The following is a 113,260-nucleotide window of genomic DNA, read 5'->3' on the forward strand; positions in this document are numbered from 1 at the left end:
TCGTAGGAGCTTCGTAGGGTTGAATGTAAAGTTTTATGTCTCAATTCAACACTTCTGGTTCCCCACAGACCTGTTGGACTGCATGGGCAAACTTCTTGCTGCTATACCCCTGGTCTACCCACACCACCTCAAGCCGGGAGAGTTTATCGCTGGCTTCATCGAGCGTGACCACGGCTCCAAGCCGTTCTGAGGCATTCGCTTCGGTGACTAATACCCCAATTAAAAGCCCTTGGGAGTCTACAACGAGGTGGCGCTTACGCCCCTTAACCTTTTTGCCACCGTCGAAACCGTAGATGCCCCCCTTTTTTCGGTGGTCTTGACCGATTGGGAATCAGCAATTGCCACACTGGAGTCTATGGTTCTGCCCATTTTCTGCCGCAGGTCTGCTCGGAGTTGGTCGTGCATCTGCTGCCAAATCCCCTTGCGATGCCATTTGCAAAAGTAGAAGTACACCGTTGTATACGGGGGAAGGTCATGCGGTAGCATTTCCCACTGGCATCCAGTACGCTGCACGTAGAAGATTGCGTTGAGGATTTCTCGAAAGTCCACTTCACGGGGACGACCAAAGCCTTTACCGGCAGGTATCAGCGGTTGCAAAACGCTCCATTCTGCATCACTCATATCACTGGGATAGGCTTTGCGCTTGGGATTGGCGATTTCCGGTAGGCGACTCATAGGCGGGCTTCAGAAGCATCTCTTTCAAACTAAGAGCTAATTTGTAAAGGAGCCTGAAAGCCTTGTTAATCAAGGATTTCCGAGAAACCGCTTTTCCTGGGCAAACATGACCTCAAAGCCACACATGCCAAGAGTTTCAGGCTTCTTAAGATTTGCTTCATAAATTAGCTCTAAAGTTCACCCTCAGGTTCGCTTGCCTCTATTTAGATTTTCTTTATAAATTAGCTCTCAAAGGTCGGTTTCAGTCTTTTTTCCAACCTCCACTCCATAAACTTCCCCCATCTGCTTCTGAATTCACGCCAGGTTGGAAAATTGCTTTTGGGTCAATCGAGTCCTTGCCCAAAAAACCAGACTGGCAAGATGGCAACATTGCATTCTTTGCGCCTCCACTTTCTGCTTCATCCTTGCCGGCCGTAGTTCCGGCCTTCAGTCCTTCAAGGCGTTGGGTTCTGATGGGCAACCCCTGGCTGTGTCAACCCGCATTGCTAGGGGAGTACCTTGGACTGACCAAGCAGTGGGAGAGTGACCTACACCTGATTGCCCATCTGTGGGAGCACCTTGGCATGGAAGACACCCTTGCTCCGTGGCAGCAGCTTGTGGGAACCTTTGCTATTGCGGTCTACGATCGCGATCGCCAAACGTTGACCCTCGGCCGTGACCCTGCTGGTGGGCAGACTCTTTATTACACAACCGATGGAGCCACCCGCTGGATTGCCCCCCGAATGCGATCGCTCCTGCCCCACCACCACCGAGAGATGGATGAGATTGCCCTGCGGGACTATCTCTGCTGCGCCTTTGTGCCTGGCGAGCGCACCCTCTGGAAAGGGGTACGAAAGCTGCTCCCTGGCACAACCCTGCAACTGCCTAGCGACCAAATTCAACCCTATTGGACGTTGCAGGAGCAGATTGTGGGAGCAACAGAGCCGATTGAATGGCACAGTCAGCGATTGCGACATCTATTAGAAGAGACGGTGAAAGATGCCCTGCCTAACCATGAACCCGTTGGCTGCTTTCTATCAGGGGGGATTGACTCAAGCTGTGTGACAGCACTCGCCCGTCAACTTCACAATGCACCTGTGCATACCTTTTCTATTCACTTTGGTAAGCCATATCCGAATGAGTTAGAGTTCTCTTCACTGGTCGCCCAACATTGTCAAACTCATCATCATATCCTTGAAATTTCTCTGTCTGACCTGTGGGCATTTTTGCCTGAAGCGATGGTTCATTTGGATAATCCCATTGGCGATCCGCTGACGGTTCCAAATCTCTTGCTGGGACGTGTGGCAAAGCAGTTCGTGAACGTAGCTTTAAATGGTGAAGGCGGTGATCCGTGCTTTGGCGGCCCAAAAAATCAGCCGATGCTGATCCAAAGTGTATATGGCAGTTTTAACCAACAAGATGCGGTTCATGCCTACCTCGTCAGCTTCCAAAAGTGCGCTACTGATTTGCCGCAACTGCTTAAGCCAGAAATATGGCAAGCGATACGGTCAGAACCCTACTACCTTGAGGGCTGGCTCAATTCAGACCTGCATTATCTGAACCGACTGATGGCAATTAATATCCGCTTCAAGGGGACAGACCACATTTTGACGAAGGTCAGCAACTTAACGCGAGCAGTCGGTTTAGAAGGGCGATCGCCCCTGTTTGATCCGCGCATGGTTGATCTAAGTATGCAAATTCCGCCAGAACACAAGCTCTCCGGCGTTCAGGAAAAAGCCGTCCTCAAGCAAGCGGTGGCGGATTTATTACCGGATGTCATTGTGAACCGCCCCAAAAGCGGGATGATGGTGCCGGTGCAGATTGGGTTTCAAAAACACTGGCAGCCAGAGGCAAGAGCATTGCTGCTAAATCGGCAAGCGGCGATCGCTCCTTACCTCAATCAGTCCTTGATTCGAGATTGGCTTGCCTACCGCGGCGACACTTGGCGGCGCTATGGTGTCAAACTCTGGCTGCTGGCAAGTCTGGAGAGTTGGCTCCAGGTTCATCAATGCTAGCAGAACATCAAGCCCTGCCAAGCAACATCGTCACTCTTGGTATTGACTCTAGTATTGACTCTCCAGATTGCCGATCTTTATTGTCCCTGCTCCGGCAACATACACTTGTCGCTGTCGCAGCCAGCGGGCCCAGCTTCCACCAGTTCCCCGGAATCGTAGCGGGCTAGGGCTGCGTAAAAGTCGGCCGTGCGCTGTCGCTCTTGGACTTCGCGCTGGAGCTTCAGGTATGTAGCCCGATCGATCTTCTCGAAGGGCAGCCGGGGGAAGGGCGCGTTGAACCGGGCTAGCAGGGCAGCGCTGATGTAGCCCTGATCCTGGGCGATCGCCCCATGAATGGCCTGGGCCAGCGGCTCGATCTCGTCTTCGTTTAGCTCGATGGTGGCGCTGGTGTTGTGGGCGGTGTAATGCTGCTGCACCTGCATGTAGAAATCGAACTGGGCCAGGGCGCTGAATTTCTCAATTTCGATTTCGTCGGCTCCTGGCAGGTTGGCCCAGGGAACCTCGACGGGAATTTCCACCAGCCATTCGGTGCAGCGCGGGTCAAACGGGTCGTTCAGCAGGTTGCCGTCGTCGTCTTTGTCGGATTGCGACGGCACGATGCTGTAGCCGTAGTCGAGGCAGGCCAGCGCCACGGGATCATTCTTGCGGAAGGTGATGCGGCGGATGAAGCGCTGGGCCTTGGGCGGGTGCCAGCCGGGAGATGCGCCTGTCAGCAGGGATTTTGTGCCCGCAGGCTGGACGGTAGTGCAGCGGTTGGGGCGGCGAAGCTGATGGCGATCGCAGTAGTCCCACACCACGCGATGCACAATCTCTTTCCAGTAGCTCAGGTATTGCCGCTCCTTCTCCTTAAACTCTAGCCCTTTCACCGTGTCGGGGCGGCCCTGGGCCCACCAACGCAGCCACTCTACGCCAAAGGCCTGCACAAAGAAATCAAACAACCCAGTGAAGGATACGCCCACGATTGGGTCTTCTTCTCGCGACTGCTGGTAGCGCGGCTCGGTAAAGCGGTGGTTGAGCAGCGCTGCAACGGAGAGCGCTCCGGCAGTGAAGGCATCTTCTTGCTGTTTGAAATCAAACGGATCGAGCTGATTCAGGTGAACTTCCGCCAAGTTGCAGTGGAAGTTTTCGCCAATGATTTCTCCACAGTTGTGGGCAACCAACCCGTTAGCATCGAAGCAGGCCGGGCCGGGCACGGTGCAGTCATACACTGCTTCTGTCCCGTCTGCTTCCAGCGCAGCGACCGTCACCGCAAACCGCTCACGGTTAAGCTGACGCTTGTAGCCCTTGAGCGCCTCCTCCAGCTTTTGGGCTTTTCGGGGTTCCTGAAACCCGACCAACTGCTGGAACTGGTGTAAGTTGTCTTTGGCGATGACCAATTCGTGCTGGGCTTTGCAGGCGTAGGGCGCAGGTTGGCGATCGCGATCGGGCAGCAGACGATAGCCAGCAGAACGGCGATTTTCGTACAGAGTCGCAATGATGCCGAGTCGAGCCAGCATCCGCTGCACTGCTTTCAGGGTGTTCAGATTGCTCTGCGCCAGCCGCACACTGACTCCTTCCATCTGATCGCCTTGGACGCTGCCATCGGCATCAAATAGCCCCCGCAGAAAGCCTCGATGAAATTCGCAGCTTGTGGCTTCCAAAGCAGCAGTCATCTGCTTTTGTCCTGGCTTCATGCCAAACTGGGCCGCGAGTTTCGCCAGTCCGGTGGAGTTAATCACCCGGTGCTTAAGCTGGGCGTGATAGTGAGCTTCGGGCGTTATCGGTTCATAGCCAACGGCGATCTTCAGAAGCTGGATTGCGTGCTGGCTCATCTCTGCTTGCGGTTCTTGCCAGTAGCGCAGCACGGCGGTGTCATTCCACTGGGTTGTGGACAGGCTGCCGTCGCCCAGCAGGTTGCCCAAAAGCCAGCCCTCTTCCCAGGCTCCTGCACCATCCCACGGGTTAAGGTCGCGGTGGTTGTGCAACAAAATGCGATCGCCCGGTTGCAGGTCTTCTGCCGCAACCCATTCGGTGTATTGCGCCTTCTGGGTCTGGGCAGTGACCTTGAGCAATCGATGGTTGCCCGTCAGCCGCAGCGCAAAGCCCTCCTGGGTGGAAAGTTTGAATACAGGCTTCGTGCCAGAGTAGAAAAATCCCTCTGGTGTAGTGCTGAATAGCTCACCGTTGACATAGGTGCTGTGCTGCTTGCCGATCAGGTCTTTGACCTGGCGCGGCCCGTCGCCTGTGTGAACCCAGGTTTCGGCAGTCACACAGGGATTCAGCCCATAGCGGCCCTCGCCCTGGGCGCGACGTTCCGCTTCTCCCGCCCACTGGATCGCACCTTCACCAGAGTAGTATTGCTTGCGGACGGCTTCGGTGCATTCCTTCAGCGTCGGCTTGCGGTGAAAGACGCGGGTGTGGTTCGCCATGCGGAGCGCGTCGCGTTCGGGGTCGATGCGCCAGTTTCCCTCAGTATCCTGCATCCAGAGGTTGTCCTTGGCCGTTTTGGCCAACTCATCTTCGCTGTCGAACTGGCGCATCCCAGCAGAGCGGCGGATGTTTCCGGCGACAACGCAGGCGGCGGCCTCGTCGATTAGCAGGCAGCACTCAATGGAATTGAGCTGGCGGCCGAGAGCTTTGTTCAAAATCGCCGCGCACCGTTCATAAAGCTGGGGCAGCCGGATGGGATTTGCCACGCCGCCAAAGCCCTTCAGCCGTTCGCCCGCCGGACGCACGTCGCTGAGGTCGATGGTGACAGTGACTTCGCCGTTAAACCGCTCGTCGGTGGAGAGTTCCAGCACGGTTTGATAGGACTTGACCCAGCCCTGGCGACTGTCGCCCACGCGAATCGAGACGCGATCGCCCTCCCAGGTCACCGTCGTCTCATCCTGCCGCTGCTCCGCCGGGGTGCTGCCGATTTCGCCCTGCATGATGATGTGGAGGCGGTTGCGAATGGCGGGCAGTTGGTTGATGTACTTTGGTTCCAGCACCGCGCCCGTGCCGCAGCCCATCATGGCCAGATCCATCATCAGCCCAAAGGCCCGCCAGTCTACAACGTTGGTGCTGGTGCAGTTGTAAGCGCCGGAAAAGTTTTCGGGGCGATCGGCCCAGGCCGTGCCGCCTACCCACAGCCAGCGGCCGGAGGGCAAGCTCTTGACCTGGTGCTGCATCCGGCGGAGCAGATCGGCTTCGCTGTCGGTCAGCTTGCCCAGCTTGATGATGCCGCTGAGGGTGCGATCGCACACATCGTCCCAGGTTTCGCGCCGCCCTTCTGCCTTTTCTCCCCGGCGGCTGTAGGTGCGGTAGAACACGGGGTTGGCAGCGGGCGCAGACGCAGGGAAGGGGCTGGTTTGGCTGGGCCGTTCGATGTTTTGAACCATAGTGCGATCGCTCGTATGTGTCGTGGACTGGGGTTGTGGAATCGTTGCGTAAAGCGGTGTAAAAAATTCTTGCAAAGGCACTGGAAAACCCAGCGGGCACCCCCTTAATTTCACTGTCTGAATATCACACCCTCAATATGTAGTGCCATTATAGCGGGTTGCTTCTAGGCATTACACTATATACGCTCAGGTTTGAAAATTCAAGATTTTTCTGACGGTGGCTTTCCAGGGGCGATCGCCCTTGGGCACAATCTGCAACCCAGTACCCACAGGGGGAATCTTTGGCATCTCAGTTATTAATTCTCCGAAAAGAGTCATTGCTGCGTAGTATTCACACTACAGCGCAATACGCGCCTCATCTGAGCCAAACGCCGGGTGAGCGACCAAACCTGAGGAGATCAAGATGCGAAAGTTCATTTCTACGGCGATCGCCCTGACGCTGGCAGGCAGTGTGGCCACTCCGGCGATCGCCGCCAACTGGGAATATCAGGGCGTTGCCGTGACTGGAGAAGACGTTTACCTGGATTTAGATTCTATCCAGTCCCACGGACGAAGCGGCTACTTCTTCCGATATCAAATCGGTCGAGATCAACTCTCTGCATACACCCCTTGCGATGGGCGTTGGCAGGTGTTTAATCGGAATGGCGATGCTGAACCCCTGATACGGCCACAGTCGCAAGCCACGCGCAACATGCTGAATCGAGTCTGCAATTCTGTCGCCACGAACTGGGAATATCTCGGTGAAGCGGTGGGCGGACAGGCAGTGTATCTCGACTTGAGTTCCATTCGACTGGTTCAGCAAGGGAGCTATGTCTTCGACTATCGGCTGGGGCAGGAGCTACGCCGAGCCATGACGGCCTGCGATGGAAGCTGGCGGGTTGCAGATGCAAGGGGCAGCTTTGGCGCGGCCCAGCGGCCCCAGTCGCAAGCGACAAGAACCATGCTAAGTCGGGTCTGCAATGCGGGTCGATAAGCCTGTTCTAGGGAAACTTGGCATAGCAGCCCGTGGGTCAGCACAAGGTTCTGAATAACCCTGAATAGCCCTGAATACTTGGATTTCAGTTGGGAAGGCGCGACCGACCCAACTGATTTTTTTGCAGTCGCTCTGGCAATATTTCCTAGCTATGGCCGCAACGGGCGATTTGAGAAGCGTTCGCGCAAGTGGTGCGGCACACGTTCCCTACAGGAATTGCCCTCCTGACCAATAGCGCACCAAAATGCGGATCACTTCGCCCTCCACCGGCGATGGCAGCGGCGGCGACCATTCGCCCGCTTCAGCAAAGCGCCGGACATGAAGCTGATGCACAATATTGCACAATATTATTTACACCGGGCAGCACGCCACAAATCAGAATGCGAACGGGCTGCTGACCGTTTGGCACAGCAGAAACAGGCACCCGAAGCAAATCGGGTACAGACTTTGGAGTTATCATGATGTCACCTGAAATAAGGTAGGGCGATCGCAGGTTATCTGGGTGCTTTGGTCATGGCATGGCACGTCGGTAGATCCCCCCTAGCCCCCCTTGAACAAGGGGGGAATCAAACCGACCCGGAAGTCGGCCTTAAGCAAAGGGAAAGCCGCACTGCTCCGGAAGTCCCCCTTGCTCAAGGGGGATTTAGGGGGATCTAACGTCATGGCTTCTAACCAAACGGTTTCAAGATAACCGTACAGGACTCAACTGAGTCCATCTGTCTAAGCATCATTAAAGGACTCATCTGAGTCTTTGTCAACTGTACATGGGGCTAATTCGGCTGAGAATTCGAGAATTTGCAGAGCAGCGGGGCTGGACGCTCCGAGAAGTTGCCGAACGCGCCGGACTGAACTACAGCACTGTCAAAAACTACGTGCAGCGCGACGCAATGACCATGACTGATTACACGGCAATTCGCAGACTGGCGATCGCCTTCGACGTGTCGATCGAAGATTTAGTTGAAATACTAGAAGAGTAGGAGCAGCGCATTCATCCTCAATCCCTCATCCTCCATCCCTCTCCCAATGGTTGCCACCTCCCATCGTGCCGATCGCGTTTTGCTACACAACATTAGCTGGGAGCAGTTTGAGCGGCTGCTGGAAGACCTAGGCGATCGCCGTTCTGCCCGTATCGCCTACGACAACGGCACGCTGGAGATCATGACCCCGCTACCGGAACACGAATATTTCAAAGAGGTGATTGGCAACGCGGTGAAAGACATGGCCGACGAGCTAGCGCTGAACTACGAAAGCTATGGCTCTACCACATGGCGCGATCGCCTCCAGAGGGCCGGGCTGGAACCTGACAACTGCTTTTACTTTCAAAACGAACCCGCCGTGCGCGGCAGAACCAATCTAGACTTGCGCCAAGACCCACCACCCGACCTGGCGCTAGAGATTGACATTACCAACAAATCCCTTGATCGCTTCCCCATCTACGCCCGGCTGCGCGTGCCCGAACTCTGGTGCTACGACGACGGCAACTTGAAGATCTACCACCTTCAATCGGGGGACTATGCGGAAGCAGAGCGGAGTCTGGCGCTACCCCAACTGCCCATCCGTGAACTGCCGCAGATCATCGAAGTGCATCGGTCAGAAGGACGACGCGCCCTGCGCCAAGCCATCCGCCAGTGGGCACGCCGTCATGCAACTCGCTAATCCCCTTGTAAGATACCGTCCGCGTGGCATGACGGGTATAGCCGTAAGCGCCGCCTAGTAGAACTTTGATACGTTGCGCTGGCACTCATCTCGTTTGCAAATAGCGCTGTCTAGAAGCCATTCCGGGAAGACCAGTGCTAGAACGGGTATCAGAACAGCTTGAGGGTAGCAGAACAGCATGGCGAATCCGGTTTCGCAGCGGCGGGGTAACTGGTTGAACGGCAAAGCGCTTTGGGCGCAGATGCAGCGGCGGCTTGGCGATTTAGATTCCTCGGAGCCGCCGGAAGATTCGCTGCCGCTGCGGGTGCTGGTGCAGGCGATGGTGATTGTCGGCATTATTGCGGTAGATGTGTCAGCGGCAGATACGACCGATGCATTGGGCGTAAGTCTTTGGGCCGTGCCGATGAGCGCGGTGGGCGGAGCGTGGAGCTGGTCGCGTCGCCGCAGCCGCAATATCCCGGTGAAATTTTGTATTGCGATCGCCATGCTGATTGCCCTGGCGGTCTTTTTTGTGCGGCTGGTGGCAGAGCGCAACGACACGCGCATGGCCCTGGCGGAACTGCTGATCCAGCTTCAGGTCTTTCACAGCTTTGACCTGCCGCGCCGCAAAGACCTGGGCTATTCCATTGTGATCGGGCTGATCTTGATGGGCGTGGCGGCCACTCTCAGCCAGACCTTCTGGTTTGCGCCGCTGCTGATTGCCTTTGTGGCTTTGGGCATTCCGGCGCTAGTGCTAGACTATCGCTCTCAGCTTGGGGTTGCTCCCAAGACGATGCGGCGCATTCGCCAGAGTTTGCCGCTGCGGCCGCTGGTAGGCGTGCTGGGCATTACGCTGGCGCTGGGGCTGGTGATTTTTGCCTTTTTGCCCCGCCTTCCGGGTTATCAACTGCGGGCGTTTCCGGTCAGTGCGCCCATCCAGTTTGAAGGCCAGTTTGACGGCGGCACGATTATCAACCCTGGCTATGTGCGCGACGGTCGCGCCAGCACGGGCAGCGGCATGGGCGCAAACGGCAATGTGCAGGGCGGGCCGGGCGAAGTGGATGCAGATTTTTACTATGGCTTTAATCGCCAGATGAACCAAAATCTGCGCGGCTCGCTGACCCCAAAGGTGGTGATGCGCGTGCGATCGCAGTCCGAGGGCTTTTGGCGCGTGATGGCGTTCGACCGCTATACGGGGCAGGGCTGGGAAGTGTCGCGGGATGGGGAAAACGATGTGCAGGTGCTAGAGCGATCGCCCTGGACCTATCGCCAAATTCTGCCCTGGTCGGTGACGCTGAACCAGACGCGGGAAGTGATTCAGACCTTTACTGTAGTTGCAGATTTGCCCAACCTAGTGCCCGCCCTCTACGAAGCCAAGGAGCTTTACTTTCCCACGCGGCAAATTGCCATTGATCCCGAGGGTGCGCTGCGATCGCCCATTCCGCTGTCGCAGGGGTTGACCTATACCGTGGTGTCGGAAGTGCCCTTTCGCGATCGCACCCAGTTGCGGAATGCCACGACCGTCACCCCGTCCAACATCACTGACTATTATCTAGACGTGCCAGCGGCGATCGCCCCCCGCATCCGTCAGACCGCAGAAGAGGCGCTGGCCAAGTCGCCCACGCCGATCACCGCGCCCTACGAAAAAGCCCTCTACCTGGCGCAATATCTCAAGCAAAACTATCGCATTTTGCCCGATCTGCCGTTTTTAGAAGAAAACGAGGATTTGGTCGAGGCATTTCTCTACAAGTACCAGGGCGGCTATCCCGACCACTTTTCTACGGTGCTAACCATCATGCTGCGCTCCCTTGGCATTCCGGCGCGACTGGTGGTGGGCTTTGGCGCAGGCGAGTTCAATCCTTTCACGGGCTATTACGTGGTGCGAAACACCGATGCCTTTGCCATGACGGAGGTATATTTCCACAAATATGGCTGGTTTGCCTTTAACCCGATTCCCGGCGCAGACGTGATCCCCACCTCGGTCGAAGAGTCGCAGGTGTTCGCCGCGCTGAAGAAATTCTGGGAATGGATCGCGGGCTGGCTGCCCTCTCCGGTGTCGGGCTTCTTGAACGGTCTGCTAGAGGCGATCGCCCAGGGCTTTGGTTGGGCCATGTCTACCCTAACTCGCTGGTTCACGCAGGGCTGGGTGGGGCTGCTGACGGGGCTGATGGGCCTCACGGTGGCGGCATTTTTGGGCTGGCTGGGCTGGAGCGGCTGGGCTGCCTGGCGCGATCGCCGCTGGTTGAAGTCCCTGGCTCCGGCGGAGGCGCTCTATCAAGAAATGCTGCGCTGGCTCGCCGAACAGCACATTCGCAAGGCCCCCAGCGATACTCCCCTAGAGTTTGCCCGCACCGCCCAGCAGCAGCAGCCCGCCCACGGGGAACTCATCCACCAGATTGCTCAGTCCTATGTAACGTGGCGCTATGGCGGCCAGGTGGGTGATCTATCTCGCTTGCGCCAGCGGTTGCACCAGGTGAAACAAAAGGGGCGATCGCTCCCCGCCCGCTTCCGAGGCCCATCGCGCAGGAAAGTTCCGTCCTAGACTCTGTCCTAGACATTGCTAGGGTCACTTCCTTGAAGCATTCCCCTCGAAACTGGCACGTCTCAGGTCATTTAACCCACCCGTTCCGATAAACTGAAAAGCCGCTATCCAAAACGGAAACGGAGATTAAAGATTTGAAACATGCAATTCCCGGTGGAGAATGGGGAATTATAATGTGCAATGCGATATTCAATCTGTGATATTCTCCTCAGATAGCCTCTTGCATAGCCCCCTGTCCGCGATCGCCCTTGCACCTCGGTTCTTCTTGCCAAGTGCCTCTGAGTCATTACGCTTCCTGCATTCACGGCTGCTGGCACAGCATTCTCTATCCCGTCTTTTCAGTTCCATCCTACGTTAGAGAGGTCGTTTCCCTTGTCCCGTCGCTATCTATTCACATCAGAATCTGTTACCGAAGGCCACCCCGATAAAATCTGTGACCAGATCTCGGACTCGATCCTCGATGCCTTGTTGACCCAAGATCCCAGCAGCCGAGTCGCCGCAGAAGTCGTCGTCAATACGGGTCTGGTGCTGATCACCGGAGAAATTTCCTCCAAAGGCACCGTGAACTACGTTGATCTCGTCCGCCAAAAGATCGCAGAAATTGGCTACACCGATTCGGTCAATGGTTTTTCGTCCAATAGCTGCGCGGTGTTGGTGGCGCTCGATGCCCAATCGCCCGACATCGCCCAGGGCGTAGACAAGGCCCATGAGCAGCGATCGCAGCGCAGTGAAGAAGAACTCGACGCAATCGGCGCGGGCGACCAGGGATTGATGTTTGGCTTTGCCTGCAACGAAACGCCGGAACTCATGCCATTGCCAATCAGCCTGGCCCACCGCATCTCGCGCCGCCTTGCTGCTGTGCGAAAGTCGGGTCAGCTTCCCTACCTGCGCCCCGACGGCAAAACCCAGGTCACAGTCATTTACGAAGACGGTCGCCCTGTTGGCATTGACACGATTCTCGTCTCTACGCAGCATACGGAAACCATCGACGACATTACCGACCCAGCAGCGGTTCAGGCCAAGATTCGGGAAGACCTCTGGCAAATCGTCGTGCAGCCCATCTTTTCGGACATCGCTATCAAGCCAGACAGCGGTACGCGCTTTTTGGTGAACCCCACGGGTAAATTTGTGATTGGCGGGCCCCAGGGCGATTCGGGGCTGACGGGTCGCAAAATCATCGTGGACACCTACGGCGGCTATTCTCGCCACGGCGGCGGCGCGTTTTCTGGCAAGGACCCCACCAAGGTCGATCGCAGCGCTGCCTACGCCGCCCGCCACGCCGCCAAAAATATCGTCGCAGCCGGACTCGCAGACAAGTGCGAAGTGCAGTTGAGTTATGCGATTGGCGTGGCGCGTCCCGTTAGCATCATGGTAGACACCTTTGGCACGGGCAAGATCGACGATGAGCGTCTGCTGGAACTGGTGAAACAGCACTTTGAACTGCGTCCGGCGGGCATCATCCAGACCTATAACCTGAGCCGACTGCCTGCCGAACGGGGCGGACGGTTCTACCAGAATGTCGCGGCCTACGGTCACTTCGGCCGCACGGATCTAGATTTGCCGTGGGAACAGCTTGACAAAGTAGACGCGCTAAAGCACTCAGCCGGGGCACTGCTGTCTGGCATGTTGAGCTAAGTCTTGCGGCAAGCAGTTCCTTCAGGGCTGACGCTTTTCGTCCTGTGCTCGATAGGGTAAAGTGGCATCCTGCCTAGTCAGGTTGTTCTTACGCTATCGGGTTTTCTACTGATGCCGAAATCGCTGTCAAAGTCGTCGCCAACGTCCTCTCAAAACCCCTCTCAAAACCATCGCGCTGCGTTTCTGTCCCTGCTCGTGCTGACGATGATCTGGGGCTATAACTGGGTCGTGATGAAAATTGGCATTGCCTATGCGTCGGCGCTCGACTTTGCGGCAATGCGCCTGGTGTTGGGGGCGCTGAGTCTATTTCTGGCATTAATTGCCCTGCGAAAGCCGCTAAGGCCCAAGGCCGTACCGGGGACAATTTTGCTGGGACTTATGCAAAACACTGCAACCGTAGGGCTAATTACCTGGGCGTTGGTGAATGGGGGCGCGGGCAAAACGGCCGTGCTGAACTATACCATGCCGTTTTGGCTGCTGCTGTTTTCGTGGATTTTCCTGAAAGAAACCCTGAGGCGATCGCAGTGGTTGAGTGTCGGCATGGCCGTGACGGGGCTGCTGCTGGTGCTGATGCCGCTGGATTTGTCGAGCGGGTTGGGCAGCAAGATCATTGCGGTGGGCGCGGGTATTTGCTGGGCCATTAGCGCTGTGCTGGCGCGGGTGTTGCAACGGGATCAACAGCTAGACCTGCTCTCGATGTCGGCATGGCAAATGCTGTTTGGCAGCATTCCACTGGCGATCGCCGCCTGGATGCTTCCCACTCAGCCGATTGTCTGGTCGCCCACGTTCATCGCAGCGCTGCTCTATAACGCCGTACCCGCAGCGGCGATCGCCTGGCTCCTGTGGTTCTATGCGCTAAACAACTTACCCGTGGGCACGGCGGGATTATCTACGCTGGCGGCTCCGGTGATTGGCGTGTTGGCGGCGTGGCTGCAACTGGGCGAGCGCCCCAGCGGTGTAGAAGGACTGGGCATGGTGCTAATTTTGGTCGCGCTGACGATAAACGCAGTGCAAACCATTCAGACTGAGCGACAAGCTAAGAATCAGGCAAAACTGAGCGCCTAATGGACTGATGTCGATTCACTGATGTCGATTCACTGATGTCGATTCACTGATATCGAGTCTCAGATGCCCATCGCGTTCCGTCTTGTATCCGCTTCTACGGAACCCCCTGCCCAAATCCGCTAAGGTCAAAGCAACTTAGGGATAATGTTATTTGAATTACATTTACTGAGTCACATTTACTCCCAAAGACCGCGACGAATATCGCGAATCGTTAACGCAAATCGTTAAACCAATCTGGGGCAGAGTGCAAGGGGCAAAAAGCAATGCGCCTAGAGCAGTTGAAAGCATTTTTGGCAGTGGCAGAAACGGGTAGTTTTCAGCAGGCGGCGCTGCGCTGTGGCGTGACGCAATCCACCGTGAGCCGCCAGATTCAATCTCTGGAATCTGATTTGGGAATGTCGTTGTTTCACCGCAGCACCCAGGCCAAGCTGACGGTAGCGGGCGATCGCCTGTTGCCTCGGGTTCGCAAAATCTGCCAGGAATGGGCGAACGCCACCCAAGAACTCGGAGAACTGCGGGCGGGCAAACAGCCAGAACTCTGCGTAGCAGCGATTCACTCCCTCTGCGCCTATTCGCTGCCGCCTGTCTTGCAACAGTTTTGTCAGGATTATCCAGAGGTGCAACTGCGGGTAACGGCCTTGGGGAGCGATCGCGCATTGAAAGTGCTGCGTGATGGACTGGTGGATCTGGCGATTGTGATGAACAACCGCTTTGTGGCCAGCAGTCCAGAAATCGTGGTGGAAGTTCTCTATGACGAACCGATTAAGCTGCTGATGGCGGCCGATCATCCCCTGGCAGGCTGCGACGCAGTGCCCTGGGCCGACCTGGCCCGCTATCCGCAAGTCGTGTTCAAGGACGGCTACGGGATGCAGCGGCTTGTGCAGGAGCAGTTTACCCGCCGGGGAACGCCGCTGCGGGCTGCGCTGGAGCTAAATACGCCCGATGCCTTTCGCGGTGTGGTGCGCCAGGGCGACATGCTGGCCCTCTTGCCCGAATCGGCGCTGATCGAGGCTTACGACGATCCGGCGCTGGCCATTCGCCCGATTGCGCCCGATGCGAACGCTGCCCTGACCGACCCCCCCCTGACGCGCCAGGTGGTGATGGTGACGACGAGCGATCGCCTGCAAATTCCACCAATCCGCCATTTCTACAACCTGATCCTGTCCCAACTCCCCCAGCGCATCCGCCAGCACCCCCTGGCCGCGACGACCCCCTTAATCCCATCTCCCTCCTCTTTGGCATGAGCCACGCCTTTAGAACGCTGCTGCGAAAGGTCGGCAGCGGCCCCCACACCAGCCAAGACCTGACCCGCGAAGAATCTGCCGCCGCCACGCGCATGATGCTGCTGCAAGAGGCAACGCCCGCTCAGATTGGTGCGTTCATGATTGCTCACCGCATCAAGCGCCCCACGGGGACAGAACTGGCAGGAATGCTGGATGCCTATGATGAGTTGGGCCCAAAGCTGCAATCGATTGGCGATCGCCCTGTGTTCATCCTCAATGCCCCCTACGACGGGCGCGATCGCACGCTGCCACTGAGCCTGGTCACGGCGCTGATTCTACTCGCCGCAGACCTGCCCGTCATTCAGCACGGCGGCGACATTATGCCCACCAAAGAAGGCGTGCCCTTGGTGACGCTGTGGGCTGGGCTGGGCGTAGACTGGTCGCGCCTGTCCCTTAGCCAGGTTCAGGACGTTTTGGAACGCACAGGCATGGGCTTCGTCTACATGCCCGCCCACTTTCCACTGGCGCAGGCGCTAGTGGAATATCGCGATCAGATTGGCAAGCGCCCGCCCTTTGCCACGCTGGAACTCATCTGGTCGCCCTATGCGGGGCAGAGCCATGTTGTCGTGGGCTTTGTACATCCCCCCACCGAAGGCATGGCGCAGGCAGCCTTTGTGCTGCGAAACACGCCGCTCTACACCACGGTTAAGGGGCTGGAAGGAAGCTGCGACCTGCCGCGAGAGCGCACTGCCATCCTCGGCTTTAGCACCCCGTTGCCAGACTCGCTGGAGCGGCTGCACCTGCACCCCTACGATTACGGCATGGGCGGCAAAAATGTCCCCTTGACCAGCCCCGCCGCCGCAGTCGAAGCCATGCTCCAGGTGTTGCAGGGCAAACCGTCTGAACTGCGCGAGTCGGTGCTGTGGAACGCGGGCTTTTATCTATGGCGCGGTGGCAAAGCAGAAACGTTGACAGAGGCGATCGCCCTTGCAGGACAACTGCTCGACCAGGGTTCTGCATGGCAAGCCCTCACTCGTCTGCGACAGGCCACCAGCGCCCCCTGCCCCGTTTAGGGTCGGGGTTTTCACGGCTTCCTCAGATTCTTGCCCCCAGATTCTCACCCTCAGGATTCTTGGCCCAAATGAGGGGTTAGACTCTCGTGCGGGTTGCAGCGCAATCGGCCTATGCTCAGAATGCGGTTTTCTGGTGTTTTGAGTGCGATCGCCCAGGCTCTTGCGTCAGTGTTTTCACGCAAGCTTCTCGGTCGAAAACCCTGCTGCTGGGTTTACTAAACCCTCTCACTAAAACACCAGATCGCCAACAGCAACACGAGGAGTGACCCGTAGGATTGAAGATGCCAAAACTACAACCCATTCAGCTTGAAGACGGCAGCATTTTGTATGTCGAAGCCACAGACGATATCCAGGCAATTGATTCACCCACGAACGGTGGCGGAACCGGAAATGGATACCCCAATGAACCCTCTGAGGAAGTATCTCGTACCTCAAAAGGATGGAATCGAGGCAACCCAAATACTCAAATAGCGCAGAGCTTCCAAGCCATCGAAAGCACAATTAAGACCTATACGCAGCATACCCTCAACGCTTTTCGAGGGGCTGCAATGGCAGATGTGAAAAAGGTGACGCTGGAATTTGGGGTGAACGTCAGCGGCGTGGGGGGTGTGCCCTATATCGCCACAGGAACAGCCGGTTGCAACATCAAGATCGTGGTCGAGTGTGCTTTTCCCGAACGCACGACCCCGGAACCCCAAACTCAGGCATCCCAGTTGCCTAGAGAAATACCCCCCTCAGCGAGGATGTCGCCTGCTCGCGAAGCCAATGGAGTTGGTAACGGAGCTAGCCCTAGCCATGCAGGTAGACCAACACCGCCGCCGCGCCCAATTTCCTAGCCATCTACCTAGCGATCTAAGTAGATAGACCAGATTAAAAAACAGATTCTGAACCCTGCGCCGCCCGCGCAGCGAGCGGCGCAGGGTCTTTGGGTTTTATATCTATTAATGTCCACCTACTTACTACGAGATGAGCATGAGGCTGGTGCGAAATTGATTCGTGCTGAAAAAGGAACTCCCGCACCACCAGTCTCCATTCAACCTGACGGATCAAACCTGACAGATCAACCCCAACGGATCAAACCTGACGGATCAAACCTGACAAGAATGTAGCGCCCGTGCGATTAGCCTGGCCAAGAAAAACCCCCTGGACTCCAGGGGGTCGTTCACTCTTCGACACAAACCAATGTTTTGTGATTAGACCATGTGACGACTTCAGAAAGACACACCCTAATGCTTTGAAAGACTCAGGACTGACGCACTCGCGATCAGTTTTCTGGGTTTCGGACGATTTCTCGTGGGCGCAGCCCACGAGAAATCGTCCAACTGCGTCAGCCCTAAGACTGTTCCTGAAATCTTGTGAAACCTATAGAATTGTGCAAAGCGCCTATGCAATGTCCGTCTTGGATACGCTGGACGGCCGTTACGAGCATCGCTTGTGCCAGTGCAGGGCGACTTGCAGGCCGTGCCGCTTGCGCTGCATCATTCAGGCCGCTTACTGCTCGTAGGTTACGCCACGATACTTCAGGTTATGGACACCACGCTTCTGTGAGGTTGCGGCGTGGATAGCAGTCTGGACTTTGATGCCGCGATACATCCTTTCACCAGGCATAGAAGCTATCGAGCCTTGGAGCTTTTCAGGGCTGTATTCGTAGCTGGCAAAGCGATAGGTAAGTTGCATAATGACCTCTGTGAGCCGAAGCGTTGATGGTAGACGATTAACGTAAAACGAGCTAGGCTGCGTGCTTGAACCGTAAGTATCAGGTATCAATCAGGCGTCAATCAGGTGTCAATCAGGTCGGCAAACAGACTATTTAAGTAAGCTAACCAGATAAGCTGATAAGTACGCTAAAATACGCTACGTGTGCGAATGCTGTCGATTGCTGTCGATATCCGGGAGCGGGAAGGAGTTTTAAGAAAAAAGCAAACCTGAAACATGGGGGCATTGCGCTGAGGGGGGCTTACTCAATGCGCGTTCAACGGGACGGGTTTAGGTTTGCTGGAAATTTTGCGGATCAGTTCTGGGGCTAGTTTTGGAGATGAAGCGGTGGGGTTGCGCTAACCGCCTAGCTGCCGTAAGCGACACCGCGATATTTCAAGGGGAATCCAGGCGAGCGTGTGGCGGAGGGGGCTGCTGGGTGAACCTTTGCGCCGCGATGGGTCAGATCCATCGATGCCAGGTTGGCCTGGCGGGATGCCTCAAGCTGGGCAGCGGTGTAGGCATAGTTGACAGAGCGGTAAGTGAGTTGCATGGTTGTGTCTCCTTGAGAGTGAGCCAGGAAAGATGCGGTGGGGGCTATCTGGCGTGTTGCTTTATGTCCTAGTTTTATGCTGTTTCCCTGGGCGGGTCGATACAGAAAAGTTAGGGAGTTTTGGCAGAGATGATCCTTAACTTTTGGGCGATCGCCCCACACACGCCTTAACTTTCCTCAATGGCACTTCCTTCGCACGGGGCCAAAGAGGGGTGGAAATCGGTGGCAATAGGCAGAAATTAAATTTAGCTAAATCTTGACATTTCCTTCAAACGGTAGCTTAAAATACAGATTGAAAGGCTATAGCTATGTTGCAGAGCAAACAGTTAGACCGCAAATTTGGTTAATAGACTCGAACGGAATCTCTCGAACGGAATCTTGACAAGAGGGCGATCGTCCCTCTGGGTCTGGCTTCCCCCAGCACCCTCAAGTGGTTCAGCGGCGTACTAATACACACTCTCATACAGACTCTCAGTTAATCCAGCCAGTAATTCAGCCAGTACAGATTTCCTAAGGGTCACTGGCAGCCCAAAGCTTGACAAACATTCGACAAAATTCTTTAGGAGGAACAGATGAGATTAACGTATCGGGGTCACGACTATGAGCAGGAGCCTGTCCCTCCTATGCAGATGCGAGACTCTGGCTCCGTCGGACTCTACCGTGGACGGGAGCTTCACTTTAGCTATCCCCGTCATGTGCCTGTGCCCCAGCCCGTCAATCGGTTGCAGTATCGTGGCGTAGCCTATCAAACAACCGAGACGGGCGAAGTAAATTCGATGGGGCGGGTGGTGCGTCCGGCTGCCCATCCTCAGGCACACCACGCGATCGCCCATGCTCACGCCCGCCTGATCGATCAGCAAGAATTGGCAAAGGTGCATCACCAATACCTGATGGAGCGGTTGCAGCGTCGTCTGGAAGTGGCACGGGCTAAGGGGGACGACACGCTAGTTCGCCAGCTTGAGCAAGAGCAGCATCAGTTGGTGTAGCGCTCGGCGTTGCGATATGGCGTGAGTTCTTCGTTGCACCATGCCGCGCTACCACACGTCGTCGTCTGGATCAGGCTGAGGCTCTGCTTGATAGGAACCCGACGGCTCTGCGGCTTTGCGCGTGGGCTGGAGAAACTTTTCGTAGGGTGAGACTGGGGGCGACGCGGGGGGCAATAGCTCCAACTGGGGCGATCGCCCCTGACCCGTTTGGGCACGGCGGCGGCGCGATACGCCTTCTTCCGTCGTTTCCTCTGCCACTACTTCGTAAAGAATTGCCTGCTTGTCGCCGTCGCCCCGGCGCAGCACCCGCCCCAGCCGCTGGATATACTCCCGGCTCGACCCCGTGCCCGACAGGATAATGGCCACGCGGGCATCGGGCACATCTACGCCTTCATTCAGCACATGGGACACGGCTAGCGCCTGATACGTGCCCTCGCGGAACTTTTGCAAGATGCCGTGGCGTTCTTTCACGGGGGTCTGGTGCGTCAGCGCCGGAATCAGAAATTCCCTGGAAATTCGGTAAACCGTGGCGTTGTCGTTGGTAAAGACAATCGTGCGGTCGGGGTAGTGCTGTGCTAGCAGATCGGTGAGAACCCGCAGTTTACCCTCTGTGCCGAGCGCGATCGCCCTTGCCTCCCGGTGTGCCAGCATGGCCCGCCGCCCCGCCTGCGACTGGGCACTCAGCCGCACAAACTGCTGCCAGCCCGACAGGCTGCCCAAAAACACCCTATGCCGCTCCAGAAATGCATTGCGGGTTGCAATCAGCGCCGTGTAGCGATCGCGCTCCTGCTGCGACAGCTTTACCTTCACCTGCACGATTTCATGGTGCGCCAGCGCGTGACCCGACAGTTCCTCCGCCGTGCGGCGATAGACCACTGGCCCCAACAGCGTGTCCAAATCAGCGTGGCGGCCGTCGCTGCGGTCGGGCGTAGCGGTCAGGCCCAGGCGATAAGGGGCGATCGCATATTCTGCAATGACCCGGTTAAAGTCGCTGGGCAAATGGTGGCACTCATCGCAAATCAGCAGCCCATAGCGATTGCCCAGAGACTCTGCATGAATCGCCGCGCTGTCATAGGTGGCAACTAGGACAGACGTGCGATCGCGCGATCCTCCCCCCAGCAAGCCTACCTCTGCATCGGGAAACGCCGCCAGCAAATGAGCATACCACTGGTGCATCAAGTCCAGCGTCGGCACTGTGATCAGCGTGCTGCGCGGAGTTGCCTGCATCGCCATCTGCGCCAGATAGGTCTTGCCCGCTGCGGTCGGCAGCACCACCACCCCCCGTCGCCCGGCCGCCTGCCACGCGGCCAGTGCCTCCTGCTGGTGTGGATAGGGCTGCCGCTCAAAGGCCGCATTCAGGGCGATCGGCTCAAACGCTTTTGCCTCATCGTCAAACGTCGTGCCCTCCGCCCGCAGCCGCTCCACCAAAGGACGATACTGCATAGCAGGAATCCGAAATCGCTCCACCCGGTCATCCCAGGTCGCAAAATCCACCCAGGCTTTGCCCCTGGGCGGCGGATGCAAAATCAAAGTGCCCCGGTCAAACTTGAGGGTTGGCGTGCGGGCCATGCAGTACGTTCGTTTTCCCCTGAGTGATCTGCCCGTATTGTACGCCAGGGATACCATTCCGTTTTAGACTGGAGAATGCTCGGATTTGATGTGCTGTTTTCAAGAAGACCCCTGTGCGAAAAAAGGTTATTGCTGGCAACTGGAAAATGTACAAAACTCAGGCAGAAGCGCAAGAGTTTCTGCAAGGGTTTTTGAAGCATCTGACGGAAACGCCCGACGATCGGGAGGTCGTGCTTTGCGTCCCTTATACCGATCTCTGGCTCTTGTCCAAAAACCTGCACGGGAGTCGGATTCGCCTTGGAGCGCAAAACATTCATTGGGCTGCCGAAGGAGCCTACACGGGGGAAATCTCTGGGCCGATGTTAGCAGAAGCAGGTGTGCGTTACGTCGTCGTTGGCCACAGCGAGCGACGGCAGTATTTTGGCGAAACAGACGACACGGTGAACCTGCGCCTGAAAGCCGCTCAAGAGTTTGGCATTACGCCGATTCTGTGTGTGGGGGAAACCAAGCAGCAGCGGTCTACGGGGCAAACCGAGCCGTTTATTTTTAACCAGCTTGAGAATGATCTGGTGGATGTGGATCAGTCCAACCTGGTGATTGCCTACGAGCCGATTTGGGCGATTGGCACGGGCGACACCTGCGAACCCGACGAAGCGAACCGCGTGATTGGGCTAATCCGTGAGCAAATCGATAACCCCGACGTGCCGATTCAATATGGCGGCTCGGTCAAGCCAGATAATATTGATGTCATCATGGCTCAGCCAGAAATTGACGGCGTTCTGGTGGGTGGGGCTAGCCTGACACCTGACAGCTTTGGGCGCATCGTGAATTTTGGGCTGTGAGTTTTGGGCTGTGGGTTTTGGGCTGTGAATTTTGCTCTGAGAATTTTGCTCTGAGAATTTGGCAATCCAAAATCGAAAATCCTAAATCGCCAGTCTCAAATCGCGAATCGCGATTAACCGATATCAAAGAGCAAGTTCTCAAACAGAAAGCCCCGCATTGCGGGGCTTTACCAATGGGATCTCGTGTAGTCAATCGTTCATCAACAGGGAACAGTGAACGGTCATTTAGGCTTCTTGCTTTTTGCGGCGACGAGCGTACATCAACCCAGCGGCGATCGCCGTTCCGGCCATTGTCGTCGGTTCGGGCACAGCGGTAGACCCCGCCATCACGATGCCGTCGTTGCCGCACTCTGCAAACAGGCTCGCGATGAAGTCGCCTACGGGCAGCAGGCTCCGATCCACGCTGAAACCGAAGGTGTAGTTACCCGTTGCATTGAACTGACCAAAGTTTAGCCCCAGCCCCGTTAGGTCAGCCGCCGCCAGCATGTTGATGCCACCCAAGTAGTTGCCAGACTTCATGTTGGTCTGGGCCGCAGTGTTGTAGCCAAAGTAGGAATTGTTCGCTGCCAAGTCGCCTAGAGACGCAAATCCACCCACCTTCGCTACTTCGGTTGCGTGCTGCTGGTGGCTGCTAAAGCCAGAGTTAACGCTGGTCAGGCTAGTCGTGGTCACGCCGCCGTACAGGCCCAAGGGGCTGATTTGCGTGGTTCTCGTTGTTCTGACCCGGCCTCTGCTGTCTACGGTTTGGGTTTCGGTTACCACCCTCACATTCGTGTCGTTAGTGCTGTCAAACCGAATCGCGAACAGGTTGCTCTGGGCAGCATTGAAGCTTGCGGTGTTGGTGAAGTTCAGCACCAGATCGCCGTAGCTGATCTTGTTGTTCCGTGCGCCGTTGAGGTCGTAGCCATTGAGAGACAGGTTCGAGTTGATGGCAAAGACCACGCGATCTTCTAGAACCCGAAACGCCATGCCAAAGAACTCGAAATCGCTGTTTTGCCCAACGACCAAGCGCCTGTTTTGGGCATCCCACTCGGTGCCATCGTTGAATGAGTCAATCGTGTAATTCCAGCCGCCAACCTGGAAGGCTTGGGCCTGCGACCCAGTGAAGGCTAGAACGCCGAGCGTTGCCGCAGTGCAGAGAAATGTTTTAAACGCTTTCAGTTTCATAGGTTAAAGAATGCTCTTGTGCGCTAGTGAGTTCGTTGCAGCTTGCTTCGCTGCGTGCTTAGGCGAACCAATTCTGCAAAATTGATCCTTCGCACCCCTTGTATTAGTAGGATGCACTTCGACCCATAAAGAAAGGACACTATGTAAAGCGATTTTTAACGAAGAAGGGATTTTGTTTTAGCGGTCTTTTTGAGGCTTCTATCAGCAGATTCATTAGCTTAAATACGGAGCGATCGCCCTTAATTAAATACAAACGTTTATTCCACAGAATTTACGTAGAGCAGTAAGAGGAAACTACTGAGTGGGAAGCCTTTTGTCACTTTCGGCCTTGATTCTGGGAGGGCTGGCTCTCGTAGCTATGCGGATCTGATGGGCGATCGCCTCTGTAAAGTCCGCTTTGTACCTATCCTCCAACCCGGTAAGGAAAGACGATCCTCTACCGTCTTGAAAACCGAACTCACTCAAATTTTGAATTCGATAGATTAGGAGTGTCAGTAAGTCCCGCAAGAAACCAGAATGAGGGACTGAAGAAACACCCGTACTCTGACAATACTCTGAGGGAGATGAGCAATATGGCATTAGTTCATTGGGTTCCTTTCCGTGAATTAGAAACCCTGCAAAGAGACATGAACGAACTGCTGGATGTGTTTAATCTGGAGGGCGATCGCAAAGCGGGACTCCGCATCGCGCCCGCAATCGAGCTACAAGAAACGCCCGACGCACTGGTGCTAAAGGCCGAAATTCCGGGTGTAGATTCCAAAGATCTGGACATTCAGGTGACTGCTGATGCGGTTGCGATTAAAGGCGAACGCAAGTCGGAAACCCACACTGAAGAAAACGGCATTAAGCGCTCTGAGTTCCGCTATGGCTCGTTTAGCCGCGTCGTGCCGCTGCCCAGCCGCATCCAGAACGACAAGGTATCTGCGGAATACAAAGACGGTATTTTGCACCTGACCCTGCCCAAGGTGGAAGCCGAAAAGAACAAGGTCGTGAAAGTGACGCTGGGATAACGAGACTACGTTCAGTTGTATTAGTTCTGCCGATTAATCCTTGCAAGATAGCTTGAGTTGATTCGTCCTGCTCCGCCACTCTCCCTTTTGAGGATGGCGGAGTTTTTTGTACGTTCTGGCAATTTTTCCCAGTGCCTCCACCAACGACATGGCTGGAAACGCCGCAACTGCTTGACGGCAAGCCAAAATCGCCAATCTAAAATCCAAAATCGACACGCCCTGCCTTCTGCGTACAATCGAAGGGAGTGTTGCATGGAAACGCCTCATGAAACCGAACATTTCGAGCTGGGCTGGGGCCCTCTTGGCGATCGCCCTCCCATCCGGATTCGCCCTGTCCACCCCACTCGCCGCAACAGCAGTGCAACTGGCAGACGGCACAGTATATTTCGAGCAGCCGCCCAGCCTGACCGACTATGGCACAACCCGCACGACGACCTTTGCGCCAAACCCGACCTACTATTTCACCGTGACGCTGCCGCCAAATGCAGGCGAACCCCTGCAACGAGTCACGATTGAGCAGCGCGACAGCGGCACCTTTGCCCGCCGGGTTGATTATCGACTGGAGGCGACTAGTGCGTTTGTGGGCACGCGAAACCGGAGGGGCGATCGCCTATCCCTTGGTTCCGTGGCCTATGACCGCGATACCCAGACCCTTGCGGTCGTCTTCGATCCGCCCCTGCCGCCAGGAACCACTGCTACCCTGGCCCTGCGCCCCAGGCGAAATCCCCAGCTAGACGGCACCTATCTGTTCCGCGTGGTCGCCTTTCCGCCAGAACCAGACGGCGGCAGCGCCCACGGACAGTTTCTCGGCTTTGGTCGGTTCCACTTCGATCGCCCAGAGTTTTTCCGCTGGGGCGATCGCTGGTGGTAGCCTGAGCGCTTCTCTGGTCGCAAAGCCCCTACTCAATCGCGCCGCCGCAGGAGCTGCCTGCCCCGGCTGTGCAGCCAAAGCAATGTCTCGCCGTCACAATTTCTCGCTGCGCCAGCAAGTCGGGATGAAAGTCGTGAACCGTGGCGGGGCGATCGCCCGCTAGCTGTACGGGCAACTCCAGCATTTGGTTAAAGTCGCAATCAAACAGGCGGCCATCCCAGGAAATCGACAGCGTATTGCGACACATCAGCCCGGAAATCGTCGCTGGGTTAAACGCATTCACCAGCACTTCCAGATAGCGCTTCAGATTGCCCGACTGCTCTAGCCACTCCAGATAGCGAGAAATGGGCATATTGTTCAACGCGATCAGGCGATCGAAGGTTACGCCGTGATTCTTTAGCAAGCCAGCCTTCCATTCCTGCTCCATCTTGACCTGGCTGCCCGCCAAAAACGCTCCAACCGGATTAGACATCAGCGTCAGCCGCCGCTTGGCATCCCCCTGGCCATAGCCCGCTGCATTCAGCCGCCGCAGCGCCTCGATGGATTTCTCGAAGGTGCCGTCGCCGCGCTGGCTGTCGGTGTTGAACTGGCGATAGTGGGGCAGCGAACAGACCACTTCTACGCCCCGTTCCGCCAGCCATTCGGGCAAATCTTGCAGGCTGGGAATCAGCAGCACGGTGAGGTTGCAGCGGTCGATGACATGCTTGCCCCGCTGCACGCATTCCTCTACTAAGTAACGAAAGTGCGGGTTTAATTCCGGTGCGCCGCCCGTGATGTCTACCGTGTGGGCGGTGGTTTGGTCGAGGGCGCGGAGGCAGGCCTCGATCGTATCGCGGGACATCACCTCGTGGCGGTCGGGGCCCGCATCGACGTGGCAATGGCGACAGGTCATGTTGCACAGCTTGCCGACGTTAATTTGAAAAATTTCCAAAGTCGCCGGCCGGAGCGAGGGCCAGCCGTGCTGCTGCAATCGGGCGGCAAAGTCAGCGCGATTCGCGAAGCGATCCCTACGGGAATCGCCCTCTAGGGGTACAGACTCTAGCGTCTGTAGCTGCTGCTGAGGGTTAGCCAAGGGCGATCGCCGCCTTAGCAAAGAGGTCGTGGGCTTTGGGCCAGCGCTGTTATTCTCCAGATCCAGCGCTTGCGAAATCCGAGCGGCGATCGCCCCCGATGCGCCCGCAGGGGTCAATTCAGCATCATCAAACATGGTCAAACTTCCCTTTTCAAACTTGCCCTACATGGCCAACTGCTTAACGTGGTCGAGCATCTGCATTCCATGTACGAGCGATGCGCCGCCCCGGATTGCCGTCGCCACGTGCAGTGCCTCCGTCATCTGTTCCAGATCTGCGCCCTGCTGGAGGCTTTCTTTGCTGTAGGCATCAATGCAGTAGGGGCATTGCACAGCATGGGCCACCGCCAGCGCGATCAGCGCCTTTTCCCGTGCCGACAGCGCCCCATCTGCAAATACTGCGCCGTAATAGTCAAAAAACTTTTTCGCTAGCTCAGGGCTACCCTCTGCCACCTGACCAAAATTGGGCAAATGTTCGGCTTGATAGTAATCACTCATGGGGAAATGTTCAATTAAAAAGCTTGAATGGTTAACCAAAACGGCTAGACAAATAAGCCGCCACCCCGCCCGCACGCTGCGGACAAGCTGACAGCACTAGATGAACTGTGAGCATTCTATCGAGTCCTGGCAGGTCTTGCACGAATCTAGCTAGCCCACCTGAGATCTGACTGAAATCTGGCTAAGAGATATCTGAATCCTTGGAGAGCATCCGCTTCGACGTGGCTCTCCCAAAGTAGCCCCAGGGGGAATGCGATCGCCCGCTTCCCGTTTCCAGAATGGACTTAAGAATGGACTGAACGCGGGATGCATCTTTGCTAGCGCCATGCCTGAATTCGCGATCGTCACACGTCCTGTCGAGTTCAACAGACTTTTATGGCACATCCTTCTCCGCAAGAGCCGACCCCAGACCGCGCCAATATGACCGCGACGGGTGGAAAAAACGTCACCCAAGTCGGCGGCAACATGACCACCACCACGACGACCAACTACAATTTCGTCTTTTTTCTGATTGGGCTGCTGGCTCTGGGCGGACTCGCCTGGGGGCTGAATGTGGTCTTTGGCAACAACGAAGGCGGCAACCCGTCCCAGCAGCAGGTTCAGCCCGCCTCCCCGTCTGCTTCCCCGTCCGCCGAACCGTCTTCTCTGCCGTCTCCCTAGTCGTCCCCTTAGAAACCCGCCAGACGCGACTGTTTCCCGCAACCATTGCCCCAACGGGAGGAAACGCTCATGCAAACCAAACCCCCAGCGCCCGATCCCGCCGCTGCCCAGGTTGCCCATGCAGGCAAAAATCTGATCCAGGTGGGCGGGGACTACATTCGCTACATTCACTTCAGCTTCAAAACGGGAAACTGGGGCGTGGCGATCGCCAACCTCGCTATTCTGGGCCTCATTTTTTACGGACTGGCAGAAGGCGTGACCCGCGCCACCGCCGCCGCCACGGCCCTGGTGTCGCCGCCGCCCGACCCAGACCAGTTTTGCAACAGCGCTACCCAGCAAATCGACACGCTCAACCAGGAACTCGACCAACTGCGGCAAGATATCCGCGCCCTTCCTGCCGTGCCCGGCCCGCCGGGGCCCCAAGGGCCACAGGGCATTCCCGGTGAATCTGGGCCCATCGGCCCTGTCGGCCCGCCTGGCCCTAGAGGCGAACGAGGAGTCCCTGGCGAACCCGGCCCCCAAGGAGAGCGCGGCCCCCAGGGACTCCCCGGTGAACCCGGCCCCCAGGGCCCGCGTGGCGAACCCGGTTCCCCAGGAGAGCGCGGGCCGCAAGAGTTGCCTGGTGAACGGGATTCGTCGCCCATCGTGCGCTAAAGCGGCCTAGTGACGCACTTGTTTCAAGTGAGCCAAAGCCAGTTTTGCTCCTGCCCGTTCGGAAACATTGCAAGGACGACCGCCGGGTTTGGCGGGCAGAATCAGGCTTTCTAATACGTTTAGGACTTACGCAGTTGGACAATTTCTCGCGGGCGCAGCCCGCGAGAAATTGTCCAAAACCCAGATAGCTTATTGCAAGTGCGTAAGTCCTGTACGTGATGTGCAGCGTTCAATCTGCCCTCATTCCCCAAACCCTTCTCCCCGACGTAAGAGAAGGAGAGCAAGCAAGAGAGGCTTCCTTGTTTATTCAGGCTTATCTAACTTGGTTTGCTGACTCGATTTTCTAACTCAGATTGCCTGACTGCACTTGGTGGCTTTGAGGCTGCCAATATTTGGCTTTTCTGTTTGTTTCAAACCATTGGCAAAAACTCAGCTTATCTTCAGAAATCTGAAAACCTTCCAGGCTATAACGTCGTACAACGGGTTGTACCGCTTGTAGAATCAGACCCGTTCGAGTACCCATGAGGCGATCGCCCATTCGGAAATCCAGATATTGGCTGCTGGCGATGCTGGGGCTGAGTTTGTCTGCTGCATTGGCGATCGCCACTCAGCACGTTAACCTCCCCGTTTTGCTAGCCAATTTCTTGCTATGGGTCAAAAATCTAGGGACTACGGGCATTCTCGCCTTTATCCTGATTTACAATCTGGCGACGCTGCTGTTCATTCCGGCATCGCTGCTGACCCTGGGGGGTGGGGCGCTGTATGGCATTGTGTGGGGCACGGTATATGTGCTGCTTGCCTCAACGCTGGGCGCGGTGTTTGCCTTCATGATTGGGCGCTATGTCGCTAGGGGCTGGATCTGCCAGTGGATTCAGGCGCATCCTCAGTTCCAAGCAATCGATGCGGCGATCGCCCAGCAGGGGCTAAAGATTGTGTTTTTAACGCGCCTCTCGCCTCTGTTTCCGTTTAACTTGCTGAATTATCTGTTCGGAATCACTTGTGTCTCTCTTAAGGATTACGTGATCGGTTCCCTGGGGATGATCCCAGGCACCTTCCTGTATGTTTATTTTGGATCGTTGGTTGGCGACGTTGCGGCGCTGCATATGCCCCTTGATATGCCCCTTGATATGCCTGAAGAGGTCAGTCTTTCCATGCGGGTAGCGTATGGGAGCGTCAGGCTTTTGGGCCTGTTTGCCACGATTGCGGTCACGGTTCAGATTACGCGCATTGCTCGGCGATCGCTCCGTCAAAGCCTTGCACAAAGCCTCTCACAAAGCCTCCCACAAAGCCCGTCCTCCTCTCCCTTTCCTGCACCTAGAGATTCTAGCCATGACTCAATTCATTAGCCAGGAACCCGCGCTTCAGCCGCTGGATGAATATAATCAGTCGCTCCTGTCCTACGTCCATCCGCCCGACTGGATGAACCCAATGCCCGCCGCCATGTATGACCTGGTGGTGATTGGCGCGGGAACGGCAGGGCTAGTGGTGGCCGCAGGGGCCGCAGGGCTGGGGCTGGGGCTGAAGGTGGCGCTGATCGAGCGCAGCCTGATGGGGGGAGATTGTTTGAATGTGGGCTGTGTTCCGTCGAAGTGCATCATTCGTTCCTCGCGGGCAGCGGCTGACATCCGGGATGCGATGTCGTTTGGTGTTCATCCGCCTGAGCAAGTTGAGGTGGACTTTGCGGCGGTGATGCGGCGGATGCGAAAGATTCGTGCGGGGATTAGCCATCATGACTCGGCGGATCGCTTTCGTAAACTCGGTATCGACGTGTTTTTGGGAAGCGCAGAATTTGTGAATGAGGGGGCGATCGCCGTCAATGGCGTGCAGCTCCGGTTCAAAAAAGCCGTCATTGCGACGGGGGCGCGGGCTGTTCGTCCCAAAGTGCCTGGATTGGCCGAAGCGGGCCACCTGACAAATGAAACCGTTTTTTCGCTCACCGAACGCCCCAATCGGCTAGCGGTGATCGGCGGCGGCCCCATTGGCTGTGAGCTGGCGCAGGCGTTTCACCGACTGGGCAGCCAAGTGACAATTTTGCACAAAAACTCGCATCTGCTGGATCGCGAAGATGCCGATGCTGCCGAAATCGTGCAGCAGCAGTTTCTTCGAGAAAAGATGCAGCTAATTCTGGATTGCAAGCTGGAGCAGGTGGAGCAAACCAGCGCGGGTAAGGTGATCCAATACAGCCAAAACGGAACAGTGCATAAGGTTGTGGTGGACGAAATTCTGGTGGGGGCGGGTCGTGCGCCCAATGTGGAAGGGCTGAACTTGGAGGCGGTGGGCGTGAAGTATGACCCACGCAGGGGCATTCAGGTCAACGACTATTTGCAAACCACAAACCCGCGCATCTACGCCGCTGGCGACATTTGTATGGACTGGAAGTTTACCCACGCCGCCGATGCCGCCGCCCGCATTGTGATTAAAAACACGCTGTTTGCCCCGTTTGGACTGGGGCGCGGCAAGCTCAGCAGTTTGGTGATGCCGTGGGTGACCTACACTGATCCCGAAATTGCTCACGTTGGATTGTACGAGCGGGAGGCGCAGGCCAAAGGATTTGACACCAACACCCTGAAAATTCCCTTTTCCTCGGTCGATCGGGCCCTGGCAGATGGCGAAACCGATGGATTTGTGAAAATTATGCACAAGCGCGGCTCCGATCAAATCCTGGGGGCGACGATTGTGGCGCGTCATGCTGGGGAAATGATTAGCGAAGTGACGCTGGCGATCGCCACCAAACAGGGACTCAGCGCCCTCTCTGGCGTGATTCATCCTTATCCCACGCAGGCCGAAGGCATCAAAAAAGCCGCCGATGCCTATCGCCGCACGCTGCTCACGCCCCGCACGCAGGCATTCTTGAAGCTGTTGACGAAGTTTAGCTAGGAAAATACGTCGATTTTGGATTTTAGATTGGCGATTTTAGAGGATATTTGAAAAGTCCTACTGTTTGTAGCAAAGCGTGCAAGATCCCCCTAAATCCCCCTTAAAAAGGGGGACTTTAAGGCGGTTTCCCCCCTTGTTAAGGGGGACTAGGGGGGATCTCTGAGTGCTTAACATTACAGGCGATACCTTTTCAAACACCCTCTTAGATTGGTAGACTGCTCACCCAAAATCCAAAATCGAAAATCCACTCCCCGATGCTCCTCTCCTCCACTCGCCTGCTAAGGCAAAAGGACACCCTATGATGGTTTTACGATCAGTCCGACGAAATCGAGCGTTGCAACGGATGGTTTGGTTTGTCATGAGCGCGATCGCCCCTTTTCTGCTCAGTTTGCCAGTGCTTGCCCAAGACGCGGCGAATTCTGGCGGTTTTCATCCCCAGGAGTTGCTAAGAAATGCTTTGCAGTGGATCGACGGGCTGGGCGTGGTGGGCGGACTGGTGTTTGTTGCCATTTATATTGTCGCGACGGTGGCTTTTTTACCCGGTTCTATTCTGACGCTGGGTGCGGGTGTGGTGTTTGGTGTGGTGCTGGGGTCGGTGTATGTGTTGATTGGCGCAACCCTGGGGGCGATCGCCGCTTTTCTGGTGGGTCGCTATCTGGCACGGGGCTGGATTAGCCAGAAAATTGCAGGAAACCAGAAATTTGCCGCAATTGATGGTGCCGTTGCCCATGAAGGCTTCAAGATCGTGCTTTTGACCCGGCTTTCGCCTGTGTTTCCCTTCAATCTGCTGAACTATGCCTTTGGCGTGACGGGGGTTTCGCTGCGGGACTACGCGCTGGGGTCGATTGGAATGATCCCTGGCACTATTATGTATGTCTACCTCGGCTCGCTGGCGGGTGACTTGGCGCGAATCGGCAGCGAAGGTCAGCCCACAAATGCGGCGGTGCAGTGGGCAATTCGGATAATTGGCTTTATCGCAACGGCAGCGGTGACGGTATATGTGACCCGCGTCGCCCGCCAAGCCCTAGCCGAAAAGGTGAGCGAACCCGTGGGCGATCAGGAAGTGCGGCTGTAGGCCGAAGCCGTAGCCTATTACGCAGCAGCCTATTCCGCAGTCGGGGATTGACCCGTCGTGCGATCGCCCTTTCGATCTCCCAGAGTCTTTACAGATAGGGCCTACGCAGTTGGACAATTTCTCGCGGGCGCAGCCCGCGAGAAATTGTCCAAAACCCAAAGAGATTATCGCAAGTGCGTAAGTCCTGACAGAATCGGGAATGAACAGCCGACACCGACCATCCAAAATCGGCAATCCAAAATCCAAAATCCCTATCCCCTTCTCTGCTGAGAATGATGCAAGATTGTAGAGAATCATTCCCTTTACGTATCTCTGGCATTCATGTTTGCATCCTTCAAAGCTCTTCCGGGTTGGCTGCGGCTGTGGATTTTGTTTCCTCTGGGGTTTCTCAATCTCTGGCTATTGCTGTTGCTGCTGGACTATCTCAGCCCGTTTGTGGGTGTGTTGGGTTCGGCAGCAATTTTTGCATTTCTGCTGGATATTCCGGTTCAGGAGTTGCAGAAGCGGGGGGTGCTGCGTGGCTGGGCGATCGCCCTTGTTCTCAGTGTTTCGCTGCTGGTGCTGACGCTGGTGGCGGTGACGCTTGGCCCGCTGCTGCTGCAACAGTTGAGCGCTCTAGTAGCCAGCCTGCCGCAACTGATCGACTCTGGCAAGCTGCAACTGCGGGCGTTGCAGGAATGGGCGATCGCCCAAAACTTGCCGATCCAGCTTTCTGACCTGCTGAATCAGACAATCAACCAATTGGGCAGCGTGTTTCAAATTGCGGGCAGCAAGCTGCTGGGCATTTTGACTGAAACCATCACCAGCCTGATCAATGTGCTGTTCTTTATCGTGCTGACGATTTTCATCCTTGTAGGTGGTGAGGCGGCCTGGGACGGCATCTTTAGCTGGCTGCCCGCACCTTGGAACGAAACGCTGCAAGACTCCATCCAGACCACCTTTCGCCGCTACTTTGGCACGCAGGCGATTTTGGCGGGCATTCTTAGCGTGGCGCAGACCGTGGGGCTGCTGGTGTGGGGGGTGCCCTACGCGGTTCTGTTTGGCGTGACGATGGGGGTTGCAACGCTGATTCCCTACGGCGGTGCGGTGGCCACGGTGGTGATTAGTATCATTGTGGCGCTGCAAGACTTTGGGCAGGGCGTGCGGGTGCTGATTACGGCGATTGCCATTGGCCAGATTAACGACACTCTCCTGTCGCCCCGACTGATGGGCGAAACCATTGGGCTAAACCCCATCTGGCTGATTGCAGCACTGTTTCTCGGCGGCAAGGTTGGCGGCGTGCTGGGGCTGCTGGTGGCCGTGCCCATTGCCAGCGTAATCAAAAGCACTGCCGATCAAATCCGTCAGCCAAAGCCTATGATTCCGTCCAGGCTGTGAAGACACTTTCTGGCATATACGCGTTTTCGTAATTGCTCAACTAGGTTGACCTGAGCAGGGCCATAGCAGAAGATGATAAGCTTTTGCCATGAAGGAACTGCCCTCCCTCGATGGACTGAGCCATAGCGAAAAGGATGCCCTGATAGGCGGGCTGTGGCAGGAGTTGCAAACGTTGCGAGCGGAGGTGGAAAGGCTGAAGCAAAAACGGGTCAAGAAAACGTCAAAGAATTCGAGTCTGCCTCCATCTCAAGGCTTTAAGCCCAATCAGAGCCGTGTTCAATCAACTTCCGTCAAGGGTGAGGAAACGAGGCATCACCGCAACGGTGGGCGGACATTGAGCCAACAACCAGATCAAGTGGTGATAGCCCAAGCTAAAAGCTGTCCCCACTGTGGGGTCGAAGTTGACTTATCAATGCAGCGATTGAGTGGGATTTACGAGCGCATTGAATTGCCCCGATTGACCCCTCACATCACCCGAGTTGAACGCTACGGTGGGACTTGTCAGTGTTGCCAAAAGGCGTATGAGGCTCCGGTTCCAGTCGGATTAGAGCCAGGGTCTCCCTTTGGTACGAGTGTTGCGAGTCTAGTCACCTATCTACGCTACAGCCATGCGATCAGCTACCAACGGTTGAGCCACTTGATGGGCGACCTTTACGGTCTAAAGCTGTCGGAAGGAGCCATTGCCAATCTCTTGCAACGGGTGCAGGGGCAGCTAGAAACTCCAATTGCCAAGATCGTGGAACGTTTACGCAGTGCTCGGCTAGTTGGTAGGGATGAAACCGGGGCGCGGGTGAATGGGAAAAACCAGTGGGAATGGGTGTTTCAAAACGACCAGGTGTGTCTGCATGGGATTCGTCCCACTCGTGGCAAAACGGTCATTGATACCGTGATGGCTGGGCATCAACCGCAGATTTGGGTGTCTGACTTATTCAGTGCTCAGGCAGCCCATCCGGCCCAAGACTGGCAAGTATGTCTAGCGCATCAACTGCGTGATTGTCAGTATGCGATTGATGCAGGGGATGATTTGTTTGCGCCCCGGATGAAACGGCTGTTGCTCAAAGCCATCGCCTTGCAACGGCGACGACAGATCCTTGCCACCTCGACCGTCGAACAGTATTGCGCTCGATTGCGTGGGTCACTCCGAGAGCTTCTCAACTTGCAGCCCAAATCAGTCGAGGGACAAAGGTTGCTCAAACGCTATCAGAAGATTCGCGCTCATCTGTTACTGTTTCTGACCGATGAGGCAATCCCGCCGACTAATAATGCGAGTGAACAGGCGTTGCGCTGGAGTGTAATCTTTCGCAAGGTGACCAACGGATTCCGCTCAGACTGGGGAGCAGAGTTATTCGCTCAGGTGCGTTCGCTGGTCAATACTGCAAAGCGTCAGGGCATTTCTGCCTTTGATGCCATTTCTCGTGCCCTTACCTCACATCAGTTCGATTGGCTATTGGGTTGAGTAATTACAAGAAACGATTAAGATGGACTATTCAAGGGCGATCGCCCATTTGCAAGCGGCTGATCCCATCCTGGCAGCGACAATCGAGCGCAGCGGCCCCTGCACCCTCTGGCACGATCGGCAGACAGGCGATTTGCTGGAATCTCTAGCGGAATCCATCATTTACCAGCAGCTTTCCGGCAAAGCCGCAGGCACCATTCACCGCCGCTTTTTGGCACTCTATCCCCACACGCCGCACCCCACGGCTGCCGAAATTCTGGCTACGCCGGACGAGGTGTTGCGGGGTGCGGGGCTATCTCGCGCCAAGACGCTGTACGTCAAAGACCTGGCGCAAAAAGTGCTGGACGGGCTGCCCAGCCTAGAGGATCTGGAGCAACTGGAGGCTGATGCAATTATCCGCACGCTGACCCAAGTCAAGGGCATTGGCAAATGGACTGCGGAAATGCTGTTGATCTTTCGGCTGCACCGCTGGGACGTGCTGCCTGTAGACGACTTGGGCATTCGCAACGGAATGCGCTTGCTCTACAGCCTGCCCGACCTGCCCAACAAGAACACCATGCTGCAAATCGCCGAACCGTGGCGACCCTACCGCACGATCGCCGCTTGGTATCTGTGGCGCAGCGTGGATATCAAAGCGATGGGAAAAGAGGGGTAACGGGGTGTGGAGATGAAGAAGCACAGAGCGGGAGAGGGACTTCAACCCTCTCTTGCTCTCCTTCTCCCAAGTCGGGAGAAGGGGGCAGGGGATGAGGGCAGATTGAAAGTTGCACATCGCGTCTCGTAACGTTCTTCCATCACGCTCCTACACGCCCAGCGTCTCCTTCACCACGGCCTCCGCCGCCTTGAATCCCACCATCACGGCCTTGCCGTCTTTCACAAACAGCGGTCGCTTTAGCAGCATGGCATCTGCGGCAAAGGCTTTGGCCCAGTCTGCGTCGTCCCAGGTGTCTTTTTTCTCGCCCAGCGCCCGGTAGGACTGCCCTGAAGTGTTTCGCATCGGCTTTGACCCCAGCGCCGCGATCCAGTCCTCAATTTGCGCTTGGGTGGGTGGGGTTTCTTTGGTGTTGATGAACTCGTACTCGACTGCGTTGCGATCGAGCCAGGCGATCGCCTTTTTGCAAGTTCCGCAGTTAGGAATTCCGTAGACCTGGAGTGCCATTGCTGATTGACTTTCTGAGTGCCTTTGGTATCGATTTTAGATTTTGGATTTTATAGCACTACGTATTTGGGTTAGGACGTTATCATAGAGCCATCAGGAGAGTTTAGGAACACCTATGCCCGCCCCCTTACAGCTACGACTTGCGTTGCAAAGCGATTGAAGCCGTGAAACAAGGTCACCGCAAAGTTGATGTCTGTCGAATGTTCAACATCAGTCGCAATACCTTAGACCTGTGGTTGAAACGGGAAAAAGAAACGGGAGATTGCCGAGCGATGACTGGGTTTCAGCGAGGAAATCGGCATAAGATTACCGACTGGTCGCGCTTTCGTGAGTTTGTCAAGCAGCATGGGGATCAGACCCAAGCGAGACTGGCAACCCTGTGGGGGGATAATGTGACACAGCAGGACATCAGTCGAGCCTTGCGAAAGATTGGGTTTAGTCGAAAAAAAAGACCTATGGCTATCGGGAACGAGACGACCTGAAGCGACAAGAGTTTCAAGAGCGCTTGAGGAGTAAGCTGCCGCATCAGGTTGTCTATGTCGATGAAGCAGGCATTGATCATCGAGACGTGTATCCCTACGGCTACTGCGAGGTTGGAGACCGCTTCTATGGGCTTAAATCAGGAAAACGCACCGAACGAGTCAGTTGGATTGCGGCCTTACGAGAGAACAGCCTCTTTGCGCCAATGACCTTTGCTGGCTCGTGCAACCGGGATTTAGTGGAGAGGGGGTTGGAGGAGTGCTTAGTCCCCCAACTGCGAGCGGGAGATGTGATTGTGATTGACAATGCCAGTTTCCATCATTCTCAAACCATTGAAGAGATCGTGGCTCAAGCAGGGTGTGAGATTTGGTATTTACCCCCTTATTCCCCAGACTTGAACGAGATTGAGCATTGGTGGTTTGTGCTGAAGAATTGGATGCGGCAACGCTGGGATGAGTTTGATAACTTTCGCGATTGTGTTGATGCTGCTTTTAGAGAATGCCCTAACGTGACTGCGTAGGGCTATATCAAACTCGTGAGCTAGAGTCTGAATTAGGCGTTGGCGATAACGTGGTGAAGAACTGGGTGCAGACCGGAAAGTTAATCCCCGATCACACCATTCCTATTGGGAATCAAATTTATTACTATTTCAGGAAGGATCATTTAGATGACATTCGGAAACAGTTCAACATTACACCTGTAACCCTGACTGCCTGACACATCTTTTTATGCGGACTGCCCGGGTGTCGGCTGGCAGCACAAGGATTGAATTCTAGAAAACCAAATGCGGTCATAATAGTGGGCTTCAGCTTTTTTAGAGGCAAAACAGGGTTCAGGGTCAACGGTAAATAGGGCAATCAGCTGAAGCAGTGTTCGCCCTTTATTGACGGCACCCTTGAGCCAGCGCAAACCTATGTTGAGATAGCTAATCCCTCGCCTCCAGTGCGGGTCAACCTGGCAGCGTAGCCCATCGAGTTGCACCGCCATGCCCTGGGTCGTGCCATCAAGGATAGCGATCGCCGCGACCAGATAGAGGCGTTCGAGAGCCGGAGCGGAGCGGATGCCGGAAGCTTCTAACTCAAAGACACCAGATTTAGAATCGAGGAAAAGCTCCTCGACTCGAAAGCGGAGAGCATATTGCCACAGGGTATTGAGGGAGGGAGACTCATCAGTGATGACCGCCCAGGGTTCCTCGACGCCTTTGACATGAGCCAGCACCAAATTGCAGCGCCAGCGCCCCTCGCTCCAGATTCCCACCCCTTCATAGAGTCGAGCTTCACCTTTGGGAGGCCACAGATAGCCTACCTTAACAGGATGACGGCGCGGACCCTGCACCACTACGTCACTGGGCAAGCGTAAACAATAGTGCCAGCGACTTTGGCTTAGCCACTCCAGCAGGTCATGGTTAGCAAACCCGCGGTCGGCTAACACCATCACATCGGGGTACGACTGCAACAGCCGATGGGCTAACCGCAGCATGGGGAGGTATCGCTTCGTGCTGACGGTGGCACTGGGATGCTCCAAAACCCGCCACAGCAGCGGCACCGCTCGTCCGCAACAGGTAACCGTCAGGTGAATCCTGCAGTAGCGATTCCCTTTAGTTTGGACTAATGGTGAAGAGGAAGGCAGTCAATGAGAAGCACCGACTGCCGTAAGGTCAATGAAGTACAACCAACATTGACCCCATGATTTTCAACTTTAGTTTGGACTAATGGTGAAGAGGAAGGCAGTCAATGAGAAGCACCGACTGCCGTAAGGTCAATGAAGTACAACCAACATTGACCCCATGATTTTCAACGAACTTCAGCAATTTCGCCAAACGTTGTATGCCAGCTTGGGAAACGCCAGAGATGCCCTGTTTGATCTGATGGATGCCGTGTTAGTGAGTGCGTGCATCGTGTCGTTTGTGAGGCTATCGCAGAGTCCTGTCTTTCGTCGCCAGTGGTCGAGCACCTATGAAGCGTTGCGCGATAGCCGCCTACCCCGATCAAAGGTGCTGAAGCTGTTGGTGCAGCAGATACCGACTCAGCAGCAACCGTTGTTGGCAGGTGATGCGAGTCGGTGGAACCGTCCTGCTGCCAGGCGTTTGAAAGACCGCACCTTATCAGGCAGAACAGGACATGCCCCGATAGCCGGACAAAACTACAGTACCTTAGCCTGGATTGCTGAAGACAGGGGCAGTTGGGCATTACCATTGCGGCATGAGCGCATCACCAGCTTTGAAACACCCGCCAGTAAAGCGGCATTCCAACTCAAACAAGTGACTCGGCAGTTAGCGGTGCGTCCGTTGGCGATCTACGACCGAGGGTACGGCAATGCCAGTTTTGTCAACCAAACGGCAGGGATTGAGGCAGACTTGCTGCTGCGGGTTACATCCAATCGATGTGTCTATGGCGCGCCCCCAGCGTATCGAGGGCGAGGCGCACCTGCCAAGCATGGACATAAGATGAAACTCAATGACCCTGACACTTGGAGTGTCCCGGTCGAAACCGTTGAAGTCGATGATCCCAACTGGGGACGAGTGCGGGTCAGTCGTTGGAGTGCATACCATTTCCGCAAATCCCCGAAACGGGCAATGGAAGTGTTGCGCGTGGAGGTGCTGGAGACACAGAGCAGCACGCGACGCTTGGCTCCTTTGTGGTTAGTTTGGCTGGGTGAGCAGATGCCTCCGTTAGAAACCCTGTGGTTGCACTACCTCCGTCGCTTTGCCATTGAACACTGGTATCGCTTTGCCAAGCAGAGGCTATATTGGACACATCCCCAGTTCAGTTCTGTATCGGCAACCGAACAGTGGAGCAGCCTGATGCCGTTGCTCAGTTGGCAGTTGTGGTTAGCGCGAAAGGACTGTACTGACCACCCCTTGCCCTGGCAGGCACCGCAAGAAACGTTGACTCCGGGTCGGGTCGCACAAGCGTTTGCAGGCATTTTGGCAGCGATTGGCACCCCTGCTCCTGCGCCTAAACCTCGTGGTAAATCGCCAGGACGAGGCAAGGGGCACAAGCCAACTCCTCGTCCCTGCTATCCGATGGTCAAAAAACGAGCCTCGAAACGCAAGACATCCGAACAATCCCTGAACAGTCCGGTTGCAACAGCAGCTTAACTGCGAGCAGGATTGTATCCAATTCCTTAAGTTCAACTGTTATGAACGGTTGAGCAGATTCTTTATGGCATCCTGTTGAGCATTATTGTGATGCCAGTTAGTCCAAACTAAAGTTACAGATCATCCGTGTTCTAAACCGCAGCATTGCCAAAGGTCAGCTTGTGGAGGAAGAAGGGAGAACTGATCTTGTATTTGTTGACAATAACCACGATTCGGCTTTCTATGCGGCCGAGAGCGGGAGCATCCCACTTTCGCGAAAACAGTGCGAAGGGTGAGAATGGGAGGGTAGCCCCAGGGATGACTCACCAGGACACCTGAAGACCAAAAGCGATTGGAAGCTTGTACAGCAGAGATCGCCGAGATTTTGTATCGCAATAGCAACCGAGAGGGGCTCGATAGTCTAGAAGGCATCGAGCAGACTGTACGACGGCAAATGCTAGAGGAGGTGAGCCCTCGAGTTGCCCTTTTTTTGTCAACCAGAAAGCCTACCCCGCCCGAGGCCGGGTTCGCCGATTGAAGAGTTTAGTAGGGGTCCTTGAGATTCGTCAAAGTCAGGCAGAACGGTTAGGCGTAAAGGCTTACAGCCGTCTCAGTGGTGGCCTAGAGAAAGCCAACCTACGCTTAAGTGCCAACGAATCGTTTCAAGATGCAGAGGATGACATCGTAGCCCTGACCGGGATGCGGGTCGGGCACTCGACCCAACAACGTCTGGTGGGGCGTCAGTCGTTCGAGTCTGCCGAGGCTAAACAAGGCGTCAGTGAGGTCAGCATTGATGGCGGCAAAGTCCGTCTGCGTGACCTGCTAGAGTCCGATAGCCCGTGGCGAGACTACAAAGCGGTGCGGGTGGAGGGGATTTATTACAACGCCTTCTTCCAAGACAATGACAGCTTGATTGATTATCTCAGCGCTCAACGCTTGCTCTCCCCACTGGTCTGTCTGGGCGATGGTCACGCTGGGGTGTGGAATCTGTTTGCTCAACTCACTACCGTTGAGACCCGTTGGGAAATCCTCGATTGGTACCATCTCAAAGAAAACCTCTACAAAGTCGGTGGGTCGCTCAAGCGCTTAGCAGCGGCGGAAATGCTGTTATGGCAAGGTCAAGTGGAAGCCGCCAGGGCCCTCTTTGCCGACTGTCGGCGCAAGCAAGCCCGCAATTTTGAAGCCTATCTGAGCACCCATCGCTCTCGCATCGTGAATTATGGGTTCTACCAGGCTGAGCAACTCTGTTCTATTGGATCAGGAGCCGTAGAATCGGCTGTCAAACAGATTGGGCGACGCCTCCAAATTTCGGGTGCTCGCTGGAATACGGCCTCCGTTAATGCCATGTTGAGTCTGCGCTGTGCCTACCTCAATGGACAGCTCGCCAGTTGACTGTTTCATCGAAAGTGGGATGCTCCTGCCGAGAGCTTCGGTTGATTGATTAACCAGTACAACAGCTCACTCAATCTGTCAATCTGTAGCACTTTAGAGCTAATTTATGAAGCAAATCTTAAGAAGCCTGAAACTCTTGGCATGTGTGGCTTTGAGGTCATGTTTGCCCAGGAAAAGCGGTTTCTCGGAAATCCTTGATTAACAAGGCTTTCAGGCTCCTTTACAAATTAGCTCTTAGAGCCAGTCCTAGGCAGTGTCTTAAAACTTTCTAGGTCGTTGATTGCCTTGAGTCGATCCCCCTAAATCCCCCTTATTAAGGGGGACCTCCGGAGTGGTTCGGCTCAGTTCCCCCCTTTTTAAGGGGGGCTAGGGGGGATCGAAGGGTTTTAAAACATGCCCTAGAACGAAATAATCAAAAAGCTGTCCTGAAACTTAGCGCCCGTCACCTGGCGGCCGCTGAGTTCGGGCGGCAGAGCGATATTGCGGCGCTGGTCGCCTGCTTCGACGGTGACTTCGGGGCCAGACTGAATGAGCTTCACCTGAGTTTTGTCGAAACCGGGAAGGAAAAGAGCCACCTTGCGCTCGGCAATATTGACGGCGATCGCCCTGGGAGCCTGACTTGCTTGGGTAAAGTCGGGCAGGGCCTCGATCAAAGGCTGCCAGTCTTGCCCTGGATAGTTTGGCAACGCAGTCACCGGGAGCGGCGCAAACTCTGGGGCGATCGCACTCCCGTCAGACGACTGATTGAGAATCACGCCGCCCACAGTCAACCCCACCTGCTGGGCGCTGCCCCAGAGATACTTGGCAGTGGCGATCGCCGCCGCATCCTGCGTCGTCACCAAATAGGCAGCAACACGGCTGGGATCATTGACCGCCGCTTTGCCCCGCTCCATGAGATTATTGCTCTGCTGCATCGCGGGCTGGTCAAACAAATCGCCCGACCAGTTCACATTTAGCACCGCAGCGGCGACGGGCTGCACAAAGGGCGACACAGCTTTCCACAGGTCAGAATCCGCCACCACCTTGCGGAAACGGCGAAAATACCAGGTGGCGATTTCCGGCATCCCCAGCATTCGCAGCGTAGACAAATCCCCCGCACCGTCGTACACGATAACCTCATACTTGCCACTGCCGTCAAATTCCCGCAGGGCATTCAGCGCCAGCGCTCCGTCCATTCCCGGCAGGATGCCCAACTCCTGACCGTAGACCGCTTTGAGAATCGGCGTGCGGAGGTACTGCGCTTCCTGACGCTTGAGTTCCTCCCAACTGGACTCCATCAGCGCGGTAGATTGCAGGTGGACGGCGCTCAGATTTGCGCCAATCTCCTGGGGCGTTGCGCCGACGGATGCACCCAGCAGCAGACCAAAGGCGGGGCCGGGGTCTTGTCCCACCAGCAGCGTCCGCTGACCCTGCAACGCGAATTGCTTTGCAGCGGCGATCGCCACAGTCGTCCGTCCGGTTCCGCCTTTGCCCAAAAACGTCAGGATGAAACTCATGCGTCTCCCTAAGAAACGACCTCTAGCTCGTCTTCAAAAAACCAGGTGGAAAACTTGTCATCAAACTGCACAACGACCCCCACGCCGCTGCCATCCGTCATTTTGAAATCTTGAACCTCGCCCACTTGCCCCAGGTGCTTTACGACGGCTTGACCCGTGCGATCGCGCAACCGACGAACCCGAACCTTTTGACCAATTTGCATCTCGACACTCAACGATCGGCAAACAATTAGCCAGTGTATCAGTCTATTGCGCTGTATTGCGCCCCATTTAAGCGATATTGTGGTGACTTGGTGGCGCTTTTTCTCAGACCAGCGCAGGGCTGAAGTTTGGGCAGAGAAATTTCGTCGAATGTTTGCTGAATTTTTGTGGACTCTTCAATATCTTCAATAGGCGATCGCAATGCTGGCAAAACGAATCTTGCCTTGCCTGGATGTGAAGGCGGGGCGCGTGGTGAAAGGCGTGAACTTTGTCAACCTGCGGGATGCGGGCGACCCCGTGGAACTGGCGCAAGTCTACAACGATGCCGGAGCAGATGAGCTAGTGTTTCTAGACATCACCGCCACCCACGAAGACCGCAACATCATCTATGACGTGGTGTATCGCACGGCGGAGCAGGTGTTTATTCCGCTGACGGTGGGCGGCGGCATTAGCTCCCTAGACACGATCAAGCAACTGCTGCGGGCAGGGGCCGATAAGGTGAGCATCAATTCCTCAGCTGTGCGCGACCCAGATTTTATCAACCGGGCGAGCGATCGCTTTGGCAATCAGTGCATCGTCGTCGCCATCGATGCGCGACGGCGAACCGATCCCAACAATCCCGGCTGGGATGTCTATGTGCGCGGCGGGAGAGAGAATACGGGGCTGGATGCGCTCACCTGGGCCAAGGACGTGGAACAGCGCGGCGCGGGGGAACTGCTGGTGACCAGTATGGATGCAGACGGCACGCAGGCGGGCTATGACCTGGAACTGACGCGGGCGATCGCCGAACAGGTGCAGATTCCAGTCATTGCCTCCGGCGGGGCAGGCACCTGCGCCCACATCCATGAAGCGCTGACCGAGGGCAAGGCAGAGGCGGCGCTGCTGGCTTCCCTGCTACACTACGGCCAGCTTACGGTTGCCGAGATTAAGGAGTATTTGAAGGGACAGCAGGTGACGGTTAGGGGGTGATGGGAAGAACGAAAAACGAAAAACGAAAAACGAACCTCTTCCCTCTTCGTTCTTCCCTCTTCGTTCTTCCCTCTTCCCTCTTCCCTCTTCGTTCTTCCCTCTTCCCAAAATCTCTAGGTTACCTTAAGAGACACTTTTCTGAGGAACTGTTACAATGTGAAATATTACAAAACGTTACATTCCTATAAGAATGATTTTTATCCTGTTCATCGTCGTAGCGCTGGTGGCATGGGCACTGCACCTCATGCAGGAGGCGCTTGACCGTAAAGAGTTTTCGCTGATGCTGGCGGGCTTTTTGGTTTCGATGGCGGCAGCGGCGCTGGTCGCGGTGTATTTCCTGGTGGGTCATTTCGTCGGCTACATGGATCAGATGTCCCAACGAGCCGAGTGGACAGAACAGTATTACGAAACCGCCGAGTTTGTGTTTCCCAGCGAACTGATTGTGGAAGAACCAATTGTGAACTATGCAGGAATGACCGACGCAGCCCGACGCTTCCAGGGCGCGATTTCTGCGGTTCACCCCTGAGCTTGTCTGAGCTTTGCAGCGCAGGTTTTACTTTAAGCTAAGGGCGGCGATCGCCAAGCAGCCCCAGCCCACCATCAGCGCAGTGCCCCCAATTGGCGCAACGGCTCCCAGCACTTTCACACCGCTAAGGCTGAGGGCGTAGAGGCTGCCAGAAAAGATCAGCGTCCCTGCAACAAATGCCCATCCCGCCGCGTTCAGCCAGCCTAGCCCCGCCTCAGCCCGCAGCAGCAATAGCCCCACCAGGAGCAGCGCTAGCGCGTGATACATCTGATAGCGCGTGCCCGTTTCAAAAATTTCCAACATACGATCGCTCAGTTTGGGCCGCAGCGCGTGGGACCCGAAGGCTCCAGCAGCCACAGACAGCCCGCCGAGAATAGAGGCGATCGCCAGAAAGATTTGGCTCATAGACATCTGGTTCATAAGTTCTAGCTGAAAACTCAATACAATTCCTCGATACACGCCTCGGATCGATTCTTCCAAGCGACGCTATCTAAATGGCACTAAGAACGAACTGCTAAAAGCCCCGCACCAACTAGCAATCCAAAATCCACACCAATTGAATCCACACCAATTGCACCGTAGCAGGTTCTCAGCGTTTGGCTCAAGCGCGGCTCTATCTGCAATACAATTTGATGGTTTATATGTCCTGCGATAAAGCCTTCCATGTCTCTCCGTTTGTATAACACCCTGACGCGACGAGTCGAGCCGTTTGAGCCGCTGGAACCCGGCGTGGTCAGGATGTATGCCTGCGGCGTGACGGTATACGACTATTCGCATGTGGGCCATGCGCGGAACTATATCGCCTGGGACACGCTGCGGCGCTATCTGCTGTGGCGCGGCTACGCGGTGAAATACGTGCAAAATTTCACCGATATTGACGACAAAATCATTCGGCGATCGCACCAGGAAAACGTGCCCTGGAACGTCATCACCGAAACCTATATCCAAGCATACCTGGACGACATGGATCGGCTGAACATCCGCCGCGCCGACGTATATCCCAAGGCCACCGAAGTTGTGCCGCAGATCGTCGAGTTCATCCAGTCGCTAATCGATCGCGGCTATGCCTACGAATCCGGCGGCGACGTATACTACGCTGTCGAAAAATTTCCCAGCTACGGCAAACTGTCGGGGCGCAGGCTCGACCAGATGGAAGCCGGGGCCAGCGGCCGCGTCGATGAGGAAGCGGCGAAAAAGCACCATCCTCTAGATTTTGCCCTGTGGAAGGCGGCAAAGCCCGGTGAGCCGGAGTGGGATTCGCCCTGGGGCAAGGGACGACCCGGCTGGCATATCGAATGCTCGGTGATGGTGCGCGAGGAACTGGGCGACAGCATCGACATCCACACGGGCGGGCAAGACCTAATCTTTCCGCACCATGAAAACGAGATCGCCCAGTCGGAGGCGGCGCTGGCCAAGCCCCTGTCGCGCTTCTGGCTGCACAACGGCTTTGTGAATATCAGTGGCGAAAAAATGTCCAAATCGCTGGGCAACTTCACCACGATTCGCCAGATGCTAGAGAGCGGCTTTGACCCGATGGTGCTGCGGCTGTTTGTGCTGCAAGCGCAGTATCGCAAGCCGATTGACTTTACCGAAGAGGCGATCGCCTCTGCCCAAAACGCCTGGGACACGCTGACGGAGGGTCTGCGGTTTGGCTATCGACACGGCGCAGCGCTGGGCTTTGCGGCTGAGATTGGGGCGGACTCTGGCGACCCAGCAACGATGAAAATTTCTGCTGAAAGTGAGGCAGTGCAACGGTTTCAGGCGGCGATGGACGACGACCTGAATACGCCCGTGGCGCTGGCGGTGCTGTTTGAACTGGCCAAAGAGTTGCAAAAAGAGGGCAACCGCCTCACCCACGACGGCAAAACCCTGGCAGAACCCGCCGCACTGAAAGCCCAGTGGCAAACGCTGGTGGCGCTGGCAGAGGTGCTGGGGCTGACCGTTTCGCCAGACGCAGCACCGGAACCCGATGGACTCAGCGATGCAGAAATCGAAGCGCGGGTGCAGCAGCGGGCGGCGGCAAAACAGGCGAAAAACTGGGCTGAGGGCGATCGCATTCGAGACGAGCTAAAAGCCCAGGGCATCACGCTCATCGACAAACCCGGCGGCGTAACAGAGTGGATTCGGGGAAGCTGAAGTGTTTCGAGGCGGGTACTTTATCTGTGTCCTGAACTCCGCGATACAGATAAAAGCAGATGAATGCGGTACGAGTACGATAGGAGAGATGCCGAATGCCTAGCTCGATCGCTCGACCGGCCGCTTCAGCCCAGTCTCCAAATTTCCCCCTTCTCACCCCTGACCCTTCACCAATGCCAGAGCTTCGTTTTCAGATTGAGTGGCCAGACGGCTCCCAGGAGCTTTGCTATTCGCCGTCCCTGGTCATTAAGGACTACTTTACCCCAGATCAGGTTTATCCTTTGGCAGACTTTTTGGAGCGATCGCGCACCGCGCTGCACATTGCCAGCGATCGCGTCCAGGCCAAATATGGAATGCCCTGTAGCCTCGCCCTGGGGCAGCTTTCCAAACTTGAGCAAAAGGCGACGCAGTATGCCGAACTTCCAGAACCGCAGGTCAAGGTGCTGAAATTCGTAGAGTAACAGAGCCGCAGAGTAACAGAACCGTGGAGTAACAGAACTAACCTTGTACCCGCGATTTTGCATTAGACCAGGTGTTGTTGAATCGCGGCTAATACGGCTTGAGTGCGATCGCGCACTTCTAGCTTTTGCAAGATCGAGTGAACATGGACGCGCACGGTTCCTGGTGTGATGTAAAGCGTACCCGCAATTTCCTGATTATTCTTTCCCTTAGACATTAGCGAGAGAATCTCCAGTTCGCGCTGAGTCAACCCAGCCGTCGAGGGCAGAGGCGGGGCAGAGGCGGGACTCGATTGCACAGCAGCAGAAGGCGCAGCGCGAAGATCGAGGGCAGTGCGAATTTCTGATCGAAACCTGCGAGAACCTGTGTCGCGAGTTTGACGGAACGTTTTTGCGAATCGATAAACAAAACGTTCCGCAGGCGATCGCCCAGATTGCCGCCGAATACCACATCACCCAAATCGTCATCGGCGAAAGCCAGCAGCCCACCTGGAAACGCCTGCTCAAAGGCTCCTTTACCCAAAAGCTGATGAAGCACATCCATCATCAGCACATTGATCTGCATATTATTGCAACCGAAAAGTAAGCAACCGAAAAGTAAGCAATCTAAAAAGTAAGCAATCTGAAAAGTAAGCAACCAGGCAATCACACCAGATTCTCGCCGGAGCGCTCACTTCGCGGGGGGATGCTGAGCCAGCACTTTCTTGAGATATTGCCCGGTATAGGATTCAGGGACTTCAGCAACTTGCTCCGGTGTGCCCACGGCGATGATCTGCCCGCCGCGATCGCCCCCTTCGGGGCCCAGGTCAATCACCCAGTCGCAGCAGCGAATCACATCCAGGTTGTGTTCGATGACCAGCACCGTATTGCCCATGTCCGTCAGGCGTTGCAGCACGTCCAGCAGCTTATGCACGTCGTAGAACGAAAGTCCGGTCGTCGGTTCGTCGATCAGGTACAGCGTCTTGCCCGTGGCGCGGCGCGAGAGTTCCGTCGCCAGCTTCAGCCGCTGCGCCTCACCGCCAGAGAGCGTCGGCGCGGTCTGCCCCAGCCGCACATAGCCCAGCCCCACGTCCACCATCGTTTGCAGCTTCGCCGACGCTTTGGGAATATTCTCGAAGTATTCCAGCGCCTCCTCTGCCGTCATGTTCAGCACGTCGGAAATCGACTTGCCCTTGTATTTCACTTGCAGGGTCTCCCGGTTATAGCGGGCCCCCTTACACACCTCACACTGCACGTACACATCCGGCAGGAAGTTCATTTCAATCACGTTTACGCCCTGCCCGCCGCAGGCCTCGCAGCGCCCGCCCTTGACGTTGAAGGAAAACTGTCCCGCCTTATAGCCCCGCGCCTTGGCCTCAATCGTTTCGGCAAACAGGTCGCGGATTACGTCAAATACACCCGTGTAGGTGGCAGGGTTGGAGCGGGGCGTGCGGCCAATGGGCGATTGGTCAATGACAATCGCCTTGTCGAGGGCGGCAAGTCCCTGCATTTCCGCCATTTCCTTGGGCTGGGGGACTTTACGCCCAAAGTGATGTTGCAGCGCGGGATAGAGCAGTTCGTTAATCAGCGTTGATTTGCCAGAGCCAGAGACACCCGTAACGCAGACGAATTTTCCAAGCGGAATATCGACATCCAGATTTTTCAGGTTATTGCGGCGGGCATTGCGGATTTTGAGGCTGCGGCTATTGCCCTTGCGGCGTTCCGCAGGCGTTTGAATGACGCGCCGCCCAGACAGGTACGCACCCGTCAGCGAGTCCTCTGCCTCCAGCAGGTTTTGCAGCGAGCCGTGGGCCACGATGTTGCCGCCATGAACGCCTGCGCCGGGCCCAATGTCCACTAGGTAATCGGCGGCGCGGATGGTGTCTTCGTCATGCTCCACCACGATTAGCGTATTGCCCAGGTCTCGCAGGCGGTTGAGCGTGTGCAAGAGGCGATCGTTATCGCGCTGGTGTAGCCCAATGCTGGGTTCGTCCAGGACGTACAGCACGCCTGTCAGGCCAGAGCCGATTTGTGTGGCCAGGCGGATGCGCTGGGCCTCGCCGCCGGAAAGGGTCATTGCCGTGCGATCCAGCGTCAGATAGTCCAGCCCTACATCCAGCAAAAATTGCAGCCGCGCCCGGATCTCCTTCAGCGCCAAGTCACCGATCTGCGCCTGCCGGGGCGTTAGCTGCATCTGGTTAACCCGGTTGAGGCATTCGCGAATCGAGACGCTGGCCAGATCTTTCAGGCGATATTGCCCCAGGCGGACGGCTAGGGCTTCTGGCTTGAGGCGATCGCCCCCACACACTTCGCAGGGCTGGTCGATCAGGTATTGCTCCAGCTTTTGCTTGAACTGCTCCGATGTGGACTCTCGATACTGGCGATCGAGCATGGGTAGCACGCCCTCATACTTGCGGTAATAGCCCTTGGTGTCTCGATAGCGCGAGTCCGACTCGATGTAGATCTTCTCGTCGCTGCCGTGCAGGATGACGTGCTGCTGGTCGGGGGTCAGCTTTTCCCAGGGGGTCTGGATTTCAAAGCCAAACGCCTGTCCGACGCTGTAGAGCAGCGAGAAGTAGTAGGTGTTGTCGCGCTCTGACCAGGGGGCGATCGCCGCATACACAGGCAGGCTTGGGTCAGGAACGACCAGTTCCGCCGAGAAAGTCCGCAGCGACCCCAGCCCGTGGCAATGGGGACAGGCTCCGTAGGGCGAGTTGAAGGAAAACAGGCGGGGCGACAGTTCCTCCATGACCGCGCCGTGTTCCGGGCAAGCAAAGTTTTCGGAAAACAGCAGTTCTAGCTGGTTTTTGGGCGCGTTTTGTTCCAAATCCACGCCATAGCGCCCCGCTGGTTCCGCCGCCATCCCCGGCAGCACGGGCAGTTGCAGGTCAGGCTTGGTCGGAAACTGCACGACGTCATCCACGTCCGGCAGCGTCGCGTCGATGATGGCGATGCCCTCTGACCGTTTCAGGCAGGTCGAAAGCGAGTCCACCAAGCGTTCCTGAATGTTGTTCTTTTTAATCAGGCGATCGACGACGATTTCAATGTTGTGGAACTGGTTTTTGTCGAGTTCGATGTTGTCGCTCAGTTCGCGCACTTCGCCATCGACGCGCACTCGCACAAAGCCCTCCGCCGCCAGCCCCGACAGCAGTTTCTTGTGCGTCCCCTTTTTGCCGCGCACCACGGGCGCGAGAATCTGAAACTTGGTGCGGTCAGGCAGGGTCATCACTTGATCCACCATCTGGTCGATGGTTTGCGGCGCGATGGAGCGATCGCACTGGGGGCAATGCGGCTCTCCCGCCCGCCCATAGAGCAGCCGCAGATAGTCGTAAATTTCCGTGACGGTTCCCACCGTGGAGCGCGGGTTGTGGGAGGTGGATTTCTGGTCAATGGAGATGGCGGGGCTGAGGCCCTCGATCGCGTCTACATCGGGCTTGTCTACCTGGCCGAGAAACTGACGGGCGTAGGCGCTGAGGGACTCTACGTAGCGGCGCTGCCCCTCGGCAAAGATCGTGTCAAAGGCGAGCGACGACTTGCCCGACCCCGACACGCCCGTAAACACAATCAGGCGATCGCGCGGCAAGTCCAAATCCACGTTCTTCAGATTATGCTGACGAGCGCCGCGAATCCGGATTGTGTTTTGGGGATTAGCAGCCGAGCCGGGTTGGGCGATTTCCGAAGCGATCCCTTCTCGAATTGCCGTCAGTTTGCCCGATTCAGACAGGTCTTGAGGATTCGGAGCGTGCCCATTCGCAGACTCGCCCAAAGAATCGACTTTTTTCCGGCGCTTGGCAGTGTCGGCACGTTGAGGCATAGGGGCTGGGGCTGGCAGGCGAAACCACAGGCGAAACCATTCTTAATATTCTACCGCTCCTGGACGGGCGCACGGCTGATTCACCGGAGCGATTCAGAGAATCTGCTGAGAACGATTTGCAACGCTTGTCCATCCTAGCGCGATCGCCCGTATTAGTACATAAGCTCGCCAACGCAACCATCCCCAAGGCATCCGCTGGATTAAGGGCCACCGTAAGATTGAACAGGTAGGGAGCAAATAGCGCGATACAAAACGGTTTGCCCCCATTCCAAGCGCTTCTTGGTTGGCAATAAGTTTGCAGAAACCCTAGAATTGCGGATGTAAAACATCATGAAGCGCAGACTATGGCGGTTAGTCTCACCCAAGGGGTGAATGCTCAGTCCTCAGGGGCACAGGATGCTGCATCGCTGCGGCAGGTGTTTCAAACGATTACAGCCGAAAGCTGTCCCCGGTTTTACAACTTTCATATGCACACGGTTTGCTCGGATGGCAAACTCCAGCCGGAGCAGCTCATGGAGCAGGCGATCGCCATTGGACTCTCCGGCCTAGCGATTACGGATCACCATTCCACGGGCGGCTATGTTCGAGCGCAGCGGTGGCTGAGCAGTCTCCAGTCAGCGTGGGTAGACGAGGCGGAGAATCCTGCGTCTAGGCCTCTGCCCCGGTTGTGGGCGGGCATGGAGGTTACGGCGGAACTGCTGGCGGACGAGGTGCATATCCTCTGCTATGCCTTTGACCCGGCGCATCCAAACTTGCACGTCTATCAGCAGGGGCAGTCGGTAGACGGCGACGCTCGACAGGCCGGGCGGGTCATTGCTGCGGTTCACCGGGCAGGCGGGCTGGCGGTGCTGGCCCACCCGGCACGATATAAGCGATCGCCCCACGAGTTGATCCCCGCTGCCGCCGACCTGGGGATTGACGGCATCGAAACCTACTATGCCTACAACAACCCCTCGCCGTGGCAGCCCAGCCCCCGCCAGACCGAAGAAGTGAGGCAACTGGGCGATCGCCTGGGTCTGCTGCATACCTGCGGCACCGACACCCACGGGCTAGACCTGTTGCAGCGGCTGTAGGGCGGGTTGGGCCGATTCTGTTCGAGCGGTTCGAGAAAATGGCAAAAAAAGACCTCTGGGCGGGGCGATCGCCATGCTTGGGAATGCATTCTCGTTTTGCTCAGTACATTGCGAGTACGCACATTGCTGGTACGTAAATTGCAAGTACATTGCAAGTACATTGCAAGTGCATTGCGAGTGCATTGCAGGTGCATGGCCGACTACGCCAACCCGCCAGAGATCCGTGAGCCTACTGCCATCCAGGAATAAATCTGGAACTAGCGTCACGCGCACTAGGTTACAAATAGAAACACTCCTTCTCAGGAAACACGGGCATCCACGCTAGGGCATAGCGCCGACCTGGGATGTCATCAGTCCTACCATGCCTGCACAGGCGATCGCCAAAAGCAACATAAATCCAAGGGATTGGCCCAGGTGCTTAGAAGTCTGCATGGGTGTTTTCTCCATTACATCATTAGAGAATGAAGATAACAGTCTCTTGAGGAGTGAAACGAAAGATGTCGCTAAATTAAAGAAAAGCAACATTTCGCAATCTTTAACTCAGTAAATTCCTCCAAGCTCCCCATCTCTCATTTCGTCAAGCCATGCTCCAGGGCATAGCGCACCAGTTCCGTGCGGCTATTGGTGCCCGTTTTGCTAAACAATCGGCTGACGTATTTCTCCACATTGCGGACGCTGGTATCGAGGCGACGAGCAATTTCTTTGTTCATCAGCCCTTCGGCAACCAGTTCCAGGACGCTCTGCTCGCGGGGCGTAAAGTCGAGGTGAATCGGGGCGGGAGTTTGGGCGATGGTTCCTTTTTGCGACAGCATGGCCCGCAGTTGGGCGATTTGCTCTTTGATGTCGGCCAGGTCGGTCTTTTCGTCGTCGCCACCCGCACGGGCGATCGCCGATCGACGCTCCAGCAGGCTGGATACGATGGCCACCAGTTCTTCTGGGTCAAACGGCTTGGGCAAATAGGCATCGCAGCCCGCGTTGTAGCCCTGAATTCGGTCGGAGGTCATGCCCCGTGCTGTCAAAAACACCACGGGCAGCGTCTCGAAGCGGGGATCTTCCCGCAGTTGCTTGAGAAACTGATAGCCATCGACCTGGGGCATCATGATGTCGGAAATGACCAGATCGGGTAACAGCTGCTGAACCTTTTCCCAGCCTTCGCGGGCGTTGCTGGCGACTTCTACAACAAAGCCGCTGTCTTCCAGATACGCCTGCACAGCCTGGCGCAATCCAGGTTCATCATCGACCAGCAGCAGCCGTCCGCTCATGGACGTTCCTCCCCTGTCTCAAGGTATATGCCTCGGTGGACTGAGGCACGATTGTCGTCATCCAAAACTTTAACAGGACTTACGCATTTCGCGCAGTTTCAGGAAATGGCAGGTCTTTTTGGCAGCCCCCATCGCCAACTGGCGGCTGGGCGGTTTGCACCCATTCCGCAAGCTGGCGACGGTTCAGCTTGCCCTGGGCGCTGCGGGGAATCCCGTCAGCGGCAATCCAGCGCTTGGGCTGTTTGAAGCGGCTGAGCTTGTCTTGCAGCGCAGCTTCCAGCCGTGTTGGAGAAACCTGGGAATTGGCGGGAACGTAGAGCGCCGTCACCACTTCCCCCCAGTGGCGATCGCCCACCCCCACCACCGCCACATCCTGCACCAGCCCCGTCGCCCGAATCGCCGCCTCTACCTCGGCGGGAAACACGTTTTCGCCGCCCGTGATAATCTTGTCGCTGCTGCGGCCAGCAATGTGCAGCCGTCCTGCCCCATCCAGCCAGCCCAGATCATCGGTCGCAAACTGGCCGCCAAAATCTGGCGCTCCCCAATAGCCCCGCGCCAGCGAAGCCGCCCGAATTTGAATTCGCCCCACTTCTCCCGCAGGCAGCGGCGTTCCGGCTGCGTCCACAATGTCCACCAGCGCATGGGGCAGCACCCGCCCGCAGCCCGGTTCCCCCGCTAGAAATTCCGCTGGCCGCTGGGTGGCAATTTGCGAGGCAGTTTCGGTCATGCCGTAGGTGGGGGCGAGGCGGAGGCCCTGCTGTCGTGCCTGGATGAGCAGGTCGTCCCAGGCCGGCGCACCGCCCAGCAGGATCGTGTGAACCCGTCGCAGCCAGTCTACGCCCGCTGGCGAGTCGAGCAGCCGCTGGAGCTGGGTGGGGACGAGGGAGAGGAAAAAACGGTCGGGGGCGATCGCCGGAAAGTCTCCCGCTTCCAGCGCCTTGAAGGAATGCAGCGCCAGTTGCCCACCCGACACCGCGCTCCGCAACGCCTGCATCAGCCCGCTGACGTGATACAGCGGTAGCACACAGCAGCAGTTCACCGGCCCGCTGGCGAGTTCTGGCTGAAAAAACTGGCGAAAGCCCCGGACAGCGGCAAGAAGCGTGTCTCCCGTATGGTGAGTAAAGCGAAGCTGTCCAGAGGAGCCGCCTGTAGGAATGAGGAGATCCGGAGGCTCTGCCGCCCTCCCTTTTTGTTCTTCGTTCTTCGTTCTTCCCTCACCCGCAGAAGTAGGGAGAGCCGGAGCCTGTACCGGATCAAGAAGGAGCACGGGATAGGGAGCGGTGGGGGTGAGAATGACCAAAGGGGACAGGTGGTGGTGGAGTTGATACCATTCCTGCACGCCCCAGGCGGGATTGCCGAGGGCGATCGCCCATCCCTCTAGGCACTCCGACAAAATTGCCGCACAAAGGCTGGCCAGAAAGTTCAGCGGGTCGGGTTCGGCAATCAGCAGCGTCGCCGGGGGGCGCGTTTCCCAGGGAGCTAGGGGGTGGGCGATGTGGCTCCGCAGCGCTGGGGTGATTCCCATAGAGATCGCTTCGCGAATCGCCGTCTGGCGGGTCTGAACCTGCTGGGCAAAGGCGGCAGGATCGATGCCAACCAGCCAGGGTCGATGCAGGCAGGCGGCTAGGCAATTGCGGAGGCAGTCAGAGTTTGCCATAGGGCGGCGGCGGAATCTTGCTCAAACGCAGGGTCGCAAAACCAGTGGGCCACGCCATACCCCAGAGCGCGATCGGGTCGGTTCCCCGAATTCTCTGGTTGCACCAGATGCGCCTGGATGTAGCGGCGGGCCACGGCAGTTTCCAGCGCAGACGACCAGACGATATCGACTGGGTGCTGCTGGCAAAAGGCGCGAAGCTGGCTGGGAAACCCGGCGATCGCTGCTTTAATCACCACCACCCCGCGCCACCCCCGCTGCCAGCAGGTGCGGAGCTGGGCCAGCGTGGCAACAGACTCATCCAGCGCCAGGGACGTGGGAAAGCGCTCGGCCAGCTTCAGCATCGCGTCAAACTGGGACGGTGCGAGGGGCTGCTCCAAAAATTCTACCTGGGGATGGACCGCGCATTGTTCCAACCAGCGGCAGGCCGTGTCCCAATCCAGCCCGCCGTTGGCATCCAGCCGCAGCCTTGCCCTGGGCGGAAGCTGCCCGACCAGTTCGGCAAATGCGGCCTGTTCGGCTGCCAACTCGCCCACACCGATTTTCTGCTTGAAGGTGCGGTGTCCCCGATCCCAAAGCGGCTTCCAGGCAGAAATTGCCCCCTCCCCCGCAGGCAGCAGGGCGCTGAGGTGGGGCGGCTCCCAGTCGGGCAGGTCAGACTTTCTGGGGTCATGCTGCATCAGCGAGTCCCAGGCAGATTCCAGCCCAAACTGGCCCGCTGGCAGCGTGGGGGCGATCGCCCGGATATCCGCCAGATCCAGGAATTCGGGAAGCGACTGGCAGAGGGCGATCGCCGCCTCCAGCGTTTCGCTGCCAAACCAGGGCAGGGGCGCAATCTCGCCGTACCCCGTCCGCCCCGCTGCGTCCGTCAGCTTCACCAAAATTCCCCGCCGCTCGCTCCAGACTCCGTGGGCAGTCATGAGCGGTCGTCGAAATGCCCGTCGATACTCCCGAAATTCTGCCCGCACGCCCATGATTGCACCCCGCCCGATCGTCCTGAGATATCGCCCTAGAGATATAGAAATTGTGAAGCGGCGGACGGCAAATTAAGGCAAATAAAAAGTTTTTGATTCGGTATAGAACGAGTGAACTATGATGTTAGCATCTAGTATAAATAAACTATTGCAGCCATGCCTACGGCCAAGCCACCCACCGCCAAACGGTCTACAGTCAGGCAATCCACCCGCCAGTCTATCCCCAAGCCGCTGACCGTCAAGCAGCAGCGATGCCTGGATTGGGTGACGGGATTCATCCAGCAGCAGGGCATTTCGCCAACCTATGAGGAAATTCGGGTCGGGCTGAGCTATCGCTCTAAAGACCCCGTGCGATCGCTCCTCAATGCTCTGTGCCACAAAGGCTACATTACCCGCAAGCCCCACAAAGCCCGCGCCATTCAGGTGGTTCAGTCGAGCCAGGTGAACGGGGCAAAAACCGGGCGACATCGCTCCGCACAGCCAGCGCCAACGCTCCAGCTTGTTCCCGCCGAGGCAATGGGCACGGGTTCGACCGTCGAGGCTGTGCCAGAGACATCCGCCACTTCTCCCTGGGCAGCGCTAGAGCAGGCTTCGCCCAAATCCAGGAGTCGGCGCAAGCTACCCCAGGGCATTCCCCTCCTAGGCGGCATCGCAGCCCACAGCCCCAAGACCACCTTTGTAGACGAGCCAGAAATTTATCTGCCGCTGGAACTGTTTCCTAACCTGGCGCGGCGATCGCCCTACGACTTGTCCCAGTTGTTTGCCCTGCGCGTTCAGGGCGACAGCATGATCGAATCCCACATTTTGGACGGCGACGTAATCTTGCTGCGGCGCAACCCAGACCCGGCTTCGCTGAAAAATGGGGCGATCGTTGCGGCCCGCGTAGGCGATGCAGCGACGCTGAAACACTACCTCCGATCGGAAACAACGGTAACACTCCAGCCCGCCAACGCCGCCTACCAGCCAACCGTGTTTGACGTGGAAGAAGTGGACGTACAGGGCGTGTATACCGGAATTTTGGTGCGCGGCGTGGTTTGAGGTCGGTTGATTTTGGATTTGCGGTTTTGGATAGCTCATCCAGCATTCATCGGGCTTTCAGCCATTTCATTCGCAGCGTTACTTCGGAGAGATATAGGGCTGGTAGCGCTGGAGTGCGGTTCAAGTTGGCAAGCTTGAAGCATGGAATAGCTGAGGTATGGCTGAGGTGTAGCTAAAAATCGCTGCGATGCGGCTCGAAACCCGTCCTAGAATCAGGATGATGTAATTGCGCGATTCCTGTAGGGATCGCCTCGCGAATTGCCCCTATGCTGACTCGATTCTTGCACGCGGCGCTGTTGGTGTCGGATTTGGACAAAGCAGAACAGTTCTATGGCACCGTGCTGGGATTGACCAAAATCGATCGACCCTTGAAATATCCCGGAGCCTGGTATCAGCTAGGCGAGGTGCAGATTCACCTGATGGCCGATCCGCGCACTCAGGTCTCGCTGACGGAGGCGGAAAAGTGGGGCTGGAATCCCCATTTGGCGATCGCCACTCCTGACCTGGATGCCATGAAAACGCGGCTGGTTGAACATGGCTATCCCGTGCAGATGAGCGCATCGGGTCGTCCCGCCCTGTTTACCCGCGACCCGGACGGCAACGTGCTGGAGATTGGGCAGGTCTAGGAGAGGCTAGGAGCGGAGTGACGGCGTAATGGGAGCGGACGGGGCGGGCTGGCAGGGGCGCTTGGAACTGGATTTTGTGGCGCGGGCGGGCGGAACGCAGCTTGGCCGCAGCTTTGTGCAGGCTCCGATGAAGGTGCAGCGGCCGTTCTTCCCAGAGGGCGATCGCGTCTGTCATGTGGTCACGCTGCACACGGCGGGTGGTGTGGTGGGGGGCGATCGCCTATCCGCGAAAATTCACCTGGCCCCCAAAGCCCATGCCCTTTGCACCACGGCCACCGCAGGCAAGATTTACCGCAGCAACGGCCAGGTCGCCGAGCAAGCAACCCACATCCACATTGCAGCAGGCGGCTATTTAGAATGGCTGCCCCAGGAAACCATCGTGTTCGACGGGGCTGACTATCGGCAGCGGCTGCGGGTAGATCTAGACGAAGACGCACTGTGGCTAGGCTGGGAGATGACTCGGCTGGGACGCACGGCGCGGGGCGAAGGGTTTGCTAGCGGCCAATGGCGATCGCACACCGAAGTCTGGAAAGACGGCAGACTGCTCTGGGTCGATCCGCAGCAGATCCTCGGCGGAGCTGCCCCGCTGAGCAGTCCCCACGGACTGAACCATTGCCCCGTCGTCGCCAGTTTCGCCATCCTCGGCCAGCCCGTTGCTCAACTTTCTGCCGATCTGCTCCCCCAAACCCGCCAATTCATCCCTACCGCAGCTTCCTCTAGCCCCCTCCCATTCCTCCAATACGCCGCTACCCGCCTCCAATCCGGCCTCCTCTACCGCTATCGCGGCCACTCCACCCTAGAGGCCCGCCGCTGGTTTATTCAGATCTGGCATCTGCTGCGGCCGGCGCTGGTCGATCGGCCCGGATATCTTCCCCGCGTCTGGTAATCGGGCATCTGGATAATCGAGCATCTGGATAATCGGGCAAACCAGGTGGGAATACTGCTGTTCATGAGGGTGTATCAAACAGCGAAAATTTATGAATGCAGCGGGCGGCGCAATGCTGTGCCTGGCCTACGGGCTGGGCCTGCTTTTGACCGGGGTTTCGGTGCAGGTATGGGGCATCTCAGCGGGGGCGATCGCCCTCCCTGGGTTGGGATTGCTGGCAGGGGCGATCGCGCCTCGCCTCTGGCGGACGGGGCCTTCCGCCACGGTCTGGATAATAGCAGGATGGGTCGGACTGTTGGCAGCGCTTTACTTTCAGGTGCGCCTGCCCAGACCTGCGGAAACTGACATTAGCGCTCTGCTGAGCAACCCCGACGCAGCAGCCGAGCAGACTAACTTAGCCGTAACGGTGCATGGCTTCATCGACACGCCGCCAAAGCAAACCCGCAGCGGCAAGCTCCAGCTAGAGCTAGTGCCGTTTCAGGTGCAGCAGATGGACGAGGCCAACCAACCCATTCGCGCTGCGGCGGTGTCTGGGCGGCTGTATGTAACGCTGCCGCTGAAGCTGAAGACCGGCCTGCATCCGGGGCAAATGCTCACGGTGTCGGGGTCGCTGTATCGCCCCAAGCCCGCCAGCAACCCCGGCGGCTTCGATTTCCGGCAATACTTGGCACAGCGCGGTATGTTTGCAGGACTGGCGGGTAAAACCGTTGATTTTCCGGCAACAGAGGGGCGGTTTCGGGAACAGTGGATGTGGAGGCGATCGCTCTCTTCCCGGCTTCAGCAAGCGCTGTGGCAGGTGCGGCAGCGCATCGTGCGATCGCAGGCAGCGGGTCTAACCGTGAAAGCTGCCCCCAAAAAACCTAAAGAACCTAAAGAACCTGACGAGCGACCGGCGGCCCTGGTCAGCGCTATGCTGTTGGGCAAGGGGGCCGTAGACGTACCCTTTGACCTGCGCGACAGCTTTGCCAATGCGGGATTGGCCCACGCGCTGGCGGCATCGGGCTTTCAGGTATCGCTGCTGATCGGTATTTTGCTCAGCCTGACGCGATCGCTCCCGTCCCAGATCAGCTTTGCGCTCTCGGCGGCGGCGCTGCTGGGCTATATCGGCCTAACGGGGCTGGAGCCGTCGGTGGCGCGGGCGGGCGTGATGGGTCTGGCGGTGCTGGTGGCGATCACGCTGGGGCGCAAGGTCAACCCGCTCCACTCGCTGCTGCTGGCGGCGACGCTGCTGCTGCTGGTGAATCCGATCTGGATTTGGTTCTTCAGCGCCTCGGCTCACCGACAAGGCGCGGATGATCTTAGGGCGCGTTTTAAAGCCCTTCGATCCCCCCTAGCCCCCCTTAAAAAGGGGGGAACCGAGCCGAACCACTCCAGAAGTCCCCCTTAATAAGGGGGATTTAGGGGGATCGCCCCCCTCAGCACCTCTAAAAAGGGAGAGCCTGGTCGAACCACTCTGGAAGTCCCCCTTTTTAAGGGGGATTCAGGGGGATCGACTCAAGGCAATCAACGACCTAGAAAGTTTTAAGACACTGCCTAGCGAATATATTCCTTCAGCACGCTGTTGCGGTTGGGGTGACGCAGCTTGCGGAGGGCCTTTGCCTCGATCTGACGAATCCGCTCACGGGTTACGTTGAAGATCTGCCCGATCTCTTCCAGCGTCTTCATGCGACCGTCATCCAAGCCGTAGCGCAGACGCAGCACGTCACGCTCACGCGGGCTGAGGGTACTTAGCACACCTTCCAAATCTTCCCGCAGCAGGCTCTTGGAAACCTGATCTTCAGGCGTTTCGCCGTCCGATTCGATAAAGTCACCCAAGCGAGAATCTTCCTCTTTACCAATCGGCGTTTCCAGCGAAATCGGCAGTTGAGCAGACTTAGCAATGAACCGCAGCTTCTCGATGGTCATTTCCATACGAGTAGCGATTTCTTCTTCAGTTGGCTTGCGGCCCATTTCCTGAGACAGCAGCTTGGTTGTCTTCTTGATGCGAGAAATCGTTTCGTAGAGGTGAACCGGAAGGCGGATGGTGCGAGACTGGTCGGCGATCGCCCGCGTAATGGCCTGACGAATCCACCAGGTGGCGTAGGTCGAGAACTTATAGCCCTTTTCGTGGTCAAACTTTTCAGCCGCCCGAATCAGACCCAAACTGCCTTCCTGAATCAAGTCCTGGAAAGACAGGCCCCGGTTCATATACTTCTTGGCGATGGACACCACCAGTCGCAGGTTGGACTGCACCATCTTGTCCTTAGCACGCCGTCCAACGTGAAGACGATGACGGAATGCAGGCAACTCCATCTCAACAGCACTTGCCCACTCGGCGTGCTTGGGTTCGCGGGCCAAGTCCTGCACTAGCCGCTCCCGAACGCGCTCTAGCTCCAGCAAATCTGCAATCTTCCGAGCTAGCTCAATCTCCTCATCAGCCCGCAGCAGGCGAATGCGGCCAATTTCTTGAAGATAGAGACGAATGGAGTCTTCGGTGTAGTGCTTCTTCTTGACTTGAGTTCGGCGGCGAGAGCGGCCCTTTGCTGGCTTCTCGTCGTCTTCCTCAGCTTCATCTTCCGGCTGGATATCAAAGACATCCTCACGCCCGTCGTCACCCTCATCGACGAATTCAAAATCAGTCTCGGTTGGGTCAACAGTTTCGAGTACGTCATTCGCCTGGGTCATGCCGCGCTCCTCATGCTCCTTATGTCAAAGGTCAAAAAAACTGGTCAAGCCAGAAGGTAATGAATGAAATGAAATAGTGACGGTTTCTAGACAAACTAGCAATCCATCTAGACCTAAGCAATGGAGGAAACCGAGGGAGAAGGCCAATGAATTCCAGATTCTGCTGCCCTACGGCACGCGCCTTTCCCAAACCTGCCCATTCCCAATTTGCCTTAGTTGAGGCTTAGCAACAAACTCAGGAATCTTAAGCTGCAAGACTTGAGTTGCAAGACTTTAACTGCAAGACTCCCTGATTGTAGCCTTTCTCACAAAACTTGTACGCCTCAACCCCACTTTGGTCATAGAAACCTGATAAGCCCCACCCAAGGGTGTTGCTAAAGTCTGATTCAGAAACTTGGATATTCCGAATCAGATCAATACTCTAGCCATAGATGGCGGAATGTGCCAGATATGTTTTGAATTTTCCTCAGGGGTGACTCCAGCGTAACGAGCTTTACCGTTTGAACCGGCCGGGGAAAAAGCGTAACCTGCTCCGCCAATGTGCGGAATTGGGATCTGGCACTCCGGATGACGGAAAGCACGGCTGAAAACAGATTAGGGGAATTCTGTTTCCTTTTTGGAAATACTTTCTGCTCCGCCAAGGGCTGGATCTGCTGACGTGGCTCAGGGAAAGGCGATCGCCCCTCCACCCGTCTGCATCAGCCGAATTGGAGTGCCTGCGAGAATCCGGGTTTGTCCCACAGGCACCTGTGCCAGGGCGTTGGTCTGGGCCAGATTGATGAGATTTCCAGAACTAAAGCTGCCAGGTGATTGGGAAAACTCATGACCTTCTTCTGTCACACGCAGCGTCCCCCAGAGATAGGTTTCGCGCTTACCATCTGCGTTCAAGTCGTGAGGCGATCGCCCCCAGATCCACGCCGGCCCCCAACCTGCCGACAGCCCCGCCCGTTTCCGCAGTGCAGGCAGCACAAACCGCCAAAAGGTGACCAGCGCAGACACCGGATTCCCCGGCAAGCCAAAGTAGGCCGTCGGAGGATGGGATTGGGAAGCTTTAAACGTTGCAAAAGTGAGGGGCTTGCCGGGTTTGATGGCGATCGCCCGGATGTGGATCTTGGCTCCGAGAGCTTCTAGCAGGCGATCCACATAGTCATAGTCGCCCACCGACACGCCGCCGGAAGACAGCACCACATCGGCCGTGGACACCGCCTGGGCGATCGCCGTTTGCAAAGCGTCTGGCTGGTCGGGCACGATCCCCAGCATCAGCGGTTCGGCTCCGGCTTCGGCCACCAGCGCCGCCAGCGCATACTGGTTGGAATCGACAATTTGCCCCGGACGGAGTGGCTGGTCGGGCGACACCAGTTCGTCACCCGTAGACAAAATGGCCACCCGTAGCCGTCGATAGACCGGAATCGTTACACACTGGGCCGCCGCCAGCACGGCGATTTCTGCTGCCCCCAGCCGAACTCCCGCAGGCAAGAGGCGATCGCCCGCCCGATAAAACTCGCCCCGACGGCGAACAAACTGCTGCTGTGTGGGTGCAGAGAGAATGTAGACGCGATCGCCCTCTCGCTGCGTTTCTTCCTGCATCACCACTGCATCTGCTCCCGGCGGCATCATGGCCCCGGTCAAAATTCGCGCCGCTTGCCCCGGCTGGATAGTCTGCTGTGGCTGATATCCTGCTGGGATCTCCTCCACCACCGTCAGAGCAGTTGGCGCATCAGGGCAACTGGTGGCCACATCTGCCTGCCGCACGGCATAGCCATCCATTGCCGAATTGTCCCAATGGGGAAAATCAAGCTGGCTGCTGACGGGTTGCGCCAGAATGCGCCCTGCTGCGGCCGATAGCAGCACCCACTCTAGGTCATCTTGAGGATTTAGAGGGTGCGTCAGGCTGAGAATTCGTGTTTCGGCTTCGAGGACAGGCAGCATGAAGATTGAGGGAGGTGCAGGTTTAGGGTTCCAGGTTTGGTAAACCCGGTGATGCTTAAGCTACACCATTTACCAGCACGCCGAGGACAGGTCAGGTTCGGCAAATTCTGGGTTCGGCTCTCAAAAATTCTTGTCCGGTTCTCGCTAAAGAGTTGTCGATCTTGCCCTTGATATGAAAAAATAAGGGTTTGTGTTTAATTACTGACTCAGCAGGACTGGACTCGCTATGGCTAAGGGCGTTCGTGTCATTATTACGCTGGAGTGTACTGAGTGCCGCACCAATCCGGACAAGCGATCGCCCGGAGTGTCACGCTACACCACCACTAAGAACCGTCGGAACACCACCAATCGGATCGAGCTGAATAAGTTTTGTCCGCATTGCAACAAGCACACGGTTCACAAAGAGATTAAGTAGTCTCCCTCTCTTCTATTTACTATCTACAACTCCGAATCCCAATTCCTATGACCTACTACCGCCGTCGCGTGTCTCCCATCAAGCCCGGAGATCCCATCGACTATAAAGATGTAGAACTGCTGCGTAAGTTCATCACCGAGCGCGGCAAGATTTTGCCCCGTCGCATCACCGGGCTAACGGCAAAGCAACAGCGCGACCTCACTCAGTCCATCAAGCGGGCCCGGCTGCTGGCGCTGCTGCCGTTTGTGAACCAGGAAGGCTAGGCGTTTCGGCTTTGGGCGATCGCCCTCAAGCTATGTCATTGAGGCTATGTCATTGAGGCCTGACTGGGGCTGCCCAGGATACTTTCCCGTAGACACTGGATCGCACCTTAACATCGTCATCCCCTGATTCCACGGCGCTATGGACAAGGGAACATTAGTTGAATTTCGGCCGAGCAGCGAGGGCGGAGCGGGGGCTACTCGTCCGCGTCGCTTGGCTGTGGTCGATCGCCCGGAGGGAAAAAAGCTGTGGGTGGTGATCGATGAACGAGGCCAGGCTCATACGCTGCATCCCCGCGACATCACTTACACCGTTGCGAATCAAACCTATAAGCCGTCTGAAATTAGCGCCTTTCTGAAAGAGGTGCAGCCCTACCTTGATCCCGACAGCCTGGAAGTGGCGTGGGAATTGCTGATAGAGGATGGGGAAACGGTTGACCCAGCGGGAATGGCGCGGCTGCTGTTTTCCGATGACAGCCCCCCCTTGCAGTATGCTGCCCACTGTCTGCTGTCGGACGATCGCCTCTATTTCAAGCAGAAGGGCGATCGCTACGAGCCGCGTCCCGCAGCGCAGGTAAAGGAACTCAAGCATCAGCTTTCGGTCACGCTCCAGCGGCAGCAGGAGTGGGAAGGTTTTTTGGCAAGATTGCGCCAGGTTTTGGCGGGCGAATCGCTGGAATGGGCAGCGGGCGATCGCCCCTGGCTAGAAGCCTTGGAGCGGTTTGCTACGCTAGGAGAAGAAGCCAGCCACCGTACCCCGGCGCTGGAGGTTTTATCGGCGCTGGGTCGTCCTGAAACACCGGAAGAAGCCTTTCAGCTTTTGGTGGATCTGCGGCTCTGGCATCCTCACGAGAATTTGTTTCTGCGGCGCAGCCAGATTCCGATCCAGTTCCCTAGCCGAGTCCTTGAAGTGGCCCAACGCTGTCTTATTGACCCGCCCGCCGACTCTAGCCGCGATCGCCTAGACCTGACTCACCTCAAGGTCTATACCATTGACGACGAAAGCACGCGGGAAATCGACGATGGTCTGAGCGTCGAGTTTTTGCCCGACGGGCAGCACCGCATCTGGGTTCACATTGCCGACCCTAGCCGCTGGCTCACACCTGGCGACGCGCTCGATTTGGAAGCGCGGCGGCGCTGCATTACGCTGTATTTGCCGACGGGTATGACCCCCATGTTTCCGCCAGAACTGGCCACCGGGCCGATGAGCTTGGTGCAGGGGCAGTTGTGTCATGCCTTTAGCTTTGGGGTGTTGGTGGATGCGGATGGCGCAATCCAGTCCTACGAGATGCACCCGACGCTCATCAAGCCCACCTATCGCCTGACCTACGACGACGTAGATGAGATGCTGCAACTGGGCATCCAGGCAGAGCCGGAGCTAGAAATTTTGTTTCAAACGGCAAGTCAGCGGCAGCGCTGGCGGATGCAGCAGGGCGCGATCAGCATTCAAATGCCAGAATCGTCCATCAAAGTGACCGAAGACGACGAAATTCGGATTGACGTGTTTGAAGAATCCGCTTCTCGAATTCTGGTGTCAGAAATGATGATCCTGGCGGGCGAGGTGGCTGGGCGCTATGGCGAGGCGCATGGCCTGCCGCTGCCGTTTCGGGGGCAGGAACAGCCCGAACTCCCGCCTGAAGAGGAATTAATGCTGTTGCCACCAGGGCCAGTGCGGGGCTGTGCGGTTCGTCGCTGCATGAAGCGCAGTGAAATGGGCGTGACTCCGATCCGCCACGCGGGTCTGGGGCTGGATGTCTATGTGCAGGTGACGTCGCCAATTCGCCGCTACGCCGACTTGCTGGCTCACTTTCAGATCAAGGCGCATTTGCAGGGCGATCCGCTGCCCTTTTCGCCAGAGGAAATGACGGAACTGCTGCAAGGCATCGGCTCCACGACTTACGAAATGGTGCAGGTCGAGCGCCAGACAAATCGTTACTGGAGCCTGGAATACCTGCGGCGCAATGCAAACGAAGTCTGGCCGGCGCTGGTGCTGCGCTGGCTGCGGGAGCATGAAAACTTTGGGCTGGTGCTGCTAGAAGATTTGGGACTGGAGATGGCGATGCGCTTTAGCCGAACCGTGGAAGTGGGCGATCGCCTCGATGTGAAAGTGTCCTATGTCGATCCGCGCCGCGACCTGATCCAGTTCGTGGAAATCGATCAGGCCGTTCCCCAGGCTGCCTCTTGATTTCCTAGGCGAAAGAATGGCTCAAATTCGCAGCAGGGTTTGGTTATCAATTGGGCAATAGTTTCCGCTGGCATCCAATGCGCTAAAGCGGTGGAGAAACTGACAAACCGCAGGCGGCAGGTGGTGAAAGTCGAACCAGGCATCGCCTTGAGCAATGTCTGCCCAGAAATGGCGCAGGTGGGGGGCGATTGCCCTGGCTTCGGCATCGGCTAGCGCTAAGGGCGGCAGCGTCAGCAGGCGATGCATAAAAGAAAAAGAGCGATCGCCCATCCAGTTTCGCGAATAGGTCTGCAAGTCGTCCCAGCCAGATACAGCTTCGACGCGAGTCGTGTCTACCTCAATTTGCCAAAATCCCTGGTCGTTCTGAGTTGCCACCAGCACCCGATAGGGATGGGGATAGCTGACCAGCGAACCGGTGGTGATTTCGCAAAACTCTCGGTGCTGCGCCACGTCTTGCACATGCAGATGCCCCGTGAAAATCAGCCGCACTCCCGCAGGCTCTAAGATCCCCAACAAATCAGCCGCATTTTGCAGCATATAGCGCTGGCCCATCCCGTGGCGAGCCTGGCCCGGCAAATGCTCCAGCACGTTGTGATGCACCATTACCAGCACCAGATCATCGCCCACTGTGTCCAGCGTTTCTGCCAGCCAGCGCAACTGTGCCTCATCCAGCCAGCCCGTTGGTAGCTGTACACCGTTTTCATCAAAGGCGATCGAGTTCAGCCCAATCAGCCGTACTCCCGGCAAAATCTCGCGGGCGTAATAGGGGCGATCGCCCGTGTACCCAAACGGCTGATAAAGCTGAGGAAAATCAGACAGCCCAATCGCCCGTTTCTCCGCATCCCGCGCAATGATGTCGTGGTTTCCCGGCACGACGTAAACCGGATAGGGCAATTGCCCCAGCCGCTGCACAAGCCACTGGTGGTTTTCCCATTCCCCATGCTGGGTTAGATCACCCGGCAGCAGCAAAAAATCCAGATCGGCTGTTGCCAGCGCTGCCAAAACTTGCTCCAGCGCCGGAACGCTGACTTCCACCAGATGAAACCGATGGGGATTGTCCCAAATGGTGTGGGGCAGCGCGATATGGGGATCGCTGATGACAGCAAAGCGAAAGCGAGAGGCCATGGAGGAATCGGGAAAAAAGCGCAATCTTCCTTCCATCCTAATCGGGCAGGACTTCTGTCGTTGAATGATTTTCGATTGAAAATTTCCTGCCGAGGGATTTTTGCGCCCTATGCCTGCGAAAATTGATTCAACGGTTCAAATTTCAACGGTTCAGATTCAACTCCTAGACAGGCTGCTCTACGCGACAGTCGTTCTACGAAAGTAGTCCTGCACGATGGCTTCGATCCGCTCAGCGGCCCGCCCGTCCCCAAAAGGATTGACCGCATTGGCCATGGCACTGTAGGCATCGGCACTGCCTAGCAGGCTGGCGGCCGCCGCCAGGATATCATCCGGCCGCGTGCCAATTAGCCGCGCTGTTCCGGCAGTCACGGCTTCGGGGCGCTCGGTGGTTTCCCGCAGCACCAGCACCGGCTTGCCCAAACTGGGGGCCTCCTCCTGAATACCGCCGGAATCCGTCAGCAGCAAATAGCAGCGCTGGATCGCCCCCACCAGTTCTGCATAGTCTAGGGGTTCTGTCAGATAGACACGGGGATGCTCGCCCAGCAGCGCCGTCAGTGGTTCTCGCACGGTTGGGTTGCGGTGCAGCGGCAGCAGCAGCGCCGTGTCGGGAAATTTGTCCAGCACTGCCAGAAATCCCTGTGCAATGTCCTGGAGTGGCGCACCCCAGTTTTCTCGGCGATGCACCGTTGCCAGCAAGACGCGATAGTGATCCCAATTCAGATTGGGAACTGGACAGTCGGGATGGCGGGCGGCTACGGTCAGCAGCGCGTCGATCACAGTGTTGCCTGTTTTGTGAATCTCGCCCGTTACGCCCGACTGCTGGAGATGCTGCACGGCGAGTTCTGTGGGCGCAAAGTTAAGCTGGGCAATTTGGGAAATGAGGCGGCGGTTTGCTTCCTCCGGGAAGGGGTTAAATAAGTTGTCTGTGCGGAGTCCTGCTTCGACATGGCCCACTGGAATTTTTTGATAAAACGCTGCCAGAGCCGCCGCGAAGGCCGTTGTTGTGTCGCCCTGCACCAGCACCATTTGGGGATTGAGTTCGGCAAACAGCGCCTCTAGCCCGCGCAGGCTGAGACAGGTGATGTCGGTCAGGCTTTGCTGGGGCTGCATGATGGCAAGATCGCGATTGGCCGTCAGGTGAAACAACTGCATCACCTGATCCACCATTTCTCGGTGCTGCCCGGTCAGCACGACCTGGGTGTCAAAGGCGGGGTTGGCCCGAAACCGCTGAATCACCGGGGCCAGCTTGATGGCTTCGGGGCGAGTGCCAAGGATAATACAGATGCGGTGGGGCATTGGCGGGGTTGGGATTTGAAGACAGAGAACTTGAAGACAGAGAACTTGAAGGCAGAGAAATGGAGATGAAGCAGGAAGGACTAGGCGAAGACGACGGTGCGGTTGCCGTAGACAAGAACGCGGTTTTGCAGGTGATAGCGGACGGCGCGGGCGAGGACGATGCGTTCCAGGTCTTTGCCTTTGCGGATGAGGTCTGTGACTTGGTCGCGGTGGCTGACGCGCACCACGTCTTGCTCAATGATGGGGCCTTCGTCTAGGTCTTGGGTGACGTAGTGGGCTGTTGCGCCGATGATTTTTACGCCGCGTTCGTAGGCTCGCTGGTAGGGGTTGGCTCCGGCAAAGGCCGGCAGGAAGGAGTGATGAATGTTGATCACGCGGGGAAACTGGGCGATGAAATCGGCGCTTAAGACCTGCATGTATTTTGCCAGGACGACGAGATCGATGCGGTGGTGGCGCAGTAGCTCAAGCTGCTTGGCTTCTTGCTGGAGTTTGGTGTCGGGGGTGATGGGGATGAGGTGATAGTCGATGCCAAACTGCTGGGCGATCGCCCCCAGGTTCGGATGATTGCTGATGATTAGCGGGATCTCTGCGGCAAACTCGCCGGCCCGCTGTCGCCAGATTAGGTCAAACAGGCAGTGATCTTGTTTGCTGACCCAGATGGCAATGCGGGGCGTTTCATCGGAAAAATGCAGTTCCCACTGGGCATTGAGCGGTTGGGCGATCGCCTTCCAGGCCACGCCAATCACTTCTCGCGGCAGGTTGAAGCCATCCAGTTGCCACTCGATCCGCATGAGAAACAGCCCCGCGGAAGCATCCGTGTGCTGATCGGCATGGATGATGTTGCCGCCATTGGCATAGATAAAGTTGGCAACCTTGGCAACGAGACCAGGCTGGTCGGGGCAAGAAACCAGAAGGATAGCAGTGGGGTTGGTCATGAATCCCGCACTACTCTTCGACCGCCAGACGGGAGCTTGAAGAAAACCTCGCATCTGTTTCCAGTTCGTCTTCTAGCTCGTCGTCTTCTAGTTCGTCGTCTTCGTTGTCTTCTAGCTCGTCGTCTTCCAAGTCTTCGGGGAACACTACCGCGCCTGCACCGCCTTCACCCTCTTCGTCGATCATATTGGGGCTGATCAGCGTAATATCGAACTCGTCAGGCGGCACAGTTGCCACATTCTCGCGCTTCAGCATGTAGTAGATAGCTTGAACCTGGGGTCCAAACACCACCTTGTCCTGATTTTCGAGGTCGTGAGCAGCAAGCTTTTTGCCATTGATGAGTAGTCCATTGGCGCTAGGCTTACTCCTACCATTACCGTCTACGATGCGATAGTAGTAGCCACCTTGGTCATCCGTCATGCGAACCAGCGTGGCGTGATGTCTCGAAACAAAGGGAGAAACTAGCCGAATGTCGCAGGCTGGGTCTCGACCAACGGAATAACGATCGCCCTCTAGTGCGTACTCTCGCCGTCCCTTATTGTCTTCGATGATGATCAGGTGATTGGGGTGCGATGCTGACATGCAACGATGACTCGCTCAACAATGGAAAACAAAATGGAAAACAAAACGAACCTGCAAAGGCGTAACAAACCTGTTAATTATCTACAACTTTCTTAAAGCTAGTGTGCTAGACAAGACGCTGCGAAACCCTTGCTCTCTTGAGGACATCGCGCACCTAACTGTGTAAGAGAGTGCCGTAATAACAGAGCGGTAGAAGCAACCTACAGACAAGCTGGCCAAACGCTGTAGCCACAAGTCTGGCGATCGCACGTTTCCGTTAGACAACCCGTATCAACAGACTAATATAGCAACACCTGCGGCGATCGCCATACTCATTACGCCACAGGAGAGTCTGCGGTTTTCTGAGCGATGCTGCGGGATGCTGCTAAATCAGGGATAGTGAACCCGTATGTTTCTATTGGTTACGATTTTTTTTAACCGTTTCGGTCTTCATTGAGCGAAGTGGCGATCGCAGGCAGCGGCAGCCCCGGCGGATACACGCCTTCCTCTTTAATGCGAGTGATCAGCGCATCGGGCACAGGCACATTCAACTGCTTGGCTACTGCTCGCACAATGTCGCCCCGATCTAGCACGCCTGCCACTGCTCCGGCCGGAGAGAGGACTGTAATCCGCTTCAAAGTCTCGGTTTCCAGTTTGCTGATAGCATCTGACAGGGGCGATGCTTCTGCAACGCTAGGGATTTCTGTAAGCGGATGAGCTATCTCTTGAAGCGTCTGATTCCACTGGCTGCGCTCGATCTGCTGCACATCTTCGACCAAGACCTGACCCCGATAGCGCCCCTCCGACGCAGCATAGAAAGCCGGTGGATAGGCTTCCTCCTGCTGCACATAATCGCTGATAAAGCGTTCCAGGCTGAGGTCGGCATCGACCACGCGAAACTCGTGGGTCATCGCGTCCGCCGCCGTCAGCTTGCCCACAGCCTCCTGCACATCCGAAACGCGGCTGTAGGCGCGGGCATTGCTCAAAATAAACCAGGCGATTAGCCCCAGCCAGATGGCGTTAATGCTGCCTGCGGGAGACTGGATGTAGGCCATTACCGCCAGCGCAATGCCAAACCAGCCCAGCGCCTGTCCCGATCGGGCGGCCCAGCGCATTCCCTGGATGCGGCTGCCCGTCAGCTTCCATACCGCCGCCTTCAGCACTTGCCCACCATCCAGCGGCAGACCCGGAATCAGGTTAAACAGCGCCAGCACCAGGTTGATGGCAGAAAGCCGTGTGGCAATGAGGTGCAGGGGGGTATCCGTGGGAAGTACTTGGGCTGCCCCAGCCAGCAGCAGAAATAGCGCGAAGCTGACGGCTGGCCCGGCGATCGCCACCTGAAACATCTGCCCTGGTGTTTTGGATTCCCGGTCGATGGACGCAATGCCGCCAAAGAGAAACAGCGTGATGGAGTTGACCCCGATGCCCTGCGATCGCGCCGTCAGGCTATGGCCCAACTCATGCAGCAGCACCGACCCAAACAGCGCCAGCGCCAGCCCAAGTCCCGTAATCCAGGCAACACCCGCTGGATAGCCTGGGCTTTGCTGCAACATCAGGCTGTTGGAATAGGTAAACAGCCCCAAGATCAGGAACCATGAGGAGTCAACCAGCAGTGGAATGCCAAAAATCGAGCCAACTCGCCAACCTGCCCTCATCTGCCCTCCTGGCTGCATTGGGGCGGCAAAACCCACCGCCTGATAAGACATTGCCTGGGAGACCGTTAACGCTGATAGCAGGGGATGGGAGTGAAGACTCCGCAGCACTTGTGCGAGAGGAGTAGATGAGATTCAGGCTGAAAGCAAGTTTGAGACAAGTCAGCAAAGCTTTCAGGCGTTGATCCAACTCGTTGATCCAGCTCTCTGGTTCAACTCTCTGCAACTGCGATAAACCGCTAAGACTTGCGCCAGTTCCGTCAGGCTTGCTCTCATTCTACTAGGCTGACCTGGCAAACAGATGAGCCTGGAGGATGGCTTCTGATATCAAGTCCTAGAATATCAAGTCCTAAAAATACGGGCCGAGGACGGGCAGAACCCTGGCGGCGAATGTTCCCTGAACGGGGCCGCCTTGTTTCCTGCCCGTAGAACTTTTGGGCACTAGAGCGGCCCAGCGCTAGAGCAGCCCAGCATTCGACAGGCCTAGCACAAACCCAGCCCCCAGCAGGTGGCCAAAGCTCATGGTGGCCAGCAGTTCTGGCAAGCCAAAGCCCGTAAACATGGCGGGTAGCTCGACGGGCAGCGCCGGACCAACGCCGCGCTTTTGGATGGCGTAATAGCCGATGGCGATCGCAAACAGATTCGCCGCCGTCATGACAATTGCGGTGTTAATCGACCAGGGGGCCGTTGTCGCCGTAGCGATGAGTGCAGTGTGAAACGCAACGTGAAACAATGTAAAATCTCCCCTTTTTTGAACTCGCCGATCTCAAGCACTACGCTCAAGACGCAACGCTCAAGACGCAGTGCAGAATCATTCCTGATTTTAGAGAGGCAGGTTTAACGAAACACAATTTGTTGAAAGAGTTAACAGTTCTGGGCAATACCGATACAAAACTATGCAGAGACACTATGCAGAGTCCCGCCGAGTCCGTTTTTGCTGAGTTTTCCCTAGCGCGATCCGCGCCGCTGCGGGTCAAAATCTGCGGCATTACGCAGCCTGCCCAGGGACGGGCGATCGCCCAACTCGGCGTTTCGGCCCTGGGCTTTATCTGCGTGGCTGCGTCACCCCGCTATGTGGCTCCAGCCCAAATTCGGGCAATCGTCGAGGCGCTGCCGCCAGAAGCCCTGGTGGATCGGGTCGGCGTGTTTGTGGATGCGCCCCTAGAAGAGATCCAGCAGGTGGTGGCGATCGCCCAACTCACGGCTGTTCAACTGCATGGCAACGAATCGCCAGACGGCTGCCAGCGGGTGCGCGAGGCCTTGCCCCACATCGAACTCATCAAAGCGCTGCGGGTGCGCGATGCTGCGACGCTCGACCTGGCCCACCGCTACGCGCCCCACATTGACACACTCTTGCTCGATGCCTACCATCCCCACCTCTACGGCGGCACAGGCGCAACCCTCGACTGGGCAATGCTGCGGGACTTTGACCCTGGCTGTCCTTGGTTGCTGGCTGGCGGCCTCACGCCCGACAACGTGCAGCACGCTCTAAGAGCAGCCCATCCCTACGGAATCGACCTCTCCAGCGGCGTGGAGCGTTCCCCCGGCGACAAGGATTTGGGGCTGGTCGAGCGGTTAATGGGGGCGATCGCCCAGTTGGGTCGTCAGGAATCAGGGTCTACTGCTCAGGATGATTTCATCGGAGCGCGATCGCCAGAAAACCGAGAGTGAACTGCAACAAACTCTATAGAATTTGGAACTTTATCGCGTTCAGAACTGTGATACGAGTAAAGCATCCTATGTAGTGGGTTCATCGGTTAGGTGCGTCTACAACGGGCTGTTGTTCCTATGTGCCAACTTGTGAACCTGCTGGGCTTCGCTTTTTTTGCTGCTGCCCCTGCCCTTAACCCCGATCCCGGAGATGGACGAACTGCAAGAACTGGTCATCGAAGCCTGTCGCCACCCGCCTGGCAGCCCCCAGCGTCAGCGGGCCTTGACCAAGGTGATCCGGCTGGCATCGCGCAAGCTGTGGCGGGAGAATGTCGCCTATTACGAAGATGCGCTCCAGCAGACCTGGGTATATTTCTGCCAAAACGTCTGCGAAGCCACGACCGGCCGCAAATACGACCCCACTCAGAGCAGCGTGGTGACCTGGTTGAGCGCCTATCTGAAGCGGCGGCTGCAAGATTTTTACATTCAAGGTCGAGAGCAGGAAACTCGGCGGGCCGCTGTCCGGGGTATGGCCTCACGCTCTGGCGAGACAGGGGAACTGATTGATCCGGTGGATAACCTGGCGGCTAATCCCGACGTGCCGCCTATTTTGCAAGACGTGCGGGACTGGGTAGAAGCGGACGGCAGTGGCGATTTGGTGAAAACCCACATCAAGGGGCGACCGGAGGTGAACTGTCAGGCGCTGTTGCTGCGACGGCTGCCGCCAGAAGCAAGCTGGGAAGAGATCTCAGCCGAGTTTGGGCTGCCCATTTCCACACTGAGTAGTTTTTACCAGCGGCAGTGTTTGCCCCGGCTGCGTAAATTTGGCGAGTCCGAGGGATATCTGTAGAGGAGGACTTGCCCGAGGACTGACCCTATGACATACAACACCGCCGAGATTGACGATTTCGCATTAACGCTGCCCCTGCCGCAGGCGGCCCGACAGCTTGCCCAACAGTTTGCCAGCCAGCAGCCAACTCCGGCCAAAGCCGAACAGGTGCGTCACAATACGCTGGCGGTGTGGGTGGTCAATGATTATTTACAAATGATGGGTATCGACACCGACTTGGAGCGGGGAGATAGCTGGAATGCGATCGCCCGTCTTGCGGCCGACGTTGCCGATTTGGAAGTCATTGGTGCGGGCCGACTGGAATGCCGCCCTGTTCAAAATGTATCCGCGCCCTGCCCAGTGCCGCCCGAAGTGTGGGGCGATCGCATCGGGTATGTCGCGGTTCACATTGACGCATCTCAGCGCGAGGCCTCCATTCTGGGCTTTACCCCCACCCTGGAACCAGGGGACGACGGCCCACCAGCGCTGCATCCTGCTCATCTCCAGCCCCCTGAAGATTTGATGGATCATCTTGATCGGCTGCTGCATCCCCTGGTTGCTACGACGCTGGCACGGGCAGGAGTCAGTCTCAACCAGTTGGGACGATGGCTGCAAGGGGCGATCGACGCAGGCTGGAGCGCAGTGGATGCCGTCCTGAGTCCAGAGCAGCTCAGCCCCGCCTATGCCTTTCGGCAGCTTAGCAATGCCGCTGTGCGTCGCGCCAAGCTGGTGGAGGTGGGCGTTTCGCTGCCGCTGGTCATGGAACTTAGCCTCAGCACCACACAGCCTGGACAAACCGATATTTGCGTCCAGCTTTATCCCAGTCCTGGCACTTCCAGCCTGCCGCCAAACGTATATCTCCGCATTCTGGACGAGTCGGGCACTGTTTTTTTAGAGGCTCAGTCCACCACGCTCGAAGACTATCTGCAACTGCAATTTAGCGGAGTCTCTGGCGAAACCTTTGGGGTGCAAGTTGCCTTGGGTGACACGACCGCAACAGAAGCATTTTTGATTTAGAGCCGTGGACAAATTAGTAACGCTGCGATTTGGTGAAGGCAGCTTTGAGCAGGGGTTTCCGGCGACGCTCCAGGTCGGCGAAGAGACAGACGCGGCCTCAGGGCTGGCGATGCAACTGACAACCGAGGTGGTGGGGAAACTGCCGCCCGCGCCGGAGGTGGTGGCGTTATATCAACAATGGCAAATGGCCTATCGACAGTTGGGCATTGCCACACGGCTGAATGCGCCCGACCATCAAATCAAAAATGTGTCGCGGTCGGCGAGTCGAGCGGCGTGTCAGCAGGCGGCCCGGCTATTGCGCGATCGCCTGAATGAGTGGCTACGGGCAGAATCCTTTCGGCGGGTGCGCGAAACTTGGTTTGCAGCGCTGTCGCCGACTGACACCGTGCGGCTGATTGTGCAGACGGAAGATCGGCTGCTGCAACGGCTGCCGTGGCATCTGCTAGAGCTATTTGAGCAGCATTCCCACCTGGAAATTGCCCTCAGCGCCCCCACCTATCAGCGGGTGATGCAACCGCCCAAGCCCAAGGGCAAGGTACGAATTTTGGCGATTTTGGGCAACAGCGCGGGCATCGACGTGCAGGGCGATCGCACGCTGCTGATGCACCTGTCACCCCAGGCCGACGTGACCTTTCTGGTAGAACCCGACCGCAAAGAACTGAGCGATCGCCTCTGGGATCAGCCGTGGGACATTCTGTTTTTTGCGGGGCACAGTTCCACCGAACTGGCCACAGACCCAGCAGGCGGCGACACCGGGCGCATCGCCATCAACCCCAGCGATTCCCTGACGATTGAAGAGTTGCATTATGCCCTGCGAAACGCCGCCACCCAGGGACTCAAGCTGGCGATTTTCAACTCCTGCGATGGGCTGGGGCTGGCCCGCGCCCTAGCCGACCTGCACATTCCCCAAATGGTGGTGATGCGGGAACCTGTGCCCGACCGGGTGGCGCAGGAATTTCTCACCAGTTTCCTGCGAACGTTTGTGCGGGGCGAGTCGCTCTATCTCTCGGTGCGGCGGGCGCGAGAGCAACTCCAGGTCTTGGAAAACGAGTTTCTCTGCGCCACCTGGCTGCCCGTCATTTGCCAAAACCCGGCAGAGCGCCCGCCCACCTGGCAGTCCCTCCTAGGGCGATTGTCCAAACCCGCAGAGTCGCCCAGTCCCCCTCCTGCCGCCGCTACTCGCCTGCACCGCCGCCGCCTGCATCGCCGCGAAGTCTGGCAGCGCCGCCTGCGCCGGGGGCTGCGCCGCGTACCAATGGCGATCGCCCTTAGCGCGTTGGCAGCAGGAGTGGTCATCGGGGGGCGATCGCTCGGCTGGCTGCAACCTGTCGAACTCGCCACCTACGACCAGATGCTGCGCCTGCGCCCCGCCGAGCAAGAACAAGACCCGCGCCTGCTGATTGTCACGATTGACGAACAAGAGCGGCAAGACCTTGGGCAGCAGTCTGGCCCCTACTGGTATTCGGTATCGAACGCGAACCTGAACCGCCTGATTGAAATCTTGGACAAGAGCGGTGCCCGGTTAATCGGCATCGACCTATATCGTGACCTGCCGATCAAACCCGAAGCTGCGTCGCTGGCTCAGCAGTTTCGCGAAAATCCAAAGGTCATCGGCGTTTGCAAAGTGCCCGTGCGGGGCGAGGGCGGCATTGCTCCCCCAGCAGACATTGCGGCAACTCGGCTGGGGTTTTCAGATTTTGTTGAGGACAAAAAAGAGCGGAAGGTTCACCAGATCAATGCAGAAGCGCGGGCGATTCGCGAAGCGATCCCTGGGGGAATCGCCCCCCGTCCAGTTGCGAGTGCTGCCGTATCCCCATCGAGCCAGCCGCAGTCCCAGCCTGGAATGGTGCGCCGCCACCTGCTGGCCATGCGCGAAGAACTGTCGGACGAAACAGGCTGCCTACCCGACTTTGCATTCAGCACGCTGCTTGCCAGTCGGTATCTAGAAGCCGAGCAGATTCCCGTAGAAATTACGCCGGAGGTGCTGAAGCTGGGCGATCGCACCTATCCGCTCTTGCGACGGCGATCGGGCGGCTATAAAGCCCCCAATTTTGACTATCGCGGGGCGCAGGTCTTGCTCAACTACCGCACCGTGCGCCCGCTGTACGACAGTCCATTTAGGCAGGTGAAAATCAGCGATGTGCTGAGTGAGCGCGTGCAGCCGGATCTGTTTCAGGATCGCGTGGTTATCGTTGGATACATTCCGCATGATCCGCAGCAATCGACCGATATCTGGAGAACGCCCATCGCTTCCACAATGGACGGAGTACTGGTGCAGGCTCAGATGACCAGCCAGTTGCTTAGTGCCGCTTTCAACGAGCGGCCGCTGCTGTGGACGTTGCCCCACGGGCTAGAAATGCTGTGGATTGGAGGGTGGGCGGCGCTGGGCGGGCTGCTGGTGCTGCTGTTCAAAGCGCCCTGGCGGTTATTAGGGGCGATCGCCCTGGGGCTGCTGCTGTTGGGGGCGATCGCTCAGGGAATTCTAATTCTCTGGGGCGGCTGGATACCGCTGGTTCCGGCCGTTTTGACCTTTGGCCTCAGCGCCATCCTGGTCACGATCTACCGCTACCGTCTAGTGCAACTGACGCTCCTGTTTTTCGTCAATCTCATCCTGATCATGACTCGCGGTCAGCGGTTCAAATAAAGGGCTGCAAAGTCCAGTCTTCCCAAGACTCCAAACCCAGTGTCAGGAAACTCCAGCCCGCTCTTTTCGTCTTGCTGCGTAAAAGAGCAGAGATTTCCTGAAGTGAATATTGTGGGAAGAATCAGGAGCCTCTAGCGAGGTTGCACATCCCCCAAACCCCTGTATTTGCGTGCCTCCCCACTAGCCCCCTTGAGTTGAGGTCACCGACATGAATGCATCTAAGTTTTGGTTAAAGTCTGCGGCGATTGCTGCTGCGGTTCTGGTTTTGTCCGCTGCTCCGGCCGTGGCGCAGCGCTATGAATCGGCTGGCGACGCACCTGGTGCAGACCGGGCAATCGGGGGCGGTGGTCATCGCTATCGGGCCCCGCTGCCGCCCGAAGCAGGCGCACCCGCTGGGCGACCCTTTGGCGGAGCCAGCCGAGGTGGCGGCGACCTGCCCCTATGCCAGTCCCTAGCGGCCCTGGTTCCGTCCACTCGTGAGGTTGGGCGCAACGGCAGAGAGTACACCAGCGTCTGGGCCCTCACTGCCGCCGCCCATCCCACCTTCTGGTTCTACGTTCCCTACGCCCTGACCAGCGATGAGCCAGCGGAATTTGTGCTGTTTGACGATCAGCGCCGCATTATTTACCGAAAACAAGACATTGTTCTGAGCAATCAACCCGGCATTATCGGAATTTCCCTCCCCGAAACTGCGCCAGCCCTGGAAATCGGGCGCATGTATCGGTGGAACTTCCAGACTCGCTGCGGCGGCGAGGTTGTATTCGTAGAAGGCTGGATTCAGCGGACTGCGCTGGATGCCGAACTCACCAGCGAAATCGACCGCGCCTCGCCGCTCGACCGGGCAGCCCTGTACGCAGAGAACGGCATCTGGTACGACGCGCTGACCCTTTTGGGCAACTTGCGCCGCGAAGATCCCGACAATCTCGACGTGCTAAACGCCTGGATGGAACTGCTGGAGGTGCTGGAACTGGGCGAATCCGAAGAGGAAATCGTCCTCACGCCGATTGCTCCAGCGGAATAGGCGTCAGGGGTCGGTGCAGCGCTGCTCTCCGTCCCCTCCACCGTGCTTGAGTCAACCCAGGGGTAACGCTAGAATGTTCACATTCCTTTACACATGGGTCTCATGCAAACTGCGATCGCCCCTGCGGTGGGAGCCTACTGGAACTGGCGCGGCTATTCCATTTACTACGTCCGCGCAGGAGAACGACGGGGCGATTCCCACAGGGATGGCCTGGCGAATCGCCCGCCCTTGCTGCTGGTGCATGGCTTTGGCGCGTCTACAGACCACTGGCGCAAGAATGTGGCTGGGCTAAGCGCCGACTTTGAAGTGTGGGCGATCGATCTGCTGGGCTTTGGGCGATCGCAAAAGCCGGATATCGTCTACAGCGGCGACCTCTGGCGCGACCAGTTGCACGACTTTATTATCGAGGTAATTCGGCGACCTGTAGTGCTGGCGGGCAACTCGCTGGGCGGCTATGCGTCGCTGTGTGTGGCGGCGCAGCGGTCACAATCCGCCGCCGGGCTGGTGCTGTTGAACTGCGCTGGAGCCTTTACCGAAACAGCGCAAACGACCCAGCCCAACCTGGTACAGCAGTGGTTGGGAGACATCGTGCGATCGCTCTTGTTGCAGCCGCTCCCCAGTTTTCTGCTGTTTCAATACGTCCGGCAAAAATCCGTCATTCGCAAAACCCTGGAAAAGGTCTATCTCGACCGCAGCGCCGTCACCGACCAGTTGGTTGAGGACATCTATCGCCCCTCTTGCGATCCGGGCGCACCCGCCGTATTCGCCGCTGTGTTCAAGTCTCCTCGTGGCGAAAAAAATGACGTGCTGCTAAGCCAAATGCAGTGTCCATTGCTGATGCTATGGGGTGAGGGCGATCCGTGGATGAATGCCCGCAGCCGGGGGGCCCGCTTCCGCCAACATTATCCCAACCTGACAGAGCATTACCTGAATGCGGGGCATTGTCCCCATGACGAAGTGCCGGAACAGGTAAACGCGCTGATCAAAGATTGGGTCTTGGGAATCGGAGAGGATGCGATGATGGGATGAAGGGTGAAGTTGTCTTGACAGGTCGCTCCATCGTCTAGGCACTGCATCCTGGTTTGTGATTCGGTTTCCGTGGTTAACTTCTGATGTCTTCTTCTCGCCCTTCCCTTGAGTCTGAATTGCAACGGCTTCGTCAGCTTCGATTAGCGATTTTGCGGATTCACAAAGCCCTACTGGAATCGGAGCGCGGCATTTATGAGGAATTTCACGGCCCGATTCGCTCAAATACGGAGTTTTTTAAGCTGGTAATCGAGGACGACGGCTGGTTTAGCTGGCTGCGCCCCATTTCGCAATTTGTGGTGCAAATTGATGATGTGGTGCTATCTAAAAAGCCCGTCTCGATGGAGCAAGTGGATGAACTGTTTAACCGGGCACGGGTGCTAATGCAGCCTTCAGAATTTGGCACAGAGCTAGAAAAGGGCTATTTTCGGGCGATTCAGCGAGATCCGGAGATCGCGCTGATGCACGCCGAGGTCTCTCGTTTGATGGCCGCGCCCGACGCTTAGCCCCATCGTTCCGAATCACAAATCCAAAGTTTTGTAAATCACTCCGGAATCTTGCGTATTTTGAGTGAGGTCGCCAGATAAAGAAAGCGTCGGCTATTGGCTTGCCAAAGCAATGCGACTATACTACAACTGTAATATTGGTAATTTTGTCGCCGCTTTTTTCTCTTCTCATAGCACACGCTTCTGCATACCAGCCCCAGTTTCTACCCCTCTGGTTCCTGAGTCCTCTCACTTTATCGTCTTCCTGCTTCGCAGCGCTTTCCAGCTTTCTCGCAGCCCTTTTGCCCGCCTTTGCTACTCCAGTATTTGCAACCCCTAGTATTTGCGACTCCAGTATTTGCGACTCCAGTATTTGCAACCCCCATGTTAAGCCTCGCTCTGTCCATCCTTTACAGCACGCGGATTGACCCGTTCCAAGACGGACGGGCGCAATTTGTCGGGCTGTTTCTGCTTGAAGGATGGCAGCATTTTGGCGCGGCGCTGCTGGTGGGCTGCGATTTGGGGCGGCGCAAGGGCGATGGAACGGGCTTTGGGGTTCAAGGGATTGATCTCTCCTCTTGTTTCGATCGTTCGGATTGCTTGCTCGTTCGCCCTGGCGCGAAACCCAATCCCGATTTCGATGCAGCCGTTTGCGCCATCGGAATGCGATCGCCCTTGCCCACTGCGCTTCACACCGGATTTCAGTTCGGATCTTTTAATGCTGCCCTGGCTATCTTGGGCCGAATTGCAACACAACTCAATCTGAGCGGGAGGTGCAGGGTCATCCTGTCATCCACCTAAAGGCAAAGCGACTTGGTTTCCCTAGTCCCCCGCTCCTGACTGCCAGAAGCGGGGTTTCTTTTTTGCCACTTTTTTGCCACTTTTTTGCCACTTTTTTGCCACTTTTTTGCCACTTGCCGCGAACTCGAACCTTCCGCACGCTAACCGCATCTCTTTGAAGGAACAGCGTTTGTCATGCTAAAGCTTACCTATACCGATGCCGAGGTTTATATAGAGGTTCTGTCTACGCCCATCGAAACGGCGATCGCCCAACGGGTGACGCTGGCCCTGCGCTGCGGCGAAACGCTGCACGTCACGCCAAACTCCGCTAGTTTTCTGCTGGCGGCTCACTTGCCCCAGTTGGCGCAACTCCAACAGCTGCTGAAGCAACACTCTGGGGTGATCGCCCTGGCTATGGCCGATGCAGACTGGGTTGAAATTACACTCTACGGAAGCTGGCTGTCGTCCAGTCCCTATGCTCACGAAGGCGTTTTTCTGATTGCATTGCCTGCTGCAATCGAGCGCCTAATTTATCAACTCTGGCAGGCAAGCGTCTGTGTCCAGGGTGTGAGGGGCTGAGAGGACGGGAACGAGAAGGGTTAGGATGCCTCCGGGCAGAGTCGGGTTTCACGCAAACCTGGCCCTGCCCAAAACGTCCTGCCCAGTTTGCAATGCAGATCAATTTCCTAATTTTGCCTCAATCGCTACCCTTCAGGCGGCAACACGTCCGTCTGCCCTAACCGTTAAACCCGTCCAGACAGTCATCCTGTCTCAATCGCTACTCTTCAGGCGGCAACTCAGGCCGGTCTTGAAGCGTGTCAATCAGGGCTGATTTTGAAGCCTTGAGCTGTTTCCAAAGAGCCTTGATCTGGTCATAGGCTTCGTCGGGTGAAATTTTGCCGCCCGTCTCCAGGCTGCAAATGATCCCAATACGCTGGGCAAATTCTTGAAGATTGGCATTGAACGCTAGTTTTTGAGGGGAGAAGTCTCCCCGATAGCGCCCGATCGGGTAAAAAAATTGATCTCTTTCGTTCTCAGATGACTCTGACAAGATGACCAGTACCTCTCAATGGTGGGGATGCACCTAGAGCCAAACTACCGAAACCAGCATAACAACTGCATGACTCCTACTGCATAATTACTGTATCGCTTGATGAATGTTTCTTAGAACACCCTCTAGGAGGATTTTGGGAAAACGTGAGAGTAGATGTCCTAGCAGATGTAGGCAAGGATAAACTGTCAAGTAAATCTTGAACTGGAGCTTTAGTAGGGCGATCGCCCCTGGATTCTGAATCTCAGCACTTGACTGCTCGACACAAAGCACCGTGAAGCCTGTTGTTCTTCCATAGACCAGGGACTAAATATCAAAGTCAACGCTATTGGCCTGAAAAATGACCTGCTGAATTCCGTAGGAAGGCTGAGTCAACAGGGTTTCTCGAATGGCTTCAAACAAGCAATACTGATTGGCGCTGCTGAGGCTTTGAAAGGCTCGCCCGCCACGAGGATTGTTGACTGCGAAGTTGATTTCGGCTTCTTTTGCCGCTTCGTTTACGTTGACTTCGTAGCCCGTGATACCAACATCTTGCCCTTCATAGGACTCGACAATTTGGGTGACAGCACCCGCTACGGGTTCATCGGCTGTCACCAGCACCGATTGCGGCACGAGTTCTTGGGTGTTGGGATCGGGCAAGTAGATGATTGCAGGCATATAGTCCTGCGTGATGGAGGTGTTGATCTCTTCAATATCGTCAGCATCAGTAGCGCTTGGGGCTAGCTCTGGATTGGCGATCGCCCGATTAGCAGCGCCTATCACCAGCGTCAGCACGCTGGCGGCAACCAGAGAGAACCGTACAGGTGACCACAAATCCCGGAAGCTTGTTTTGTTTTGTGGACTCCATCGACAAATAGCATTCATCGCCTTTCCCCCTTCTGAAATATATGGAGTTTCTAAGAACAGATATAAGAACAGATAGGTTTACGAGAATCCCAAAGAAACCTTGTAAAAACAAGTAATTCTTAAACAATTGACCAGAAGTGTTGAATCTTGATGGTAAAACTTTACAAAAAGCACTCTCAAGAGGCGGATTATTGAGAATGGAAGCAATAAGTAGGTCATTACAGGCAGAATTATAGATCTTTTGTACTGGATTCAGCTATGAACTTGCCCTGCTAACATTGCGTTCAACACTTCTGACAATTGACCAATATTTAATGCTCTTAATACTCTAAAGTTTAACGCCAAAAGTTGTCAGAATTTTTAAGCTTTAGTTTTTTTTATTGAGTCTGTATTGAACGAAACACAAAGCCTGTGATCTGACTCACAAAGGATTAGGAGTAACCAATGCGCCTCGGCATTCTCTCAGTTTTTAAAGAGAATTCAGTCATAATTTGTGAAATATTCTGACAATCCCTTGCACACCGTATCGTAATACTTTAGACACCTTAAACTTCTGAAAAAAAGTGGAACTTTTGCGGGAGGAGCCATCTTTCGATCAATATCCGCGAGTCGGAGTGGTGATTCCAATCCTGAACGGAGCAGCAGATTTACCTGAGCTATTGTCCTGTCTGTCTCAGCAAACCTACCCACGAGAACGCATTCAATATGTCTTGATCGACAACAGGAGTGGCGATCGCACGCCCGATTTACTCCAAACTGCCGCCATGCAGTTCCAATCGCTCGGCCTGACGCTGCGCCCGCTCACTGTTTCAGACATTCAAAGTGCCTACGCCGCCCGCAATGCGGGTATTGTGGCAGCGCTGTCGGGCGACACCCCCTGCGAGATCATTGCCTTCACCGATGTTGATTGTCGTCCGAACCCAGACTGGCTGCGGAATTTGGTGCAGCCCTTTGCGGAGCCGCAGGTCGGGCTGGTGGCGGGAGAAGTGCTGCCTCTGAAACCTGCCACTTGGCTGGAGCGGTACGCTGCCCGCCGAGAGTTTCTGTCGCAGCGACACACGCTGGCTCACAGATTTCTGCCCTACGGACAGACGGCCAACCTGGCCGTGCGGCGATCGCCCCTCGAAGCCGTTGGGCTGTTTCGCCCCTATCTAACCAGCGGCGGCGATGCAGACTTGTGCTGGCGAATTTTGCAGACAGGGCAGTGGGAACTTCGCCTGGCAGAAGGGGCGATCGCCCGCCATCGGCATCGCGCTACGCTGCCTGCGCTCTGGAAACAGTGGCAGCGCTACGGCCGTTCCGATGCCCACCTGCATGAGCTACATGGCTCAGCCCTGATGCGATCGCTGACCTGGCAAGACGCGGCAACTCGTCTGGCTCGGTGGCTCCTCAAAGAACTTCCAATCGTCGCGCCCCATGCCATAAGAAGACAGGAGCCGTGGGATCGATTGCTCGATACCCTGCTAGATTTGTTTTGCGCGGCGGCCCGGAGTTGGGGACAGCGACGCAGTCCGTTCCCGGAAGCGGCACGGGCGATCGCCTGGTTGCCGGATGGCACGCGGGTCAATTCACCGCACCAGTAGCAGATGTATTCTTCTGAAGGAAGAGACAAGGGAGCAAGCGATCGCCCTAAAATCTAAATCATCTACTCAAGATGAGATGTCTTTGAGATGAGATGTCTTTGAGATGAGATGTCTTTGATGTCTTTGAGATGAGATGTCTTTGATGATGAGATGTCTTTGAGATGAAGTTTCGACGTTTTCTTTATCCATCAAAACTAATATGGCAAATGTTCAAGTGACCGTTTCCGTCGCAGACGATCACCTCGATCGCCTCCTGGAAGTTGCCGAAGACCTGCAAGAACACGGCATGAAGATTGATCAGGTGATGGATCAGGTGGGAATCGTCACGGGTTCCTGCCCCTCTGGCGACCTGCCTGCGCTTCGTCGGGTGCCCGGGGTTGAGCATGTAGAATCTGCCCAGACGTTTCATCTGTCGCCGCCCCACTCTAAAATTCAGTAAAATTCAGTCGCAAGTTCAGTCGCGTCTCGTTGCTCAGCCTTGGTGCCGAAGCATCGTCCTCCGCCGCCACAGAGGGGGCGATCGCACAGTGCTGAATAAAAAACCTGAACGAACGTTGAGCAACTGGACAACAAGCTGATCCAGTTTGGATCACGCTGCTGAACTGAAAATAGGGAACCGGGAGGCTAAAGAGCCTACTGGCGAACCTCCTAGCGCAGAACCCCCAATGACGCTTCCTGAGACATCTGCAGACTTGATGTAGACGTGCTGTGGACGTGCTGTGGACTTGATTGGGAAGTAGACAGTAGACCGCGCCTGCTGGTTTCCAACGCTGGTCTGCTCATCCACGGTTTCCCAGCGCATCCGGGCAATTTGGTTGTATTAGAAAAATATTTGGATGATCCTGTTTTTTCTGTCTGCCCGCGTTTTTGATAAAGAGACTGTGAGGAATTGATTGCAACCGTGGAGACGTTGAATGGGGTTTGTCCTGCGTGTTTTTGCGGCGATCGCTCCATTTTTTTCGACTATTCTTGATGTTTCATCCTCATTTTTAACCTGGTAGTTGATAAAGAAATTGCTAGCACGAGCCTAGTGCAAGTCTCATTTCTGTCAATGTTTGTTGAAATTAAAGTTAGGGAACTCTAGGTGTATTGAAGACTTTTGCATCCTTAAAAGAGACGGCTAACCAGAGGATATGTTAAGGAAGAGGGTCGCGATGCCTAGCCCAGATCAGGATTTGTTCTCCCAGAATGGAGAGCCAGCGCACAGTGTCGAAAAGAGTATTGAAGAGCAGCGCCTTAAGACCCTGAACGACCTTGGGTTAATGGATGCTGAGAGTGTGCCGATTTTTGAAGAAGCGACTCAAACGGCCGCCCATCTTTTGGATGCTCGAATTTGTGTGCTTGGGCTGATGGATCAGCAGCGCCAGTGGTTCAAATCTGCGGTTGGGCTATCGCGGATTGGGCTGATGAACGAACTGGCGACAACCCGCCAACTTCCTCGCGCCGATGCGCTATGTCGTCATGTCGTTGAGAGCCGCCAGGTTCTTGTGCTGAACGATGCTTCGGCCCATCCCGATTTTGCGGACAGCCTGCTCGTGCGGCATTACGGCATTCGCGCCTACCTCAGCGCTCCCCTGATCGCGTCCAATGGTCAGTGCGTCGGCACGCTAGCTGTCTTGAGCTTGCAGCCGCGTGATTTTTCGACTCGCGAGGTGGAGCTGCTGGAGCTAGTCGCCCGGTGGAGTATGAGCGAATACGAGCGCAACCACCTGCTGCGGCGATCGCCCCAGCCCATGATGAAAGCCCCCAGAGGGGCGATCGCCGCGTCGCCCACCACCTCGATCAAGGCAGATCTGATCGCCCAAATGGCTCAGGAACTCCGCACCCCCCTCACGTCAATCCTGGGCATGGCCAGCGTCCTCAACCGTGAAATCTATGGCCCGCTGACAGAAAAGCAGAAAGAGTATCTGGCAATTGTCCACAACAGCGGTCAAACTTTGCTCTCGCTAATCAATGAAATTCTAGAACTGGGCGCACTCAACGACACAAACTGCGTCCTAAACCTGGCACCAATCGACATAGAAATGCTGTGTCAACAGGCGTTTAGCACCCTCCAACAGGTCGCGCAACGGCGAGAACAGCGAATTCGGCTGACGGTCGAACCGGGCAACCGCATTTGGATGCTCGACAAAGAAAAAATGCGTCAGATACTCTATCACCTGGTGTTCAGCGTGATTCAATCTGCCAGCACTGAGAGCATTATTCGGGTTCACATTTCTCGTAAGCAGTCTGCTCTGACCATCACTGTGTGGACTTCGCATCCCTGGCTTGGTGAAGGACTCCCGGCCGCCGACCTCTATACAGGGCAAATGCTGGCCCCAGCCGAGTTGTCTCAAGCCCATGCGTCGTCCTACGGCTGGTCCGCAGGCGACTCCCAAAAGTCTGCGCTCTCTCAAAGCGACACTGCTGATGGCTTGCCCCCGCAGAACATGCTCCGCCAGAGCCTAGGGCTGATGCTCAGCCGCCAGCTTGCAGAACTACACGGGGGCACGATCAACATCCAGGGCTCGGCTGAAACGGGCTATCGATATGTGGTTAGCGTTCCGCAGTCTGCTGAGCTAGGCGAACTGGAGTAGCCAGCGGGCCGGACATCTCTACAAGCTGGGCAGTGGCCAGAATCAGGGGCGATCGCCCCAACTCTCTAGCCCCTTTCTGGAGCAGAGACGCAGATCCATGCACCTGTAGGTCTCTGTTTCAGGGTTGATAATTCTGGCCATTTGGTTATGATTTTATGTAACAGCTTACGATTCCACTTCTGTTGTTCCGGCTCTGTGACCGAGTAGACAGGCGCAGTCTGAGTTTTGGGCTTCTGAACTGAGGCTGTCAGATTTGCACTCTTAGAGTTCACTGCCCTTGTCAACTTCCGCTTGGATGAGTCATAGTAAATATACGTTGTAACTGACGTAACAAACAGTCTGGAATTCTCTCGAGCAAGACTACGATCTAGGTCTGCATCAAGGAGCAGTCTGAGTCAATGGATTATATCGATAAGGTTTTGGAAAAGCTTAAAGAGTGGGCACGCAAGCTAGTGGAAGCGCTGCTGGGTCCAGACGTTCAGCCAGAGCCAGAACCTATTCCCATTCCAGTCGATGACCGCAGCCGTCGCCGCTAAGTTGCTTTCGAGCAGTGTGTTTCGACCCTGAAGATCTGTTGACGTTGGCAATGGTCTTTGGGTCGAGTACAAGCAATGTGAGTAGATAGGTTTGTACTAGACATCTGTTTAGCCTGATGCTTCTAGCAGTCGTGCTGTTTAGGTTCGATTGCCCTAGAAAGCCCTGTGCGTAATTGCGTTTGATTTGTAGTTCTAGCAATTTTTTGTGTCCAATCTGAGCATCCTGGTCTTGCATGGCCCAAATCTGAACCTGCTGGGACACAGAGAGCCGGGGATTTACGGACGGGAGACTCTCGATAGCATTAATCAGTCATTGCAGGATGCAGCAGTTCAGCTTGGTGTTCGGCTAGAGTCGTTTCAGTCTAACCATGAAGGCGCTTTGATCGATGCGATTCATGGGGCGATAGGTGTTCAGGATGGATTGCTGATTAATCCCGGAGCGTATACCCACACCAGCATTGCCATTCGAGACGCGATCGCCGCTGTAGCGCTGCCCACGGTCGAGGTTCATCTAAGCAACGTCTATCGGCGAGAGTCCTTTCGGCATCATTCCTACATTGCACCCGTTGCAGTTGGACAGATCAGCGGGTTTGGCGCGTTTAGCTATGTTCTTGGACTTCGCGCCCTGGTTCACCATCTAACCCACGTTCTTCTGGAGTAGCCTATTTTGAGTAGCGTATCTGTAGTAGTATTCACCCTGATATTTGCGACTTCAGGATAGGTTCCGAGAGTTTTCTATAATTTTGAGCCAGTTTCGCAGTTTTATTCGCGCTATTTGCAGTAATTCACCGTTTGCAGCAATCTGGCTTTCGGCTGCATTTGGGTAAGCCAGATTTGGCTTATGGCTCCGATTCCAGCGGCGCAAGCAGTTCATCTCTCCAGACTTCGATCTGAAGGCGCAGTCGAGCGGCTCCACCGGGCGTGGCCGTATTGGGCAGCAATAGCCGCTCACTTGCTCGCTGATAGTCTGCCAGGGCAGCGTTCCAGTCGCCCCAGAGGTGATGTGTGCGGCCCCGTTCGGCGTAGATGTGGGCTTCCAGACGACCCAGCCGCAGCGCAAAGTCAAAGCATTCTAGAGCGCGATCGTGCATTTCTAGCTCACGCAGCGTAATGCCCTGATTGAGCCAGGCGCGGACGTTAGTTGGGTTCAGATCAAGGGCTGCGTCGTAGTCCAGGATGGCTTCTAGAAACTTGCCCTGAGCGGCGTAGTAGTTGGCACGATTGTTATACACGCTGTCGAGGGTGGAATCTAGCGCGAGCGCTTGATTGTAGTCGGCGATCGCCCGCTCCATGTCCCCGCTTTGAAAGTAAACCAGGCCGCGATTGTTATAGTCACGGGCGCTGCTGGGGTTTTGCTCCAGAATAATGGTGAACAGGGCGATCGCCTCTTGATGATCGCCGCGCTGGGCAGCCTGGAGGGCTTCTTGGCGGAGCGCTGTTTCCAACTCGGTGTGGCTGAGGGGAGCCGCAGCACGAGGGGCGATCGCCGTGTCTACTCGTCGCGCTCTGGGCTGCCAGCGCTTCTGCACTCTAAGGGTTGGCCGGGCAGTCGTGCTAAGACTCTTGCGCGACCGATCTGCATTGTTCGCTTTTTCTTGCCGACCTGTAGAAGAGCGCATGTTCATGACATCCTCGTGGTGTATTTCAGTCAGTGCCAGGGTGTGATGTACCGTTAGAACTGCGTTATCCGCCTTTTCACCTGCTAATGTCTCTCAAAGCTCAAAGTAGTGTCAGGTTGAAAGTACGGAAAATTCTCTTTCACCTGAAATAGCAGCGCACCCCTGATAGCTGACGATACGGAATCCATAAAAGTTCCGCTGCATCAGACATTCAGCAGTTGTCCGTCTACGAGGAAACTACACAGAACCTCCGTATAATTCCTGAAACTTTCTGCAAGGATTCGTGAACTTTTGGTGACATAGGCGTTACATCCTAATTGATTCTCGACAGGATTTACGCAGTTGGACGATTTATCGCGGGCGCAGCCCGCGATAAATCGTCCAAAACCCAAAGAGCTTATCGCAAGTGCGTAAGTCCTGCTCGATTTTGGATTTTGGATTTTGGATTGCTAGTCAGGCGTTGGTGGGGCTGCCAGAAATGTCATTCGTAGCGTCACCTAGAGAAGTGATGTCAGACGCTATCAGACCAGAAAACCGTCGGTTCAGCAGATCTGCAACCTGTCGATTTTTCCACTCCTTTTCTTACTGATAAAACAAACCCATAAAAAGACTTCCTGAAGATTCTTGCGTTGCAAATCTCCAGGAAGCTGACTGTCAAACCCGTGGAACTAGACGCTAAAACCTAACGAGGCGGATTCAGGAAACGGCTGGCAAATTTCAGTGTTTCGCCGAGGTCGGTCGATTTTTCGTCGCCACCGAGGAAAGCAGCCAGCAGGGGGTTGCCGCCACGGGTGCCAGGTTTGGGTGCGCCCAGGTTCAGCATCCCCATCGCAGCCGTAATCAGCCCTGGCAGCATTCCCTGGACAATGGTGGGGCTAATGCCAGTTGTAGAGGAAATAGTCTGGATGGCCTGTTGCTGTAGTCCGGCAGGAATCAGGGATTGTAGCGCTGCACCGCTAGCGGAACTACCCGCGAGTTGACCGATCATGCTTTCCAAGCCTCCCATCCCTGCGGTGGTTTGCTGCTGCTTCAGCGCAGTACGAGCTAGGTTGCCCACCACAGAGAAGGCACTCTGGGTCGTCGCAGGATTGAGACCCTGGTTCCCTGCAAGTTGAGAGACAGTATTGACAATGGAACCCAGCGAACTAACGCTGGCTTGCTGGTTGGGGTTGTTGATCGCGCTTAAAACGTCAAAGATAAGACTCATCTTTTTGCCTCGGTGTAAAACAAATTCAGCGGGTTGCTGAATGGGGTGCTGAATAGCAGAATGCATCAAACTATTCTGCTGATGCATGTAAACTCTGTTCATATCGAGCGCTTGGCTGCGCCGATTGATTCAGGTAAATTTTGCCACGAGGGATCGGGATTTTGGGTGTTGTGCAACACTTCGATTACCATAAAACAGGCTCTACAGCTTTTATTCAGACTGTAGAGCCTAATTCGATTGCAAGAGCCGACCTGTTCGAGGAGGAGTTTGCCTGCCGAAAGACGCGCGGCGACATCGAGCAACAATGTACGTCCTCAGAGAACTTTTACGCAAAGGGAGTATCGTTTGGCATACAGGATAGCCAGGTCGCTACAGCCCAACGAGTTTGGCGCTGAGCGTCCAGAGGCGATCGCCCAGGGCATCGTTTGTGGCCTTTTCCGACAGCTCTTGAACAAAGGACTCGCGCCCCTGCTTTTGACGGTTGCCCCAGCTCCAGTGAACTCCGGACTGCTTGAACGCCGGATCAGCTACGACCTGCGCCACGCGCTCGCCCGCCAGTTCTTGCGAGACATAGCCGCCTGTGATGTTCTTTTGGAACCAGGGGAAGACTTTTTGGAAAATTGGGTAGCTATTGCGGAACAGCGGCGTGTCGGCGACGCAGCCAGGGTAGAGCGAACTGAAGGTAATGCCCGTGGTGTCGTGATAGCGGCGATGCAACTCGCGCACGGTGATCATGTTGCAGAGCTTGCTGTCTTTGTAGGCTTTGCCGGCCTTGAACTTTTTGCCGTCAATCATGGAAACCGGCGCTTTGAAGCCGGCCTCTAGCCCTTCCAGGTTGCCTAGGTCGGCGGGCGCGGGAATGGGGATCTTGCCACCCAGTTCCTTGGAGTTGGCAGTGACGGTTCCCAAAATGACCAAGCGCTTGTCCGCGGCGGGGGAATCCTTGAGGTCGCCTAATAGCAGATTGCACAGCAGGAAGTGCCCAAAATGGTTGGTAGCAACGCTGAGTTCATACCCCTCTGGGCTACGGAGCGGCTCCTTGAGCAGGGGCATATAAACAGCGGCGTTGCAGACTAGCGCATCGAGCGATCGCCCGGTGGCGTGAAAGTCATCCACAAACTTGCGAACGCTGTCGAGCGATCCCAGATCGATGTGCAGTAGCGTGTAGTGATCTTTGGGAATGCCGACGGACTGTGCAGCGGCTTCGGCTTTGGCTAGATCTCGACAGGCCATGACCACATGCCATCCACGCTGGGCCAGGGCTTTGGTAGCGTATAGCCCCACTCCCGAAGAGGCTCCGGTTATGATTACGGTCGGTTGCTGAGAGTTTTGCATTTTATTAACAACTTACGGTGCGCTGTGATGTGTCTCCATGATTCATGATGATTGCACACCGTTGAGCCACGAAATGTTGAGTTATTACGCGAAATGTTGAGTTATTCAAAGCCTAAACAGAAGGCGAGAACTGGGGGCGATCGCCCCGCGCTCCCTGCCCTATTCTCCAAACCGATACCCCTTCCCATACACCGTATGAATCAGCGTGCTTTCGCCCTTGCCTTCGATCTTGCGGCGGAGCAGGCGAATTTGCGCCGCTAGTACATTGCTGCTGATTTTCTCGGCATCGCCCCACACCTGCTCATGGATTTGGGCATGGGTCAGCAGTTGATTGGGATGCCGCATGAGGTAGTCCAGCAGTTGGCTTTCTTTTTCCGATAGCTCGATGGTGCGTCCCCGACGATAGGCTACCTGATTGTCCAAATCTAGCTCCAGATCCCCAACGGCGAGGCGAGCGGCAGATCGGACTGGCACGCTGGGTTCCAGGCTAGGGGGCCGCCGCAGCAGCGCCCGCACCCGCGCCAGCAACTCTCGTAGCTCAAACGGCTTGACTAGATAGTCGTCTGCGCCTGCATCCAGCCCAGCAACGCGGTCATCGATCGTGTCTTTGGCCGTGAGAAATAAGACGGGCGTGGTGTCGCCCTTGGCGCGGAGCGACTGACAGATTTCTAGCCCGCTCTGGTGGGGCAGCATCCAGTCCAAAATCAGCAGGTCGTAGCTGCCCTGCGTTGCCAGGGTTCCCCCCTCTGCCCCATCGTGCGCCACATCGACCGCGTAGCCTTCGCGCTTGAGGACGTGGGTCAGCGGCTCGGTGAGTTCGATTTCGTCGTCTACTAAGAGAATTTGCATGGAAGTATTTTATGCCAGGGACTAGGGGCTAGCGGAAGCGATCGCGCTCTAGGTCAAAAATCGCCTTCTCCCAGCACCAGGCAGTTGGACGGTCAGGATAGCGCTGCTGGACAGATTCCACCAGGCGATGGGCAGCGGCGCGATCGCCATTCAGCAGTCGCACCAGTCGCTTTTCTAGAACAGGCTTGACACCCCCGGCGGGTTTTCCATGCAACGAGCGGGGCCGCCTCCCCGTCGCCAGCCAGCGCACCAGTTGGGCGATCGCCCATCCCGCCAGCCCAAACAACGCCAGGTAAATAATTGGTTCCAGCATTTCTCAAGTTGCGATATTAAAGCTATGACAGAGACAGCGCCAGATTTGCTGCCGATCGGTCGTGGCACGCCCTCACACCATGCTTACAGAACGTTACATCCAGGTTAACAATTCTGCTGAACTGGCTTCCCTGGCGACTCAGGGCGGTTTTCCGCTATTGGAGGCGCGGATGTTTGAGCTACATCAGCTGGATGCCCACTGGGTTTTGCTGCGGGGCGAGGCGATTGCGGGCTATTGCTCGCTGTGGTGGCGATCGGTGCCAGAGTATCCGGGCGAACGGCTGGGCTTAATTGGGCATTACGCCGTAGCGGATGGGCTTGCCGCAGCAAGCTTGCTAGGACACGCCGCAGGGGAACTGGCGGCCCAGGGCTGCACCTTGGCGATCGCCCCCATCGACGGCAACACCTGGCGGCGCTATCGGCTGCTGAGCGATCGCGGCACGGAGCCGCCGTTTTTCCTAGAGCCAGACAATCCTGATGAATGGTGCGGGCAGTTTGAGGCGGCGGGCTTTGGGGCGATCGCACACTATTCCTCAGCGCTGGCGACGGACTTAACCCAGGTCGATCCGCGACTGACAGCCGTACAGCAGCGGTTGGACGCGGCAGGCGTGAAGATTCGTCCGCTGGCACTCGACCAGTTTGACGCAGAGCTAGAGCGAATTCATGCCCTATCGCTGGTGGCGTTTCAGCGCAACTTTCTCTACAGCCCGATTTCCCAAGCAGAATTTCTGACGCAGTATCGCCAAGTGCGTCCCTACGTGCAGCCAGAACTGGTGCTGCTGGCAGAGCAGGAGTCGCAACTGGTGGGTTTTTTGTTTGCCGTGCCCGATTTGCTCCAGGCGCAGCGCGGCAAAACGGTGGATACGGTGATTATCAAAACCGTAGCAGTGCTACCCGGTCGCCGTTATGCAGGATTGGGCAACGTGCTGGTGGCGCGAGTGCAGGCGATCGCCCATGATCTCGGCTATCGTCGTGCCATTCACGCCCTCATGCATGACGACAACAATTCTCGCAACCTGAGCAGCCGTTATGCCCATTCCATCCGGCGTTACACGCTCTATGCCCGCAAGCTCTAAAGTTGGCTTACGAATTCATTTACGTTCAATTCAAATATCACCTTCTCCCTCGAACAGCGTCTTAAGCGGCATCGCGTCCACATTCTGTTCTTCTTTTAGGTAGCGGGACAATACATCTGTCTGCCCATGAGTCACGTAAACAGTTTTTGCCTTAGTTTGACGCACTGTATTCACAAGTCCATTCCAATCAGCATGATCTGAAAGGACGAATCCACGTTCATAGCCGCGTCTGCGTCGTGCGCCGCGCACCGCCATCCAGCCAGACGCAAAGGCAGTCTGCGGATGCTGAAACCGCTTCATCCAGCTTGAGCGATGGCCCGACGGCGGCGACAGCACCAAGTCACCCTGAAACTTGTAGCTGCGGGGCATCTCGGAGGTGGGAATCGTTTGCACCATTGGAATTCCGAGGCTGCGATAAATCTCCGTCAGTGCGTGAATGGCACCGTGTACATAGACAGGGCGATCGCAGAAATTTCGCAGTTCACTCAGAATTCGCTGTGCTTTGCCAAAGGCATAGCAAAACAGAAGCGAGGGACGTTCCAAGTCGCTTTGCCACCAGTCGTAAACTTGCCTGCACACCTCTGCTCCGCTTTGCCAGTTGTAAATTGGCAACCCAAAGGTTGCTTCGGTAATAAAGCGATCGCACTCCACCACCTCAAACGGCGCACAGGTCGGGTCTGCATCACGCTTATAGTCGCCCGAAACGACCCACACTTCACCCTGATGCTCCACGCGGATCTGCGCTGAACCCAGCACATGCCCCGCCGCATGAAATGACACCCAAGTTTCCCCCAGTTTTAGCGGCTCACCGTAGGCCACGCCCTGAAGCTGAATGCTCTCGCCCAGCCGCTTTTTCAACACGCCTGCGGACACATCGGTTGCAATGTATCGGGCTGACCCCGATCGCGCATGATCGGAATGGGCGTGGGTAATCAGTGCTGTGTCTACTGGTCGCCACGGGTCGATAAAAAAGTCGCCCGCTTCGCAATAGAGTCCTTCAGGGCGAACGGTAATCAGCGTCATAAGCAGGGAGGCTCGGCAGGGATGAAAACAGAAACGAAAAAGAGGCGCACAACTGCACGCCTCTACACCGTAGCGAACGGGAAAAGTTTGTTGAACCCAGACTTGAGCCGAGATATGAAACCCTAGATGTGAATGCCGCACTCGGTTTTGCCCGTACCGCGCCAGCGACCAGCCCGCTCGTCTTCGCCTTCGCCGACGGGGGTGGTGATTGGCTCGTCGCCAATGCTGGGATACCCCTGATCGTGCAGCGGGTTGTAAATCATGCTGTGTTCCGCGACGTAGGCCCAGCTATCTTTGCGTGTCCACGACGCTAGGGGGTTGATCTTGAGGCGGCCCTGCTTATCCAGCTCAAACACGGGCATATCGGCGCGGGTGCTGGCCTGGTCGCGGCGGCGGCCGGTGATCCAGGCGACGGTGTTGAGTTCGCTCAGTCCGCGCTGGAGTGGCTCGATTTTGGTCAGGTCGTGAAACCTGAGGATGTCGCTATCCCACAGCGCCTTGCCGTACTTTGCGGCAAAGGCTTCGCGGGTGTCTACGTCCTGAATTTTGTAGACCTGGAGGTTGAGGGCGTACAAATCTTTGGCTTTGGCAACCAGTTCCAGCGTTTGAGGAAAGTGGTGAAGCGTGTCCAAAAACAGCACAGGAACGGGCTGAGCAGGCTTGATTTGCTTGTAGAGAATATCTGTTAGCACCAGGTCATCTACGTTAAAAGCGCTGGTTTGCACGAGGCCGGTGGGGATGTTTTCCACGCTCCAGGCGAGGATGTCTTTGGGATGAGCGGTGTCAAACTGCTGATTGAGCGCGTCTAGGTCGAACGGCTGCGTCTGCGCCGGAGCGTCTACGGATTGAGTCATAATGCGTGTTTAAGGGTTGAGGTTGCCAGTTGGGAAAATCTCAATGAGTATATTTTACGATAAAAGGCGCATAAGCCGATGGGGAAATGGGGATTGAGAAGAATCAGGGGTTTATGATGAAGCTCATTCTCTACAGCAAGCCCGGATGCCACTTGTGCGAGGGGCTTCAAGAAAAGCTGACGCAGGTGCAAAGCGTTTCTATCGATCTGGAAATTCGCGACATCACCACTCGCGACGACTGGTTTCAGGCCTATCAATATGAGATTCCGGTACTAATTTGGCAGCGCGATCGCCCCGATTCCCCGCCCGCCCTGATTCCGCTGCCCCGCCTCTCGCCCCGGGCCGGCGTGGCGCAACTGGAGGCGCTGCTGCAAAAGGCGCTGGCCGCAGCGTGACGGTCGCCTTATGCCGCAGTGAGAATCAGCAATAGCCCAACTGCCACCATCACACCACCGGCGATCGCATTCAGCCGAGTGCTGAGCCCCCCGCCCAGGAGGAACCGGGTTTGGTCTGCCAGCAGCGCGTAGATGACCTTTACACCCCCGACAGCGGCGATCGCCACCAGCATAATCACGCCTGCATCGACATAGGACACCTGAGACATATCCAGAAACGCAGGGAAAAAGCCGAGGTAAAACAGTGTTGCCTTTTGATCGGCCAGGGTAATCAGCAGCCCGGTTAGAAAACTGGAGACTCTTGATGAGTGAGAGATGGACTGCGCTTCCACAGGTTGCTCTCTGGCGCGAAATAGCCGAAGGCCCAGCCAGATTAGATAGGCTCCGCCCAGGTATTTGATCAGAAACACCAGGCTGCCCAAGGCGCTGGATAGAAATGAGAGTCCCCAAAGGGCGATCGCAATAAACAGGAGATCACCCACCACGATGCCCGCCGCCGTCAACACGCCATGCAGAAACCCAAGGCTGGCCGCCCGCGTGGAGACTGTGAGGACGCTGATGCTGGGAATGGCTGCCAGAACCACCATTGCTGAAAATAGGGCAACGATGTTGCTCAGGGTCAGATTGCTTTGTGTCCATGTTTGTGCCAATGTCGGAAACATCTCGGAAGCATCCAAGTGTTAATTAAGCGGCAATCAAGCATCAATTCTCGATTTTGGATTTCCGGTTTTGGATTGCCCGTCAAGCCTTCGCAGGGCTTCCAGCATGTTTATTCATTGTGCCAATTGGGAGAATTCGGGAAATGGAACGGGTGTATCCCACTTTTGTAGCCCTCACCCTAAATTCCTCTCCCACTTTGGGAGAGGGACTTCCAATCTGGCTCCCCTTCTCCCTTTTTGGGAGAAGGGGCTGGGGGATGAGGGCAAACTTGCAGCACTGGGATGCGCCCAATGAAGCAGGAAGGGCGATCGCCCCGCCTCCCCCCTCCCATCTCAAGCTGCATCGCCGGCCTTGATGACCCAGACGTTCTTGGTACACTGGAGTCAGTAATTGTGCCCACCCAGCCCCTCTAGCGCTCGCTCTACTGTGCAGATGCTCATGGCTCTGGCTTCCCTTTTCGTGCTTCGTGCTTCGTTCTTCTAGCGCTCGCTCTACTGTGCAGATGCTCATGGCTCTCCCTCTAATGACCGCTTCACTAGCAGACCCTCTGTTCACCAAGCTTCTATTTACCCAGCTTTTCTCTCTCTTCCTGGCGATCCCAATCGATGGGCTGTTGTCTACTCAGGGCGTGATGGTGATGCTGCTGGTTGCCTACGCCGGAGCCATGTGGATGTTTCTTTCCAGCGCCCCCAAGGTTTACACCATTATGGTGTCGGATCTAGAGCTAGCGCGGCGTTTCTATGAAGAGGTGCTGGATTTGCCCGCCGCCGATGTGCCGCTGCATTACTACTACAACTACGAGCAGACCATTGGCGGGGCTGGGTTAGACCCGCTCTATCTATCGGGCACCACAGGCTATTCCACCAGCCCTTCGCTCAGCAATCCCGACGGACTGTGGTATCAACTCCGCAAAAAGACCCAACTTCATGTGATTACGGGCGCAAGCCTGGGCGAAAAGAACCGCCAGCGCCATGTCTGCTTTGATCACGACTGTCTGGAGCAAATGCTGTTGCGAATTCAGAGTCGGGGCGCGCAGTACAAAATTCGCAGCGACAAGCCGCTGAACTTTTTGGTGAAAGACTGGGACGGTCGAATTTTTGAGATGTCCGAAGTGGCAAACTAGCAAGTCCGCCAACTGGGTATACACGCTATGACTCCTCCCGATCGCGCTGGAAACACATTAAACGCTGCGCGGCGTATTCGCCTATCAGAAACGCCCAAGTCCTTTCGCGATTTCGTAGGCGGCAAGGATCTGGATTTCTACCGATTTCGAGTGCTGCGAGCCAGCCAGTTTTCGCTGAATCTGTCGGAGCTAACGGCAAATGCAGATGTTGCTCTGCTGGATGACCAGGGCAAAACCCTGCTCCAGTCGGCTCGAAAGGGGAAGCGCCCAGAAGTGATCCGTGACACCCTGACGGCAGGCACCTACTTTATTCGCGTAGTGCCCAATCAGGCAAACCAGCGGACAAACTACAAGCTTACGCTGTCGGCTGCGCCGCTAAAGACCAGCGACTTCAAAATTGAAATCGACTATCGCTTTGACACGAGGGGTTGGTTTACCCCGCTGCGGCGAGCCGTGCTAGAGGCAGCGGCAGAGGTCTGGTCTACGATTATCCGGAGTGAGTTTCCTGATGTGCCCACGGGGAAACGCACGCCGAACGTCCGAAATCCGGCCACGGGGGGAACCGTGCGAACCTTTGTGACCGATCGCCCGATTGATGATTTGACCATCTTTGTCGGGGCGCGGCAACTGGGCGGCACAACCCTGGCGCTGTCGGGGCCGTCGGGCTACTTTGTGGGTGAGAGTCGGTACGAGGGCAGTGTGTTCCAGCCGTGGATTGGCTCGATGGCGTTTAACCTCACCACAGACTGGTATTTTGACCGCACGCTCGACAGCACCAGCGATGTTCCTAAAAATCAGCAGGATTTTTTCTCGACCGCGCTGCATGAAATTGCCCATGTCCTGGGGTTTGGCACCAGTCGCGCCTTCAGTCGGCTCATGACCAGCAGCGGCTTTGGTGGGTCGAATACGAGAGCGCAGAACGGCGGCAATGCCCTGCCGTTGGACAGTTCTGAGCACATTCGCAATGACTACACCTTTGGCGGCGTGGGAGAACCCTTGATGACCCCGTTTGCCCAGCGAGGCCAGCGTAAGCGGGCAACGGTTTTGGATATCGCGGTGCTGAATGATTTGGGCCATACGGTGTCCTATGGCAATGCCAGCGTGAACCCCCTCAGCACGCAGGCAGCCCAGTTTGCGAGACAGGCAACGCGGCGCAGAGGCGCACCCGTGAATAGGGCACTGGGTCAACGGTTGCTATCGTATGGGCGCTGTGGCTGTAGCGGCTGTTTGGTGGATGCGGGTGCGGCCAGGGGACTGGCATAGCGGCATGTTGTCTGCTGGAGCAAGTCTGGTAGATTGGTCTTTTCTTAGTCCTTTTAGGGCTGGGAGATGGCGATCGCCCTTCGAGCTTGTTCGGCTACACGTATGGATCATCGACCAGATCAGTCTGGAACTGGCCTCTTAAAATTCACCTCTTGTATGGCTGATAACACGCTGCCTGTCATGGCAGAGATTGCGGCCTATGCAGAACGAAAACTCGAACTGCCGACCGAGTTTATTGACCAAATTCCCTGGCAACAGCGGGAGGAGCGCTTTGACCGAGGCGAAATTCAGGTCTGCTGGATTTGCGGTCTGCCCTATGTGCAAAAGGTCGATCAGCCAAATCCGCAGATTGAACTGCTGGCCGCGCCTGTGATGCGGGGCGATCGCTACCAAAATCGTCCGATTTATTTTTCAGACGTAGTGGTGCGGCGCGATCGCCCATTTCAGCAGTTTACGGATCTGCGCGGCGCACGCTGGGCCTACAACGAACCGCGATCGCACTCTGGCTATATCCTGACGCGCTACCACCTAGCCATGCTAGAAGAGCGCAGCGGCTTTTTTGGCAGCGTGGTCGAGTCGGGCGCACACCAGAATTCGCTCCAGCAGATCTTGAGCGGTGACGTGGATGCGTCGGCGATCGACAGCACGGTGCTAGAACACGCGCTGCGCGAAGATTCATCTTTGCAGCGTCAGATTCGCGTGATTGACACGCTTGGCCCCAGCCCCAGTCCGCCTTGGCTGGTGTCTACTACGGTTCCTGCTGCGCTCCGTACCCGCCTCCGCAGTCTGCTGGTGCAAATGGCCGACGAGCCAGAAGGAGAAGAGGTTTTAGCACGGGGCGGCCTGGCTCGATTTGTGCTGGTGGGCGATCGCGACTATGACCCCATTCGCCACATGCAGCAGATCGCCGCCGCCGTCTCGCTGTCTGGTTCAGAGGCGTGACTGCTGCTAAGTCCCGGTGCGATGCCGCAGGTCGCCCATATACGTGCGATCGCCCAACACCTCCAGCATCGGCCCGTGGTCGCCAAACTTCACAATGCTGACCGACCCAGCGTAAGCATTGAGGCGATCGCGATAGCGCCCCAGGTCAATGCCCAGCAGTGTGCAGAGCAAAATCCGAATCGTCGCCTTGTGCGACACCAGCAGCACGGTGCCCGTTGGGTGTTTTTCCTCGATCTCGGCCACCACCAGTGAAGCGCGGCTGGCAATTTCCACTGCCGTTTCGCCGCCTGTTGGTGGGTTCCAGGCGGGTTCAGTCATCCAGCGGATGTAATCTTCGAGATAGTGTTCCTTAACGAATTCTGGCGACTGGTCTTCCCATTTGCCATAGCGAATTTCCTTTAGCCCGTCGCGTAGCTGCATCTCTAGCCCCACCGCCTGACACAGCGGCGTAGCCGTCGCAATCGTGCGCTTCATTGGGCTGACGTAAACCGCATCCCAGGGCACACTAGAATAGGCCGCCGCAAAGGCCGCTGCCATTTGATGTCCTTCGGTCGTTAGCTCGGCATCGATCTCGCCGCAGTATCGGCCGGTCTGGCTATAGGGCGTTTCCCCATGCCGCAGGAAGTAAAGCGTGAGTCCCATTACTGCTGCGTCTGCCGCTGCTGCGAAATTCGATATTCTGCCAAATTCCACTCCGCCCGCTGTTCTTCTTCTGTTTCGTGGTGGATCTGATAAATTTCGCTGTCCAGCCCAAGCGCACTCGACATTGTTTTGGAATGCACCACGCGGTCTGCAATCGAGAGCGCGTCATTCAGCACACCAAACAGCGCCATTTCCTGGTCAATTTTTTCCAGGTCTTGCAAAATTGCCTGTTCCTTCTCTCCAGTTGCCGCTTCTAGCTGGCTCAGGCACTGGCTGCGCTTCACCTTACAGCGAGAGTAGGAGTTTTTGAAATACTCATGCAGCTTGGTAACAACGGAAGCAACCGATTGATTTTCGTCCAGAAAGCTGAGTTTGTCGGTATTCATTAGGGCTTATCTTAAGGCGAAACGATTTTTCTAGATCCTAAGGCTTATCCTCAAATCGGCAAGGGAGTTACGGGGTTTCTTTAGATCCAGCCGTGCGATCGCCCTTCAAAGCAGCCGCAGACTAAACAGCCGCAGACTAAGCAGCCGCAAACTAAACAGCCGCAAACTAAACAGCCGCAAACCAAGCAGCCGCAAACCAAGCAGCCGCAAACTAGGACAACACCCCTCAACCCGGCGGCCAGGCCAAAGCGCGACCGCCCAGCAGATGGAGATGCAGGTGATCGACCGTTTGCCCGCCATCGGTTTTGGTGTTGATCACGACACGATAGCCGTTCTCTAGTCCCACCTGCTCTGCGACCCGCTTCACTGTCATCAGCAAATGCCCCAGAATGCGATGATCTTCGGGAATTGCGTCGGCCAGGCAGGGAATTGGCTTTTTGGGCACAACGAGAATGTGGACAGGAGCCTGGGGGTTGATGTCTTTGAAGGCGATCGCCAAGTCATCCTCGTACACAATGTCCGCAGGAATTTCGCGGCGAATAATTTTGAGAAACAGAGTATCTGCTGGCTCGGTCATGGGATCACGCTTGAGATATTGAAAGATAGGTGAAATATAGGTCTGAATAGAATTCTCTAGCGACTGCGCTCAGCGTTTCACATTCAGCGGACTGGTGAAATTCTACGAGTTTCCTAGCAACTTGGCGCAACAGATTTGCCCAACAAGCCCAAACGCTCCGCGCCAACGCGACCAGCCCGGTAACCCAGAGAGCCAAAAAAAGATGGCGATCGAGCAAAACCTCACCTCGCCATCTCTGAAAAAATTGAGAAAAAATTTAGAACAAGCTCCGACTAGATGCCTGCGACAGAGCCTTATAACAGATCTAGCGGAACATGCTGCTCACTGAGCTGTCTTCGTGGATGCGCCAAATTGTTTCGCCAATGATGTTTGCCACCGACAGCACCGTGAGTTGTTCAAAGCGGTGATCTTCGGGCACAGGGATGCTGTTCGTAACGATCACCTCTTCAAACAACCCACTGGAGAGGCGCTCAGTGGCAGGCGGCGAGAAGACGGCGTGGGTCGCGCAGGCGTAGACCTGGCGTGCGCCCTGTTCCCGCAAAATCTTCGCCCCTTCGCAAATCGTGCCAGCGGTGTCGATCATATCGTCCACCAGCACAGCCGTTTTGCCGGCCACGTCGCCAATCACGTTCATCACTTCGGCCACGTTGTGGGCCTGGCGGCGCTTGTCGATGATGGCCAGCGGTGCGTCATCTAGCTTTTTGGCGAAGGCGCGGGCGCGGGCCACACCGCCTACGTCGGGCGACACTACCACAATGTCCGACAGTTGCTTGTTGGCGATGTACTCAATCAACACAGGCGAACCGTAGACATGATCAAACGGAATGTCGAAATAGCCTTGAATCTGGGCCGAGTGCAAATCCATCGCCAACACCCTATCCGCGCCTGCCTGAGTAATCAGGTTGGCCACGAGCTTGGCTGTAATCGATTCGCGGCCGGCAGTTTTCCGATCTGCGCGAGCGTAGCCGTAGTAGGGAATCACCGCCGTAATCTGGCGGGCGGACGCCCGATGGCAGGCGTCAATCATAATCAACAGTTCCATCAGGTGGTCGTTCACTGGGCAGCAGGTGGGCTGCATTAGGTAAACGTCGCACCCGCGAATGGACTCTTGAATTTGGACGTATAGCTCACCATCTGCGAACCGCTTACGAACCATCGGCCCCAAGTCCATGCCAAGATAGCGGGCCACCTCTTGGGAGAGGGGGACATTGGCAGAACCCGAAAACAGCCTGAGGCGGCTGTTGTCGGCAATTTGAGGCAGAGGAGGCTGAAGAGACAAAGCTGCCGAGCGGATCACAACAGTTCCTCGGGAAATAGTCACCGCAATCTTATCATTCCAATTTGACAACAGCCGCTCAGATTTCCAGGGAAATTAATAAATACTGGAAAATGTAAAACTGCCAAATATAGCCTTAAAGAAAGAAACGGTCAGAGTGAAAAAGTAGAGAAAACACTGAAACTCGGAGACGTCCGGATGTCTCCGAAACGACAGGTTTCCGAAACGACCCGTACACTCTAAGCTAATCGAAACAAAACCCAGTGAGGCTTTAACCGGGCAAAAACTATGAAAAGCAAATACGCGAAGCAAAAAGTGAGAAAACTGAGGCAATGCACCTAAAGATGGCGATCGCCCTCAGTCTCTCATGATAGCAATTGAATCCGGGCAGTGTGTAAACTCTCGTCAGCGTAAACGCTTGTCAACTACTTCAAGCTACGGAGAGATTACAGGTCGCCGCCGCGAAAAGCCAGCAGAAAAATCACCACTGGCCCGGCAATCATGATCATACCTACCAGAGTCAACTGAACAATGGCTTCCCAGTTAACATTGCCAACCAGATTGCTAATCAAATCCATTGCGCCCTCACGTGCCGCGAAATTTAGGTTAGGTTTAGTTAAGTCAAATGTCTTCGCCCATTTTACCTGTGTGGGGAACCCGATTCTCAGAAAGTTAACAAAAATCCGGTAGTTGTCTGGGATAGTTGGGCAGTGGGGAGTTCTAGCGCGTCATGAAGAGATGGAGCCGGTTCGGCTAAACGCTTTTCCCTTCAGGATTTCCAGAAATTGCCCCGCCCGAATTGGTTTGGCAGAGCCGTGTGGCGATCGCCCCGCGAAGCTGCATCAGAATAATTAAAAAACGTTACAAAACTTTCCCCTGAGTTTTTGGTCTGGGTTTTCCGTCGATGGGGCTGTCTGCGCTGATAGAGCCACGCGGCGCATATCTAGGTATTTCTGGGCACTTTGGAAGGGGCGATCGCACTTGGGAGTTGAAAGGCTATGGCAACCTGGCGTTGCGTGAAACAGTGTGGGGCTTGCTGCCACCTTGACCCAGCAGAGCGTCCTGATCTGGAAGAATATCTGTCGCCGCCAGAACTGGCGGAATACCTGAGCTTGATTGGCCCCGACGGCTGGTGCATTCACTTCGAGCCAGACTCGCGGGAATGCACCATTTACGAGAAGCGCCCCCGCTTTTGCCGAGTAGAGCCAGCCGTGTTCCAGGATTTGTTTGGCATTGAGCCAGAGGAGCTAAATGATTTTGCAATCGACTGTTGCCGCCAGCAGATTGAGGGCGTGTATGGCGATCGCAGTCTAGAGATGCTGCGCTTTGACCGAGAAGTGGGCATATAAGAACTATGAGGCTAGGCATTAAACGGTTTGGGATTCGGCGGCTGGGGGCAACCCTGGCAAACCGACTGGAGACGCGCTGGGTCGCGCCGTCCTATGGTGGCTGGGTCGCCCTTGGGCTGGCTCTATTTTTCTTTGGCGCAGCGACGAATACGATGGCGGGCTGGCTCTATGCTACCAGCGGGCTGATGGGGGCGCTGCTGGTGCTGGGGGCGCTGCTGCCGGGGCGATCGCTGCGGGCGCTGGCGGTTCGCCGAATGCCGATTGAACCCGTCAATGTAGGCGATGCTTTGAACTTAGAACTGGCCGTTGAAAACACTGGACGACAGGCAAAAACGCTGTTGCAGGTGTGCGATCGCCCGCCGCCAGAACTGGGCCCAGCAGAAACGACCGTCATCGAGTCGCTAGCGCCCGGCCAGACCTATCGCTGGGTCTACAGCCGCACCGCAGACCGACGGGGCGTGTATCGCTGGGATGGGGTGGATTTACGGACTGCCACACCGCTGGGCTTGTTTTGGGGACGGCGATCGCACTTAGTCAATGCCTCGGCCGTGGTCTACCCGACCGTGCTGCCCCTCAGCCAGTGCCCCCTGATCGACGAAATGGGGCAAGACCTCAGCCACACCACCGAAAGCCAGCGCCGCGCCCAGATGGCGACCGAAGGCGTGACGCGGACATTGCGTCCCTACCGCTGGGGCGACCCGACTCGGCTGATTCACTGGCGCACCAGCGCCCGCTACGGCGAATTGCGGCTACGAGAACTGGAGCGCTTCACAGGTGGACAGGAAGTTGTAATTGTGCTGGACAGCGCCGCCCTCTGGCAGCCCGATGCTTTTGAACAGGCCGTGATCGCGGCCGCCTCGCTCTATGCCTATGCGCTGCGCCAGAGCATGACCGTCAGCCTGTGGACTGCCGGAACGGGGAGTCTGCGGGGCGATCGCCTCGTGCTAGAAGCCCTTGCCGCCGTGCAGCCCGGTGAACCCTCCCCCAATCACCCGCCTACGCAATCTCCCTGCCTCTGGCTCACCCCGTCCTTCCAGCACTGCAACAGCCTGCCGCCCCAAAGCCGCTGGCTCCTCTGGCAAGATGCAGTCTCCAGCGGAAGTCGCCCAGGCGAATCAACCACCGGCCGAATCATCCAGCCAGACAAACCGCTACTTGTCCAGCTTCAGCAATAGACCGTCAGCACCTCGTGTAACCCAAAATCGCCAATCCAAAATCCCCAATCCAAAATCCAAAATCAGCCTCACTTCTCCTGCGCGGTCCACGCTGGATGTGCCATCAGCGAGGCCATCGTGCGTACGCCCCGGAGCTGATTAGACAGGGGCAGATGACCACGGGGAGCCGTCAAACTCCAGGTAAAGCCGCCCGGATAGCGTGTCCAGTTATTCCCTGACTTCCAGCCGATCAGCGGCCAGAGCCGATCCCAGTTTTTGCCCACGCTAAGCCACAGATCGCGCTGCACCGAAAAGCCAAACTTGCCTTCGGAATAGACGAGCCAGAGCGTGTTGATGGTCTGCAAATCCTCGATGGGAAAGTCATCGACTTCGGTGAAATAAATCCAGCGGCGCTGCACGGCAGCCGGCCCCGCCAGTTCGCACAGTTTCTCTAACGTCAGGCGATCGGCCGCCTGAAAGTCTTGCTGAACTAGCAGCGTTTGCAGCGGGGAATAGTCTATGCCGCGCTGCGATCGCCCAGGCACTAGCCCCTGAGGAAACTGGGTCTGCAAAAACTCCTGCGCTTTGGGAGATTCAGCAGCGGCCAAAATCTGCACGGCCTTGCCTTCCAGCGGCCCCGGTTTGCTGCCCTGGCGGTCTTGCAGCACCCGCATTAGCACCGTCAGCCCGGAGTCGCCTTGGGCGGCAATGTCTTGGAGCAACTGCAACTGGGTCTTCTCGTTTTCAGACTGGAGGCGGGCGAGGAAATCGGGAATGAAGTCAGACGCGCCAGGCTCGGACGAAGCGGTGATATCCAGCGGAGATTGTGACAGATTGGCTTGCACGTTATCCATGATTTGCAGCAGCACCGAGCAAAAGCGCGAGTTTTACGCGATTTCTCATTTTAACCTTTACAGGACTTACGCACTTGCCATCAGCTTTCTGGATTTTGGGCAATTTCTCGCGGCCTGTGCCCATAAGAAATTGCCCAACTGCGTAAGTCCTACTTTAATCTCCACCTCTACTCTTTGCTGGCTGCGCCTGCCAGAATGCGCTGAATGATCGCCGTGGTGGAACTGGGCACTTCTACTTGAATCAGCTCGATTCGCCCGCCGTAGGCCTGGACTGTGGGCGCTTCCGGCAGCGTTGCGACCGTGTAATCGCCGCCTTTAACATAGATATCAGGCTGGAGGGCCGATATCAGGGCGATCGCCGTGGGTTCCTCAAACACCACCACGCCATCCACGGGTTTCAGCGCTGCCAACACCTCGGCCCGCTGGGCTGTGGGCACGATGGGACGCGGCGGCTGTCCGGGTTTGGCAGGCTTGATGCGCTGCACCGAGGCATCGCTATTTAGCCCCACGACGAGCGACCGCCCCTGAGTTGCCGCCGCCTGCAAGTAGCGCACATGTCCCGCATGAATCAGGTCAAAGCAGCCATTGGTAAACACCAGCGGTCGCCATTGGTCAGGATTTTGGGCGATCGCCTGCTGCAATTCAGCCAGGGTGTAGACGGGCATGGTCAGAGGTTTGGGAGTCAGGAGTTTAGGGAAAAGCGGCTCTCCAAATTATCGCCCCCTATGGCTCATTGCTTTACCTCCTCATTCCCTTGATTCACACAGGACTTACGCACTTGCGATAAGCTCTTTGGGTTTTGGACGATTTCTCGCGGCCTGCGCCCATGAGAAATCGTCCAACTGCCTAAGTCCCATCACACTCTGCCAATCGGCCTTGCTCCAGCACAGGCAGACTGTGACGATAGTCTTGCAGTAGGTCACACCCCAGGTTCAGCAAATGTTCTAGGTCATTCATCTGGGTCAGCGTCCACAGCAAAATCGTGTGGTCGTTGCTGGCGGTGGCGAGGGTCTGCCCATCGGGACTATAGACGGCAGTATTGACCCCGTCGCGGTGGCCGCGCAGCGTGCTGATAAGTTTGCCCTCCAGCGTCCAGAGTTTGATCGTGCCGTCGTAGCTGGCGGTCGTTAGGGTTTGCCCATCGGGGCTAAAGCCGACATGCAGCACGCCATCGCTGTGCCCTTCCAGCGTGACCAGCAGCGTGCCGTCGGGTGTCCAGAGCTTGACCGTGTTGTCGTAGCTGGCGGTGGCGATCGCCCGTCCATCGGGGCTAAAGCTGGCGTGATACACCTTGCCGCTGTGGCCGCGCAGCGTGCGGAGTTTGCGACCCTCTGCCGTCCACAGAATGACCACCTTATCGGTGCCGGCTGTAGCAAGCATCTGCCCGTCGCGGCTATAGTCCACGCTGAGAACGCTGCCGCGATGCCCCTGGAGCGTGTTCACGAGGCGGCCGTCGCGCTGCCAGAGGCGCACCAGGCCATCGTCGCTGGCGGAGGCAAGCTGGTCGCGGCTGGGTGAAAAGGCAACTTCGTTCACGGCGGCGGTGTGGCCAGTCAGGGTTTGCAACAGGTCGCCGTTTCGGTTCCATAGGCGCACCGTGCGATCGGCGCTGGCCGAAGCCAGGGTTTGATTATCGGCGCTGAAGGCCACGCCGCGCACGGCGGCGGTATGGACGGCCAGAGTCTTTTGCAACTGGCCGTTTCGGTTCCACAGACGCACCGTGCGATCGCCACTGGCGGAGGCAATCAGGTCGCCGTCGGGGGAAAAGTCCACATCATACACCCGCTCGGTGTGGTCATACAGTTGGTTCAGCAGCGTGTGATTTACCCGCCACAGCCGCAGCGTGCGATCGCCACTGCCAGAAATCAGCGTCTTGCCATCGCGGCTGAAGCGGAGGCTGTGAACCTGGGAGGTGTGGCCGCCCAGCGTAGACAGCAGCGTACCGTCCAGTCGCCAGAGCTTGATCGTCTTGTCGGCGCTCGCAGTGGCCAGCAAATCGTCTGTTGGGCTAAATACCAGGCTATAGATTGGCGAAGAATGCCCCTGGAAGGTGTGGACGGGCGTGCCGTCCAGCCGCCACAGCCGCACCTGCCCATCCAGCCGGCTGGCAGCCAGGATTTGCCCGTTGGGACTGAAGGCTAGACTGGTCACTGCCAAATCGCCGCTGGGAATGGTCTTCCAGCGGGTTCCATCCGTCTGCCAGAGGCGGATCATTCCATCGGCGCTGCCCGTTGCCAGGATTTTTCCATCGGGGCTATGAGCGATGATGCGGACGGGTGTGTTCTGGCTGGGCAGCGTGCCCAAGCGCCGACCCGCTTCATCCCACAAGCTCACCGTGCCGTCTTCGCTGGCGGCGGCGATCGCCCCTCCATTGGGCGCGGCGCTCAGCGCATTGACCGCCTGACTGTGGGCAAACTGGCGAATCCCCGTGCCGTTGGGCTTGCGAAACCAGAGGCTACCGTCGTCATGGGCGCTGACAATTCGTTCGTGAGGCAGCACGACAACGCTGAGCGCCTGGGAGGTGTCGCCTGCCAGCGTTTGCACAGGCGTTCCATCCATCTGCCATAGGCGAACCGTGCCGTCGGCGCTGGCAGAGGCGAGCCGCTGTTCATCGGGGCTGAGGGCGGCCTGCCACACGGCTCCGGCGTGTCCCCGCAGTTGGTTGCGCTCATGCACCCAGTAGATCGCCTGCTGCAACGAAGACAACACGCGCGATCGCACGTCTGGATTCTGCGCCTGTTCTCTCCGCTTTAGGGTGTTCAGCGTAAACCCTGCTTCTACGGCCTTCACCAGCGCCTCAAAGGTTTGCCCCGAGCCATACAGCGCCCCCGAAGCCTCCGTCAGCGCCGTCAGTCGCTCCCGTTCCGCAAGGCTGCGGTTGCTTTCCGCCGAGCGATACAGGCTGAAGGACACGATCCCAAGGGCGATCGCCATTGCTCCTGCCGCTGCGATCGTCTGGGTCAGCAATCGCTGCTGCCGGAGGATCTGCTTTTGCTCCGCCAGTTCCTCCTGCTGATGATCCATCTCTTCGTTGTAGGAAGCCCAGATGTATTCCTTCTGCACTTGCAGCGCCTGGGGTTCCTTGTGTTCGCCCTCAGCCAGCCAGCGCCGAGCCTCCTGAATTTCGCTGCCCCGCAGCAGTAGGCTGCGATCCTTGCCGCGTGCGTTCCATTCCGTTGCCCGCACCAGCAGCCGCGTGTGGGTTCGCACATAAGACAAATCGGCATCCAGCGCCGACACCAGGCTGCGAAACCCAACTTCAAAATTGTCCGTATCTCGCAAAAAAATCCAGTTGATTTTGCCCAGTTCGGGATGCACCAGCGCCGGGTCAACGTCTTTGCAAACCACAGGCAGCAGACGCTTCTGATGTTGCAGGGCATGTTCTAGCTCGCGGCCACACACCTCCGAAGCCGCCGACTCTGGGCTGAGGACAAAGATCATGGTGTCGGCGACCTCAATGCCCAGCTTAATTTCTTCCCACCAGTCCGCTCCCGACGGAATGCTGTCCCAATCAACCCAGACCTCGCGCCCTCGCTTTTGGAGCGCCTGCACCAGCGTTTGCACAAAGGGCCTGTTGCGACGGGAATAGGACACAAAGACATTTGCCGTTTCGCTGGACATGTCCAGGATTTTCCAGATGTCCCTGGGCATCCGGCGGTTGGATTTGTGTGCCAGTTTCACCTCATAGGCGATCGCCCCATCCTGCTCCACCTGGCGGACAATGCGCTTTTCCAATAGCGGCAGCAAAAACGCCTGCATCTCAGCTTCGGTCTGCTGAAAGTGAGCAGCCGTTTCGCTCAGAGACACAACATTATGGCGCAGCAGCCACCGCACCACCGACTGCTGTTCGTCAGGCAGCAGCAGCACATCCGCCATGCGAATGCCTGTGATGTTGTCAGGAAGAGAAGGCGCAGAGAATGCAGCAGCAGACCCGGATGCCGAATCGCTCATGGTAGATGCAACTTAAAGAAGCGGTGGGGGAAACCGTTTGGGAAAACCGTAGGGACGCGATGGGCAACCCCAGAATGGTTCTATCCTACCGGGCAGTTTGGGAGATCGAGCGAGTTGTTGGCATTTTTTATATTTGCATGGAAAAACAAGCTACTCCATCAGTACGGGTTGAGACGGCACGAGTTGAGACGGCACGAGTTGAGACGGCACGAGTTGAGACGGGACGGGTTGAGACGGCACGAGTTGAGACGGCACGAGTTGAGACGGCACGAGTTGAGACGGGACGGGTTGAGATCGAGCTAGAACATCGAGCTAGAACAGGGATGTTCCGCTGCTGCCATCGGGGCGCGATATCCTGAGAAATGGAGTTTGCGGGGAATGCTCGATGCAGATTTATCTGGACTACAGCGCCACCACGCCCACCCGCCCAGAGGCGATCGCCCGCTGGCACGCCGTTTTGACTCAGCAGTGGGGCAATCCCTCCAGTCTGCATCAGTGGGGGCAGCGGGCCACCGAAGCCCTGGAACTGGCCCGCGCCCAGGTCGCTGCCCTGATCAACGCACCGCCTGACAGCATTGTGTTTACCTCCGGCGGCACCGAGTCTGATAACCTGGCTCTCTGTGGCATAGCACGTCAATATTCCGCGCCCCAGCATTTGATCGTGTCCAGCGTCGAGCATTCGGCCGTCACGGAACCAGCCCGCCAGTTGGAGCGCCAGGGCTGGCAGGTGACGTGGCTTCCGGTCAACCGCCAAGGGCGGGTCGATCCGGCCGACTTGCAGACAGCCCTGCGACCCAACACAGTTCTGGTTTCGATCATTTACGGACAGAGTGAAATCGGGACGCTCCAGCCGATCGAAGTGCTAGGACAGATCGCCCGCGATCATGGCGCACGGTTTCATACCGACGCGGTGCAGGTGGCGGGGCGGCTGCCGCTAGATGTGCAGCGGTTGCCTGTAGATCTGCTCTCGCTGTCCAGCCACAAGCTCTATGGGCCCCAGGGTGTGGGGGCTTTGTATGTACGGCCCGGCGTGGCGCTGGCTCCGCTTTTGGGCGGCGGCGGCCAAGAGCAGGGACTACGGTCGGGAACCCAGGCTGTGGGCGCGATCGCCGGATTTGGCATGGCCGCAGAACTGGCTGCCCGCGAGCTACCCAGCGAAACGCCCCGGCTGGTCTCCCTGCGCGATCGCCTGGTTGACCAGTTGGCCGATGTGCCAGACCTCATCCCCACGGGCGATCGCCTGCATCGACTGCCCCACCACGTCAGCTTTTGCCTGCGCCATGCCGACGGACAAGCCCTGACGGGTCGAACCCTGGTGCGCCAAATGAACCTGGCGGGTATTGGCATTAGCGCTGGCTCTGCTTGCAACAGCGGCAAGCTCCAGCCCAGCCCTGTGCTGCGGGCGATGGGACTGGGCGATCGCCAGGCCACAGGCGGCATTCGGCTCACCTTGGGACGCTATACGACCGAAGCCGATATCGACTGGACGGCGATCGCCCTCCGCCAAATCCTGGAACGCTTGACCCTCGGACAAAGCTTGCAGCAGCCCGTGGTGTAAGTCTCCTGATTGCCCAATTCTGCTCTAACGTCAAGTACCCTCCCTTAGCCTCTGCTGAATAAACTTCCATAGAACTTACACAGTTGGGCGATTTCTCACGAGCTACGCCCGCGAGAAATCGCCCAAAATCCAGAAAACTTATTGCAAGTGCGTAAGTCCTGTAGGGATTTGGGTCGAAGATCTGGTTTTGTAATTCAGGATACAGATTTACTTTCTCTTCATTGGTGGAATCTGTATTAATTGATTCACGCCCTGCGCCAAGTTTTCATAGGCAAGAGCCTATGGCTTTGAGTCTGCTGGCATCTTTTGCCACAGATGCAATTGCTTGGAGCGGTGGCGATCATATAATCTGCCAAGCTGACCTGGCTCTTGAAATCTGGGCTGGTCTATTACCCTCCTCTTCGATCTGGGGATGCGGTGTCAGTTTTGAGCCGCGTCATTAGTTTATCTACGTTCAAGGAACGTCCACCAATGTCTAGATTAGTTCTCAGAAAGCGAAACAGACGGCAGCCGCTGATCGATCGGCGCGGTCTGTCTGCGATCGCCAAAATGCTTTTAGAGCGCCCCCGGGCGACCATCAATTCTCTCTCTCCAACCTGGCAAGCCTGCATTCCCTTGGTGGCGCTGATCCTGCTGGTTAGCAGCACGGCTGCGGTCGCCCAGGATGCACCCACGGTCGAGTCTCTGGCTGCAACCACAGACGAACTGCGGGTCGGGCTGGACACCCTCTGGGTGGTGCTGGCAGGGGTGCTCGTGTTCTTTATGAACGCAGGCTTCGGGATGTTAGAAACGGGCTTTTGCCGCCAAAAGAACGCTGTTAATATCCTTTCCAAGAACCTAATCGTGTTCGCTTTGTCTACGATTGCCTACTGGTTCATCGGCTGGGGCCTGATGTTCAGCGATGGCAACCCCTTCTTTGGTACGGCTGCGCCCTTCTTCCTCTCTGGCGTAGACAATAGCCCTGCAACGGGTGATGCCTACGAAGGCGTGTACAGCGCCATTAGCTGGGCGGGCGTGCCGCTGGCTGCCAAGTTTTTCTTCCAGCTGGTGTTCGCTGGAACTGCCGCAACGATCGTATCTGGGGCGGTTGCTGAGCGCATCAAGTTCATTGACTTCATGCTCTTCAGTCTGCTGCTGGTGGGTCTTGCTTACCCCATCACGGGCCACATGGTCTGGGGTGGCGGTTTGCTGGGCAATGCTGGCTTCTGGGATTTTGCCGGTTCGACGGTGGTGCACGCCGTGGGTGGCTGGGCTGCGCTGATGGGTGCTGCTATCCTCGGTCCCCGCTTGGGCAAGTACAACGAAGATGGTACTCCCAATGCCCTGCCGGGTCACAACATGAGCATTGCCACGCTGGGCTGCTTGATCCTGTGGCTGGGCTGGTTTGGCTTCAACCCCGGTTCGACGATGGGGGTTGGCGACGGTTCGGCGATCGCCCACATCGCGCTGACCACGAACATCGCGGCTGCCTTTGGTGGCGTGGCGGCGACCTTCACGGCTTGGTCTCTACTGGGCAAGCCTGATCTGTCTATGACGATCAACGGCATTCTGGCCGGTCTGGTGGCAATCACCGCCCCTTGCGCCTGGGTTACTGCGGGCGCTGCGGCCATCATCGGACTGATCGGCGGCATCCTGGTGGTGCTGGCTGTCGGCTTCTTCGACCGCATCCGAATTGATGACCCGGTGGGCGCAACCTCGGTTCACCTAGTGAACGGTCTGTGGGGTACGCTGGCAGTGGGTCTGTTCGCCAAAGGGCCCGACGGTACGCTGTATGGTGATGGCGAAGGTCCACTGGCGGGTCTATTCTATGGTGGTGGCTTGACCCAGTTTGGCATTCAGCTTGGCGGTACGCTGCTCTGCGGTTTGATCATCACCGTCCTGTCTACCATCTTCTGGTATGCGCTCAAGGCTCTGATGGGTATTCGAGTGACTGCTGAAGAAGAACTGGTGGGTCTGGACATTGGCGAGCACGGCATGGAAGCCTACGCTGGCTTTGTGAAAGATGCGACGGGCGCTCCTTCGGGTGTCTACACCACCAGCAGCACCTCCACGGGCA

106 protein-coding genes and 2 pseudogenes (2 of these 108 running past the window's edge) are annotated in these 113,260 nt (G+C 56.6%); 62 read left to right on the forward strand and 46 right to left on the reverse strand.

Annotation, left to right across the window (positions count from 1 at the left end):
- Positions 1-17: the 3' portion of a transposase gene (locus JTM80_RS06255; protein ID WP_205371237.1), read on the forward strand. The gene continues 958 nt to the left of window position 1, outside the view; the window shows 17 of its 975 coding nt (coding positions 959-975); the start codon falls outside the window, past its left edge; it ends in the stop codon at positions 15-17.
- A 41-nt stretch (positions 18-58) separates the two neighbouring features.
- Here the strand turns inward: JTM80_RS06255 and JTM80_RS06265 are convergent.
- Positions 59-675: pseudogene (locus JTM80_RS06265) on the reverse strand (IS5 family transposase); the annotation flags it as partial.
- A gap of 335 nt (positions 676-1,010) precedes the next feature.
- Here JTM80_RS06265 and JTM80_RS06270 point away from each other — a divergent pair.
- Positions 1,011-2,669 (forward strand): asparagine synthetase B family protein, encoded by a 1,659-nt coding sequence (locus JTM80_RS06270; protein ID WP_399367303.1) that lies wholly within the window; start codon positions 1,011-1,013, stop codon positions 2,667-2,669.
- 77 nt (positions 2,670-2,746) lie between these two features.
- On the opposite strand, the gene nrdJ is transcribed toward JTM80_RS06270, so the two are convergent.
- Positions 2,747-6,028 carry a ribonucleoside-triphosphate reductase, adenosylcobalamin-dependent gene (gene nrdJ, locus JTM80_RS06275; RefSeq protein ID WP_205370800.1) on the reverse strand — a complete coding sequence of 1,094 codons (3,282 nt, stop codon included), beginning with the start codon at positions 6,026-6,028 and terminating at the stop codon, positions 2,747-2,749.
- 403 nt (positions 6,029-6,431) lie between these two features.
- Between nrdJ and JTM80_RS06280 the strand changes: the two genes are divergently transcribed.
- Positions 6,432-7,001: a hypothetical protein gene (locus JTM80_RS06280; protein WP_172357510.1), complete on the forward strand. Its 570-nt coding sequence runs from the start codon at positions 6,432-6,434 to the stop codon at positions 6,999-7,001.
- A 207-nt stretch (positions 7,002-7,208) separates the two neighbouring features.
- Here JTM80_RS06280 and JTM80_RS22975 read toward each other — a convergent pair whose 3' ends face one another.
- The gene (locus tag JTM80_RS22975; protein WP_255548882.1) at positions 7,209-7,334 is read right to left on the reverse strand and encodes a hypothetical protein; all 126 of its coding nucleotides are present in this window, start codon (positions 7,332-7,334) and stop codon (positions 7,209-7,211) included.
- A 431-nt stretch (positions 7,335-7,765) separates the two neighbouring features.
- Here JTM80_RS22975 and JTM80_RS06285 point away from each other — a divergent pair, with 431 nt between their 5' ends.
- The 8 genes from JTM80_RS06285 to JTM80_RS06320 all read left to right on the forward strand — a co-directional run bounded on the left by JTM80_RS06285 (position 7,766) and on the right by JTM80_RS06320 (position 17,010).
- A complete protein-coding gene (locus tag JTM80_RS06285; RefSeq protein WP_172357508.1) occupies positions 7,766-7,978 on the forward strand; it encodes a helix-turn-helix transcriptional regulator in 213 nt (70 codons plus the stop codon).
- A gap of 46 nt (positions 7,979-8,024) precedes the next feature.
- Positions 8,025-8,657, forward strand: coding sequence for a Uma2 family endonuclease (locus tag JTM80_RS06290; protein WP_172357506.1), 633 nt, complete (start codon positions 8,025-8,027; stop codon positions 8,655-8,657).
- A gap of 178 nt (positions 8,658-8,835) precedes the next feature.
- Positions 8,836-11,178 (forward strand): DUF3488 and DUF4129 domain-containing transglutaminase family protein, encoded by a 2,343-nt coding sequence (locus JTM80_RS06295; protein WP_205370802.1) that lies wholly within the window; start codon positions 8,836-8,838, stop codon positions 11,176-11,178.
- Between the two features lie 372 nt (positions 11,179-11,550).
- Positions 11,551-12,813, forward strand: coding sequence for a methionine adenosyltransferase (gene metK / locus JTM80_RS06300; protein ID WP_172357504.1), 1,263 nt, complete (start codon positions 11,551-11,553; stop codon positions 12,811-12,813).
- Between the two features lie 111 nt (positions 12,814-12,924).
- Positions 12,925-13,878, forward strand: coding sequence for a DMT family transporter (locus JTM80_RS06305; protein WP_172357502.1), 954 nt, complete (start codon positions 12,925-12,927; stop codon positions 13,876-13,878).
- 263 nt (positions 13,879-14,141) lie between these two features.
- Positions 14,142-15,122 (forward strand): LysR family transcriptional regulator, encoded by a 981-nt coding sequence (locus JTM80_RS06310; protein WP_172357500.1) that lies wholly within the window; start codon positions 14,142-14,144, stop codon positions 15,120-15,122.
- Entirely contained in the window at positions 15,119-16,174 is a 1,056-nt protein-coding gene (locus JTM80_RS06315; protein ID WP_172357498.1) for an anthranilate phosphoribosyltransferase family protein, read from the forward strand. Before JTM80_RS06310 ends, JTM80_RS06315 begins: the two co-directional genes overlap by 4 nt.
- A gap of 281 nt (positions 16,175-16,455) precedes the next feature.
- Complete coding sequence (locus JTM80_RS06320) at positions 16,456-17,010, forward strand: CU044_2847 family protein (RefSeq protein WP_205370804.1); 555 nt, start codon at positions 16,456-16,458, stop codon at positions 17,008-17,010.
- 655 nt (positions 17,011-17,665) lie between these two features.
- On the opposite strand, the gene JTM80_RS06325 is transcribed toward JTM80_RS06320, so the two are convergent.
- Positions 17,666-17,851 (reverse strand): DUF4278 domain-containing protein, encoded by a 186-nt coding sequence (locus JTM80_RS06325; protein ID WP_172357496.1) that lies wholly within the window; start codon positions 17,849-17,851, stop codon positions 17,666-17,668.
- A 385-nt stretch (positions 17,852-18,236) separates the two neighbouring features.
- Entirely contained in the window at positions 18,237-18,422 is a 186-nt protein-coding gene (locus JTM80_RS06330) for a DUF4278 domain-containing protein (RefSeq protein WP_172357494.1), read from the reverse strand.
- 572 nt (positions 18,423-18,994) lie between these two features.
- Here JTM80_RS06330 and JTM80_RS06335 point away from each other — a divergent pair.
- Positions 18,995-19,408 carry a DUF4278 domain-containing protein gene (locus tag JTM80_RS06335; protein ID WP_172357492.1) on the forward strand — a complete coding sequence of 138 codons (414 nt, stop codon included), beginning with the start codon at positions 18,995-18,997 and terminating at the stop codon, positions 19,406-19,408.
- A 48-nt stretch (positions 19,409-19,456) separates the two neighbouring features.
- Here JTM80_RS06335 and JTM80_RS06340 read toward each other — a convergent pair whose 3' ends face one another.
- Positions 19,457-20,977, reverse strand: coding sequence for a DEAD/DEAH box helicase (locus JTM80_RS06340; RefSeq protein WP_172357490.1), 1,521 nt, complete (start codon positions 20,975-20,977; stop codon positions 19,457-19,459).
- Positions 20,978-21,090: 113 nt separating this feature from the next.
- On the opposite strand from JTM80_RS06340, the gene tpiA reads away from it, so the two are divergent.
- A complete protein-coding gene (tpiA, locus tag JTM80_RS06345; protein ID WP_172357488.1) occupies positions 21,091-21,819 on the forward strand; it encodes a triose-phosphate isomerase in 729 nt (242 codons plus the stop codon).
- A gap of 225 nt (positions 21,820-22,044) precedes the next feature.
- On the opposite strand, the gene JTM80_RS06350 is transcribed toward tpiA, so the two are convergent.
- Positions 22,045-22,986: a PEP-CTERM sorting domain-containing protein gene (locus JTM80_RS06350; RefSeq protein WP_172357486.1), complete on the reverse strand. Its 942-nt coding sequence runs from the start codon at positions 22,984-22,986 to the stop codon at positions 22,045-22,047.
- A 572-nt stretch (positions 22,987-23,558) separates the two neighbouring features.
- Here JTM80_RS06350 and JTM80_RS06355 point away from each other — a divergent pair.
- Together JTM80_RS06355 and JTM80_RS06360 are read left to right on the forward strand one after the other, a co-directional pair.
- Entirely contained in the window at positions 23,559-23,996 is a 438-nt protein-coding gene (locus tag JTM80_RS06355) for an Hsp20/alpha crystallin family protein (protein ID WP_172357484.1), read from the forward strand.
- A 265-nt stretch (positions 23,997-24,261) separates the two neighbouring features.
- Positions 24,262-24,867, forward strand: coding sequence for a DUF2808 domain-containing protein (locus JTM80_RS06360; protein ID WP_205370806.1), 606 nt, complete (start codon positions 24,262-24,264; stop codon positions 24,865-24,867).
- Between the two features lie 28 nt (positions 24,868-24,895).
- Here JTM80_RS06360 and arsS read toward each other — a convergent pair whose 3' ends face one another.
- Both arsS and JTM80_RS06370 read right to left on the reverse strand, forming a co-directional pair.
- Positions 24,896-26,074 carry an arsenosugar biosynthesis radical SAM (seleno)protein ArsS gene (gene arsS / locus JTM80_RS06365; protein ID WP_205370808.1) on the reverse strand — a complete coding sequence of 393 codons (1,179 nt, stop codon included), beginning with the start codon at positions 26,072-26,074 and terminating at the stop codon, positions 24,896-24,898.
- A 27-nt stretch (positions 26,075-26,101) separates the two neighbouring features.
- Positions 26,102-26,434, reverse strand: a complete 333-nt coding sequence (locus JTM80_RS06370) for an arsenosugar biosynthesis-associated peroxidase-like protein (RefSeq protein ID WP_172357478.1) — start codon at positions 26,432-26,434, stop codon at positions 26,102-26,104.
- Positions 26,435-26,809: 375 nt separating this feature from the next.
- Here JTM80_RS06370 and JTM80_RS06375 point away from each other — a divergent pair, with 375 nt between their 5' ends.
- The 8 genes from JTM80_RS06375 to JTM80_RS06410 all read left to right on the forward strand — a co-directional run bounded on the left by JTM80_RS06375 (position 26,810) and on the right by JTM80_RS06410 (position 35,188).
- Positions 26,810-27,094 (forward strand): hypothetical protein, encoded by a 285-nt coding sequence (locus JTM80_RS06375; RefSeq protein WP_205370809.1) that lies wholly within the window; start codon positions 26,810-26,812, stop codon positions 27,092-27,094.
- 69 nt (positions 27,095-27,163) lie between these two features.
- Positions 27,164-27,748 carry a collagen-like protein gene (locus JTM80_RS06380; protein ID WP_205370810.1) on the forward strand — a complete coding sequence of 195 codons (585 nt, stop codon included), beginning with the start codon at positions 27,164-27,166 and terminating at the stop codon, positions 27,746-27,748.
- Positions 27,749-28,269: 521 nt separating this feature from the next.
- Entirely contained in the window at positions 28,270-29,094 is an 825-nt protein-coding gene (locus JTM80_RS06385; RefSeq protein ID WP_172357472.1) for a TVP38/TMEM64 family protein, read from the forward strand.
- Positions 29,078-30,625 carry a mercuric reductase gene (locus JTM80_RS06390; protein ID WP_172357470.1) on the forward strand — a complete coding sequence of 516 codons (1,548 nt, stop codon included), beginning with the start codon at positions 29,078-29,080 and terminating at the stop codon, positions 30,623-30,625. Before JTM80_RS06385 ends, JTM80_RS06390 begins: the two co-directional genes overlap by 17 nt.
- Positions 30,626-30,983: 358 nt before the next feature.
- Positions 30,984-31,700: a TVP38/TMEM64 family protein gene (locus tag JTM80_RS06395; RefSeq protein ID WP_399367873.1), complete on the forward strand. Its 717-nt coding sequence runs from the start codon at positions 30,984-30,986 to the stop codon at positions 31,698-31,700.
- 321 nt (positions 31,701-32,021) lie between these two features.
- A complete protein-coding gene (locus JTM80_RS06400; RefSeq protein ID WP_172357468.1) occupies positions 32,022-33,077 on the forward strand; it encodes an AI-2E family transporter in 1,056 nt (351 codons plus the stop codon).
- Positions 33,078-33,165: 88 nt separating this feature from the next.
- The gene (tnpC, locus tag JTM80_RS06405) at positions 33,166-34,533 is read left to right on the forward strand and encodes an IS66 family transposase (RefSeq protein WP_172357466.1); all 1,368 of its coding nucleotides are present in this window, start codon (positions 33,166-33,168) and stop codon (positions 34,531-34,533) included.
- Between the two features lie 22 nt (positions 34,534-34,555).
- A complete protein-coding gene (locus tag JTM80_RS06410) occupies positions 34,556-35,188 on the forward strand; it encodes a DNA-3-methyladenine glycosylase (RefSeq protein WP_172355171.1) in 633 nt (210 codons plus the stop codon).
- A 147-nt stretch (positions 35,189-35,335) separates the two neighbouring features.
- Here the strand turns inward: JTM80_RS06410 and JTM80_RS06415 are convergent, their stop codons facing one another.
- Positions 35,336-35,692: a Spx/MgsR family RNA polymerase-binding regulatory protein gene (locus JTM80_RS06415; protein ID WP_172357464.1), complete on the reverse strand. Its 357-nt coding sequence runs from the start codon at positions 35,690-35,692 to the stop codon at positions 35,336-35,338.
- Positions 35,693-35,832: 140 nt separating this feature from the next.
- On the opposite strand from JTM80_RS06415, the gene JTM80_RS06420 reads away from it, so the two are divergent.
- Positions 35,833-36,692, forward strand: a protein-coding gene (locus tag JTM80_RS06420) for an IS630 family transposase (RefSeq protein WP_205370793.1) whose coding sequence is annotated in 2 segments (ribosomal slippage) — positions 35,833-36,135 and positions 36,138-36,692 — 858 coding nt in all. Because the reading frame shifts where the segments join, the coding sequence is not laid out codon by codon here.
- Positions 36,693-36,898: 206 nt separating this feature from the next.
- Here the strand turns inward: JTM80_RS06420 and JTM80_RS06425 are convergent.
- A complete protein-coding gene (locus JTM80_RS06425) occupies positions 36,899-37,717 on the reverse strand; it encodes a transposase (RefSeq protein ID WP_255548883.1) in 819 nt (272 codons plus the stop codon).
- Positions 37,718-37,958: 241 nt separating this feature from the next.
- Between JTM80_RS06425 and JTM80_RS06430 the strand changes: the two genes are divergently transcribed.
- Positions 37,959-39,272: an NF041680 family putative transposase gene (locus JTM80_RS06430; RefSeq protein ID WP_172353244.1), complete on the forward strand. Its 1,314-nt coding sequence runs from the start codon at positions 37,959-37,961 to the stop codon at positions 39,270-39,272.
- A gap of 331 nt (positions 39,273-39,603) precedes the next feature.
- A protein-coding gene (locus JTM80_RS06435; protein ID WP_172355286.1) for an ISKra4 family transposase occupies positions 39,604-40,643 on the forward strand; the annotation gives its coding sequence in 2 pieces (ribosomal slippage) (positions 39,604-39,736 and positions 39,736-40,643; 1,041 coding nt in all).
- A gap of 398 nt (positions 40,644-41,041) precedes the next feature.
- On the opposite strand, the gene JTM80_RS06440 is transcribed toward JTM80_RS06435, so the two are convergent.
- Together JTM80_RS06440 and JTM80_RS06445 are read right to left on the reverse strand one after the other, a co-directional pair.
- Complete coding sequence (locus JTM80_RS06440; protein ID WP_172354378.1) at positions 41,042-42,139, reverse strand: ArsA family ATPase; 1,098 nt, start codon at positions 42,137-42,139, stop codon at positions 41,042-41,044.
- A gap of 8 nt (positions 42,140-42,147) precedes the next feature.
- On the reverse strand, positions 42,148-42,342 hold the full coding sequence (locus JTM80_RS06445; RefSeq protein WP_172354379.1) for a DUF2862 domain-containing protein: 195 nt from the start codon (positions 42,340-42,342) through the stop codon (positions 42,148-42,150).
- A gap of 199 nt (positions 42,343-42,541) precedes the next feature.
- Between JTM80_RS06445 and hisF the strand changes: the two genes are divergently transcribed.
- Together hisF and JTM80_RS23575 are read left to right on the forward strand one after the other, a co-directional pair.
- Positions 42,542-43,309 carry an imidazole glycerol phosphate synthase subunit HisF gene (hisF, locus tag JTM80_RS06450; protein WP_172354380.1) on the forward strand — a complete coding sequence of 256 codons (768 nt, stop codon included), beginning with the start codon at positions 42,542-42,544 and terminating at the stop codon, positions 43,307-43,309.
- Positions 43,310-43,499: 190 nt separating this feature from the next.
- Complete coding sequence (locus JTM80_RS23575) at positions 43,500-43,835, forward strand: hypothetical protein (protein WP_205371513.1); 336 nt, start codon at positions 43,500-43,502, stop codon at positions 43,833-43,835.
- Positions 43,836-43,862: 27 nt separating this feature from the next.
- On the opposite strand, the gene JTM80_RS06460 is transcribed toward JTM80_RS23575, so the two are convergent.
- Both JTM80_RS06460 and JTM80_RS06465 read right to left on the reverse strand, forming a co-directional pair.
- On the reverse strand, positions 43,863-44,240 hold the full coding sequence (locus JTM80_RS06460) for a DUF423 domain-containing protein (protein WP_172354381.1): 378 nt from the start codon (positions 44,238-44,240) through the stop codon (positions 43,863-43,865).
- A gap of 95 nt (positions 44,241-44,335) precedes the next feature.
- Positions 44,336-44,500: a hypothetical protein gene (locus tag JTM80_RS06465; RefSeq protein ID WP_172354382.1), complete on the reverse strand. Its 165-nt coding sequence runs from the start codon at positions 44,498-44,500 to the stop codon at positions 44,336-44,338.
- Here JTM80_RS06465 and cysS point away from each other — a divergent pair.
- Complete coding sequence (gene cysS, locus JTM80_RS06470) at positions 44,499-45,971, forward strand: cysteine--tRNA ligase (RefSeq protein ID WP_172354384.1); 1,473 nt, start codon at positions 44,499-44,501, stop codon at positions 45,969-45,971. The genes JTM80_RS06465 and cysS overlap by 2 nt on opposite strands.
- A gap of 173 nt (positions 45,972-46,144) precedes the next feature.
- The gene (locus tag JTM80_RS06475; RefSeq protein WP_172354386.1) at positions 46,145-46,432 is read left to right on the forward strand and encodes an MSMEG_0570 family nitrogen starvation response protein; all 288 of its coding nucleotides are present in this window, start codon (positions 46,145-46,147) and stop codon (positions 46,430-46,432) included.
- Positions 46,433-46,494: 62 nt separating this feature from the next.
- Here the strand turns inward: JTM80_RS06475 and JTM80_RS06480 are convergent.
- A pseudogene (locus tag JTM80_RS06480) lies at positions 46,495-46,680 on the reverse strand (response regulator transcription factor); the annotation flags it as partial.
- 41 nt (positions 46,681-46,721) lie between these two features.
- Here JTM80_RS06480 and JTM80_RS06485 point away from each other — a divergent pair.
- The gene (locus JTM80_RS06485) at positions 46,722-47,015 is read left to right on the forward strand and encodes a universal stress protein (RefSeq protein ID WP_172358818.1); all 294 of its coding nucleotides are present in this window, start codon (positions 46,722-46,724) and stop codon (positions 47,013-47,015) included.
- An 84-nt stretch (positions 47,016-47,099) separates the two neighbouring features.
- Here JTM80_RS06485 and uvrA read toward each other — a convergent pair whose 3' ends face one another.
- Positions 47,100-50,222 (reverse strand): excinuclease ABC subunit UvrA, encoded by a 3,123-nt coding sequence (gene uvrA, locus JTM80_RS06490; protein ID WP_225906781.1) that lies wholly within the window; start codon positions 50,220-50,222, stop codon positions 47,100-47,102.
- A 344-nt stretch (positions 50,223-50,566) separates the two neighbouring features.
- Here uvrA and JTM80_RS06495 point away from each other — a divergent pair, with 344 nt between their 5' ends.
- Complete coding sequence (locus tag JTM80_RS06495; RefSeq protein WP_172354388.1) at positions 50,567-51,295, forward strand: PHP domain-containing protein; 729 nt, start codon at positions 50,567-50,569, stop codon at positions 51,293-51,295.
- A gap of 569 nt (positions 51,296-51,864) precedes the next feature.
- On the opposite strand, the gene JTM80_RS06500 is transcribed toward JTM80_RS06495, so the two are convergent.
- From JTM80_RS06500 to JTM80_RS06510, 3 genes are all read right to left on the reverse strand, one after another.
- Positions 51,865-52,557: a response regulator transcription factor gene (locus JTM80_RS06500; RefSeq protein WP_172354390.1), complete on the reverse strand. Its 693-nt coding sequence runs from the start codon at positions 52,555-52,557 to the stop codon at positions 51,865-51,867.
- 79 nt (positions 52,558-52,636) lie between these two features.
- Positions 52,637-54,214 carry an AMP-binding protein gene (locus tag JTM80_RS06505; protein WP_205370811.1) on the reverse strand — a complete coding sequence of 526 codons (1,578 nt, stop codon included), beginning with the start codon at positions 54,212-54,214 and terminating at the stop codon, positions 52,637-52,639.
- Positions 54,181-55,185, reverse strand: a complete 1,005-nt coding sequence (locus JTM80_RS06510) for an o-succinylbenzoate synthase (RefSeq protein WP_172354394.1) — start codon at positions 55,183-55,185, stop codon at positions 54,181-54,183. Before JTM80_RS06510 ends, JTM80_RS06505 begins: the two co-directional genes overlap by 34 nt.
- A gap of 156 nt (positions 55,186-55,341) precedes the next feature.
- On the opposite strand from JTM80_RS06510, the gene lexA reads away from it, so the two are divergent.
- The 4 genes from lexA (at position 55,342) to JTM80_RS06530 (ending at position 59,122) form a co-directional block, all read left to right on the forward strand.
- Entirely contained in the window at positions 55,342-56,223 is an 882-nt protein-coding gene (gene lexA / locus JTM80_RS06515) for a transcriptional repressor LexA (RefSeq protein ID WP_172354396.1), read from the forward strand.
- 266 nt (positions 56,224-56,489) lie between these two features.
- Entirely contained in the window at positions 56,490-56,849 is a 360-nt protein-coding gene (locus tag JTM80_RS06520) for a VOC family protein (RefSeq protein ID WP_172354398.1), read from the forward strand.
- Positions 56,850-56,877: 28 nt separating this feature from the next.
- On the forward strand, positions 56,878-57,735 hold the full coding sequence (locus JTM80_RS06525) for an urease accessory protein UreD (protein ID WP_172354400.1): 858 nt from the start codon (positions 56,878-56,880) through the stop codon (positions 57,733-57,735).
- Between the two features lie 91 nt (positions 57,736-57,826).
- On the forward strand, positions 57,827-59,122 hold the full coding sequence (locus JTM80_RS06530) for a ComEC/Rec2 family competence protein (protein WP_205370812.1): 1,296 nt from the start codon (positions 57,827-57,829) through the stop codon (positions 59,120-59,122).
- Positions 59,123-59,268: 146 nt separating this feature from the next.
- On the opposite strand, the gene rpoD is transcribed toward JTM80_RS06530, so the two are convergent.
- Both rpoD and glp read right to left on the reverse strand, forming a co-directional pair.
- Positions 59,269-60,399 carry an RNA polymerase sigma factor RpoD gene (gene rpoD / locus JTM80_RS06535; protein ID WP_172353334.1) on the reverse strand — a complete coding sequence of 377 codons (1,131 nt, stop codon included), beginning with the start codon at positions 60,397-60,399 and terminating at the stop codon, positions 59,269-59,271.
- A gap of 663 nt (positions 60,400-61,062) precedes the next feature.
- The gene (gene glp, locus JTM80_RS06540; protein WP_172353333.1) at positions 61,063-62,328 is read right to left on the reverse strand and encodes a gephyrin-like molybdotransferase Glp; all 1,266 of its coding nucleotides are present in this window, start codon (positions 62,326-62,328) and stop codon (positions 61,063-61,065) included.
- Between the two features lie 226 nt (positions 62,329-62,554).
- Here glp and rpmG point away from each other — a divergent pair, with 226 nt between their 5' ends.
- The 3 genes from rpmG to JTM80_RS06555 all read left to right on the forward strand — a co-directional run bounded on the left by rpmG (position 62,555) and on the right by JTM80_RS06555 (position 65,188).
- Positions 62,555-62,743 (forward strand): 50S ribosomal protein L33, encoded by a 189-nt coding sequence (gene rpmG / locus JTM80_RS06545; protein WP_172353332.1) that lies wholly within the window; start codon positions 62,555-62,557, stop codon positions 62,741-62,743.
- 47 nt (positions 62,744-62,790) lie between these two features.
- Positions 62,791-63,006: a 30S ribosomal protein S18 gene (gene rpsR, locus JTM80_RS06550; protein WP_068508773.1), complete on the forward strand. Its 216-nt coding sequence runs from the start codon at positions 62,791-62,793 to the stop codon at positions 63,004-63,006.
- A gap of 139 nt (positions 63,007-63,145) precedes the next feature.
- Complete coding sequence (locus JTM80_RS06555; RefSeq protein WP_172353331.1) at positions 63,146-65,188, forward strand: ribonuclease catalytic domain-containing protein; 2,043 nt, start codon at positions 63,146-63,148, stop codon at positions 65,186-65,188.
- 21 nt (positions 65,189-65,209) lie between these two features.
- Here JTM80_RS06555 and JTM80_RS06560 read toward each other — a convergent pair whose 3' ends face one another.
- From JTM80_RS06560 to psaK, 6 genes are all read right to left on the reverse strand, one after another.
- Positions 65,210-66,313, reverse strand: coding sequence for a metallophosphoesterase (locus tag JTM80_RS06560; RefSeq protein WP_172353330.1), 1,104 nt, complete (start codon positions 66,311-66,313; stop codon positions 65,210-65,212).
- Positions 66,314-66,490: 177 nt separating this feature from the next.
- Positions 66,491-67,609: a non-hydrolyzing UDP-N-acetylglucosamine 2-epimerase gene (gene wecB, locus JTM80_RS06565; protein ID WP_172353329.1), complete on the reverse strand. Its 1,119-nt coding sequence runs from the start codon at positions 67,607-67,609 to the stop codon at positions 66,491-66,493.
- A gap of 80 nt (positions 67,610-67,689) precedes the next feature.
- Positions 67,690-68,544: a formyltetrahydrofolate deformylase gene (gene purU, locus JTM80_RS06570; RefSeq protein ID WP_205370813.1), complete on the reverse strand. Its 855-nt coding sequence runs from the start codon at positions 68,542-68,544 to the stop codon at positions 67,690-67,692.
- Between the two features lie 10 nt (positions 68,545-68,554).
- Entirely contained in the window at positions 68,555-69,124 is a 570-nt protein-coding gene (locus tag JTM80_RS06575) for an FHA domain-containing protein (protein WP_172353327.1), read from the reverse strand.
- 413 nt (positions 69,125-69,537) lie between these two features.
- The gene (locus JTM80_RS06580; protein ID WP_172358704.1) at positions 69,538-70,758 is read right to left on the reverse strand and encodes a site-2 protease family protein; all 1,221 of its coding nucleotides are present in this window, start codon (positions 70,756-70,758) and stop codon (positions 69,538-69,540) included.
- Between the two features lie 454 nt (positions 70,759-71,212).
- A complete protein-coding gene (psaK, locus tag JTM80_RS06585; protein ID WP_315874817.1) occupies positions 71,213-71,410 on the reverse strand; it encodes a photosystem I reaction center subunit PsaK in 198 nt (65 codons plus the stop codon).
- A 311-nt stretch (positions 71,411-71,721) separates the two neighbouring features.
- On the opposite strand from psaK, the gene JTM80_RS06590 reads away from it, so the two are divergent.
- From JTM80_RS06590 to JTM80_RS06630, 9 genes are all read left to right on the forward strand, one after another.
- Positions 71,722-72,426 (forward strand): phosphoribosylanthranilate isomerase, encoded by a 705-nt coding sequence (locus tag JTM80_RS06590; protein WP_172358703.1) that lies wholly within the window; start codon positions 71,722-71,724, stop codon positions 72,424-72,426.
- Positions 72,427-72,607: 181 nt separating this feature from the next.
- Positions 72,608-73,255, forward strand: a complete 648-nt coding sequence (locus JTM80_RS06595) for a sigma-70 family RNA polymerase sigma factor (RefSeq protein ID WP_172358702.1) — start codon at positions 72,608-72,610, stop codon at positions 73,253-73,255.
- A 27-nt stretch (positions 73,256-73,282) separates the two neighbouring features.
- Positions 73,283-74,251 carry a DUF1822 family protein gene (locus JTM80_RS06600; RefSeq protein ID WP_205370816.1) on the forward strand — a complete coding sequence of 323 codons (969 nt, stop codon included), beginning with the start codon at positions 73,283-73,285 and terminating at the stop codon, positions 74,249-74,251.
- Positions 74,252-74,255: 4 nt separating this feature from the next.
- Entirely contained in the window at positions 74,256-76,895 is a 2,640-nt protein-coding gene (locus JTM80_RS06605) for a CHASE2 domain-containing protein (RefSeq protein ID WP_172353325.1), read from the forward strand.
- 208 nt (positions 76,896-77,103) lie between these two features.
- Entirely contained in the window at positions 77,104-77,916 is an 813-nt protein-coding gene (locus JTM80_RS06610; protein ID WP_172353324.1) for a DUF928 domain-containing protein, read from the forward strand.
- A gap of 102 nt (positions 77,917-78,018) precedes the next feature.
- Positions 78,019-78,945 carry an alpha/beta fold hydrolase gene (locus JTM80_RS06615; protein ID WP_172358701.1) on the forward strand — a complete coding sequence of 309 codons (927 nt, stop codon included), beginning with the start codon at positions 78,019-78,021 and terminating at the stop codon, positions 78,943-78,945.
- A 116-nt stretch (positions 78,946-79,061) separates the two neighbouring features.
- Positions 79,062-79,448, forward strand: coding sequence for a hypothetical protein (locus JTM80_RS06620; protein WP_255548884.1), 387 nt, complete (start codon positions 79,062-79,064; stop codon positions 79,446-79,448).
- Positions 79,449-79,811: 363 nt separating this feature from the next.
- Entirely contained in the window at positions 79,812-80,228 is a 417-nt protein-coding gene (locus JTM80_RS06625; RefSeq protein WP_172353322.1) for a hypothetical protein, read from the forward strand.
- 174 nt (positions 80,229-80,402) lie between these two features.
- On the forward strand, positions 80,403-80,786 hold the full coding sequence (locus JTM80_RS06630) for an alr0857 family protein (RefSeq protein ID WP_205370818.1): 384 nt from the start codon (positions 80,403-80,405) through the stop codon (positions 80,784-80,786).
- Between the two features lie 199 nt (positions 80,787-80,985).
- On the opposite strand, the gene JTM80_RS06635 is transcribed toward JTM80_RS06630, so the two are convergent.
- On the reverse strand, positions 80,986-81,258 hold the full coding sequence (locus JTM80_RS06635) for a hypothetical protein (protein ID WP_172353320.1): 273 nt from the start codon (positions 81,256-81,258) through the stop codon (positions 80,986-80,988).
- A 306-nt stretch (positions 81,259-81,564) separates the two neighbouring features.
- Entirely contained in the window at positions 81,565-82,071 is a 507-nt protein-coding gene (locus JTM80_RS06640; RefSeq protein ID WP_205370819.1) for a hypothetical protein, read from the reverse strand.
- Positions 82,072-82,718: 647 nt separating this feature from the next.
- Between JTM80_RS06640 and JTM80_RS06645 the strand changes: the two genes are divergently transcribed.
- From JTM80_RS06645 to aroQ, 5 genes are all read left to right on the forward strand, one after another.
- On the forward strand, positions 82,719-83,687 hold the full coding sequence (locus JTM80_RS06645; protein ID WP_255548885.1) for a glycosyltransferase family 2 protein: 969 nt from the start codon (positions 82,719-82,721) through the stop codon (positions 83,685-83,687).
- A gap of 199 nt (positions 83,688-83,886) precedes the next feature.
- On the forward strand, positions 83,887-84,126 hold the full coding sequence (locus JTM80_RS06650; protein ID WP_172353317.1) for a ketohydroxyglutarate aldolase: 240 nt from the start codon (positions 83,887-83,889) through the stop codon (positions 84,124-84,126).
- 823 nt (positions 84,127-84,949) lie between these two features.
- Positions 84,950-86,263, forward strand: a complete 1,314-nt coding sequence (locus tag JTM80_RS06655) for a GAF domain-containing sensor histidine kinase (protein WP_228721681.1) — start codon at positions 84,950-84,952, stop codon at positions 86,261-86,263.
- A gap of 398 nt (positions 86,264-86,661) precedes the next feature.
- The gene (locus tag JTM80_RS06660) at positions 86,662-86,799 is read left to right on the forward strand and encodes a hypothetical protein (RefSeq protein ID WP_172353315.1); all 138 of its coding nucleotides are present in this window, start codon (positions 86,662-86,664) and stop codon (positions 86,797-86,799) included.
- Positions 86,800-87,004: 205 nt separating this feature from the next.
- Positions 87,005-87,460: a type II 3-dehydroquinate dehydratase gene (gene aroQ / locus JTM80_RS06665; protein ID WP_172353314.1), complete on the forward strand. Its 456-nt coding sequence runs from the start codon at positions 87,005-87,007 to the stop codon at positions 87,458-87,460.
- Between the two features lie 178 nt (positions 87,461-87,638).
- Here the strand turns inward: aroQ and JTM80_RS06670 are convergent, their stop codons facing one another.
- From JTM80_RS06670 to JTM80_RS06690, 5 genes are all read right to left on the reverse strand, one after another.
- Positions 87,639-88,424, reverse strand: coding sequence for a tetratricopeptide repeat protein (locus JTM80_RS06670; RefSeq protein ID WP_205370820.1), 786 nt, complete (start codon positions 88,422-88,424; stop codon positions 87,639-87,641).
- Between the two features lie 676 nt (positions 88,425-89,100).
- The gene (locus JTM80_RS06675) at positions 89,101-89,625 is read right to left on the reverse strand and encodes a DUF937 domain-containing protein (RefSeq protein WP_172353312.1); all 525 of its coding nucleotides are present in this window, start codon (positions 89,623-89,625) and stop codon (positions 89,101-89,103) included.
- A gap of 369 nt (positions 89,626-89,994) precedes the next feature.
- Positions 89,995-90,960: a protochlorophyllide reductase gene (locus tag JTM80_RS06680; RefSeq protein ID WP_172353311.1), complete on the reverse strand. Its 966-nt coding sequence runs from the start codon at positions 90,958-90,960 to the stop codon at positions 89,995-89,997.
- Between the two features lie 159 nt (positions 90,961-91,119).
- Entirely contained in the window at positions 91,120-91,809 is a 690-nt protein-coding gene (rppA, locus tag JTM80_RS06685) for a two-component system response regulator RppA (RefSeq protein ID WP_172353310.1), read from the reverse strand.
- Between the two features lie 28 nt (positions 91,810-91,837).
- Complete coding sequence (locus JTM80_RS06690) at positions 91,838-92,122, reverse strand: hypothetical protein (protein WP_172353309.1); 285 nt, start codon at positions 92,120-92,122, stop codon at positions 91,838-91,840.
- 79 nt (positions 92,123-92,201) lie between these two features.
- Here JTM80_RS06690 and JTM80_RS06695 point away from each other — a divergent pair, with 79 nt between their 5' ends.
- The gene (locus JTM80_RS06695) at positions 92,202-93,197 is read left to right on the forward strand and encodes a GNAT family N-acetyltransferase (protein ID WP_172353308.1); all 996 of its coding nucleotides are present in this window, start codon (positions 92,202-92,204) and stop codon (positions 93,195-93,197) included.
- Positions 93,198-93,227: 30 nt separating this feature from the next.
- Here the strand turns inward: JTM80_RS06695 and JTM80_RS06700 are convergent, their stop codons facing one another.
- Entirely contained in the window at positions 93,228-94,220 is a 993-nt protein-coding gene (locus JTM80_RS06700; RefSeq protein WP_172353307.1) for a ligase-associated DNA damage response exonuclease, read from the reverse strand.
- Between the two features lie 122 nt (positions 94,221-94,342).
- Positions 94,343-95,074 carry a phosphoadenosine phosphosulfate reductase gene (gene cysH / locus JTM80_RS06705; RefSeq protein ID WP_172353306.1) on the reverse strand — a complete coding sequence of 244 codons (732 nt, stop codon included), beginning with the start codon at positions 95,072-95,074 and terminating at the stop codon, positions 94,343-94,345.
- Positions 95,075-95,190: 116 nt separating this feature from the next.
- Here cysH and JTM80_RS06710 point away from each other — a divergent pair, with 116 nt between their 5' ends.
- Positions 95,191-95,469: a glutaredoxin family protein gene (locus JTM80_RS06710; RefSeq protein ID WP_172358700.1), complete on the forward strand. Its 279-nt coding sequence runs from the start codon at positions 95,191-95,193 to the stop codon at positions 95,467-95,469.
- Positions 95,470-95,477: 8 nt separating this feature from the next.
- On the opposite strand, the gene JTM80_RS06715 is transcribed toward JTM80_RS06710, so the two are convergent.
- On the reverse strand, positions 95,478-96,131 hold the full coding sequence (locus JTM80_RS06715) for a LysE family translocator (protein ID WP_205370821.1): 654 nt from the start codon (positions 96,129-96,131) through the stop codon (positions 95,478-95,480).
- Positions 96,132-96,652: 521 nt separating this feature from the next.
- Between JTM80_RS06715 and JTM80_RS06720 the strand changes: the two genes are divergently transcribed.
- The 3 genes from JTM80_RS06720 to JTM80_RS06730 all read left to right on the forward strand — a co-directional run bounded on the left by JTM80_RS06720 (position 96,653) and on the right by JTM80_RS06730 (position 99,457).
- Positions 96,653-97,252 carry a glyoxalase-like domain protein gene (locus JTM80_RS06720; protein WP_084782239.1) on the forward strand — a complete coding sequence of 200 codons (600 nt, stop codon included), beginning with the start codon at positions 96,653-96,655 and terminating at the stop codon, positions 97,250-97,252.
- A 27-nt stretch (positions 97,253-97,279) separates the two neighbouring features.
- Entirely contained in the window at positions 97,280-98,515 is a 1,236-nt protein-coding gene (locus tag JTM80_RS06725) for a pre-peptidase C-terminal domain-containing protein (RefSeq protein ID WP_172353305.1), read from the forward strand.
- Between the two features lie 156 nt (positions 98,516-98,671).
- Positions 98,672-99,457: a phosphate/phosphite/phosphonate ABC transporter substrate-binding protein gene (locus JTM80_RS06730; RefSeq protein WP_205370822.1), complete on the forward strand. Its 786-nt coding sequence runs from the start codon at positions 98,672-98,674 to the stop codon at positions 99,455-99,457.
- Between the two features lie 6 nt (positions 99,458-99,463).
- On the opposite strand, the gene JTM80_RS06735 is transcribed toward JTM80_RS06730, so the two are convergent.
- The 5 genes from JTM80_RS06735 to psb30 form a co-directional block, all read right to left on the reverse strand.
- Positions 99,464-100,099, reverse strand: a complete 636-nt coding sequence (locus tag JTM80_RS06735) for a histidine phosphatase family protein (RefSeq protein WP_172353303.1) — start codon at positions 100,097-100,099, stop codon at positions 99,464-99,466.
- Positions 100,099-100,485, reverse strand: coding sequence for a hypothetical protein (locus tag JTM80_RS06740; protein ID WP_172353302.1), 387 nt, complete (start codon positions 100,483-100,485; stop codon positions 100,099-100,101). The genes JTM80_RS06735 and JTM80_RS06740 overlap by 1 nt, the downstream gene beginning before the upstream one ends.
- A gap of 226 nt (positions 100,486-100,711) precedes the next feature.
- Positions 100,712-101,062 (reverse strand): histidine triad nucleotide-binding protein, encoded by a 351-nt coding sequence (locus JTM80_RS06745; protein ID WP_172353301.1) that lies wholly within the window; start codon positions 101,060-101,062, stop codon positions 100,712-100,714.
- A 304-nt stretch (positions 101,063-101,366) separates the two neighbouring features.
- Positions 101,367-102,359, reverse strand: coding sequence for a ribose-phosphate pyrophosphokinase (locus tag JTM80_RS06750; protein ID WP_276568597.1), 993 nt, complete (start codon positions 102,357-102,359; stop codon positions 101,367-101,369).
- Positions 102,360-102,784: 425 nt separating this feature from the next.
- Positions 102,785-102,916, reverse strand: a complete 132-nt coding sequence (psb30, locus tag JTM80_RS06755; RefSeq protein WP_068508718.1) for a photosystem II reaction center protein Ycf12/Psb30 — start codon at positions 102,914-102,916, stop codon at positions 102,785-102,787.
- Between the two features lie 420 nt (positions 102,917-103,336).
- Here psb30 and JTM80_RS06760 point away from each other — a divergent pair, with 420 nt between their 5' ends.
- On the forward strand, positions 103,337-103,687 hold the full coding sequence (locus tag JTM80_RS06760) for a YkgJ family cysteine cluster protein (RefSeq protein WP_172353300.1): 351 nt from the start codon (positions 103,337-103,339) through the stop codon (positions 103,685-103,687).
- 5 nt (positions 103,688-103,692) lie between these two features.
- A complete protein-coding gene (locus tag JTM80_RS06765) occupies positions 103,693-104,862 on the forward strand; it encodes a DUF58 domain-containing protein (RefSeq protein ID WP_172353299.1) in 1,170 nt (389 codons plus the stop codon).
- A 68-nt stretch (positions 104,863-104,930) separates the two neighbouring features.
- Here the strand turns inward: JTM80_RS06765 and JTM80_RS06770 are convergent, their stop codons facing one another.
- From JTM80_RS06770 to JTM80_RS06780, 3 genes are all read right to left on the reverse strand, one after another.
- Entirely contained in the window at positions 104,931-105,695 is a 765-nt protein-coding gene (locus JTM80_RS06770) for a GUN4 domain-containing protein (protein ID WP_172353298.1), read from the reverse strand.
- 167 nt (positions 105,696-105,862) lie between these two features.
- Positions 105,863-106,360 carry a D-glycero-beta-D-manno-heptose 1-phosphate adenylyltransferase gene (gene rfaE2, locus JTM80_RS06775; protein ID WP_172353297.1) on the reverse strand — a complete coding sequence of 166 codons (498 nt, stop codon included), beginning with the start codon at positions 106,358-106,360 and terminating at the stop codon, positions 105,863-105,865.
- 181 nt (positions 106,361-106,541) lie between these two features.
- Positions 106,542-109,646, reverse strand: a complete 3,105-nt coding sequence (locus JTM80_RS06780; protein WP_205370824.1) for a TIR domain-containing protein — start codon at positions 109,644-109,646, stop codon at positions 106,542-106,544.
- A 385-nt stretch (positions 109,647-110,031) separates the two neighbouring features.
- On the opposite strand from JTM80_RS06780, the gene JTM80_RS06785 reads away from it, so the two are divergent.
- Positions 110,032-111,204: a cysteine desulfurase family protein gene (locus JTM80_RS06785; protein WP_205370825.1), complete on the forward strand. Its 1,173-nt coding sequence runs from the start codon at positions 110,032-110,034 to the stop codon at positions 111,202-111,204.
- 471 nt (positions 111,205-111,675) lie between these two features.
- Positions 111,676-113,260 carry the 5' portion of an ammonium transporter gene (locus JTM80_RS06790; RefSeq protein ID WP_205370827.1) on the forward strand. The gene runs 20 nt beyond the window's last position, so 1,585 of the gene's 1,605 nt are visible here — the first part of the coding sequence; it begins with the start codon at positions 111,676-111,678; its stop codon lies off the right edge, out of view.

Origin of the sequence: Thermoleptolyngbya sp. PKUAC-SCTB121 (genome assembly GCF_016919485.1) — a bacterium.
Lineage (GTDB): Bacteria > Cyanobacteriota > Cyanobacteriia > Elainellales > Elainellaceae > Thermoleptolyngbya > Thermoleptolyngbya sichuanensis.

What these genes read in the sequence shown, in the direction of transcription:
- JTM80_RS06290 (WP_172357506.1), top strand. Translation starts at nt 8,025, where the DNA reads ATGGTTGCCACCTCCCATCGTGCCGATCGCGTTTTGCTACACAACATT.
- JTM80_RS06335 (WP_172357492.1), top strand. Translation starts at nt 18,995, where the DNA reads ATGAGATTAACGTATCGGGGTCACGACTATGAGCAGGAGCCTGTCCCT.
- JTM80_RS06575 (WP_172353327.1), bottom strand. Translation starts at nt 69,124, where the DNA reads ATGTCAGCATCGCACCCCAATCACCTGATCATCATCGAAGACAATAAG.
- JTM80_RS06600 (WP_205370816.1), top strand. Translation starts at nt 73,283, where the DNA reads ATGACATACAACACCGCCGAGATTGACGATTTCGCATTAACGCTGCCC.
- nrdJ (WP_205370800.1), bottom strand. Translation starts at nt 6,028, where the DNA reads ATGGTTCAAAACATCGAACGGCCCAGCCAAACCAGCCCCTTCCCTGCG.
- JTM80_RS06655 (WP_228721681.1), top strand. Translation starts at nt 84,950, where the DNA reads ATGGATGCTGAGAGTGTGCCGATTTTTGAAGAAGCGACTCAAACGGCC.
- JTM80_RS06690 (WP_172353309.1), bottom strand. Translation starts at nt 92,122, where the DNA reads ATGCTGGAACCAATTATTTACCTGGCGTTGTTTGGGCTGGCGGGATGG.
- JTM80_RS06520 (WP_172354398.1), top strand. Translation starts at nt 56,490, where the DNA reads ATGCTGACTCGATTCTTGCACGCGGCGCTGTTGGTGTCGGATTTGGAC.
- JTM80_RS06395 (WP_399367873.1), top strand. Translation starts at nt 30,984, where the DNA reads ATGAGCGCGATCGCCCCTTTTCTGCTCAGTTTGCCAGTGCTTGCCCAA.
- JTM80_RS06465 (WP_172354382.1), bottom strand. Translation starts at nt 44,500, where the DNA reads ATGGAAGGCTTTATCGCAGGACATATAAACCATCAAATTGTATTGCAG.
- JTM80_RS06720 (WP_084782239.1), top strand. Translation starts at nt 96,653, where the DNA reads ATGACCGCTTCACTAGCAGACCCTCTGTTCACCAAGCTTCTATTTACC.
- JTM80_RS06330 (WP_172357494.1), bottom strand. Translation starts at nt 18,422, where the DNA reads ATGCAACTCACTTACCGCTCTGTCAACTATGCCTACACCGCTGCCCAG.
- JTM80_RS06370 (WP_172357478.1), bottom strand. Translation starts at nt 26,434, where the DNA reads ATGAGTGATTACTATCAAGCCGAACATTTGCCCAATTTTGGTCAGGTG.
- rpmG (WP_172353332.1), top strand. Translation starts at nt 62,555, where the DNA reads ATGGCTAAGGGCGTTCGTGTCATTATTACGCTGGAGTGTACTGAGTGC.
- arsS (WP_205370808.1), bottom strand. Translation starts at nt 26,074, where the DNA reads ATGTTTGATGATGCTGAATTGACCCCTGCGGGCGCATCGGGGGCGATC.
- JTM80_RS06410 (WP_172355171.1), top strand. Translation starts at nt 34,556, where the DNA reads ATGGACTATTCAAGGGCGATCGCCCATTTGCAAGCGGCTGATCCCATC.
- JTM80_RS06355 (WP_172357484.1), top strand. Translation starts at nt 23,559, where the DNA reads ATGGCATTAGTTCATTGGGTTCCTTTCCGTGAATTAGAAACCCTGCAA.
- JTM80_RS06375 (WP_205370809.1), top strand. Translation starts at nt 26,810, where the DNA reads ATGGCACATCCTTCTCCGCAAGAGCCGACCCCAGACCGCGCCAATATG.
- JTM80_RS23575 (WP_205371513.1), top strand. Translation starts at nt 43,500, where the DNA reads ATGATTTTTATCCTGTTCATCGTCGTAGCGCTGGTGGCATGGGCACTG.
- JTM80_RS06310 (WP_172357500.1), top strand. Translation starts at nt 14,142, where the DNA reads ATGCGCCTAGAGCAGTTGAAAGCATTTTTGGCAGTGGCAGAAACGGGT.
- rfaE2 (WP_172353297.1), bottom strand. Translation starts at nt 106,360, where the DNA reads ATGCCCGTCTACACCCTGGCTGAATTGCAGCAGGCGATCGCCCAAAAT.
- rpoD (WP_172353334.1), bottom strand. Translation starts at nt 60,399, where the DNA reads ATGACCCAGGCGAATGACGTACTCGAAACTGTTGACCCAACCGAGACT.
- JTM80_RS06770 (WP_172353298.1), bottom strand. Translation starts at nt 105,695, where the DNA reads ATGGATAACGTGCAAGCCAATCTGTCACAATCTCCGCTGGATATCACC.
- JTM80_RS06280 (WP_172357510.1), top strand. Translation starts at nt 6,432, where the DNA reads ATGCGAAAGTTCATTTCTACGGCGATCGCCCTGACGCTGGCAGGCAGT.
- JTM80_RS06390 (WP_172357470.1), top strand. Translation starts at nt 29,078, where the DNA reads ATGACTCAATTCATTAGCCAGGAACCCGCGCTTCAGCCGCTGGATGAA.
- JTM80_RS06380 (WP_205370810.1), top strand. Translation starts at nt 27,164, where the DNA reads ATGCAAACCAAACCCCCAGCGCCCGATCCCGCCGCTGCCCAGGTTGCC.
- JTM80_RS06385 (WP_172357472.1), top strand. Translation starts at nt 28,270, where the DNA reads ATGAGGCGATCGCCCATTCGGAAATCCAGATATTGGCTGCTGGCGATG.
- JTM80_RS06610 (WP_172353324.1), top strand. Translation starts at nt 77,104, where the DNA reads ATGAATGCATCTAAGTTTTGGTTAAAGTCTGCGGCGATTGCTGCTGCG.
- JTM80_RS06475 (WP_172354386.1), top strand. Translation starts at nt 46,145, where the DNA reads ATGCCAGAGCTTCGTTTTCAGATTGAGTGGCCAGACGGCTCCCAGGAG.
- JTM80_RS06725 (WP_172353305.1), top strand. Translation starts at nt 97,280, where the DNA reads ATGACTCCTCCCGATCGCGCTGGAAACACATTAAACGCTGCGCGGCGT.
- JTM80_RS06670 (WP_205370820.1), bottom strand. Translation starts at nt 88,424, where the DNA reads ATGAACATGCGCTCTTCTACAGGTCGGCAAGAAAAAGCGAACAATGCA.
- JTM80_RS06285 (WP_172357508.1), top strand. Translation starts at nt 7,766, where the DNA reads ATGGGGCTAATTCGGCTGAGAATTCGAGAATTTGCAGAGCAGCGGGGC.
- JTM80_RS06715 (WP_205370821.1), bottom strand. Translation starts at nt 96,131, where the DNA reads ATGTTTCCGACATTGGCACAAACATGGACACAAAGCAATCTGACCCTG.
- JTM80_RS06660 (WP_172353315.1), top strand. Translation starts at nt 86,662, where the DNA reads ATGGATTATATCGATAAGGTTTTGGAAAAGCTTAAAGAGTGGGCACGC.
- JTM80_RS06580 (WP_172358704.1), bottom strand. Translation starts at nt 70,758, where the DNA reads ATGAGGGCAGGTTGGCGAGTTGGCTCGATTTTTGGCATTCCACTGCTG.
- hisF (WP_172354380.1), top strand. Translation starts at nt 42,542, where the DNA reads ATGCTGGCAAAACGAATCTTGCCTTGCCTGGATGTGAAGGCGGGGCGC.
- JTM80_RS06675 (WP_172353312.1), bottom strand. Translation starts at nt 89,625, where the DNA reads ATGAGTCTTATCTTTGACGTTTTAAGCGCGATCAACAACCCCAACCAG.
- JTM80_RS06740 (WP_172353302.1), bottom strand. Translation starts at nt 100,485, where the DNA reads ATGAATACCGACAAACTCAGCTTTCTGGACGAAAATCAATCGGTTGCT.
- JTM80_RS06360 (WP_205370806.1), top strand. Translation starts at nt 24,262, where the DNA reads ATGAAACCGAACATTTCGAGCTGGGCTGGGGCCCTCTTGGCGATCGCC.
- JTM80_RS06555 (WP_172353331.1), top strand. Translation starts at nt 63,146, where the DNA reads ATGGACAAGGGAACATTAGTTGAATTTCGGCCGAGCAGCGAGGGCGGA.
- JTM80_RS06500 (WP_172354390.1), bottom strand. Translation starts at nt 52,557, where the DNA reads ATGAGCGGACGGCTGCTGCTGGTCGATGATGAACCTGGATTGCGCCAG.
- JTM80_RS06765 (WP_172353299.1), top strand. Translation starts at nt 103,693, where the DNA reads ATGAGGCTAGGCATTAAACGGTTTGGGATTCGGCGGCTGGGGGCAACC.
- JTM80_RS06745 (WP_172353301.1), bottom strand. Translation starts at nt 101,062, where the DNA reads ATGACCGAGCCAGCAGATACTCTGTTTCTCAAAATTATTCGCCGCGAA.
- wecB (WP_172353329.1), bottom strand. Translation starts at nt 67,609, where the DNA reads ATGCCCCACCGCATCTGTATTATCCTTGGCACTCGCCCCGAAGCCATC.
- psaK (WP_315874817.1), bottom strand. Translation starts at nt 71,410, where the DNA reads ATGACGGCGGCGAATCTGTTTGCGATCGCCATCGGCTATTACGCCATC.
- JTM80_RS06525 (WP_172354400.1), top strand. Translation starts at nt 56,878, where the DNA reads ATGGGAGCGGACGGGGCGGGCTGGCAGGGGCGCTTGGAACTGGATTTT.
- JTM80_RS06440 (WP_172354378.1), bottom strand. Translation starts at nt 42,139, where the DNA reads ATGAGTTTCATCCTGACGTTTTTGGGCAAAGGCGGAACCGGACGGACG.
- JTM80_RS06760 (WP_172353300.1), top strand. Translation starts at nt 103,337, where the DNA reads ATGGCAACCTGGCGTTGCGTGAAACAGTGTGGGGCTTGCTGCCACCTT.
- JTM80_RS06305 (WP_172357502.1), top strand. Translation starts at nt 12,925, where the DNA reads ATGCCGAAATCGCTGTCAAAGTCGTCGCCAACGTCCTCTCAAAACCCC.
- JTM80_RS06630 (WP_205370818.1), top strand. Translation starts at nt 80,403, where the DNA reads ATGCTAAAGCTTACCTATACCGATGCCGAGGTTTATATAGAGGTTCTG.
- psb30 (WP_068508718.1), bottom strand. Translation starts at nt 102,916, where the DNA reads ATGGATTTGATTAGCAATCTGGTTGGCAATGTTAACTGGGAAGCCATT.
- JTM80_RS06785 (WP_205370825.1), top strand. Translation starts at nt 110,032, where the DNA reads ATGCAGATTTATCTGGACTACAGCGCCACCACGCCCACCCGCCCAGAG.
- JTM80_RS06445 (WP_172354379.1), bottom strand. Translation starts at nt 42,342, where the DNA reads ATGCAAATTGGTCAAAAGGTTCGGGTTCGTCGGTTGCGCGATCGCACG.
- JTM80_RS06730 (WP_205370822.1), top strand. Translation starts at nt 98,672, where the DNA reads ATGGCTGATAACACGCTGCCTGTCATGGCAGAGATTGCGGCCTATGCA.
- JTM80_RS06315 (WP_172357498.1), top strand. Translation starts at nt 15,119, where the DNA reads ATGAGCCACGCCTTTAGAACGCTGCTGCGAAAGGTCGGCAGCGGCCCC.
- JTM80_RS06325 (WP_172357496.1), bottom strand. Translation starts at nt 17,851, where the DNA reads ATGCAACTTACCTATCGCTTTGCCAGCTACGAATACAGCCCTGAAAAG.
- JTM80_RS06430 (WP_172353244.1), top strand. Translation starts at nt 37,959, where the DNA reads ATGATTTTCAACGAACTTCAGCAATTTCGCCAAACGTTGTATGCCAGC.
- purU (WP_205370813.1), bottom strand. Translation starts at nt 68,544, where the DNA reads ATGACCAACCCCACTGCTATCCTTCTGGTTTCTTGCCCCGACCAGCCT.
- JTM80_RS06695 (WP_172353308.1), top strand. Translation starts at nt 92,202, where the DNA reads ATGCTTACAGAACGTTACATCCAGGTTAACAATTCTGCTGAACTGGCT.
- JTM80_RS06560 (WP_172353330.1), bottom strand. Translation starts at nt 66,313, where the DNA reads ATGGCCTCTCGCTTTCGCTTTGCTGTCATCAGCGATCCCCATATCGCG.
- glp (WP_172353333.1), bottom strand. Translation starts at nt 62,328, where the DNA reads ATGCTGCCTGTCCTCGAAGCCGAAACACGAATTCTCAGCCTGACGCAC.
- JTM80_RS06780 (WP_205370824.1), bottom strand. Translation starts at nt 109,646, where the DNA reads ATGAGCGATTCGGCATCCGGGTCTGCTGCTGCATTCTCTGCGCCTTCT.
- JTM80_RS06735 (WP_172353303.1), bottom strand. Translation starts at nt 100,099, where the DNA reads ATGGGACTCACGCTTTACTTCCTGCGGCATGGGGAAACGCCCTATAGC.
- JTM80_RS06400 (WP_172357468.1), top strand. Translation starts at nt 32,022, where the DNA reads ATGTTTGCATCCTTCAAAGCTCTTCCGGGTTGGCTGCGGCTGTGGATT.
- JTM80_RS06415 (WP_172357464.1), bottom strand. Translation starts at nt 35,692, where the DNA reads ATGGCACTCCAGGTCTACGGAATTCCTAACTGCGGAACTTGCAAAAAG.
- JTM80_RS06350 (WP_172357486.1), bottom strand. Translation starts at nt 22,986, where the DNA reads ATGAAACTGAAAGCGTTTAAAACATTTCTCTGCACTGCGGCAACGCTC.
- JTM80_RS06495 (WP_172354388.1), top strand. Translation starts at nt 50,567, where the DNA reads ATGGCGGTTAGTCTCACCCAAGGGGTGAATGCTCAGTCCTCAGGGGCA.
- JTM80_RS06510 (WP_172354394.1), bottom strand. Translation starts at nt 55,185, where the DNA reads ATGGGCGTGCGGGCAGAATTTCGGGAGTATCGACGGGCATTTCGACGA.
- JTM80_RS06295 (WP_205370802.1), top strand. Translation starts at nt 8,836, where the DNA reads ATGGCGAATCCGGTTTCGCAGCGGCGGGGTAACTGGTTGAACGGCAAA.
- tnpC (WP_172357466.1), top strand. Translation starts at nt 33,166, where the DNA reads ATGAAGGAACTGCCCTCCCTCGATGGACTGAGCCATAGCGAAAAGGAT.
- lexA (WP_172354396.1), top strand. Translation starts at nt 55,342, where the DNA reads ATGCCTACGGCCAAGCCACCCACCGCCAAACGGTCTACAGTCAGGCAA.
- JTM80_RS06650 (WP_172353317.1), top strand. Translation starts at nt 83,887, where the DNA reads ATGGCAAATGTTCAAGTGACCGTTTCCGTCGCAGACGATCACCTCGAT.
- JTM80_RS06700 (WP_172353307.1), bottom strand. Translation starts at nt 94,220, where the DNA reads ATGACGCTGATTACCGTTCGCCCTGAAGGACTCTATTGCGAAGCGGGC.
- JTM80_RS06625 (WP_172353322.1), top strand. Translation starts at nt 79,812, where the DNA reads ATGTTAAGCCTCGCTCTGTCCATCCTTTACAGCACGCGGATTGACCCG.
- rpsR (WP_068508773.1), top strand. Translation starts at nt 62,791, where the DNA reads ATGACCTACTACCGCCGTCGCGTGTCTCCCATCAAGCCCGGAGATCCC.
- JTM80_RS06340 (WP_172357490.1), bottom strand. Translation starts at nt 20,977, where the DNA reads ATGGCCCGCACGCCAACCCTCAAGTTTGACCGGGGCACTTTGATTTTG.
- JTM80_RS06320 (WP_205370804.1), top strand. Translation starts at nt 16,456, where the DNA reads ATGCCAAAACTACAACCCATTCAGCTTGAAGACGGCAGCATTTTGTAT.
- JTM80_RS06505 (WP_205370811.1), bottom strand. Translation starts at nt 54,214, where the DNA reads ATGGCAAACTCTGACTGCCTCCGCAATTGCCTAGCCGCCTGCCTGCAT.
- JTM80_RS06615 (WP_172358701.1), top strand. Translation starts at nt 78,019, where the DNA reads ATGCAAACTGCGATCGCCCCTGCGGTGGGAGCCTACTGGAACTGGCGC.
- JTM80_RS06530 (WP_205370812.1), top strand. Translation starts at nt 57,827, where the DNA reads ATGAATGCAGCGGGCGGCGCAATGCTGTGCCTGGCCTACGGGCTGGGC.
- cysS (WP_172354384.1), top strand. Translation starts at nt 44,499, where the DNA reads ATGTCTCTCCGTTTGTATAACACCCTGACGCGACGAGTCGAGCCGTTT.
- rppA (WP_172353310.1), bottom strand. Translation starts at nt 91,809, where the DNA reads ATGCAAATTCTCTTAGTAGACGACGAAATCGAACTCACCGAGCCGCTG.
- cysH (WP_172353306.1), bottom strand. Translation starts at nt 95,074, where the DNA reads ATGACTCAATCCGTAGACGCTCCGGCGCAGACGCAGCCGTTCGACCTA.
- JTM80_RS06460 (WP_172354381.1), bottom strand. Translation starts at nt 44,240, where the DNA reads ATGAGCCAAATCTTTCTGGCGATCGCCTCTATTCTCGGCGGGCTGTCT.
- uvrA (WP_225906781.1), bottom strand. Translation starts at nt 50,222, where the DNA reads ATGCCTCAACGTGCCGACACTGCCAAGCGCCGGAAAAAAGTCGATTCT.
- JTM80_RS06680 (WP_172353311.1), bottom strand. Translation starts at nt 90,960, where the DNA reads ATGCAAAACTCTCAGCAACCGACCGTAATCATAACCGGAGCCTCTTCG.
- JTM80_RS06710 (WP_172358700.1), top strand. Translation starts at nt 95,191, where the DNA reads ATGAAGCTCATTCTCTACAGCAAGCCCGGATGCCACTTGTGCGAGGGG.